At 40.5% G+C, this 98488-nt stretch carries 92 protein-coding genes, 2 tRNA genes and 1 other annotated feature; of the genes, 26 read left to right on the forward strand and 68 right to left on the reverse strand.

The annotated features are described in order from the left end of the window. The first annotated feature begins 71 nt into the window (after nucleotides 1-71). Nucleotides 72-494, forward strand: a complete 423-nt coding sequence (locus JZO85_RS12305; RefSeq protein ID WP_207108833.1) for a GNAT family N-acetyltransferase — start codon at nucleotides 72-74, stop codon at nucleotides 492-494. A gap of 18 nt (nucleotides 495-512) precedes the next feature. On the opposite strand, the gene JZO85_RS12310 is transcribed toward JZO85_RS12305, so the two are convergent. The 7 genes from JZO85_RS12310 to JZO85_RS12340 all read right to left on the reverse strand — a co-directional run bounded on the left by JZO85_RS12310 (nucleotide 513) and on the right by JZO85_RS12340 (nucleotide 6543). Next, entirely contained in the window at nucleotides 513-1142 is a 630-nt protein-coding gene (locus tag JZO85_RS12310; protein WP_207108834.1) for a DUF3267 domain-containing protein, read from the reverse strand. Between the two features lie 555 nt (nucleotides 1143-1697). After that, a complete protein-coding gene (locus tag JZO85_RS12315) occupies nucleotides 1698-2075 on the reverse strand; it encodes a DUF3021 domain-containing protein (RefSeq protein ID WP_207108835.1) in 378 nt (125 codons plus the stop codon). A gap of 13 nt (nucleotides 2076-2088) precedes the next feature. Beyond that, entirely contained in the window at nucleotides 2089-2538 is a 450-nt protein-coding gene (locus tag JZO85_RS12320) for a LytTR family DNA-binding domain-containing protein (protein WP_207108836.1), read from the reverse strand. Between the two features lie 132 nt (nucleotides 2539-2670). Further along, nucleotides 2671-3390, reverse strand: a complete 720-nt coding sequence (locus tag JZO85_RS12325; protein WP_207108837.1) for a hypothetical protein — start codon at nucleotides 3388-3390, stop codon at nucleotides 2671-2673. 370 nt (nucleotides 3391-3760) lie between these two features. Then, the gene (locus tag JZO85_RS12330; protein WP_207108838.1) at nucleotides 3761-4921 is read right to left on the reverse strand and encodes an oxidoreductase; all 1161 of its coding nucleotides are present in this window, start codon (nucleotides 4919-4921) and stop codon (nucleotides 3761-3763) included. A gap of 20 nt (nucleotides 4922-4941) precedes the next feature. After that, on the reverse strand, nucleotides 4942-5739 hold the full coding sequence (locus JZO85_RS12335) for an SDR family NAD(P)-dependent oxidoreductase (protein WP_207108839.1): 798 nt from the start codon (nucleotides 5737-5739) through the stop codon (nucleotides 4942-4944). A gap of 54 nt (nucleotides 5740-5793) precedes the next feature. After that, complete coding sequence (locus JZO85_RS12340; RefSeq protein WP_207108840.1) at nucleotides 5794-6543, reverse strand: SDR family NAD(P)-dependent oxidoreductase; 750 nt, start codon at nucleotides 6541-6543, stop codon at nucleotides 5794-5796. A 350-nt stretch (nucleotides 6544-6893) separates the two neighbouring features. On the opposite strand from JZO85_RS12340, the gene JZO85_RS12345 reads away from it, so the two are divergent. After that, the gene (locus JZO85_RS12345) at nucleotides 6894-7958 is read left to right on the forward strand and encodes a hypothetical protein (RefSeq protein WP_207108841.1); all 1065 of its coding nucleotides are present in this window, start codon (nucleotides 6894-6896) and stop codon (nucleotides 7956-7958) included. Between the two features lie 379 nt (nucleotides 7959-8337). Then, nucleotides 8338-9582: an HlyC/CorC family transporter gene (locus JZO85_RS12350; RefSeq protein ID WP_207108842.1), complete on the forward strand. Its 1245-nt coding sequence runs from the start codon at nucleotides 8338-8340 to the stop codon at nucleotides 9580-9582. Between the two features lie 188 nt (nucleotides 9583-9770). On the opposite strand, the gene sufB is transcribed toward JZO85_RS12350, so the two are convergent. The 18 genes from sufB to JZO85_RS12440 all read right to left on the reverse strand — a co-directional run bounded on the left by sufB (nucleotide 9771) and on the right by JZO85_RS12440 (nucleotide 25506). Beyond that, nucleotides 9771-11165 carry a Fe-S cluster assembly protein SufB gene (sufB, locus tag JZO85_RS12355; protein ID WP_207108843.1) on the reverse strand — a complete coding sequence of 465 codons (1395 nt, stop codon included), beginning with the start codon at nucleotides 11163-11165 and terminating at the stop codon, nucleotides 9771-9773. Between the two features lie 38 nt (nucleotides 11166-11203). Next, nucleotides 11204-11677, reverse strand: coding sequence for a Fe-S cluster assembly sulfur transfer protein SufU (sufU, locus tag JZO85_RS12360; protein WP_207108844.1), 474 nt, complete (start codon nucleotides 11675-11677; stop codon nucleotides 11204-11206). Further along, nucleotides 11664-12899 (reverse strand): cysteine desulfurase, encoded by a 1236-nt coding sequence (locus tag JZO85_RS12365; protein WP_207108845.1) that lies wholly within the window; start codon nucleotides 12897-12899, stop codon nucleotides 11664-11666. The genes sufU and JZO85_RS12365 overlap by 14 nt, the downstream gene beginning before the upstream one ends. Continuing rightward, the gene (sufD, locus tag JZO85_RS12370) at nucleotides 12899-14176 is read right to left on the reverse strand and encodes a Fe-S cluster assembly protein SufD (RefSeq protein WP_207108846.1); all 1278 of its coding nucleotides are present in this window, start codon (nucleotides 14174-14176) and stop codon (nucleotides 12899-12901) included. Before sufD ends, JZO85_RS12365 begins: the two co-directional genes overlap by 1 nt. A gap of 14 nt (nucleotides 14177-14190) precedes the next feature. Continuing rightward, nucleotides 14191-14961 (reverse strand): Fe-S cluster assembly ATPase SufC, encoded by a 771-nt coding sequence (sufC, locus tag JZO85_RS12375; protein ID WP_207108847.1) that lies wholly within the window; start codon nucleotides 14959-14961, stop codon nucleotides 14191-14193. Between the two features lie 140 nt (nucleotides 14962-15101). Beyond that, the gene (locus tag JZO85_RS12380) at nucleotides 15102-15524 is read right to left on the reverse strand and encodes a GFA family protein (RefSeq protein WP_207108848.1); all 423 of its coding nucleotides are present in this window, start codon (nucleotides 15522-15524) and stop codon (nucleotides 15102-15104) included. 153 nt (nucleotides 15525-15677) lie between these two features. Continuing rightward, nucleotides 15678-16448: a DeoR/GlpR family DNA-binding transcription regulator gene (locus tag JZO85_RS12385; RefSeq protein WP_207108849.1), complete on the reverse strand. Its 771-nt coding sequence runs from the start codon at nucleotides 16446-16448 to the stop codon at nucleotides 15678-15680. A gap of 97 nt (nucleotides 16449-16545) precedes the next feature. After that, nucleotides 16546-17406: a ketose-bisphosphate aldolase gene (locus JZO85_RS12390; RefSeq protein ID WP_207108850.1), complete on the reverse strand. Its 861-nt coding sequence runs from the start codon at nucleotides 17404-17406 to the stop codon at nucleotides 16546-16548. Next, a complete protein-coding gene (locus JZO85_RS12395) occupies nucleotides 17406-18803 on the reverse strand; it encodes a PTS fructose transporter subunit IIC (RefSeq protein WP_207108851.1) in 1398 nt (465 codons plus the stop codon). The genes JZO85_RS12390 and JZO85_RS12395 overlap by 1 nt, the downstream gene beginning before the upstream one ends. After that, the gene (locus tag JZO85_RS12400; RefSeq protein WP_207108920.1) at nucleotides 18800-19258 is read right to left on the reverse strand and encodes a fructose PTS transporter subunit IIA; all 459 of its coding nucleotides are present in this window, start codon (nucleotides 19256-19258) and stop codon (nucleotides 18800-18802) included. The genes JZO85_RS12395 and JZO85_RS12400 overlap by 4 nt, the downstream gene beginning before the upstream one ends. A gap of 234 nt (nucleotides 19259-19492) precedes the next feature. Beyond that, nucleotides 19493-20335, reverse strand: a complete 843-nt coding sequence (locus JZO85_RS12405; RefSeq protein ID WP_207108852.1) for a MetQ/NlpA family ABC transporter substrate-binding protein — start codon at nucleotides 20333-20335, stop codon at nucleotides 19493-19495. A gap of 62 nt (nucleotides 20336-20397) precedes the next feature. Beyond that, nucleotides 20398-21084 (reverse strand): ABC transporter permease subunit, encoded by a 687-nt coding sequence (locus tag JZO85_RS12410; protein WP_207108853.1) that lies wholly within the window; start codon nucleotides 21082-21084, stop codon nucleotides 20398-20400. Further along, nucleotides 21077-22111 carry a methionine ABC transporter ATP-binding protein gene (locus JZO85_RS12415; RefSeq protein ID WP_207108854.1) on the reverse strand — a complete coding sequence of 345 codons (1035 nt, stop codon included), beginning with the start codon at nucleotides 22109-22111 and terminating at the stop codon, nucleotides 21077-21079. Before JZO85_RS12415 ends, JZO85_RS12410 begins: the two co-directional genes overlap by 8 nt. A 246-nt stretch (nucleotides 22112-22357) precedes the next feature. Further along, nucleotides 22358-22610: a binding site (T-box leader), on the reverse strand. Between the two features lie 62 nt (nucleotides 22611-22672). Next, nucleotides 22673-23005, reverse strand: a complete 333-nt coding sequence (locus JZO85_RS12420; protein ID WP_207108855.1) for a glycine cleavage system H family protein — start codon at nucleotides 23003-23005, stop codon at nucleotides 22673-22675. Between the two features lie 4 nt (nucleotides 23006-23009). After that, nucleotides 23010-23363, reverse strand: a complete 354-nt coding sequence (locus JZO85_RS12425) for a Spx/MgsR family RNA polymerase-binding regulatory protein (protein WP_207108856.1) — start codon at nucleotides 23361-23363, stop codon at nucleotides 23010-23012. Further along, nucleotides 23356-24555: an FtsW/RodA/SpoVE family cell cycle protein gene (locus JZO85_RS12430; RefSeq protein WP_207108857.1), complete on the reverse strand. Its 1200-nt coding sequence runs from the start codon at nucleotides 24553-24555 to the stop codon at nucleotides 23356-23358. The genes JZO85_RS12425 and JZO85_RS12430 overlap by 8 nt, the downstream gene beginning before the upstream one ends. Nucleotides 24556-24644: 89 nt before the next feature. After that, nucleotides 24645-25265 carry a DUF1361 domain-containing protein gene (locus tag JZO85_RS12435; protein WP_207108858.1) on the reverse strand — a complete coding sequence of 207 codons (621 nt, stop codon included), beginning with the start codon at nucleotides 25263-25265 and terminating at the stop codon, nucleotides 24645-24647. A 168-nt stretch (nucleotides 25266-25433) separates the two neighbouring features. Next, nucleotides 25434-25506, reverse strand: a tRNA-Thr gene (locus tag JZO85_RS12440). Nucleotides 25507-25640: 134 nt separating this feature from the next. Between JZO85_RS12440 and JZO85_RS12445 the strand changes: the two genes are divergently transcribed. Continuing rightward, nucleotides 25641-25877, forward strand: a complete 237-nt coding sequence (locus JZO85_RS12445) for a hypothetical protein (protein ID WP_207108859.1) — start codon at nucleotides 25641-25643, stop codon at nucleotides 25875-25877. Nucleotides 25878-25922: 45 nt separating this feature from the next. Here the strand turns inward: JZO85_RS12445 and upp are convergent, their stop codons facing one another. From upp to JZO85_RS12475, 6 genes are all read right to left on the reverse strand, one after another. Then, nucleotides 25923-26552: a uracil phosphoribosyltransferase gene (gene upp / locus JZO85_RS12450; RefSeq protein WP_207108860.1), complete on the reverse strand. Its 630-nt coding sequence runs from the start codon at nucleotides 26550-26552 to the stop codon at nucleotides 25923-25925. A gap of 64 nt (nucleotides 26553-26616) precedes the next feature. Then, nucleotides 26617-27858: a serine hydroxymethyltransferase gene (glyA, locus tag JZO85_RS12455; protein ID WP_207108861.1), complete on the reverse strand. Its 1242-nt coding sequence runs from the start codon at nucleotides 27856-27858 to the stop codon at nucleotides 26617-26619. Nucleotides 27859-27926: 68 nt separating this feature from the next. Next, nucleotides 27927-28940 carry an L-threonylcarbamoyladenylate synthase gene (locus tag JZO85_RS12460; protein ID WP_207108862.1) on the reverse strand — a complete coding sequence of 338 codons (1014 nt, stop codon included), beginning with the start codon at nucleotides 28938-28940 and terminating at the stop codon, nucleotides 27927-27929. Nucleotides 28941-29118: 178 nt separating this feature from the next. Continuing rightward, complete coding sequence (gene prmC / locus JZO85_RS12465; protein ID WP_207108863.1) at nucleotides 29119-29949, reverse strand: peptide chain release factor N(5)-glutamine methyltransferase; 831 nt, start codon at nucleotides 29947-29949, stop codon at nucleotides 29119-29121. After that, entirely contained in the window at nucleotides 29942-31015 is a 1074-nt protein-coding gene (gene prfA, locus JZO85_RS12470; RefSeq protein WP_207108864.1) for a peptide chain release factor 1, read from the reverse strand. Before prfA ends, prmC begins: the two co-directional genes overlap by 8 nt. Before the next feature lie 91 nt (nucleotides 31016-31106). After that, complete coding sequence (locus JZO85_RS12475; RefSeq protein ID WP_207108865.1) at nucleotides 31107-31697, reverse strand: thymidine kinase; 591 nt, start codon at nucleotides 31695-31697, stop codon at nucleotides 31107-31109. A 200-nt stretch (nucleotides 31698-31897) separates the two neighbouring features. Here JZO85_RS12475 and JZO85_RS12480 point away from each other — a divergent pair, with 200 nt between their 5' ends. Further along, nucleotides 31898-33433 (forward strand): YfcC family protein, encoded by a 1536-nt coding sequence (locus JZO85_RS12480; protein ID WP_207108866.1) that lies wholly within the window; start codon nucleotides 31898-31900, stop codon nucleotides 33431-33433. Between the two features lie 275 nt (nucleotides 33434-33708). On the opposite strand, the gene JZO85_RS12485 is transcribed toward JZO85_RS12480, so the two are convergent. Then, complete coding sequence (locus JZO85_RS12485) at nucleotides 33709-34167, reverse strand: MerR family transcriptional regulator (protein WP_207108867.1); 459 nt, start codon at nucleotides 34165-34167, stop codon at nucleotides 33709-33711. A gap of 82 nt (nucleotides 34168-34249) precedes the next feature. Here JZO85_RS12485 and JZO85_RS12490 point away from each other — a divergent pair, with 82 nt between their 5' ends. The 4 genes from JZO85_RS12490 to JZO85_RS12505 all read left to right on the forward strand — a co-directional run bounded on the left by JZO85_RS12490 (nucleotide 34250) and on the right by JZO85_RS12505 (nucleotide 38714). Beyond that, the gene (locus JZO85_RS12490; RefSeq protein ID WP_207108868.1) at nucleotides 34250-34981 is read left to right on the forward strand and encodes an SDR family oxidoreductase; all 732 of its coding nucleotides are present in this window, start codon (nucleotides 34250-34252) and stop codon (nucleotides 34979-34981) included. 118 nt (nucleotides 34982-35099) lie between these two features. After that, on the forward strand, nucleotides 35100-36497 hold the full coding sequence (locus tag JZO85_RS12495; protein WP_207108869.1) for a TrkH family potassium uptake protein: 1398 nt from the start codon (nucleotides 35100-35102) through the stop codon (nucleotides 36495-36497). 185 nt (nucleotides 36498-36682) lie between these two features. Next, complete coding sequence (locus JZO85_RS12500; RefSeq protein ID WP_207108870.1) at nucleotides 36683-38035, forward strand: Mur ligase family protein; 1353 nt, start codon at nucleotides 36683-36685, stop codon at nucleotides 38033-38035. Continuing rightward, nucleotides 38028-38714, forward strand: a complete 687-nt coding sequence (locus JZO85_RS12505; RefSeq protein WP_207108871.1) for an adenosylcobyric acid synthase — start codon at nucleotides 38028-38030, stop codon at nucleotides 38712-38714. Before JZO85_RS12500 ends, JZO85_RS12505 begins: the two co-directional genes overlap by 8 nt. Before the next feature lie 77 nt (nucleotides 38715-38791). On the opposite strand, the gene JZO85_RS12510 is transcribed toward JZO85_RS12505, so the two are convergent. From JZO85_RS12510 to JZO85_RS12525, 4 genes are all read right to left on the reverse strand, one after another. Further along, complete coding sequence (locus JZO85_RS12510; RefSeq protein WP_207108872.1) at nucleotides 38792-39220, reverse strand: hypothetical protein; 429 nt, start codon at nucleotides 39218-39220, stop codon at nucleotides 38792-38794. 193 nt (nucleotides 39221-39413) lie between these two features. Then, nucleotides 39414-40364 carry a mannose-6-phosphate isomerase, class I gene (gene manA / locus JZO85_RS12515; protein WP_207108873.1) on the reverse strand — a complete coding sequence of 317 codons (951 nt, stop codon included), beginning with the start codon at nucleotides 40362-40364 and terminating at the stop codon, nucleotides 39414-39416. A gap of 134 nt (nucleotides 40365-40498) precedes the next feature. Next, on the reverse strand, nucleotides 40499-41530 hold the full coding sequence (locus JZO85_RS12520; RefSeq protein WP_207108874.1) for a serine hydrolase domain-containing protein: 1032 nt from the start codon (nucleotides 41528-41530) through the stop codon (nucleotides 40499-40501). Between the two features lie 351 nt (nucleotides 41531-41881). Beyond that, on the reverse strand, nucleotides 41882-42703 hold the full coding sequence (locus JZO85_RS12525) for a VOC family protein (protein ID WP_207108875.1): 822 nt from the start codon (nucleotides 42701-42703) through the stop codon (nucleotides 41882-41884). Nucleotides 42704-43008: 305 nt separating this feature from the next. Here JZO85_RS12525 and JZO85_RS12530 point away from each other — a divergent pair, with 305 nt between their 5' ends. After that, on the forward strand, nucleotides 43009-43317 hold the full coding sequence (locus JZO85_RS12530; RefSeq protein ID WP_207108876.1) for a rhodanese-like domain-containing protein: 309 nt from the start codon (nucleotides 43009-43011) through the stop codon (nucleotides 43315-43317). Between the two features lie 98 nt (nucleotides 43318-43415). Next, nucleotides 43416-44036, forward strand: a complete 621-nt coding sequence (locus JZO85_RS12535) for an FMN-dependent NADH-azoreductase (RefSeq protein WP_207108877.1) — start codon at nucleotides 43416-43418, stop codon at nucleotides 44034-44036. Nucleotides 44037-44066: 30 nt separating this feature from the next. On the opposite strand, the gene JZO85_RS12540 is transcribed toward JZO85_RS12535, so the two are convergent. Together JZO85_RS12540 and JZO85_RS12545 are read right to left on the reverse strand one after the other, a co-directional pair. Beyond that, nucleotides 44067-45227 carry an AI-2E family transporter gene (locus JZO85_RS12540; RefSeq protein ID WP_207108878.1) on the reverse strand — a complete coding sequence of 387 codons (1161 nt, stop codon included), beginning with the start codon at nucleotides 45225-45227 and terminating at the stop codon, nucleotides 44067-44069. Between the two features lie 12 nt (nucleotides 45228-45239). Then, on the reverse strand, nucleotides 45240-45584 hold the full coding sequence (locus JZO85_RS12545; protein WP_207108879.1) for a PTS glucitol/sorbitol transporter subunit IIA: 345 nt from the start codon (nucleotides 45582-45584) through the stop codon (nucleotides 45240-45242). A 106-nt stretch (nucleotides 45585-45690) separates the two neighbouring features. On the opposite strand from JZO85_RS12545, the gene JZO85_RS12550 reads away from it, so the two are divergent. Further along, complete coding sequence (locus JZO85_RS12550) at nucleotides 45691-46710, forward strand: lactonase family protein (protein WP_207108880.1); 1020 nt, start codon at nucleotides 45691-45693, stop codon at nucleotides 46708-46710. Nucleotides 46711-46725: 15 nt separating this feature from the next. Then, nucleotides 46726-46887, forward strand: a complete 162-nt coding sequence (locus tag JZO85_RS12555; RefSeq protein WP_207108881.1) for a hypothetical protein — start codon at nucleotides 46726-46728, stop codon at nucleotides 46885-46887. Between the two features lie 269 nt (nucleotides 46888-47156). On the opposite strand, the gene JZO85_RS12560 is transcribed toward JZO85_RS12555, so the two are convergent. Beyond that, nucleotides 47157-47582: a hypothetical protein gene (locus tag JZO85_RS12560; protein ID WP_207108882.1), complete on the reverse strand. Its 426-nt coding sequence runs from the start codon at nucleotides 47580-47582 to the stop codon at nucleotides 47157-47159. A 152-nt stretch (nucleotides 47583-47734) separates the two neighbouring features. Between JZO85_RS12560 and JZO85_RS12565 the strand changes: the two genes are divergently transcribed. Beyond that, nucleotides 47735-48241, forward strand: coding sequence for a GNAT family N-acetyltransferase (locus tag JZO85_RS12565; RefSeq protein WP_207108883.1), 507 nt, complete (start codon nucleotides 47735-47737; stop codon nucleotides 48239-48241). A gap of 48 nt (nucleotides 48242-48289) precedes the next feature. On the opposite strand, the gene JZO85_RS12570 is transcribed toward JZO85_RS12565, so the two are convergent. The 9 genes from JZO85_RS12570 to groES all read right to left on the reverse strand — a co-directional run bounded on the left by JZO85_RS12570 (nucleotide 48290) and on the right by groES (nucleotide 62372). After that, nucleotides 48290-50968 (reverse strand): cation-translocating P-type ATPase, encoded by a 2679-nt coding sequence (locus JZO85_RS12570; protein ID WP_207108884.1) that lies wholly within the window; start codon nucleotides 50966-50968, stop codon nucleotides 48290-48292. A 241-nt stretch (nucleotides 50969-51209) separates the two neighbouring features. Further along, entirely contained in the window at nucleotides 51210-51956 is a 747-nt protein-coding gene (locus JZO85_RS12575; RefSeq protein ID WP_207108885.1) for a tRNA 2-thiocytidine biosynthesis TtcA family protein, read from the reverse strand. Between the two features lie 23 nt (nucleotides 51957-51979). Further along, nucleotides 51980-53785 carry an LTA synthase family protein gene (locus tag JZO85_RS12580; protein WP_207108886.1) on the reverse strand — a complete coding sequence of 602 codons (1806 nt, stop codon included), beginning with the start codon at nucleotides 53783-53785 and terminating at the stop codon, nucleotides 51980-51982. Between the two features lie 246 nt (nucleotides 53786-54031). Beyond that, the gene (gene nadE, locus JZO85_RS12585) at nucleotides 54032-54856 is read right to left on the reverse strand and encodes an NAD(+) synthase (RefSeq protein ID WP_207108887.1); all 825 of its coding nucleotides are present in this window, start codon (nucleotides 54854-54856) and stop codon (nucleotides 54032-54034) included. 15 nt (nucleotides 54857-54871) lie between these two features. Beyond that, the gene (locus JZO85_RS12590; RefSeq protein WP_207108888.1) at nucleotides 54872-56344 is read right to left on the reverse strand and encodes a nicotinate phosphoribosyltransferase; all 1473 of its coding nucleotides are present in this window, start codon (nucleotides 56342-56344) and stop codon (nucleotides 54872-54874) included. Between the two features lie 297 nt (nucleotides 56345-56641). Continuing rightward, nucleotides 56642-57001 carry a DUF1827 family protein gene (locus tag JZO85_RS12595; RefSeq protein ID WP_207108889.1) on the reverse strand — a complete coding sequence of 120 codons (360 nt, stop codon included), beginning with the start codon at nucleotides 56999-57001 and terminating at the stop codon, nucleotides 56642-56644. A gap of 155 nt (nucleotides 57002-57156) precedes the next feature. Continuing rightward, nucleotides 57157-60072: an NADH-dependent flavin oxidoreductase gene (locus JZO85_RS12600; RefSeq protein WP_207108890.1), complete on the reverse strand. Its 2916-nt coding sequence runs from the start codon at nucleotides 60070-60072 to the stop codon at nucleotides 57157-57159. Nucleotides 60073-60436: 364 nt separating this feature from the next. After that, nucleotides 60437-62065 carry a chaperonin GroEL gene (groL, locus tag JZO85_RS12605; RefSeq protein ID WP_207108891.1) on the reverse strand — a complete coding sequence of 543 codons (1629 nt, stop codon included), beginning with the start codon at nucleotides 62063-62065 and terminating at the stop codon, nucleotides 60437-60439. 22 nt (nucleotides 62066-62087) lie between these two features. Continuing rightward, nucleotides 62088-62372 (reverse strand): co-chaperone GroES, encoded by a 285-nt coding sequence (groES, locus tag JZO85_RS12610; protein WP_067623253.1) that lies wholly within the window; start codon nucleotides 62370-62372, stop codon nucleotides 62088-62090. A 197-nt stretch (nucleotides 62373-62569) separates the two neighbouring features. Here groES and JZO85_RS12615 point away from each other — a divergent pair, with 197 nt between their 5' ends. Next, nucleotides 62570-63211: a CPBP family intramembrane glutamic endopeptidase gene (locus JZO85_RS12615; RefSeq protein ID WP_207108892.1), complete on the forward strand. Its 642-nt coding sequence runs from the start codon at nucleotides 62570-62572 to the stop codon at nucleotides 63209-63211. A gap of 74 nt (nucleotides 63212-63285) precedes the next feature. Then, nucleotides 63286-63906 carry an NAD(P)-dependent oxidoreductase gene (locus tag JZO85_RS12620; protein WP_207108893.1) on the forward strand — a complete coding sequence of 207 codons (621 nt, stop codon included), beginning with the start codon at nucleotides 63286-63288 and terminating at the stop codon, nucleotides 63904-63906. A gap of 73 nt (nucleotides 63907-63979) precedes the next feature. On the opposite strand, the gene JZO85_RS12625 is transcribed toward JZO85_RS12620, so the two are convergent. From JZO85_RS12625 to JZO85_RS12655, 7 genes are all read right to left on the reverse strand, one after another. Continuing rightward, complete coding sequence (locus tag JZO85_RS12625; protein ID WP_207108894.1) at nucleotides 63980-64789, reverse strand: MBL fold metallo-hydrolase; 810 nt, start codon at nucleotides 64787-64789, stop codon at nucleotides 63980-63982. Nucleotides 64790-64837: 48 nt separating this feature from the next. Then, nucleotides 64838-65683, reverse strand: coding sequence for a two-component system regulatory protein YycI (locus tag JZO85_RS12630; RefSeq protein ID WP_207108895.1), 846 nt, complete (start codon nucleotides 65681-65683; stop codon nucleotides 64838-64840). After that, complete coding sequence (locus tag JZO85_RS12635; protein WP_207108896.1) at nucleotides 65684-66997, reverse strand: YycH family regulatory protein; 1314 nt, start codon at nucleotides 66995-66997, stop codon at nucleotides 65684-65686. Beyond that, nucleotides 66994-68823 (reverse strand): cell wall metabolism sensor histidine kinase WalK, encoded by a 1830-nt coding sequence (gene walK, locus JZO85_RS12640; RefSeq protein WP_207108897.1) that lies wholly within the window; start codon nucleotides 68821-68823, stop codon nucleotides 66994-66996. Before walK ends, JZO85_RS12635 begins: the two co-directional genes overlap by 4 nt. Nucleotides 68824-68825: 2 nt before the next feature. Continuing rightward, a complete protein-coding gene (yycF, locus tag JZO85_RS12645; RefSeq protein WP_010745757.1) occupies nucleotides 68826-69530 on the reverse strand; it encodes a response regulator YycF in 705 nt (234 codons plus the stop codon). A gap of 196 nt (nucleotides 69531-69726) precedes the next feature. Further along, nucleotides 69727-70584: a DegV family protein gene (locus JZO85_RS12650; protein WP_207108898.1), complete on the reverse strand. Its 858-nt coding sequence runs from the start codon at nucleotides 70582-70584 to the stop codon at nucleotides 69727-69729. After that, entirely contained in the window at nucleotides 70574-71125 is a 552-nt protein-coding gene (locus JZO85_RS12655; protein ID WP_207108899.1) for a DUF1836 domain-containing protein, read from the reverse strand. Before JZO85_RS12655 ends, JZO85_RS12650 begins: the two co-directional genes overlap by 11 nt. Before the next feature lie 157 nt (nucleotides 71126-71282). Between JZO85_RS12655 and JZO85_RS12660 the strand changes: the two genes are divergently transcribed. Then, a tRNA-Lys gene (locus tag JZO85_RS12660) sits at nucleotides 71283-71355 on the forward strand. Between the two features lie 265 nt (nucleotides 71356-71620). Then, complete coding sequence (locus JZO85_RS12665) at nucleotides 71621-72712, forward strand: LPXTG cell wall anchor domain-containing protein (protein WP_242550354.1); 1092 nt, start codon at nucleotides 71621-71623, stop codon at nucleotides 72710-72712. Between the two features lie 66 nt (nucleotides 72713-72778). On the opposite strand, the gene JZO85_RS12670 is transcribed toward JZO85_RS12665, so the two are convergent. From JZO85_RS12670 to opp3b, 4 genes are read right to left on the reverse strand one after another with little or no spacing between them, the layout of a single operon-like run. Then, nucleotides 72779-73732: an ABC transporter ATP-binding protein gene (locus JZO85_RS12670; RefSeq protein ID WP_207108921.1), complete on the reverse strand. Its 954-nt coding sequence runs from the start codon at nucleotides 73730-73732 to the stop codon at nucleotides 72779-72781. Between the two features lie 26 nt (nucleotides 73733-73758). Beyond that, nucleotides 73759-74805 carry an ABC transporter ATP-binding protein gene (locus JZO85_RS12675; protein WP_207108901.1) on the reverse strand — a complete coding sequence of 349 codons (1047 nt, stop codon included), beginning with the start codon at nucleotides 74803-74805 and terminating at the stop codon, nucleotides 73759-73761. Between the two features lie 6 nt (nucleotides 74806-74811). Next, complete coding sequence (gene opp3C, locus JZO85_RS12680; RefSeq protein ID WP_207108902.1) at nucleotides 74812-75846, reverse strand: oligopeptide ABC transporter permease; 1035 nt, start codon at nucleotides 75844-75846, stop codon at nucleotides 74812-74814. After that, nucleotides 75846-76787: an oligopeptide ABC transporter permease gene (gene opp3b, locus JZO85_RS12685; RefSeq protein ID WP_207108903.1), complete on the reverse strand. Its 942-nt coding sequence runs from the start codon at nucleotides 76785-76787 to the stop codon at nucleotides 75846-75848. Before opp3b ends, opp3C begins: the two co-directional genes overlap by 1 nt. Before the next feature lie 165 nt (nucleotides 76788-76952). Between opp3b and JZO85_RS12690 the strand changes: the two genes are divergently transcribed. Beyond that, nucleotides 76953-77297 (forward strand): DUF3899 domain-containing protein, encoded by a 345-nt coding sequence (locus tag JZO85_RS12690; RefSeq protein WP_207108904.1) that lies wholly within the window; start codon nucleotides 76953-76955, stop codon nucleotides 77295-77297. A 47-nt stretch (nucleotides 77298-77344) separates the two neighbouring features. Here the strand turns inward: JZO85_RS12690 and JZO85_RS12695 are convergent, their stop codons facing one another. Continuing rightward, nucleotides 77345-79006: a peptide ABC transporter substrate-binding protein gene (locus tag JZO85_RS12695; protein ID WP_207108905.1), complete on the reverse strand. Its 1662-nt coding sequence runs from the start codon at nucleotides 79004-79006 to the stop codon at nucleotides 77345-77347. A 606-nt stretch (nucleotides 79007-79612) separates the two neighbouring features. On the opposite strand from JZO85_RS12695, the gene JZO85_RS12700 reads away from it, so the two are divergent. From JZO85_RS12700 to leuD, 4 genes are all read left to right on the forward strand, one after another. Then, nucleotides 79613-81127 (forward strand): 2-isopropylmalate synthase, encoded by a 1515-nt coding sequence (locus JZO85_RS12700; RefSeq protein WP_207108906.1) that lies wholly within the window; start codon nucleotides 79613-79615, stop codon nucleotides 81125-81127. A 66-nt stretch (nucleotides 81128-81193) separates the two neighbouring features. Next, a complete protein-coding gene (gene leuB / locus JZO85_RS12705) occupies nucleotides 81194-82252 on the forward strand; it encodes a 3-isopropylmalate dehydrogenase (protein WP_207108907.1) in 1059 nt (352 codons plus the stop codon). 59 nt (nucleotides 82253-82311) lie between these two features. After that, nucleotides 82312-83685, forward strand: coding sequence for a 3-isopropylmalate dehydratase large subunit (leuC, locus tag JZO85_RS12710; RefSeq protein WP_207108908.1), 1374 nt, complete (start codon nucleotides 82312-82314; stop codon nucleotides 83683-83685). Further along, nucleotides 83685-84269: a 3-isopropylmalate dehydratase small subunit gene (leuD, locus tag JZO85_RS12715; protein WP_207108909.1), complete on the forward strand. Its 585-nt coding sequence runs from the start codon at nucleotides 83685-83687 to the stop codon at nucleotides 84267-84269. Before leuC ends, leuD begins: the two co-directional genes overlap by 1 nt. 57 nt (nucleotides 84270-84326) lie before the next feature. Here the strand turns inward: leuD and JZO85_RS12720 are convergent, their stop codons facing one another. The 4 genes from JZO85_RS12720 to JZO85_RS12735 form a co-directional block, all read right to left on the reverse strand. Further along, entirely contained in the window at nucleotides 84327-86093 is a 1767-nt protein-coding gene (locus JZO85_RS12720; protein WP_207108910.1) for an ABC transporter ATP-binding protein, read from the reverse strand. Between the two features lie 368 nt (nucleotides 86094-86461). Continuing rightward, on the reverse strand, nucleotides 86462-86596 hold the full coding sequence (locus JZO85_RS12725; RefSeq protein ID WP_207108911.1) for a FeoB-associated Cys-rich membrane protein: 135 nt from the start codon (nucleotides 86594-86596) through the stop codon (nucleotides 86462-86464). Continuing rightward, nucleotides 86584-88749 carry a ferrous iron transport protein B gene (gene feoB, locus JZO85_RS12730; RefSeq protein ID WP_207108912.1) on the reverse strand — a complete coding sequence of 722 codons (2166 nt, stop codon included), beginning with the start codon at nucleotides 88747-88749 and terminating at the stop codon, nucleotides 86584-86586. Before feoB ends, JZO85_RS12725 begins: the two co-directional genes overlap by 13 nt. After that, nucleotides 88750-89220: a FeoA family protein gene (locus tag JZO85_RS12735; protein WP_207108913.1), complete on the reverse strand. Its 471-nt coding sequence runs from the start codon at nucleotides 89218-89220 to the stop codon at nucleotides 88750-88752. It lies immediately after the preceding gene. A 378-nt stretch (nucleotides 89221-89598) separates the two neighbouring features. Here JZO85_RS12735 and nrdH point away from each other — a divergent pair, with 378 nt between their 5' ends. The 3 genes from nrdH to nrdF all read left to right on the forward strand — a co-directional run bounded on the left by nrdH (nucleotide 89599) and on the right by nrdF (nucleotide 93222). Continuing rightward, on the forward strand, nucleotides 89599-89817 hold the full coding sequence (gene nrdH, locus JZO85_RS12740) for a glutaredoxin-like protein NrdH (RefSeq protein WP_010780000.1): 219 nt from the start codon (nucleotides 89599-89601) through the stop codon (nucleotides 89815-89817). Nucleotides 89818-89980: 163 nt separating this feature from the next. Continuing rightward, nucleotides 89981-92140, forward strand: a complete 2160-nt coding sequence (gene nrdE, locus JZO85_RS12745; RefSeq protein ID WP_207108914.1) for a class 1b ribonucleoside-diphosphate reductase subunit alpha — start codon at nucleotides 89981-89983, stop codon at nucleotides 92138-92140. A gap of 116 nt (nucleotides 92141-92256) precedes the next feature. Further along, a complete protein-coding gene (nrdF, locus tag JZO85_RS12750) occupies nucleotides 92257-93222 on the forward strand; it encodes a class 1b ribonucleoside-diphosphate reductase subunit beta (protein ID WP_207108915.1) in 966 nt (321 codons plus the stop codon). Between the two features lie 43 nt (nucleotides 93223-93265). Here nrdF and JZO85_RS12755 read toward each other — a convergent pair whose 3' ends face one another. The 4 genes from JZO85_RS12755 to JZO85_RS12770 all read right to left on the reverse strand — a co-directional run bounded on the left by JZO85_RS12755 (nucleotide 93266) and on the right by JZO85_RS12770 (nucleotide 98287). Further along, a complete protein-coding gene (locus JZO85_RS12755) occupies nucleotides 93266-95749 on the reverse strand; it encodes an ABC transporter permease (protein ID WP_207108916.1) in 2484 nt (827 codons plus the stop codon). Then, nucleotides 95750-96409: an ABC transporter ATP-binding protein gene (locus JZO85_RS12760; RefSeq protein ID WP_207108917.1), complete on the reverse strand. Its 660-nt coding sequence runs from the start codon at nucleotides 96407-96409 to the stop codon at nucleotides 95750-95752. 103 nt (nucleotides 96410-96512) lie between these two features. Continuing rightward, nucleotides 96513-97640, reverse strand: a complete 1128-nt coding sequence (locus tag JZO85_RS12765) for a sensor histidine kinase (RefSeq protein WP_207108918.1) — start codon at nucleotides 97638-97640, stop codon at nucleotides 96513-96515. Next, nucleotides 97613-98287 carry a response regulator transcription factor gene (locus JZO85_RS12770; RefSeq protein WP_207108919.1) on the reverse strand — a complete coding sequence of 225 codons (675 nt, stop codon included), beginning with the start codon at nucleotides 98285-98287 and terminating at the stop codon, nucleotides 97613-97615. The genes JZO85_RS12765 and JZO85_RS12770 overlap by 28 nt, the downstream gene beginning before the upstream one ends. Nucleotides 98288-98488: the final 201 nt, after the last annotated feature.

The raw sequence follows: 98488 nt of genomic DNA on the forward strand, positions 1-98488 counted from the left end.
CTTGATTTGACAATTCAAGCTATTAAAAATAGCGTAGAATAACTCTATACTGTCATTCAAGGAGGCTTGGCATGGAAAATTCAGAAAATTATATCATCAGAATCGATATCCCTGAAGTGGATGAATACCTTGCACTACGCAAGATTTGCGGATTATCTGAGCGAGGAAAGGAAGCTAGCAAGATTGGGTTAAGCAACAGCATCTATTCTGTGGTCATTAGAAAAAGCACTAATCAAGAACTTGTCGGAATGGGAAGATTGATTGGTGATGGTGGTACTGCGTATCAAATTGTTGATATCGCTGTTCATCCTGCTGAACAAGGTAAAGGTTTGGCAAAAAATATCATGCAGCTGCTGATGACACATATTGACAATGAAATTGATCCGCAGGCTTACGTAAATTTAATTGCAGATTGCCCAGCAGATGCACTTTATAAGCAGTTTGGCTTTGTCGAAACCGCGCCAGAAAGTCTAGGCATGTATTTGAAAAGATAAAAAAACAGGATTCCTATTTCAGGACTCCTGTTTGTTCGTTTCCTTGGTAAATACTACAAAGCCCGGCAATTCTGGATGATCAATGACTAGCCCCTCATGAATGGAACGCGCACCCCAAAAAATTAGAAAATCACCAACAGCCATGAAGATATTGAAAGCTGAAAGTAAAATCAACTCGGTATTCGGATACAACAAGGATAGAAGAAAATACCCGCCTCCCAACACAGTAACTGGCGCTAATACACCGATTTTATAGGCTTTTGCCTCTAATGCTTCTTTACAGTGACAATACGGCATCAGTTCTTTGACATTAAAGCCAAAGGTAATGCTTTTCATCTTATTCTTCGTATAATACGACCATGCCAGCCCATGGATCAATTCATGAATTGGAATAGATAAGAAAAATAGGGAAATAAACAGGAACAAATTGATTTCCCAAAGCGGTGTGGCATCTGCTCCCCAGCGCCAAAAATAACCAACTACCACTAAAACGATAAATGGCACCGGCAGCAACATTCCCTGCGTGCTCGCTTCCTTTGCTGAAAAGGTGATATCCTTTTTATGATACTTTTTTTCCTGTATTTCCTGACAAAGAGCATCGAATACCTCGTACTTCTTTTCTTTCTTAGACCTTTTCTTTGTTTCCATCACTTTCCCCCGTTCCCTATGTCCCCACATAGATCTACACTTTTTATTAACACCCTTTCAATCATAATATACATTTGATTCGACCACGTCAAAATCTAAATTCAAATGATAATTATCGTGAATAAACCGAAAATTCAAAAAAGCAGCTAGAAAGAATCTTTCGATCAAGAATTCTAGCTGCTGCTCTACTATAGTTTTCCTTAAAGGGCTTCTATAAAAAACATTGCTTCAAATAAATTATACAGAGGAGGCTCGCTAGAAAGAACACACTAAACAGTGTTGAATAACAGACGACTGCCTGCAGTAGTTGGCTATGTTGCTTCTAGTAGAATTCTTGTCAATTTTTCCCTCAGTTGAACCTTCAAAATCCAGCAAGTGTCCAGCGTGACTGCAAGAAAATGGTCTTAGTGACAGCTACAATTCTATATATAAACCAATCTCCCCTTATATTTATTATAGATGATTGTTCAATATTTCACGTTTCTTATTTTTGATAATTTGCCAAATTGTTGGGTTTTGTGCTGACTCTGATCCCCGTTATCTAAACAGTTCAAACTATCGCAATTTCTGATTGATTCGTTCGATTTCTCGCTTGTATTTCAAATAGTAAATAATCCAGATGGCAAAGAAAATAGCAAAAAAGGACAGCGATGCCGATAGAATGACCTGCCAGTTAAAGGGGAACCACTCATTCACCCGTGCTGCAATCATAAAGGCAGCAAAGCTTCCTCCTACATGGAGCAATGTTTGTGCCAAGATCGACAGCTTTTTCACACTATAAATCAAGCTCAGCAAGCCGATCACCACTGATAACAAGACAAAGCTCAAAACAATTTTTCTTACCTCACTATCGGCAAAAATAAATGCGAACAGCATGCAGATGGCACTGCCGATCCCAATTGATTGGGCTAAAATTTTAACGATTTTTTTCATTTTGATTCCTCCTCTAAACACCTAGATGACGTTTCAACCGGTCGACGAAACGGCGAGAAATGGTGACTTTCTGTCCATTCTTTAAATAAGCATACAAACTGCCAGAAAAAGCGACCTCCAGCTTTTGGATTTCCCGCGTATTGACTAAAGCCGATTTTGAGATCTGCAGGAATAGTTCACTGGGCAGCTCTTCCTTTAATGCAGTCAATGACTTCCGAAAAGAATACTCCTGATTCGCTGTATATAAAGTCACGATCTTATTGAACACCTCCAGATAAATGATTTCCGCTTTATTCAATAGGATATATTCATCCTTTACTTTGATTACCAGCTGCTCCTCTTGATAAGCCTCTAATCGGCTGGCAATTTGATTGCCTATGGCTTCTTCTGCTGCCCGAATTCGAACCTCTGGCTCTGTCCATCTTTCCTCGATCTCCATTTGGATCCTCACCCCTTTAAACATGTGCCCCCCTCCTTTGTATCCTTATAATAAAATATCTGTTACAAAGAAAATAGTCTATTTTCCCTTCCGGTAAACTAGGCGGCCGATCCGGTAAAAAAAAAAGAAACCTCACAAAAGGTTTCTTGTCCATTTTTATTCCTGAACCATTTCAACACCAGCAGGTTCAACGGCGTATTCACAGTCACTATCTGTCTCCATTGGCCGTTCCCTTAAGTAGAGTGCTTGCTGACGCTGCTGTAGTACGCCGATTTTTTGCGTGATCAGCACTAAAAGCTGCCTCAAACTTTCTTCTGAATTGACTTTATTCTCAACGATAGCCTGACAAAGGTACTCAACCTGATGACTTTTCTCGAATAATTCAAGATAGCTCTCACTGGCACGATCAACGTCGCGAATCATCTGCCAATCGGTATCATGATAATAGGTGTCATACATGACAAAATCCAACCGATAAACCGACAATACGAATAAATCACGTACTTTTTGATTTTCACGCAGCAGTTTCGCTAAATCCGCTGATCCATTCGTAATCTCTCCGCCTAGCTCCACCAGAACCGAATAATTTGTTTCATACTCCTTTTTCAACTTCTTAAATAAACGAGTTGTCTTCTTGATCTCCTTTTGTGTTTCACGATATTTCAAATATTGAAACATCAGCAATGCGGCTAAAAATGAAAAGAAGCAGCCAAAGAAAGCCGTTGACGCATTGACAAATGTCTGAATAATATCGATGTGTTCTCCGAAAAATTCTTTATTGAAATAAATCAGACCAATACTAATCACCGCAATGACTTCACCGACCAATAATACGGCTAAAGCAGCAATCGCTAGTTTTTGTTTTTCTGAAATCATTTTTCACCACACATTCAAATTGAATGCTTCTCCTTATATTTTTTCTCCCAAACCCCTAAAAATAAGTCAAAACGCCCCCTTCTTCTATGTACTAAATACCTCAGAAATTAGTTTCTACATATTCAGTTAACAAAATGAATTATTTATAACTTTACACATATTTTATCGTTTAATAACGTTTTTTATTATATCATTTATTGATTCTATAATAAAGACTTCCGAAACATTTTGAATAAATTTTTTTATTTATAATTTTTGTACAAAATGAATTATTTAACAAAAACACCATTGCTGCGCTTTGCAAGTAATGGTGTTTCAATTTCGTCTATTTTTCTATAATAGTCTAATCAGTCTTTCAACATGATAACCGTTATTTCTCAATCAATCCTTCCACCTGCGGTAATCCGATGCCCGCAGTATAAACTTCGATCAACCCAGCCGGCAACTCCAGATCATCTGTATGTCCTTTGACATTCATATGGATTGTCTCTTCCTTGTCCGCCAAAATCTTTTCTTTGAAGTCTGGATCAGATAATGCCGCTACCCCCATCGAAGCCACATCACCATAGTTTAGTGCATCCAGTGCATCAGCAGCAGAACGAATTGTTCCTGAGATAACTACAGGAACCCTGCCGCCAACGAAATTCTTGATGACTAAGCTGACAGGTTCTGTATGGTCACCCTTTTGCGGCATTGCTTTATAGGTATAGGCATCCTTGCCAAAATTGCCACCGGCTGCTGAAGACAGATCAAGAAAATCAAGATCTTGCTCCAATAGTTTATCAATTAGTTTCAACGAATCATCTAACGTATAGCCGACCATTTCCCCGTGAATTTCCTCTGGCGAGATACGGTAGCCGACAATCGCATCTGGATTTTCTGCTCGTGCGACCTTCAACACTTCCTTCGTCACTTCGATCGCAAAATTCATCCGCTTTTCAAAGCTGCCGCCCCAATAATCCTCCCGCTGATTAGAATAGCTGGAGAAAAACTGCTGGATCAAATAATGATTGGCGCCATGAATCTCCACGCCATCAAAGCCTGCCTTCAACAAACGTCTTGCTGCCAACCCGAAATCCTTCACGACTTGCCAAACCTCATCCTCCGTCAGCTCAGTCACTTTATATTGTAAGAACGGAAAGGCAATTGCACTTGGTGCATAAGCTTTACCAGTCACATAGCAGCCATAGGCTCCTTCACGTCCTGGATGCTGGATTTGTCCGATGGCTTTGCTGCCATTACTCTTCATTGCTTCTGCCAATTTACTATAGACTTCGATCGCATCATCAGTATATAAAGCTAATTGTTTCGGATGCCCTTGGATATTTTCCTGAATCGTGATCGCACCAGTCAAAAGCAAATCCGCAAACTTGCTGCGCCGTTCAAAATACTTGATATCTTCTTCTGTTGGGCGACCCGTCGCTGGATCAGCCGCAAAAACCACCATTGGACACATCGCGAAACGATTCTTCAACTGGCCGCCGTGCTTCAATTCGATTGCTTCAAATAATGCTGCATATTTTTCCTTCATTTCGATTCCTCCTCTTTCTGCTATACTCTCGCGTGTGTACAGTACCAGCCGCCATCGATTGTAATTGTCGCACCAGTAATGAAGCTGGCTTTTGCAGAAGCTAGAAACGCAAATAATTTCGCTGGCTCCCAGTCCTCCCCAATTCGCCGACTAGGGATCGCCTTCAAAGCCGCTTCCGTCCCAAGCATTTCCCATGCCTGATCCGGCATCAAGTTCGTACGAATCAATCCCGGACAAACAGCGTTCACACGGATAAAGGTATTGTCGCCTTCATCGATCTCCGTCACCGCTTTTGGTCGGCCAAACATATCAGCTGGATTATTATTTAACAGTGCCGCTGCACTTTGTCTTGTATAATTCAGCAAGGCAGCTTTCAAAACATTATAGGGAACCGAATCCCCGATCATGAATGATGCAACTGACGCCGTATGAGTGATACTTGGATTCTCTGACTTGCGCAAAAGAGGTACACAATGCTTCGTAAACATCGCCGCATGCAACACATAAAGCTGAAACGCCCGTTCAAATTCACCAGAATCAACATCCTCCACCGTTCCTACAATTGCCGAACCCGCATTACAAATCAAACTATCCAATCTACCAAATTTTTCCTTCACAAAAGCCGCCGCCGCTTTGATCTGCTCCTCATCTGTCACATCACATTTAAAGGGTAGAAACTTCTCTCCTAAATCCTTCGTCCGACTAAAATTCCGACCAATCCCGATCACTGTCGCTCCTTGATCCAAGAACTCCTTCGTCGTCGCTAGACCAATGCCAGAGGTCGCGCCAGTAATCAATACGATATACTCTTTTAACATGTTGAATCCTCCTTCTACCTCAATTTAAAGAAACTGCGAAAAGTGGAACTGGCATCAATTACTGACCGTCATTAAGCCGCCATCAATCAACACATCAGCGCCATTAATGTACTGTGCATCCGTCGAGGCTAAGAAACCAATCAAATCCGCTACTTCCTCCGGTTTACCTGTTCGTCCGCAAGTAACCTTCGCCATCTGATCGTACATCGCCAAGACATCGTTTTCTTCCATATTGACACCCTCACGCTGGAAGATCGGGGTCTGAATAAATCCTGGCGACACGCTATTGCAGCGCACACCAATAAACCCCATAGTTTGCTGTTTGGTGTACAGCACCACGGCGTTTTTCGCTAAATTATACAGTGGGTTTTCAGAGCTGACAGTCCGGCTGGCGGCAGAAGCAGTGTTGATGATACTGGCATTATTTTGCGGAGCATTTAATAAAAGAGGATACAATTCCTTGGCAAAAAGCATCGGCGCCCGTAACAAAAGACTAAAGCAGCGATCAAATTGGTCGACCGTCACATCACGAATCGTAGTATTCTCGCCAAAACCCGCATTGTTTACAAACACATCTAACTCATTGTCAAAGGTTTCTTGGATGAATTCACACGTCTTCACGATCTCATCGGCATCCCGCACATCGCACGCACAAGGAATAAACCGATCACCTAAATCCTTCGTTTTGCTAAAATTCCTTCCGATCCCAATGACCGTGGCTCCCTCCTTGATAAACAGCCGAGCCGTAGCCAGACCAATACCAGAGGTTGCACCAGTGATAACAACTTTGTAATCTTGGAACATCGTTCTACCTCCTAAAATTATTTTCAAAAATAGGACAGTTGAATTTGTTCAATTGAGTTGCAGTTTTTTGGATTTTTACTTACAGACAGGTGTCTTGGTGATTCGAATAGGTAAGAGGAAATTATCTACGTTGCTAGTTTAATGATAGCATTAATCAGCGCGATTGGAGAACGCCTTCAAAATTAACCTTAAATAATCACTTAGAGGTTTTGCTTCCAAGCCCGACTCATTATGCTAAACTTAGAATAACTATGAAATAGAAGAAATCCACACGATTATTACAATCCTGAAGACTAAGTTGTTAAAACAGTTTCACCTCAAAAAGTATTACTAAAAAAGGAGTGAAATGAATGACCCATTTTGAAAAAGCTCAATCTCTAACAGAAATCAAAGAAGTATTAAGAAAAGCAATGGCCGTAAGTAACGATCCTTATACAGTTGCTTTATTAGGTCTCAACATGCGCTATACATTCACATTAAATACAAAATCTAACAAGGGTTTCGCTAAATTCTTGGCGGAGCGGATTTGGAATCGTTATGACCTGGATGACTTTCTTTTGGATAGCCAAGAATCTGAAGCACTTGATTCTTATCTCCAAGTGTTAGCGATGTACTATTTAATCTCAGAAGATACGCAACAATTTCAAAAAATCGTCAACTGGCTACCTAGCCTAACCTCCGCTCAAAAACAAGTAATTCTCAGTTGGCCTAAAAAAATGGTTTTCAGTGTATTCAAAACTTTTGTTGAGAAAGATTCAGTTACCTTTCAAGACATAAAAGACAAAAAAATTTACTCGATCTCCTTTACCGATCCAAATATGCCTAGTGAAATAGCGAAGTATGATACACCACTCTTAACATTCATTGTTCCGACAGATACCGATTATTTGAGTACCATGGCACTTTCTTGTCAACCAACCGAAGATTTAAAAAGCGTTTTAAACGCAACCAATAGCAAAAAAGAAAGTGAACTAATCCTTATAGACTGGTTTTTTAGCACCGCTCCAGAAATATCTGAAAATTATGATGAATTCCTCGAACAAAGTTTTTATTCCTTAGCACGAAGGAGAAATGAATCAACAACAGATTTTGCTCGAAGGTTACTGAGACAGGATGAAAAAATCATCCGTTTTAAACATTATGATCAATTCGAGGCGTTTACGATCAAAATTATTGATACCTTTCCACAAATGTTCTTTCCGGCAGCGAATGCATTTCCTCTACTTCTAGCATTAGAACAATTATTCACCATAGAAAGTGAAACAAATGATTTCTTAGATCAAAACTATCTACCTGATTTTTGGGAACTATTGATTCGGGAGCATCTACCTAAAGAAGTGAAGGCGATCAAATCTTATCGCGTTTCAGAGGATTACTGGGATGAAGAAGATTTTGAGTTAGACCTGGGATTTTAATGAAATGACTAATTGAGAAGTCTCGCCATTTGCTTTTCAACGAGACTTCTAGTCTTACCTATTTTTTTGATTTGTCTTACTAGAAAATGATTTCAAGAAGTCTTTCCTTTGCATCAACTAACCAACCCTTTCAATAAATGAACAATCGTCTCTAACTTATCAATTTGGGTTTGAATCCTATCTTGACATTCAATTTAGACTACGATACGGTTAATTAAAGAGTTTTTAACTATGATAGGAGAAATGATATTTTGGACGACGAGGACTCGTTGTGTATAGAAAAAGATAATCGTGTGTTTTATGATGGTGATTTCAACGTACGCTGTTTGTATACAGGGTGCTTTTTTGCATTGGTTGAAAAATATAAGGAGGAAAATTTTTGGATAATTTGAGTACCATGATTGTGGTATTGGCAATATTACTGGCTTTATCAGCATTCTTTTCTTCAAGTGAAACAGCTTATTCTTCACTGAATCGAATCAGAATTACTAAATTGGCAGAGGAAGGAAATGATAAAGCAAGGAACGTTTTGGAATTGTTTCATAATTTTGATCGTCTCTTGTCAGCGATCCTGATTGGAAACAACATTGTTAATATCGCAAGTTCTTCTATTGCAACTGTACTTTTTGTACGCTATTTCGGTAACATCGGCGTGACGCTGTCAACGGTTGTGATGACGATTCTAGTGTTAACTTTTGGGGAGATATTTCCTAAAACATTGGCAAAAGAATCTCCTGAGACTTTTGCGCTTGCGGTTGCCCGCCCACTAAAAGTTTTAGTGACCATTTTTTATCCACTGACACTCTTTTTCGCTGTCTTAAAAATCGGACTGATGAAACTGTTGCCAAATAAAGAAGCGACTCCTTCCATCACCGAAGATGAACTGTTGATTCTTGTGGAGGAAGCTGCTCAAGAGGGTTCAATCGATGAGGATGATGAGCTTCTAATCAAAAGTGTAGTCGCATTTAACGATCTAGAAGTCCAAAAGATTTTTGTTCCCCGTACGGATATCATTTCTATTAACAGTAAAAAGAGTATAGATGAAATAGCAGATATATTTGAATCCTCCGGTTTATCTCGCCTACCCTATTGTCAGGACAGCATAGATGATGTGACCGGCGTGGTGAATCAAAAAGATTTTTACTACCATGTACTAAAAGAGGGAAAAAGCTTAAAAGATATCGTCAAACCCATCAGCTTTATACCAAAAAGTATGAAGATTTCGGAGCTGATGAAGAAATTTCAAGCCGATCAAATCCATATAGCAATTATTATTGATGAATATGGTGGGACTGCGGGACTCGTTACGTTAGAAGATATCATTGAAGAATTGGTTGGGGAGATCTGGGATGAATATGATAATAAGGAACTAGATTATTACAAACTGGCAGATGGTAGCTTCTTGGTAAATGGACGATCGGATTTCGATTGTCTGGAGGAGCTGTTCGATATTTCTAATAGCACGAACTCTATCTCAGTCGCAGGCTATATTTTAGCGTCAATCGAACGAATCCCCATGGAGGGTGAATCCATTCAGTTAGATGGGTTAAAAATGACCATTTCGAAGATGAGGAATCGTAGGATTGAGGAAGTGGTAGTTCAACCAATTGTTGTAGATGGATAGATGTTGCTAATTATGAAAACGATAGATAATCCTGATTTAGTTTTTATCTAATATATTGAACAAGCCTCGCCACCGCATTTCATGACGAGACTTGTTTTATGTGTCCGAGTATTATTCCATCATAAAAGAATTCTATTAAAAAAAGCTAGAAACCCCACATATCAAGGTTTCTAGCAAATAAACAAGTATTACCCCACAGACCCTTCCATCTCATACTGAATCAGACGGTTGAGTTCCACAGCGTATTCCATTGGTAATTCCTTCGTAAATGGTTCCACAAATCCCATAACGATCATTTCAGTCGCTTCTTGTTCAGAAAGACCGCGACTCATTAGATAATAAAGCTGTTCTTCGGAAATTTTTGAAACTTTCGCTTCATGCTCCAAAGAGACATTCCCATTCAAAATTTGATTATAAGGGATCGTATCCGAACTTGATTGATCATCCATGATGATCGTGTCACACTCAATATGGCTGAATGAACCAGCGCTGTCCCGTCCAAAACGGACAGTTCCGCGGTAATCTACTGCGCCGCCATCTTTGGCAATAGATTTTGAAACGATCGTACTAGATGTGTTTGGTGCGTTATGAATCATACGGGCACCGTTATCTAGTACAATATTTTTGCCAGCTACAGCGATTGACAGCATGGTGCCGCGTGCGCCTTTGCCTTCCATGTAGACACTTGGGTATTTCATCGTTACTTTTGAGCCTAAGTTGCCGTCGACCCATTCCATTGTCGCGTTTTCTTGTGCTTGTCCACGTTTGGTTTCCAAACTGTACACGTTGTTTGACCAGTTTTGGATTGTAGTATAACGGCAGTAGCCATCTTTTTTAACGAAAACTTCCACAACTGCGGCATGCAAACTATCTGAAGAATAGGTTGGTGCAGTACAGCCTTCCACATAGTTGACACTCGCACCTTCGTCTACGATAATCAGCGTACGTTCGAATTGTCCGGTATTTGCCGAATTGATCCGGAAGTATGACTGGATCGGAATATCCGTTTTTACACCTTTTGGTACATAGATAAAGGTTCCGCCAGACCAGGCTGCTGAGTTCAAGGCAGCTAATTTGTTGTCTGATGGTGGGACTAAGGTTCCAAAGTATTCTTTGAATAATTCGGGGTATTCTTTCAAAGCTGAGTCTGTATCAGTGAAGACGATCCCTAGTTTGGTGAACTCGTCTTTCATGTTGTGATACACTACTTCTGATTCGTATTGGGCAGAAGCTCCGGCTAAGTAAGCGCGCTCTGCTTCAGGAATTCCCAGACGTTCAAAAGTCGTTTTGATCTCTTCTGGTACATCTTCCCAATCGCGGGCTGGTTTATCGCTGGAACGAATGAAGTAGTTAATTTTATCGTAATCCAATTCGGATAGATCTGGTCCGTAATCGGGCATATCTAATTTTCTGAATGTTTGCAGAGATTTCAAACGGAAATCCAACATCCATTCTGGTTCTCCTTTTGCGCGGGAGATTTCGCGAATGACTTCTTCAGATAATCCTTCGCCAGTCGTAAAGACAGGTTCGATATCATCGTGGAAGCCAAATTGATATTCCTCTTGCATTTCAGGTACACTCATGTAATCCCGCTCCTCATCTTAATGTATTTCTGTTCTTACTACTCTTTGTGATATTGTCCTTCACGAGCTTTTCCTTGTTCGCTGGTCAACGCTTTGCCTAATGCTTTCCAGGCTAGTGTTGAGCATTTGATACGAGCTGGGAATTTCGCTACACCGCTAAGCATCGCCGCATCTCCCAATGCTTCCTCGTCGTCTTCAGGAATCTCATTGCCTTGCACCATTTGGGCAAAAATTACCGCTAAATGCTCTGCTTCTGAAACAGGTTTTCCGATCACCGCATCCGTCATCATGGATGCACTCGCTGTAGAAATCGAACAGCCGCTGCCGGAAAACGCGATATCGGTAATGACATCGTCTTTTACAATCAGCTCAAGCTCGATTACATCGCCGCAGGTCGGATTATTCATCTCGATCGTCTGCGTGGATTCGTTCAGCTTTCCGCGATGATGGGGATGAGAGGAATGATCTAAGATCACCTGCCGATATAAATTGTCTAATTTAGATAGCGCCATCTTTGAAAAACTCCTTCGTCGCCTGAATTGCTTCGATCAAACGGTCCGCATCTTCTTTCGTGTTGTAGAAGTAGAAGCTGGCCCGCGCCGTCGCTGGCAGATTCAAATAATTCATTAATGGTTGTGCACAATGATGTCCTGCTCGCACAGCGACACCTTCCATATCTAAAGCGGTCGCTACATCATGAGGATGGATATTCTCTAGATTAAAGGCGATCACACCAGTATGCTGCTCTGGATCTTGCGGGCCATAAATAGTGACTCCGCCAATTTCACGTAATTTCGGTAAAACATAAGCGACTAATTCTTGTTCGTAGTGATGGATATTCTCCATACCAATTTCGTTCAAATAATCAATCGCGGCTCCAAGAGCAATCGCACCTGCAATGTTCGGTGTGCCGGCTTCGAATTTCCATGGTAATTCTTTCCAAGTACTATCATAAAGATTTACAAAGTCGATCATTTCGCCGCCAAATTCAACAGGCTCCATTTGCTCCAGCCATTGACGTTTTCCATATAATACACCGATTCCGGTTGGTCCGCACATCTTATGTCCGCTAAAGGCAAAGAAGTCTGCATCCAATTCTTGGACATCAACTGTCATATGGGGTGCTGCTTGCGCGCCGTCCACGATCATTACCGCATCATTTGCATGGGCCATCTCAGCCAATTCTTTGATTGGATTAATAACACCAAGCACGTTGGAAACATAGGCTAATGAGACGATCGCTGTTTTTTCATTGATGATTTCTTTCGCGGCAGCCATATCGATAAAGCCTTCATCTGTCAACGGTAAATAGCGTAGTTTTGCACCTTTACGTTCAACTAGCTGCTGCCACGGAATGATATTAGAGTGATGTTCCATGTAAGAAATAACGATTTCATCGCCCTCTTTAATAAAGGCATCGCCGTAACTGCGAGCCAGCCAGTTCAACCCAGTAGTGGTTCCGCGAGTGAACAAGACTTCAGCAGTTTCCTTCGCATGAATAAATGCTCGGACTTTTTCACGACTATTTTCATAATCTTCTGTCGCCCGTTCCGCTAAAGTATGTACCCCACGGTGAACATTGGCATTATCATTTTCATAGTAATGGCGCAGCACATCTAAGACTTGCGTCGGCTTTTGGGTCGTCGCCGCATTGTCTAAATAAACAAGTGGTTCATCATTTACTTCTTGGAAAAGAATTGGAAAATCTTTTCTAATAGTAGAAAAATCCCTCATTATTTACTCAACTTCCCTTCGATCGTAGCGATCAATTGCTCTTGAGTGGCTTTAACTGGAATAGCAGTAATGACAGGTCCTAAGAATCCACGGATAACCAAACGTTCAGCCGCTGCTTTTTCTAACCCGCGACTCATTAAGTAGAAGAGTTCGTCAGGATCGACCCGACCAACACTGGCCGCGTGTCCAGCAGTCACTTCATTTTCATCGATTAAAAGGATCGGATTGGCATCGCCTCGAGATTTTTCAGACAGCATCAGCACACGACTTTCCTGTTGCGCGTCCGCTCCCTTAGCACCTTTTAAGATATGCCCGATGCCGTTAAAGGTCAAGGTCGATTTATCTAAAATGACCCCATGCTGTAAAATATGGCCAATCGTATGAGGGGCTTTATTTGTTACTCGAGTGTCAATTCCTTGGATTTGTTTGCCATCACTAATTGCGACAATCTTCACTTCTGAATGAGAGCCTTCACCGACTAAGTCAGAATCAAAATCTGCGATGACATTTCCATCGTTCATAATCCCGATCGCCCAGTCGATCATTGAGTCTCGCATTAGATAACCGCGACGGTTCATGTAGGTAGCAATGTTTCCGCCTAATGAATCAACGGCGGAGAATTTCACTCGTGCACCAGGTTTTGTAATTACCTCAACTACAACGTTTCCTGATAATTTCTTCGCAGTATCTCCTTGTGATTCAAACCGTTCCAAGTAAGAAAATTCGCTGTTGTCTTCTGCTACGATCAGCACATGTTTAAAGAAATGGGCATCGTCATCACCATTATGCAAAAATAAACTTTCAATCGGTTCTTCAATCACCACGTTTTTCGGAACATATAGGAAAACACCGTTATTCATAAAGGCCGCGTGTAAAGCAGTCATTGAATTTTCTTCAACAGGAACTGCTTTAGTCATGTAATATTCTTTAACGAGTTCAGGATGCTCCTGTACCGCTGTCACCAAATCAGTGAAGATTACTCCTTGATCAGCAAGCTTCGATGAAAGCTGCTCGAAAACAGTCGTTTCACCTGATTGCACGATAATCGGATTGTCCTTCATTTGATCGAAGCTGGGAATCGTTCCCGCTGCTTCTTGATGCTCAGGTTTTACATTATACAGATTCCAACGAGCGAACTTTACTTTTTCAATCACAGGTAAAGGCAGCTCATCAATTTTGTTCAACGCGTTGACGCGCAAATCGGTCATCCATTGAGGTTCGGCCCATTCTGCAGAGAAAGCTTTGACGGCCTCAAGATATTCTGTCCATTTTTTCATCTATCTTGTCCCTCCTAAACTTCTTCTTTGTAATCGATACCTAATTCAGCAGAGATGCCTGCGTAGCCTTCAGCTTCCAAACGTTTCGCTAATTCTGCATCGCCAGTCAAGACTACTCGACCATCCATCATGATATGCACCACATCAGGAACGATGTAATTCAGTAGACGTTGATAATGAGTGATGATCAACGCTCCGAAATCTTCGCCGCGCATTTCATTGATTCCTTTAGCAACGACCTTCAACGCATCAATGTCTAGTCCTGAGTCGATTTCATCCAGGATCGCAAAAGTTGGTTCGATCATTAATAATTGAAGAATCTCATTTCGTTTCTTTTCTCCACCAGAGAAGCCTTCATTTAAATAGCGTTCCGCCATTTCTTCCGGCATATTCAGCAAGTCCATTTTCTTATCTAATTTTTTTAAGAATTGCATCACAGAGATTTTATCTTCTTCTTCACGACGAGCGTTGATCGCTGCGCGCATGAACTCTGCATTGCTGATCCCTGGAATCTCACTTGGATATTGCATCGCTAGGAACAGACCTAAACGTGCGCGTTCATCAACTTCTAAATCTAAAATATTTTTTCCATCGAAAAGAATCTCGCCTTTTGTCACTTCATAGTTTGGGTTCCCCATGATTGCTGCTGATAAAGTAGATTTACCAGTTCCATTGGGCCCCATGATGGCATGGATCTCACCCGTCTTCATCACAAGGTCTACACCCTTTAAAATTTCTTTATCGTCGATGGCAACGTGCAAGTCTTTGATTTCTAAAACTGACATGAAAGTACCTCCAAAATTTTTTTCTCGTTCTCACATATTTTAGACTAAATGAGAATGGAATACAAACTGATTCACCAATTTTCTTATAAAAAACAGCACTTTATTTAGAATAATTATAAATTCATCCTCTGTAACCCCAGTTATTCTGAATCCGCGAAAAGCTTCTGTAAAAAAGCCGCCTCCGTTAATTTTTCAGTTGGCTCTTTATAATGGAAGAAAGCCGGCTTCTGATCATAAAATATCTCCTCCGTCAGTTTAGCATGATCGATCTCAGCAAATAATCCCACGGGAAAATAATACTCATTATCAGCTAAACCATGATAAAATAAACTGCTGCCGCAAGCCTTGCACGATCCTCTCTCCGCCCATTCCGAAGACATAAAGCGCTGAATCTGTTCTTCTCCGTTTAAAGTAAAATTCTCCGGCAGAACGCCTTCCAGTGCCATAAAAGGGCCGCCGAAAAATTTCTGACACATATGGCAGTGACAGACAGTGATTTCTTCTGAAATTTTAGGAATCGTGATGCTCACCTTTCCGCAAAGACATTGACCTGCTAATTCCATGCTTTTACCTCCTCATTTTTTGCTACAAGCTGTTGCTTCCAGTGTATCAATAATAAGGAACTTTATAAAAGTTCTTTTTTGAAACAAATGAGCTTACTCAGCCCTGCAAAAAAAGCTGAAAGAAAAATTTCCTCCAGCAGTTTTGCCAATTGATTAGTATAAACATTTGATATGATGGTGATTTAATTTGTCCATTTTCTCTGCTGACAATGGTTTTTCAGTAATCAGGTAGTCGATTTCATGACAAGCAATCGCCTGATACATGTACTTATGATCCAATTTATCTTCTGTAGCTAATACGACTACATCATTTGCCTGTCTGCGAAAAGCCTTTTTGATGAGTGCTTCTCCTTCGTGGGTTTCCGTCACTCCATGATCAACGTCTAATCCACGACAACCGATGAAGGCAATATCGGCATTATAGGTCAATATGTCATTGTAGGCCTTTGACCCGTTGATCGTTGCTCGCTTAGGGACAATTGAGCCGCCCAATACGGACACATGTGCAGTGGTAAATTCACTCAGCATCGCCGCTGTAAGAACGCCGTTCGTTATGACCTGCAAGCCGTCAAACTTGCTTAAATTTTTGATCAAATGCAAACTAGTCGTGCTGGAATCCATAAAAATGACCATATCATCCTTCACTAACGTCTCTGCCACATCCGCGATATATTGTTTATTGTCCTCTTCATTTAACCGAGTTACTTTCATTAAATAAGGAACATCGATCTTCTTATTATCAATAATCATCGCTCCGCCGCGGGTCCGTCTGATCAGCCCGCTTTCTTCCAGCAGGACTAAATCTCTTTTCACAGTAGCCTCGCTATAATTGACCAAATCAATCAAATCTGCGACAGTCGCAAACTGATTCACCTTTAAATAATTAACTATTTGCTGCTGCCGATCTTCAATCGCACTTAACATCTTTCTCCCCCTCTGCTTGTTGTTTCCTTTAATTATAACTTCTCAAAAGGAAAAGAAGACAGCCCTCTCAATAAAATTGAAAGTTCTGCCTTTTTTCTTAGTATAAATCAGCTTTTCCGATCGCATTTAAAACGCTCAGCTTATGCTTAACGACTTCCTTAACCTTGTTATTCGCTTCTGGATAAACGTCGCCTGGTTCATACATTTCTGGATGGTTGCTTAAGATCTCTCTTAGTGTTGCAAAGAAGACACTCTTTAGATCGGAACTCAGATTGACTTTTGCTACACCGTATTTTACTGCCTCGCTTACTTCAGAGTCCGGGTTTCCTGACCCTCCATGTAAAACAAAGGGAATATCGATCCGTTCATTTAATTCTTTTAATAAGTCGATATTCAATTTTGGCGTCATATCTTTAGGATAAAGGCCATGAGCCGTTCCAATTGCTACAGCAAGCGTGTCGATCCCTGTCTCCTTCACAAATTCCTCCGCTTGGTCAGGATCCGTATAAATGATGTTTGCTGTTCCGCCCTCTGCTGAACCGTTGTTTCCGATCGTTCCCAACTCCGCTTCAACAGATACGTTCACGCCATGTGCCAGCTTCACAACTTCTTTTGTCAATTTCATATTCTCTTCATAGGGCTGAGTCGATGCATCGATCATTACCGACGTATAACCATTACGAATTGCTCGCATAACATCTCTCACTGAACCGCCATGGTCCATATGAATCACAACAGGAACCTTGCTATTGTGTGCATAGTCTTTAGCTGCCGCCACAAACTCATCATTTAAATAAGCGATCTCATCAGGATGTATCTCTAGAATCACAGGAGCATTTTGCGCCTCGACTTCCTCCATGATGGCTTTCATCATATCGTAACTGCAAATATTAAAGGCAGGTACGGCAAAATGATTCTCTTTAGCGACACTCAATAAATCCTTCATTGTATACAACATTACATTTCCACCTCATTTATAATTTTGCTATCCTCAACTGTTACTGGCTTTTTCAACATACCAACCGCTAGCGCAGTCACTACTGTTCCCGCCACGATCGCCAGCAGATACATCGGCAGATTATTCATTACATTTGGGATCAGCATCACCCAAATCCCTCCATGAGGAGCCATTGAAGTAACGCCCGCAGCCATGGATATTCCGGCAGCAGTTGCTGAACCAAGCATCAAGCTAGGTATCACTCGAATCGGATCGGCCACCGCAAACGGAATAGCCCCCTCAGTAATATAAGACGCGCCCAAGATCCAGCAGGATTGTCCTGAAGTTCGTTCTTCCTTAGTGAACTTATTCTTGAACAGGATCGTTGCTAAGGCTAATCCTAAAGGCGGCGTCATTCCCGCAGCCATACATGCAGCAATTGGAGCGTTGACACCCGCCGACATCAAACCGATGGAAAATGTTGAAATTGACTTATTGATTGGACCACCCATATCAGCAGCCATCATCACACCAATCAATAATCCGAACATAAGACCGGAAGTATTACCTAACCCATTTAGCCAACCAGTCAACGCATCCAATACCCAAGCGATCGGCTTATCTATCAAGAAGACCATCGCCAGACCGATGACTAAAATGGAAACTAGCGGAACAACAATCAGTTGATAAATAGCTGCCAATTGTTTTTTTATACTTATTTTATTTGCTAAAAGATCTGTTAAATATCCTGCTAACAGACCGCCGATCATTCCGCCTAAGAACCCTGACCCGCCATTTGCCGCCAGTAAACCTGCAACGATACCTGGTGCAAAGCCGGCTTTGCCAGCAATCGAACTAGCAATCCCCGCTCCTAGTGCCGGTACCATCATTGCAAATGCTGTTCCCCCGCCAATCGTTGACAAAGCTCCTGCAAGAGCATTATAGTCATCAGATTTCGGATCAGAAGCAGTGATTCCGAAAGCAAAGCTCAACGCGATAATGATCCCGCCAGCAATGACAAAAGGCAGCATATAATTAACACCGTTCATAAAATGATTATAAATCCCGCTTTTCTGCTCTTGTATTCCTTCGTTCTTTTCGGCGGAGATTTCGATGGTTCCAATATTTTCTAAAGCTTCCTCGATTACTTTTTCAGGCTCCTTAATCGCCCAACTAGTTGATACTCGTTTGATTTTCCGACCAGCAAATCGTCTTGTATCGACATCCTTATCTACCGCCAAAATGATCGCATCAGCTGCTTGGATTTCTTCCGGTGTCAATACATTCTCTATTTTTGCCCCTTGTGTTTCAAACTTTGCCTCATGCCCTAAGCTTGTTGCTGTCACTTCCAGCTTTTCAGCAGACATATACGTATGAGCGATCCCCGTAGGACAAGCTGTGATTCCTATAATTTTCATGATGATTCCTCCTTACTGATAATCTCAATTACTTCAATGGCATTAGCCGCATGCTTCAACTGATTTCTAAATGTCTCATTCATTAACCTTCGCGACAAATTGCTCAATATTTCCAAATGTATATTGGAGGTCTTCTTAGGGACTAAAATCGCAAATACCCATTCAATTTCTCTTCCATCAAGACCAGTATAATCTGACATTTTCCCGGTACGGACAAAGCAAATAGTAGGTTGTAAAACAGCTTTGCTCTGCGCGTGAGGAATTCCAAATCCATCCTCTATTCCTGTAGATGTCTCCGCCTCTCTTCGATATAAATCCTTGATTACCTTTTTCGCTTTTGTCACTCGTTGATTTTCCTCAAGCAAATGACCTAGCTTGCTAAACAACTCATCTTTTGAACGAATTGATTCATCAAAAATAACCAAATCGTTCATCATCAAATCAACCAACTTCACCATTAAAGCCTACTTTCACAACTAGGATAGCGCTTTCCTATTTATGCTGATAACTATAGCATCGCTATCCAAAGCGTTCAATATTTTGACTGTTTTTCGGTTCAAAAGTCTTTTAACGATAAAAAAGTTCAGTAATCATGATCGAAATCGGTCACAATTACTGAACATCTCAGCTGTTCTATTTATGTTAAAGAAAAAACTCAATACAAATGTATTGAGTTTAGGAAATTATTCTTACTTATCAACGGGTTTTACAGAGCCATCCCATTTTTCTAAAATCCAGTCCTGAACGTCTTTTTCATGGAGAACCTTAACTAATTTCTTGATACGAGCATCGTCTTTGTCTGCGGTACGAACAGCCAGAATATTGGCATAAGGCGATGTATCTTTTTCAAGCAATACAGCATCCTTAACCGGATTCAAGCCAGCGCCGTAAGCAAAGTTGGCATTGATCGCCACTAGGTCGCCTTCGTCATTACTATAAGTTGTTGCTAATAACGCTGGGTCGATCGAATGATCAAATTTCAATTTCTTAGGATTTTCAGCGATATCGTCAAAAGTCGCTGTTTCTAAATCGACGCCTTCTTTCACTTTAACTAAATCAGCATCTTGTAAAATTGTAATGATTCGTCCCCAGTCTGATTCAGAGCTTGAAGTAATGATCGTCGCTCCATCCTTCAGATCTTTGATATCCTTGATTTTCTTAGAGTACAAGCCCATTGGTTCGATATGGATTGCGCCCGCATCAGTAAATTTATAATCATTTTCCTTCACTGCTTTTTCAAAGAAAGGCTTGTGTTGGAAATAATTCGCATCGATATCTTTGTCTGCCAACGCTTTGTTTGGCAACACGTAGTCATCGAATTTTTTGATTTCTAAATTCACGCCTTCTTTTTCAAGCAATGGTTTTATGTGTTCCAAAATTTCTGCGTGAGGTGTTGGTGAAGCCCCGACAACTAATGTATCGCTTTTTTCTTTACTGCTGTCATCAGAAGAATCTGCTTTGCTATTTCCGCAAGCCGCTAATCCTACAGTTAATAATGCTACTGCTGCAAAACCTAAAAATTTCTTTTTCATTGATAGTTCCCCCTAATAGTTTTTACTGAGTTTATTTTTAAAGAATAATAGATATTCTGTTGCTAACGCTTGTCTGTTCGCTTCGTCAGAAAATCACCGACGCCTTGAACAATGAACACGATGATAAGAATAATCACGGTTGCTACTAATGTAACGGTGTAATTGCCTCGCTGATAGCCTTCCTGCCAAGCCAAAGCACCAAGTCCGCCCGCACCGATCGCCCCTGCCATCGCGGTAAAACCAATCATAGAAACTGATGTAACCGTCAACCCTGAGATCAACGCCGGTAAACTTTCCGGTATCAAAACTTTGTAGATTGTTTGAAAATAGCTGGCCCCCATGGCGTCCGCCGCCTCCAACACACCAGAGTCGACTTCACGAAAGGCGATCTCAACTAAGCGTGCATAAAAGGGGGCTGCTGATAAAACCAATGCCGGAATCGCTGCTTTAGCTCCCAGCATCGTTCCAACTAGTGCCTTGGTAAAAGGTATAATCAAAACCATCAGAATCATAAATGGCGTTGATCGGAAAATATTACTAAGAATAGAAACTACACCATATAAAATGCTGCGAGCAGCAGAATGCTTACGCCCCAATGAATAGAGCAGCAAGCCTAACAATAATCCTAAAACAAACACGATCAGCATTGATACGATCGTCATGAACAATGTATCATTGATCGCCTCCTTCAAAGTATCCCAAGATACCTGCTGGAAGTTTAAATAGGTCTCTGAAAAACTCTTATCCACGGTGCAGCACCTCCACTTCAACTTGTTGACTCTCGATAAAGTCGATCGCCTCTTCAACCTTGTCGACCTCTCCCGTGAATTGAACGGTTAGAGTTCCGAAAGAATTTCCCGTTGCCCGCTCAATGTTTCCATAAACGATACTAATGTTGATTGGAAACTTGCGAATCGCTTGGGACACCACCGGTTCATTGGCATTGTCCTCTAAAAAGTGCAGTGTAGCCAAAGTACCATTGGGATTTTCTTTGATAAAGTCCTTCAGCAAATCAGATGGGTCTGCTTTTGGTTCAAGATCCTGTTGAACAAAAATCTTAGTCACTTCCTGTTTTGGATGGCGAAAGACTTCACGGACAGAACCCTCTTCCACGATTTTTCCTAACTCCATCACAGCGACCTTATTGCAGATTTTTCGGATTACATTCATCTCATGAGTAATCAACACGATAGTCAATCCCAGCTTTTTATTGATGTTGGCCAATAATTCTAACACTTCCTCGGTTGTCTGAGGGTCTAATGCGCTGGTCGCCTCGTCGCAAAGCAAGATATCTGGGTCATTAGCTAGCGCTCTTGCAATCCCAACTCTTTGCTTTTGTCCGCCGGATAATTGAGAAGGATACGCATCACCTCTGCCATCAAGTCCGACCAGACTCAATAATTCTTCTGCTTTTTTCTTTCGCTGATCCTTTGCTACTCCTGCCAGCTCTAACGGTAATTGAATGTTTTCAATTACTGTTCGTGACCACAATAGATTAAAATGTTGGAAAATCATTCCAACTTTTTTACGAAATGTTCTTAACGGTGCTCCTTGTAATTTTGCGACATCCTCACCATTCACTAACACTTGACCTGCTGTTGGTGATTCTAGTCCATTCAATAAACGAACCAATGTACTCTTTCCTGCTCCTGAATAACCAACGATGCCATAGACATCCTTTTCTTCAATCGCTAAATTGATTCCATTGACTGCGTGGATTGGTCCAGCTTTGCCGGCAAAGCTTTTTCCCACTTGATTTAGCTCAATCAATGCCATGCTTCTTACTCCCTTTCTATTAACCAGATAACTTTTAAATCGCTTATTGTTGTTCCTCTAACAGACAAAAGATAGGATTCCTGTTCATGACAGCTGCCTCACTAGAAGGAACTCAATTTTCCCAAAATCGGAAAAATGCGTTTTATACCTGTCACGCATATTCTTCTGCTAAACTGCTTCATCGAACAAACTGCGAAAAGCAGAACAAACAAAAAAGCTTCCGTCCTAAAAAATGTACGTTTGTACACTTAGGACGAAAGCTTTAACTTCCGTGTTACCACCTAAAATTCGTTCTGACCTTACGATCACAACCTCTGCCAGTACTTGCATCATGCGCATACTGAGGTGCTATAACGGGCACTCCCGTGACAGACTTGGCATATGCTTCGTCCATCCTGCTCAAAGACCATTTTCCATCTCATTGCCGCAACTCCTTTTCAGCGTACCGGAGCTCTCTTTGTACTTTAATCAGATGTACTTTTCTTTTCATCGCTTTCTCATGTGTATGAAAGGATTATATCAAGGAGATTTTATCCTGTCAAACATCAAATTAAAATTTCTTTATAAGTTTTCAAACTCTTCTACGTCAACTTCACGCAGTGATAGTATCCAAGCATCCAATTCTTCTTTAGTGTTCAGCGCTGCGGGATCAGCAATAACCTTTTCGCTGACAGAAGAAACGACCCCTGTTAAGGGACTTTTGAATTCCTGTACAGCTTTTTCAGCCTCGATCTCTAACAACGGTTCACCAGCTTTAACCGCTTGACCAATTTTTGGCAAAGAGATAAATGTAACCTCACCAAGTGTCTCTGCCATTTCAGCGGTTAGTCCCATACAATAGTCTTTATCGTTATGCAAGATCCATAGACCTTCATTTTTCTTCAAGTAACTCATTTCTTTATAACGCTCCTTCATAAGTTGTTTCTTTAAATCCATTTAATAAAAATTGATCATTTTTGATCAGCAATGGACGCTTCACCAGCATCCCGTCACTCGCCAATAATTCACTCGCTTCCGCTACTGATAAATCAGCCATTTTTTCCTTTAAGCCCAGCTCGCGATACTTCATGCCGCTCGTATTGAAAAATCTTCGTACAGGTAATTCACTCGCTGACAGCCATTTTTCGAAAGCCTCAGCCGAAGGAGTTTCTTGAACCAGATCAATCGTTTCATATTCAACACCTGCTTGGTCTAACCATGCTTTGGCTTTGCGACAAGTCGAACATTTTGGATACCAATAAAATTTAAGCACTACGTGTCCTCCTGATAGGTTTCTTATTCGCGCTCTGATAGCGCATCGATAAAATCAAGCCGATTCCAATCATATTTCCTAAAATGGATGAACCCCCTTGACTGATAAACGGCAGCGGAATCCCAGTTAATGGCAATAGACCGATATTCGCGCCAATATTTTCAAAAACATGGAACAGCATCATCATGACGATTCCTGATGCGATATAAGCGTAAAATTCATTATTCATGTCAAAGCATAATCGAATCATGCGATAAATCAAAATAAAATAGAGCAAAATTACAAACGCCCCGCCAACGAAACCAAAGTTCTCGCCGATAACTGTAAAGATCATGTCTGATTCTCGTACCGGAACATAAACATTGCTGACATTATAGCCTGTTCCAAGCATCCCGCCAGAACCAATTGCCATCAATGAGCGAGCCAATTGATAGCTTTTCCCTTGAGGATCATGGAAGGGATCTAACCATGAATCAATCCGAGCAAACTGATAATTTTTAAATCCGATATGAGTCAGCAAATCTCTTCCCGAATCCGTCGTTACTAAAAAAATCATTGTCCCGCCGATAACAACTGCTAATGCAATTGCGGGAACTAAAATCAGCCAAGATATCCCTGACATCAGAAACATACCTGAAAAAATAGCTAAGAAAACTAGCATTGTCCCGAAATCTTTTTGAGCTAAAATCAAGCCAAGAACTGGAAGAGTTACGAGCATCATTTTTATAATCAAAAATGCATCTGTCCTCAACGTGTGGAGCTTATTCGCTACATTGTGCTTAGTAATAATCAACGCCATCATCAAAATATAAGCGATTTTCATCAATTCTGATGGCTGAAAAGTAAAAGTGCCGATCTTGAACCAGTTTTTTGAACCCGTTGACTCAGCTAGTGCAGGATCATAATACTTTAACAGCGCCAGCATGACCGCCAAACCAATTACATATAGAAACGGTGTTAACCGCCATAAAAGCTTCGCATCAAAATGAATAATAATTACAACAGCTAAAGCCCCAACTACATACCAAATCGCCTGCATAGCAAGGCCGCGAAAAACGTTGGGATCTCTTATGGTATCATGCGTTAATGCAACATAAAGTGAAAGCATGCCAATCAAACATAATATAAAAACAGGTAAAATGACGCCGTAATCAATCCGGCTATCATCATTGTTATTTTTCAGTCTATCCATTGTTCATCTCTTTTCCACCAGTATACTCGCTCTATTATAGACGCTTCTTTGACTAAAGAAAAGCAAGCATCGCTGACTTTGCAAAATCTTTATTCTTCGTTTGCCTCTTGCCGCAAATAATAAATCAAACCCCAAATTCCCAGTTGCAATAGACTAAACATTAAAACAAATTGTAGCTTCTCTGTACTCCAGTTTCCTGCTAATAATTCTAAGACATTCAAAGGATGGAACACCAATTCGATAGAGTGAATGCGATCAAATCGTCCAATGTAAACAGCTAGGCTAGATAGAATAGACACTCCAACAAAGCAGCCTACTCTTTGGGCTATTCGCAGACGAACCGTTGAAAACAATTTGAATACTTGAGCCATGCCAATGAAAACCATTAGGATGATCGGCAGCAACAGGAAAAGATAGGACCACCAGCCATTGGTATCCATCAAAAAGTGCCCACCCGGCTGATAAATCTTTAAACTAGCTAAATGAAACAAATCAGTCATCAGATAAGGAATGTTTGGAAAAAATAAAAGCCATAATGGCGCAAAAAACCATCGCCGCAAGCCTTTAAAATGTATGAATAGCTGAGCAAAAACAATCGGCAGCCATGCTAAAAAAACATTTAACCCCATAAAAGAAAAGGTTGTTTGACCAAAATGCATAAATAAAATATAAAGCCAGACAGCTGCATGAAACGAAAAAATTTTTTTCATAGTTCTCCTCAATTTTGTATAGATAATTCGTGCTGAAAAGATGGTACAAATTTACGTTACCATAGAATTCCTCAAAAGAATGGGAATTTTTTTCGAATTTATTTTCCATAATAGCAAAAAGCCGTCAACATCAAAGAAAGAACTTTGATATGACGACTTCTAAAGTAGTGCCAGCTGCAGGACTTGAACCTGTGACCTACGCGTTACGAGTGCGTTGCTCTACCAACTGAGCTAAGCTGGCGTTTCGTACAAGAGAAATTATAGAAAACTTCTACGAAAAAGTAAAGTAAGATTCTTCTTAAAAAGCGATTACATGAAAAAAACTTGAAAATATGCTAAAATTAAGTATGTGAAAAAAGGAGGCGTTCCAAACAGATGGCTACATTTGGCAAAATAGAGGCACACGTTGATCCTTCCGAAGTCGGGAAAAAATTCCCCGTAAAGACACACGTCATGTTCACTATTCGCGGTCAATCCCAAACTGGGGTGGTCGCTAAACAATTGAAAAACGCAGCAGTCATTGAAATTGATGAGAAGCAAGATAATGAAGACTTGATTACTCATTCCAATGGCGTCGTCGTTGTCAATTATAAGCAAATGAAAAAGATTTAGTTTTTCAATCAAAAAGAGCGAACCGATCAACGGTTCGCATCTTTTTTATTTTGTACCGAATAAACGGTCACCAGCGTCGCCTAGACCAGGAACGATATATCCTTGCTCGTTCAACTGTTCGTCTAATGCCGCAGTATATATGTCAACATCTGGATGTGCTTCTTGTAAAGCTTTTACGCCTTCAGGTGCAGCGACTAAACAAACAAATTTCATGTTTGACGCGCCACGTTTTTTCAATGAATCAATCGCCATGATCGCTGAACCGCCTGTAGCTAACATTGGGTCAACGATGAATAATTGACGGCTATCGATATCCTCTGGCATTTTGAAGAAATATTCATGTGGTTCTAACGTTTCTTCATCTCGGAAAAGTCCAATATGCCCAACTTTCGCAGCAGGGATCAATTCTAAGATACCATCTACCATGCCTATCCCGGCACGCAAGATCGGAACGATCGCCACTTTCTTTCCTGATAAAGTTTTTTGAGTTGATAACGTGATCGGTGTTTCGATCTCGATATCCTCCAATGGCATATCACGAGAAACTTCGTATGCCATCAACATCGCGATTTCATTAACTACTTCACGGAAAACCTTCGTTCCACAATTTTTATCACGAATAATCGTTAATTTGTGTTGGATCAATGGATGATCGATTACTTGAAACTTGCCCATAATAAATTGCTCCTTTATTCTGCATCTCTCCTAATTATAAGACAACTGGTATAAGAAAACTAGTCTAATGTGCATGAATTGGATGAGAATCTGTTAATTCTAAAACAGCTTTGCGGATCGCTGCTAATTTTTCTTCATCGCCTTTAGATTGCAGCGTTTCAACGATCAATTCAGCAACTTGCTTCGCATCTTCCTCTTCAAAACCTCTGCTTGTAATCGCAGGTGTTCCGATGCGAATCCCACTAGTTTCTTTGAAGCTTTTTGATTCAAATGGGATCGAGTTTTTGTTGACAGTAATATGCACGCTATCCAATAATTCTTCTGCTTCACGTCCTGTAATGTCAAAACCTGTTACTTCGATCAGCAGCAAGTGATTGTCGCTAGATCCAGAGATCACACGTGTTTCAGGTGTCTGATTAAATACCTTGACCATTGCTTGCGCATTTTTTAAAACTTGTTCACTGTACACCTTGAACTCTGGCGCTAAAGCTTCCTTGAAGGCTACAGCTTTACCTGCAATTACATGCTCCAACGGTCCGCCCTGCAATCCTGGGAAAACAGCACTGTTGATTTTTTTAGCCAAATCAGCATCGTTAGTCAAGATTAGGCCGCCACGAGGTCCGCGTAAAGTCTTATGTGTTGTTGATGTTACGACATCGGCATAAGGTACTGGGTTGGGATGTAAGCCTGTTGCTACTAGTCCAGCGATATGGGCCATATCTACCATTAATTTTGCATCGACTTCATCAGCGATTTCACGGAAACGCGCAAAGTCAATTGTCCGACTGTAGGCACTGGCACCTGCCACAATCAATTTCGGCTGATGTTTCCGCGCCAAAATACGAACAACCTCATAGTCGATCGTCTCTGTATGCGGATCGACACCATAGCTGACAAAATTGTACAGCTTACCGCTGACATTTACTGGCGAACCGTGTGTCAAGTGGCCCCCAGCTGATAAATCCATTCCTAAAACCGTATCGCCAGGTTGGATTAATGAAAAATATGCTGCCTGATTAGCTTGCGAGCCAGAATGCGCTTGTACATTGGCAAATTCTGCATCAAACAGTTCTTTTGCACGATCAATGGCCAAGTTCTCAACAACATCGACAAACTCACAGCCGCCATAATAACGTCGGCCAGGATAGCCTTCCGCATATTTATTGGTTAAGACGCTCCCCTGTGCCATCTGCACTGCTTCTGACACGATGTTTTCTGAGGCGATCAACTCAATATTTTGTTCTTGACGCTCTGCCTCGTTTTCAATTGCTCCCCATAGTTCGGGATCTAGTGTTTTGTAATCCATCCCAACGCCACCTTTCAATTTTCTGATTTAAGTATACGAAAGTTTTTGAAGATAATCGAATCTTTTGTTTACTTTTCACTAAAATAATTTTGGCCTGCCGCTTTCTTTAAGCGATTCATATAAGCCAAGCCCAAATGATCCTCTGGAAAGACCTCCGCGAAGATAATATCTGTCTTTCCTGCTTCATCCAATGCCCGCAATCCGCTGAACAAGCCGCGTGTTGCGGCTTCAACTGATTGATCAGCAAACACAAAACGATCCGCTGAAGAATACTGATCAGCAATTCGCGGTGTCGCAAGCAAGCCAACTTTTTGATCGTTTGCCCTTGCCCATGCTAAAGCTTTATCCCAATCATCAGGAGCAATCATCAAAACCGGGGTATCTGGTGAATAATGCTTGTACTTCATACCTGGAGCTTTGGGTGTCTCGCTTTCCTTGACCAGATGCTTATCTAAAGGAATTTCTACACTCAAGACTTCTTCCAATGCTTCTTTAGTGACAGCACCTGGCCGCAAAATTGTCGGTACTTCATTACTTAAATCTAAGACTGTCGACTCTACACCAATTTGTGTTGCACCATCATCTAAAATCCCAGCGATTTTTCCCTTTAGGTCATGAAATACATGCATCGCTGTGGTTGGACTTGGTTTTCCTGAAGTATTGGCGCTTGGTCCAACTAGCGGTGCCCCTGTTTTTTCAATTAAAGATAATGTTTTTTTATTATCTGGCATTCTGAAGGCAGCTGTGGATAACCCGCCTGTCACAACAGGGCTCAAACTACCTTCTTTGATACTAAAGATCAAAGTCAGCGGTCCTGGCCAAAAGTGATTAACGATTTTTTTGGTGAAAGGATGATAACTTTCAACAAAGGCTTTTGTCATTGAAAAATCAGCGACATGGACGATCAATGGGTTGTCGCTAGGACGCCCTTTGACCGCAAAAACCTGTTGCACTGACTCCGGCAAAAGCGCATTGGCACCTAGTCCATAGACGGTCTCCGTCGGAAAAGCCACCAGTTCCCCACGAGACAATAACTCCGCCGCTTGATCTATTTCTTCTGTTTGAAAAATTTTCGTTTCCACAGCTTCTCCACAGCTCCTTTTTCTAACTTTCCTGCTATAAATACTTTCTATATAGACTTATCCCCTTATTGTGGATAAGCGAAATGTCAAGTGTGCATAACCATGTTGATAACTTTTTGTGCGTTTAAACCCCATTGCTATCGTGTTCTTTTATTATTTTTCGCGCAAAAAATAATTTTTAGAAAACAACCACCATTCGATCATTTCCGGTCATGTCCTGATGGATCCTCACCTCTTTTTCCGGATAGACCAATTGAAAGATCTCCTGCACATCGCTCCCCTGACGAAAGCCGATCTCCAAGAAAATCATCCCATCTGGATGGAGAAGGTTACGACTCTCCGCTGCAATTTTTTGATAGATCGCCAGACCTTCATTTTCAGCGAAGAGGGCCGTTTTAGGCTCATAGGTTCGGACACTTTCATCCATTAACTCCCACTCATTTTGGCTGATATAGGGAGGGTTGCTGATAATAATATCTTGCTTTTCAGTAATTGCCGATAACACATCACTTTGCCTGAAATCGATAGCCGCTTGCAATGTTTCTGCATTTTCTTCAGCAACGTTTAACGCCGCTTCTGAAATATCGACAGCAGTCACCTGCCAGCTTGGTCGAGCCAGTTTCAAGCTAACAGCAATCGCCCCTGTACCAGTACCGATATCAACAACTTGCTTGGGTGCATTGTCGTTCATGGATAAACAAAGAGCCACTAGCTCCTCCGTCTCTGGCCGCGGGATTAACGTGTCCTTTGTTACTTTGAAGCGATGATCAAAAAAATATTCATAGCCCAGCAAGTATTGGGGCGGAACGTTAGCCATCAAACTTGCTAGATCCTTTTCGATCAACGCTTCATCTGCAGAAGAAATCTCCTCTCGCAAATGCAACAGCCAATGGGTCTTATCCCAATTTTTGCGAGCAAGAAAAAGGTATTCGATTGCGTAGCCTTCTTTTCCTGCGGCTTCTAAAAAAGAAGAAGCCCTCGATAGGACTTCTACATAAGTTTTAGCCATTCTGCATCTCTTCCAATTTCTTGGTTTGATCGTACATAATCAAGGCATCAATAATCTCATCCAGCTTACCTGCTAGAATCTGATCCAATTTCTGAATTGTTAAACCAATACGGTGATCGGTCACACGATTTTGCGGGAAATTGTACGTACGGATACGCTCTGAACGATCACCAGTACCCACAGCAGATTTACGACTTGCATCATACTCGCTTTGTGCTTCCTGTTGAATCTTGTCATAAACCCGTGCACGTAAGATTTTCATCGCCTTTTCACGGTTTTTGATCTGAGAGCGTTCATCCTGCATGGCAACAACGATCCCGGTTGGAATATGCGTCAAACGAACAGCCGATGCAGTCTTGTTGACGTGCTGTCCGCCGGCACCGGATGCGTGATAAATATCCGTCCGAATATCCTTATCAGCCAGATCTATCTCTACTTCTTCCGCTTCCGGCATAACTACTACAGTCGCAGTCGAGGTATGAATACGTCCCTGAGATTCAGTCGAAGGCACACGTTGAACACGGTGCGCGCCGCTTTCATACTTCAATTTTGAGTAGACATTGTCACCAGTGATCATCATAATAACTTCTTTGTATCCACCAATACCTGTAACGTTGGCCTCCATGACTTCAGTCTTCCAGCCTTGATTTTCAGCGTATTTTTGATACATATTGAACAGATCGCCAGCGAATAATGCCGCTTCGTCGCCTCCAGCGGCTCCGCGAATTTCCATGATGATATTTTTATCATCATTAGGGTCTTTAGGTAATAGAAGAATCTTGATCTCATCCTCTAAAACTTCTTTTTCTTTCTTTAAATCAGACAGCTCTTCTTTTGCCATCTCAGCCATTTCAGCATCTAAGTTTTCACCTAGCAATTCTTCTGCGTCACTGATTCCTTCCACCACTTTTTTATAGCGGCGATAGGTTTCTACCGTATCTCGAGTATTGGCCTCTTCTTTTGAAAGCTGCATGAAGCGTTGGGTATCACTGATAACCTCCGGGTCACTCAGTAATTCACCAAGCTCTTCATAACGATCTTCGATAGCCTGCAGTTGATCGTACATGGATTGTATTCCTCCTAATTAATTATTCTTTTAAACTAATCATTTTTCATTGAGAAAAACGAAGATAGGTTTCATCACATCAATAAGTCCGCTAATTCTCACCAGCAGAACTGGTTATTTCTGGGTGTAAATAATGTTTGCGGCAAACAGGATAATACGCTTCATTTCCCCCTATTTGAACTTGATCCCCTTCGTAGACTGGTCGACCGTCGATATAATGCAGGTTCATTGTTGCCTTCTTATGGCAAAACCAGCAGATTGTTTTCAATTCTTCTAATTTATCTGCATAGAGCAGCAAATATTTCGAGCCTTCAAACATTTCATTTCGAAAATCATTTTTCAAACCAAATGCCATCACTGGGATATCTAAGTCATCTACAACTTGCGCCAATTGCACAACATGCTCTTTCGATAAGAACTGTGATTCATCGATCAAAACACAATAAGGCTTATAATCAAGATTTTTAATAAAGTCATAGATATTGGTCTCAGAAAAAATCGGTACCGCAGGACGACTTAAACCGATCCGACTGGAGATCGTCCCCACACCTTCACGTGTATCTAAACCGCTAGTCATCAGTACCACTGGTTTATTCTGTTCCTCGTAATTATGAGCAACCTTCAGTATCTCAATCGTCTTGCCGCTATTCATCGCGCCGTATTTAAAAAAAAGCTGGGCCATTTCTTGTCACCTTTCCCTTTTGTTCCTATCGTATTATAGCGGAAAAGCTGGATTATTTACAGTAATAATTTTCATAGGAAGAACGTCTTAGAAGATTCAACAATTATTTTCAACAAAGTCACAGGCTATCTTTTTAAGAATATAAGCCTTCAATGCTATAATTTCGTGGTAATTATTTTATATAAATAGGAGGTTTTTTCATGGAACAATCGGTCAAGAAGAAGCGTCACAGTTTTCCTTCTGCGTATACGGTCATCATCATTGTACTGATTTTGGTTCAAGCATTAACATTCTTTATTCCTTCAGGCAAGTACAGTACCTTGACTTATGATAGTGAAAGAGATAAATTCGCGATCACAAACGCGCAAGACAAAACAATCATGGAACCAGCAACACAGAAAACATTGGACAAATACGACATTCATATCAAAGTCGACAAATTTCGCGATGGAACAATTTATCGTCCAGCTGCCATTCCAAATTCCTATAAACAAATCACAAAGCCCAAACGTGGGATCACAGGCACTATCACACAATTTTTAAAATCCCAAGTGCAGGGAATTACCGAAAGTGTTGATATAATGATTTTCATTCTGATTTTAGGTGGGGTAATTGGGATCGTTAATGCGACGGGTGCGATGGATGCCGGTATGATGCGCCTTTCAGAAAAATTAAAAGGAAAACAAAAATGGTTGATTGTGATCGTTACGACATTGATTGCGATCGGCGGAACGACTTTTGGTTTGGCTGAAGAGACCATTGCCTTTTATCCCATTCTGATTCCAATTTTCCTACTAGCAGGCTATGATACACTCACGGCAGTCGCTACGATCTATCTCGGAACGGCGATCGGAACAATGGGCTCCACGATCAATCCCTTCTCCACAGTTATTGCATCTAACGCAGCAGGGATTAGCTTTACTGACGGTATGCCGTTACGGATCTTGATGTGGATCTCTGCTGTTGGAATCTCAATTCTTTATACAATTCGATACGCAGAAAAAGTTCGGCTAAATCCAGCGGCCTCACTGGTTGCTGATCAAGCAGAGAGCGATCGCGAACGTTTCTTAGGCGGGCAGCAGCGAGAGAAAAATGGAGATTTCACTTCCCGTCAGAAATTCTCATTAATCGTCTTTGTATTAGGCTTTGTTGTAATGATCTATGGCGTACAGCAGTTGGGCTGGTATTTCACAGAAATCGCGGTAGTCTTCTTAGCAGTCACGTATATTCTCGCTTTCGTCTCTGGTTTAGGCGAAAAGAAATTCATCGACAGTTTCGTTACAGGCGCAGCTGATCTGTTAGGTGTTGCCTTAATCGTCGGTCTGGCACGCTCTGTCGGTATCGTTATGGAAAATAGCTTCATCAGCGACACGATCATGAACTTCTTTAGCAATGCCATCAGCGGGATGAATAATGTCATTTTCATCTGGTTTATGTTTTTAGTATATGTTATTTTAGGATTCTTCATTCAATCGTCTTCTGGTCTAGCAGTACTATCCATGCCGATCATGGCTCCTTTAGCCGATGTTGTAGGGATAGACCGTGCGTTAATTGTTGATGCCTACAATTGGGGACAAGGATTGATTGGCTTAGTCGCTCCAACCGGATTGATCTTAGTGTCTCTTTCGGTAGTGAATATCGGTTTTGATAAATGGATAAAATTTGTGACCAAGCTGCTAGTTACCATTATCATTCTGATTCTTGTCTTTTTAGCAGCTGGTGTGTTGATTTCTTAAGCGTTGAGGAAAAGGTTTAAGAAAATTTTGGGGCTAGTTGGTTACAGACAAAACAGGATTCTCCCTCGAAAACCGAGGGGGAATCCTGTTTTGAAAATTGTTCACGCCAAAAAACTCATGATAAGGTCGTTTTTTTCATCGTTTGTCTCAGCAAAAAAATCAGTTGCTCAACTACTATTTATTTCCCCTTTCCCTTTTTTCCTTTCTTTCCTTTTTTGTTCTTGTTACTTTTACAATTTTTCTCGCTGTTTTTAAGCATGAAAAAAGACATGAATCTAATTAGACTCATGTCCTTTTTCGGCTAAATATTTTTGATGCCAACTATCATCAACTTGTCGCGTTCCCTCTTTGAAAAAGACGCTTTCCGTGCCAGCTTCATTGGCGGTTTGATAGTACCATTTTTTCCAGCGCAGAAAATCAAGCTGGGTCTGCAGCTCACGGATTTTCCTTTCCAGAACAGCTTCTTGTTCTATCATAAAAGCATAGCGCTGTGGCAAGGTCTGATCCCCTTCCACGCACCAGTCCATAAATTTCGCGATTTCTTTGACAGGAATCCCGGAACGCTTTAGGCAATCAATCACTTCGATATAGCCCAGATCGTCTTCCGTAAATACTCGGCGGCCGGCAGTATTTTTCTTAACAAATGGCAACAAGCCGGCCTTATCATAGTATCTTAAAGTATCTTGCGAGATCCCATACATGGCAGAAATATCGCCAATCAAAAATGTTTTCATTTTTTTGAACTTCCTTCTTGACTTGGAGTTAACTCCAGGTAGTAGAGTAAGTGTATCATAAATTTGAAAGAAGGCAATTTATATGAAAAAATCGTTAGTTGTTATTACCGGTGCAAGTTCAGGATTTGGTGCGGAAATCGCCAAGCTTTTTAATCAAGCTGGTTTTCCCTTACTTTTGTTAGGTCGTCGGGTAGAAAAAATTGAAGCACTCCCTTTAAACTTTGATAACGTCTTAATCGAACAAGTTGATGTGACGGATTATCAAGCTTTTGAAACCAGCATCAGAAAAGCGGAAGACGTATACGGTCCAGTAGATTTATTGATTAATAATGCAGGCGTGATGCTCCTTGGTAACGTCTTGAATCAAGATCCAGCAGAATGGCAAACAATGCTGAATACAAATGTAATGGGTGTGTTGAACGGGATGCAAATTGTTCTCCCTGCCATGAAAAAACGTAAACATGGGACTATCATCAACATGTCTTCTCTGGCTGGTAAGAAAACTTTTACTAATCATGCAGCCTATGTTGCATCAAAATTTGGGGTTCATGGTCTAAGTGAAACAATTCGTGAAGAAGTTTCTGGTTCAAATGTCCGTGTTTCTCTAGTCGCTCCCGGCGCTGCAGAAACAGAATTATTAACTCATGTAACAGATCAAGGAGCTTTGACTGATTACCAAGCTTGGAAGGAAAGCATGGGCGGGATTACTCTAGACCCTGTCCACGTTGCAGAAAGTGTCAAATTCATTTACGACATGCCGCAAGAAGTAACGATACGTGAAATCGATATTGCTGCAACAGCTCAAGACGCCTAATCGTAGGCTATATTCCTCTACCTTTCTCCTGCCAAAACGGCGGGAGTTTTTTTTACGGAAGCGTGATATACTGTCTCTATTGTTAAAAATTTTCGATAGATGATTTAAGGAGCTTTTTATGAAGTTTGATCGACGAGTAAATTTTCTCAAAAAAAACTGGCGAAAAATAAATAATCGTTTTTCTTCGATTCAGATTATCGTCTTCTACTATTTGGCTATGACGGTGCTCTCGTTGTTTTTATTCAGCTTGCCGATTTTTCGCGAACCAGGTTCACATGTTTCATTCCTTGACATGGTGTTTATGGCAATCTCAACGATTTCAGTAACAGGTTTAACAACCTTTGATATTAATTCAGTGTTCAACGATACAGGTGTCTTGATGTTGGAGGTGCTCTTCCATATCGGCGGCTTGGGGATCATGATGATTACCACCTTCTTTTTTATTGTGTCCAAGCGCCGAATCACATTAAAGCAGCGGCAATTGATTATGACGGACATGAACCAGCCTCGGCTTAGCGGAATCGTTAATTTGATTCGGATCACCTTCACGATGTTATTAGCGATCGAAGTTCTTTTTGGCACGATCTTTTCGATTTATTTCTATTTCGCAGGGTACTACCATAAAATTTCTCAAGCAGTCTTTTTTGGTTTTTACCAAGCGATCTCAGCAGTTACGAACTCTGGTTTTGACGTAACAGGTGAATCGATTATTCCCTTTTCTCATGACGTCTTTTTCATCATTACAATAATGGTATTGATCTTTATCGGCGGGATTGGTTTTCCAGTCTTGATGGATTTTCATGGATGGATTTACCACAAAAAATCAAAATCACGAATTCCTTTTCGCTTTAGTCTCTTTTCAAAAATTGCTTTGTTAGCATTTTTCGTGCTCTTTATCGGCGGAACAGTAGCGATTTGGCTGTTGGAGAAAGATCATAACTTCTCAAACATGGGTTTGTTCGATCAATGGCTCAATTCGTCCTTCTACTCCATGACAACACGAAATGCCGGTTTGCAAATCCATGATCTGAATTTGTTCCAAAATACAACATTGATCATTTTCTCTCTCTTAATGTTTATCGGGTGTTCCCCTAGTTCTGTTGGCGGCGGTATCCGAACTACGACAATCGCAATCATCGGTTTGTATTTGTACTCTTTCTTGAAAAACGAGAACGATATCAACATTTTTGGTCGTAAAATTGCTCAAGAAGATGTGCGGAAATCGGTGGTCGTCTTCATGCTTTCTGCGGGAATGTGCCTTTTCAGTATTCTCTTTTTGACAGCGACAGAAGATCATTCTCTGATTTCGATTATCGTGGAAGTTACCTCGGCATTTGGAACTACAGGTCTTTCTTTAGGTATTACTGATGACCTTTCCAATACCGGTAAAATCATGATCGCTGTTTTAATGTTCATCGGCCGTGTCGGGATGCTCTATACATTGATGCTCTTTGTACCAAAAGAAACTCAGGACTTAGGCTATGAATTTCCAGAAGAAAAGATTATTATTGGCTAGGAGCAAATAGTTGCTCCAGCCTTTTTTTGTGAGCTGCATGTTGCTTTTTTACACGCTTAGCGAGATCACTTTCAAAATGATCAGCAGAATCACTTCTAAAAATTAAGAATAAGGAAAGCTATTTAAACTTTTTTTTCAAATATGATAAGATGAATTAAATTTGTTACAGACATGGAGGATGTGTAATGGGGTTACGAAGTCAACTGGCGATCTCAGCCGGCAAGACCGCCCAATGGGTATTAAAAACGTTCTTTAAAGGTGGATCAAGCTATCCTGGTCAGCTTGCTTTAAAGATGGATCCGAAGATTTTAGATACACTAGTAAAGGACTATAAAGTTGTTGTCGTGACAGGAACCAATGGAAAGACCTTGACGACTGCTTTGACCGTAAATATTTTAAAGCAAGAGTTTGATTACGTATTGACGAATCCGACTGGTGCAAACATGGTGCAGGGGATTGTTTCAACCTTCCTGAATGCCAAAGGAAAAAAGGGCGGCAAAAAAATAGCTGTTTTAGAAATCGATGAAGCCAGCTTGAGCAAAGTAACAGAATACATCAAGCCGGAGCTCTTCTTATTCACCAACATTTTCCGTGATCAAATGGATCGCTATGGTGAAATCTACACGACGTACAAATTGATCGTCGACGGTGCGGCGAAATCACCGAACGCGCCCATTTTATGTAATGGGGATTCGCCAATCTTCAATTCGCTGGAAACAATCAATCCAAGAAAATATTACGGATTTGATCATTTACCTGATGAGGATCAGGATGCACACTACAATACCGATGGTTTGCTTTGTCCAAAATGTCAGCACATCTTAAAATATAAAATGATTACCTATGCAAACCTCGGAAAATACTATTGTCCAAACTGCGGCTTCCATCGTCCTGAGTTAGATTATAAATTAACTGAGATGAAGGCGATGGACAACAAGTCCTCTGAATTTGTGATTGATGGGCAAGACTATAAAATCGAAGTTGGCGGCATGTACAATGTCTACAACGCTCTTGCGGCCACCGCTGTAGCAGAATATTACGGCGTTTCCAAAGAAAAAATCAAGCGCGGCCTAGGCTATGATGAGAAGGTGTTTGGACGCCAAGAGGAATTTGAGATCGATGGAAAAAAATGTACATTGGTCTTAGTAAAAAATCCGGTTGGTTTGAATCAGGTGATCGATATGATCGGCTTAGCCCCTTATCCATTCTCATTAGTATCGCTATTAAACGCCAACTACGCTGATGGAATTGATATCAGTTGGATTTGGGACGGCAATCATGAAGCTTTTGCAGAGATGGATATTCCTGCTGTAATCGCTGGCGGTGACCGCCACACCGATATGGCCCTTCGCTTGAAGGTCGCAGGAATTCCAGAGGATAAGCTGACCGAGACAGAAAGCTTGACGGATGTTATTGAAAAGATCAAACTGTTGCCGACAGAACACGTGTATATCCTTGCGACCTACACAGCAGTTCTTCAGCTACGCAAAGAATTGGCCCAAAAAGGCTACATTGATGGAGGTATGGATCGTGGCTAAATACGAATTAAACTTAGCACATTTATACGGAAATTTATTGAACACTTATGGTGATAACGGCAATCTCTTAACCTTGAATTATTACGCCAAGCAGATGGATATCGAGATCCATTCAGAGATCGTTAGTATTTATCAAGCGTTTGATCCTGATAAATTTGATTTTGTTTTTATCGGCGGTGGTCAAGATTACGAGCAAGTCATCGTTTCAAAAGATATCCAAGACAAAAAGGAAGCGTTGATCAAATATATCGAAAATGATGGCGTACTGCTTTCAATCTGCGGGGGCTATCAGCTATTAGGGCACTATTATATCGGTGCTCATGGTGAAAAAATCGATGGCATTGGTGCTCTGGATCACTATACCTTGAGTCAGGACAATCATCGCTTTATTGGTGATATTGAGATTCATAATGAAGAATTCGGCGAGACCTATTACGGCTTTGAAAATCACAATGGTCGCACATTCCTAGGTGAAGGCGAACGCCCTCTTGGAACCATCGTCAAAGGGAACGGAAATAACGGTGAAGATCAAGGTGAAGGTGTCATCTACAAGAATGTCTACGGATCTTACTTCCACGGACCGATTCTAGCTCGGAACAAATCATTGGCAATCCGGTTGTTACACACTGCATTAAAGAACAAATATGGCAAAGATATCGATCTGCCAGAGTTATCATAAAACAAAAAGATCGTCAGCTTTGAGCTGGCGGTCTTTTCTATTGGAGTAGTTTTAAAGTTGAATCTAAAGCGCCGCTTCTAAACAGAGAAAAAACTCACAATAATCGGCATCGAAATTGCTCCAACTACAGCAAGAAACAGCACGACGAAAAAAATACCTTTTAGAATGGTTTTTCCGGCCTTCACTTCGATAGTATTTGTAAATCGAATACCCAAGAATGAAAGAACAGCTATACAAATCAAGAGACAGATTTCTAATGGTAGAAACAGATTACCAGAAAGATTGCTATAAATAAGGATGAATGGGACTAGAAATAACCCTGCAATAAACGCGATGATTGAGATGCCTACAAAAAGTAATCTTTTAGCATCCTTATTCTTCACAAGTAATGCGACAGACGCTCCGCCTACCGCACTTGCCACCAGTATAACGATAGCAGATATCATAGTGGCCAACATAAAGAAAGCAAAAATAAAAAGTGGTAAAACTAAAAAGACATGGAACATAATGAGTACCTCCCAGTATCGTTTTTCACTGAGTCATTTACAGGTTCTTTAGAGATTTTTTCCTAGAAATCTCGCGAGGTTCAATATAATTATGTTCATCGTACCATATTCTCACGAGAGAAAAAAAGAGTCTTGTGAAATATCGATAACAGAAAAAATGATCAGCACTGAAAATCAGGCTGATCATTTTGGTTTATTTTTTTCCTGGTGTCGAAGCGATGATCTTCATTTCACCTTCAACTTTCCATTCAGTAACTTGTGCTGGTAAAATGCAGCTTGTACCAGGCTTCATTTCATAGCTTTGACCATCAACGACCAAATTACCATATCCTTCGACGACTGTCATTAAAGTGTAGTCGCCTTTCTTTTTAAGAGAAAGTTCACCCATGACATCCCATTCGTAGACATTAAAAAAATCCGTCTTCAAATAGGTGATCACAGAAGAAGTCCCTTTCTTGCTTTCACTTACTTCCAATTCTGGACTGATAGCTGGAACTGTTGTCACATCGATCGACTGTTGGATGTGCAGCTCACGTGTATTTCCTTGATCATCCTTACGATCATAGTCGTATACACGATAAGTCGTATCTGAGCTTTGTTGCGTTTCTAAAATCATGATGCCTTTACCGATCGCATGGATCGTTCCGCTTGGAACATAGAAAAAATCACCTTTTTTGACCGGTACGCGACGCAAAAGATCATCCCAGCGTTCTTCTTCGATCATTTCTGCTAACTCTTCTCGGGTATTCGCATTATGTCCGTAAACGATCTCTGAGCCTGGTTTAGCGTTGATAATGTACCAGCACTCTGTTTTTCCTAATTCGCCTTCATGCTTCAACCCGTAGCTGTCATCTGGGTGTACTTGGACGGACAAGTCATCTTCTGCGTCTAAAATTTTAGTCAATAATGGGAACACATCTCCATCGGCATTTCCAAATAACTCACGATGCTCTTTCCAAAGGTCACTGACCTTCCAGCCTTTATATGGGCCGTTTTCTACAATACTGACACCATGAGGGTGTCCGCTGATCGCCCAATCTTCTCCGATTTTATCGTTTGGAATATCAAAGCCAAAAACGGTGTGTAGTTGATCTCCGCCCCAAATTTTCTCTTGAAAAACTGGTTGTAAAAATAATGGTTCCATGATAACTGCTCCTTTTTCCTATTGTTATAGTTTATTTTTAAGCCGTTTATACTCTAAATCGCTCTTCATAACCTGGGATTTAGGGTGTATATTCTTTCCCACTAACTAGCAGCGAAAAATTAGGCTGACATTCTTTACTTTTGATAGTTTTTTTTCCGCTCATTCAAATAGCAAACTAAAATTTCATCACGATGAGCCACATAACTGGCACGATGATCCTCTAAATGAACACGATTTGACAGAAAAATAAAAGCTGATTTTTTTACGATATCCAGCAATATGAATGTTCCTGTATAGCCTGTATGAAAAAGCAGCGGCGATTGATCAAATGGACTGAACTTTAAATCCCACCCAATCGATCGTTTAGCCTTTCCTGTTGGGGTTTGATCGCAAAGTAATTCTTGAACTGTCTTGTCATGCAAATAAATAATATCGCTAACACGCCCAAGATTCAAATACATTTTTGCAAATTTACTTAAATCTTTCATATTTGTAAAAAGCCCAGCATTTCCTGCATGTGCCGCTAAGACACGTGCCTTTGGATCGTGAGTCGATCCTTTCAAGATCGTTCCATCGGCAAGCTTTTGCGTCGGTACGATCGTATCATACGGCGGTTGAGGCAAAAATTCACTATCAGTCATTCCAAGCGGTCGTAAAACTTCTTCTCTAAAAACCTCGACAGCATCTTTTTGATAGATTTCCTCAATCAAAAAGCCTAGCAAAATCGTTCCCGCATCAGTATATTGAACAACTTCTCCAAGCTTCTCACCCGGTTGCAAGGTCAGATAGGCCCTACGCAGCTCCTCAGCATTTAATTGGTCCCGATTCGGAATATAAGTCTGAATATCTGACGTATGAGTTAGTAAATGTCGAACAGTGATCGTCTCATTTTGAAATGCCGGAAACAGCTCATGAAGGGTTTGGTCCCAAGACAATTTGCCTGCTTCCTTCAGCTTCAGCATAACAGTCGTCGTACAAACAACTTTTGTCAAAGAAGCGACATCAAATCGAAAGGCTTCCTGCATTTCAATCATCGTTGGCTCGATTTGTGCATAGCCTAAAGTTTTTGTCTCCTCTTCATCCTCTTCAATAAAACGAAGAACAGTGCCAGGAAACACACCTTCTCGCATTTTTTTCTCTATTAAGCGAAGGGTTTCAGGATACATAGCGGCCTCCTTAAACATATTTTTTAAAAGTATAGCATAATACAGAAAAACAAAACTTCTTAGCGTTTTAAAAATTTTAGTTGGTTAGTGTTTAGAATTAAAGAGGACGAAATTATAGCATTTAAGGAGGCCTGTTTTATGAGTAGGAGACTCAAACAAAAACTGCTTTTCTACATATTGTCCTCAGCCTTGATTCTTTTTGCGGATTTTCTGTTGGACGATGGGTCATTTAAAATGTTTGGGTTCTTTTAACAGGAGTCATTTCAGCCATTTGGATAACTATTTCTGTTACACCCTTCATTTGAACAGCTCATGATACAATAAAAAAACCGCGATTTCTCGCGGATTTTTTTACTTCAATACGAACCACCATTCAATGCCTGCTGCATCATAAAGAGTAATCAAGGATTTCTTTTTATCACAAAAAAAGTTTAGCTGCTTGTCACTCAAGTGCTTCGATAATTCCAATAGTTTAGTTTTTGAGACCTTAAATTGCAGAAAATCCAAGCCCAAAACCTTATCCGTTGGTAAATCAATTGTGCCGCCAGTCGCTGTGCTCAATCCTACATTAAACTCGCCGCGGTTCAAAAGTATTTCCTCATCGCTTTCATCATGTACCTTCAAGCCTAAGATGTCCGCTAAGAATGCCTGCTGCTTTTCAATATCACTGACATTCAGATGGATCTTATCGAAATACGCTCCATGAATTTTTTCCCGTTTTGTTGCTTTTTTTTCTAACTCGGTAAAATCGATTTTGATTGGTTCCGAAGTAGAACGTTCTTTACTAGGAGCATAGAAAATTTCGATCTCATTTCCTTCAGGGTCTTCAAATAGCAAACCCTTTTCATCATCAGCCTGTAAGGCGGATTTGACTGGATAGTCTTCTTTTTCTGCCCGATAATAAACGTTCGCTAGCTCTTCTAGATTCGGTACAACGAGTGAAAACCGTTGCATTTTTTTAATCTCACCACGATGTTCATCTGCTCGCGGACTCTCTTCCAACCAAAGCAATTCACTGGCTGGATCTTTGTATCCTAGAATCGCCAATTCGTTTTCTTCCCGCAATAAATGCAGGCCGATGATGTCACGGTAGAAATGAATCATTCCGTCACGATCTCGTACACGAACAGCGATCGTTTTTAAATTAAGTTTCCCCAAATGAAAATTTCCCATTATTCTCTTCCCTCCATCACTCCTATTTTAACGATGCCATCGAATTCACGCAAGCAATATCCTTCTATAAAAAAATGACTTCTATCCTTCTGGTAGTGAAAAGTGCCTATTTAAAAGAAAAAACCACTGTTTTCGACAAATACAATAAAAATGCTTATCAATATTTTCCTAATCTGAAATATTTTTGAATGATTTCTTTACTTTTCGTCAAATTCCAGTAAAATGACTATGATAACACTTGTAATCAGACTATAAATCGATTAAAGTTAGAATCAATATTAAGAAAGAAAAGGCTGTAGAAAAAGATGAATTATTCAGTAACAACTAAAGAATTTATGCTGCTCGCTGCAAAAGGCCCTGTAGAAGTTTTAGATTTAAGAGACCCTGATTTTGTTGACTCTTTTGATTTATTAGAAGGATCACACGTTACTCGCATTCCATTGACCCAGTTGCCCAATCGTCTAAGCCAACTTGACAAAGGTAAAACGTATTACCTCTTCACTCAATTCGGTGGTCGTTCGAAAACGATGGCGCAATTTTTACGCAATGAAGGCTTCCAAGTAGCGAATGTCATTGGTGGTACTTCCGCCTATGAGGAATATCTTGCAAGTTAACAAAAAAAGTTTTAATTGAATATTTCAAGCAGATAAATTGTTTGTTTTAGATATTTTATGTACTATTCTTTAGTAACTAAATTTAAGGAGTGTTAGTTTTGGCAAATGTTCTAGTAGTGAATGCACACCCGTTGTCCGCAGAAGACTCACAAACGGTGACTGTTTTAGATACCTTTATAGAAGCGCACCAAGCAAGCCATCCAGAAGATGTTTTCACCATGTTGGATTTATATTATACAGATATCCCTGAGATTGACGGTGATCTTTTATCGGCTTGGAAATCTTTGCAACAAGGTACCGAATTTACTGAACTAAGTAATCTTCAACAAGAGAAGGTTCGCATTTTCAATGAGTTCACTGATCAGTTTTTAGGCAGTGAGAAAATCGTCATTGCCAATGCTTTATGGAATTTAAATATTCCAACAAAATTGAAGGCTTGGTTTGATACAATCAATGTTGCTGGTAAAACCTTCAGATATACAGCAGAAGGACCTGTTGGATTGGTAACTGACAAGAAAGCGATCCATATTCAATCAAGCGGCGGTACATATAATGGTCAAGATTTCTCAGCACAGTATGTTAAAGGCATCTTGAATTTTATTGGTATTACTGATTTTGATTCCATCTACATCGAAGGTGCTGATTATGATCCAGCCAGAGCGCCTGAGATTATGGAAGCGGCAAAAGAAAAGGCCAAATCATTGGCTGCGCAATTCTAGTCTTACTTAGAGAATAAAAAATCCTGTCGATTATTCGACAGGATTTTTTTCTTCGTCCTCATAAAGATTTGAGACCCCTTTATACCATTCAAACACATGGATCGCGATAACTTTTGCCACCGCATAAAAAGGAATTCCTAAAATCACACCAGTAATACCAAAAATCTTCCCCGCTGTCAGCAGTACAAACATAATCGTCACTGGATGAATCTCTAATTGATTCCCCAAAACCAACGGTGAAACAATCCGTCCTTCGATCGTTTGTTCAATCGTAAAGACTATAATCACTTTGACCAACATGATTGGCCCTGTAACGATCGCGATAAAAATTACCGGTACCATCGCTAAAAACGAGCCTAAATAAGGAATCAGATTTAAGAATCCGGCTAATATCCCTAAAGTGATCGCATAATTCATGCCTACTAACGAAAATCCGACGATAAACATTACCGCTACTGCAAATGCTACCGTTAATTGGCCGCGAATATATGAAGCTAATTGCGAATTCATTTCAGTCATAACTCGTAACGTAGGTTTGCGAGCCTTAGTAGGTAAAAACTTCAGAATGTAAGGCGCTAACTGACCACCGTCCTTCAACAGGAAAAACAGAATAATCGGTGCTGTAATAAGCGCGATTACCACTGTTGCTAATGTTGAAACGACACTGCCTAATCCCTGTAAAGTCACCCGTGAAAGCTTTTGCGCGGTTTCCGTCAAAGACTCCAATATTTTTTGCAAGCTATTGTCAATGTGCTGTTGAAACGGCTTGAAGGATGGGTCTTTAAATATCTCGCTTATCTTATCACTGATGGTATCAAAGTACCCCGGCAGGCTCCGCATCATGGAGCCGACTTGCTCTCTGATTTGAGGAATGATAACGACGATTCCCCAGATTAGCAAAGCCACAACTGCGATAAAAAGTAAGATGATCGCAAAGGTTCGCTTCAACCCTTTTCTTTCCAGGTAATTGACTACCGGATTCATTAAATAGTAAAGAATCCCAGCTATTATGATTGGCAGTCCAACGATAGCAAAAAATTGCCCCACCGGCTCAAAAAGATACGATACCTTCGTAAACACCAATGCAATCAATAGCAGCAATAATACAATGATCAACGCTACAACCACTTGGCTATTTAAAAACCATTTCCAAAACCACGAGGTCTTTTGCGTTAATTTCTTTTTATCCACTCACTCACACTCCTACTGATAACTGATTTTCATCCCAACTTCCAAATCTGGAAGCTTTTCCGGGGTGACATAAATCCCATTTGGAATCACACCGACTTCTTCTTGAAAGAACACAGTCGCATGTCCAATCTCATTTAAATTTTCATTGGCTAATGGTCCCACACCATTTACTTGATAGCTTTGATCACCAAATATCAGTTGTCCGCCCTTCTTCAACTCAATGGTTGTTTCACCAAGCTTCTTCTGAACGATCGAAACATCCAACAAATCTGGTGTAATCGTCTCACCAAAAAGAACTAAGATGTTTTCATCATTAATCGCATGTTTCCCAATTTGAGTAATTTCTGTCACTGTCATATGTCACGCTCTTTTCTCGTTTATTTTTCAATTATATCATAAAGTTAACGCTATCCAAGTGAGAATAAACTTGCTAGAATAGACATACAATGAAGGAGGTTTTTTGATGATCCACAAAATAATTTTAGGTACCTATACACGACGCATCAGTCAGGGAATTTATCAAATTCAATTAGATACTGCGACTGAGACGTTAACGAATTTGGAATTAGTAACAGAAGAAACAAGCCCTACCTACCTTACCAAAAGTAAAGAGGACATTCTTTACTCCGTAACAAGTCGTGAAGGACAAGGGGGAATATCTAGTTACGATCCTCAAAATACATTTATGAATGCGGCAACAGAAGAAGGCGCTTCACCTTGCTATGTCGCTGTTGATGAAGCTCGTCAATTGGTTTACGGCGCGAATTACCACAAGGGTGAGTTGAATACTTACAAAATTCAGCCAGATGGTTCTCTTGAAGCTGTCGCTTCTCTTTTCCATAAGGAACCAACTGGACCACATAAAAATCAGGACAAGGCACATACCCACTACACGGATCTTGCACCGGATCAACGCTTAGTTGCTTGCGATCTGGGAACAGACCGGGTCTATACTTATGATGTTACCGACGCTGGCGAAGTCGAAGAGAGTGCTGTTTACGTGGCAGAGCCTGGTACGGGACCACGTCATTTAGTCTTTCATCCAGTTCACAAAATCGCTTATCTTTTTGGCGAATTAGACAGTACTGTAACGGTTCTAGCCTATGATGAATCTGACGGCAGCTTTACACAAAAACAGAAGGTTTCCACTTTGCCAAAAGATTTTGATGGCGAAAATGGCGGTGCAGCGATCCGCGTATCAAACGATGGCCGTTTCTTGTATGCATCAAATCGTGGACACAACTCAATCGCAGTCTTCGCAATCGCTGATGACGGTTTGAGTGTGGAGATGATTCAGTCAGTCTCTACTGAAGGTGATTTCCCAAGAGATTTCGCCTTAAGTCCAGATAATAAATACGTTGTTGCAGCTAACCAAAACAGCGATAATTTGACTCTCTATCGCCGCGATAATGAGTCTGGCTTATTAACGATGATTCAAAAAGATGTTTTCGCCCCTGAAGCTGTTTGTGTATATTTCGAGTAGAAAGGAATCAGCTATATGGATAAAGAAGCAGTTATCGAACGATTGAAAGAAGATTTGGGATTGCCGAATTTTAAAGGTCGATTAGAAGAAAAAGAATACACTGAAGAAGAATATCAAAAAATCAAAAACGATTTAAATGATTACTTCGAAAATTATGTTAGAAATATCGAGAACTAGAAAAGTTGGGCTCAAGCAAATTTGCTTAAGCCCAACTTTTTTTCTTTATAGAACAAAACCCTCCATCTGATTCTCGCTGAACAAAATACAAAAAAAGAAGCACCGATCGGCAAATCGGTGCTAAAAGGAGTATTACCTAAATGCAATGAAAAAGAAAAGGTTGTTATTGGTTATGAGTTAATAATACTCGATTCTTTTCCATTTGTATTTAAAATAACGTTATAATAAAATTAGAAAACCTTTGTTCTCTTTGGATTTAAACTTGTTACTTATTTCAATAACAAATTTGTAATCTTCTGAATCGTTTTATAGATCGTATCTGTTGCAGCGTCTTGTTTTTTTTCAGCCGCATTAAAAGCTTCTTCATTCACTTCTGGCAACAAGCTGTCCGTCATTTCTTGACAACCAGCTACGTATTGAACATAAGCTTTCTCAAAGCTTTTATGGTTCCCCATTACTTTCGCTGGAGCCTTTAACATACCGATCTTTTCTAGATTTAGCTGATAAAATTGAGTTCCCTCTTTGAATAGCTCGTGAATCTCTGATAAACGCTCTTGATCGAAATCAGCCATGTTCTTTTCATCTAAGGCCGTGCGGATTTCTTCATAACTTGGATGTAAACGTTCACCCATTTTTTCTGTATTTTGGACGATCTCATTAATTTCTCTAGCATAAAACCCTGTATTAGGTCGCATTCATTTCTTCCTACTTTCTATCTTTTGATACCTTCATTTTACCGATTTTCAGCCAATATGCAAAGCTGCTCAGGAAATATTTAGAAATGGCTTCATTTCTGCTTTGATTGATGGTACCTTTTAAGAATAAACTATTTTTAGGAGGTAGGTTTATGAATACCATTCTACGAAAATGGCGATTAGAGGATGCTAAGCTTTTAGCCGAAATGTTAAACAACAAAAAAATTCAAGACAATTTACGAGATGGCTTGCCTTTTCCCTATACCGAAAAAGACGCCTCTGGATTTATCCATGACATGCTTGCAGCTGATCCGACACAAACATTTGCATTTGCGATCACCAATACTGATGATCAAGCGATCGGCAGCATCGGAGCTTTCCGCTGCGAGAATATCCATCGTCAAACAGCCGAAATGGGCTATTATTTAGCTGAAGAATACTGGGGTCGGGGTTTCGGCACACGAGCGGTGAAAGAGCTGACAGATTACTTATTTGCCGAAACGGATATTATCCGAATTTTCGCTGAGCCTTTTACAACGAACCACGGCTCCTGTCGTGTGTTGGAAAAATGCGGCTTTCAACTCGAAGGGACTTTGCGGAAAAACGCCATTAAAAATGGTGAGATAAAGGACATGCAGATGTACGCCTTGGTCAAATAAAAAAACTTCGCATGACGATCAAGTGATGATCTCATGCGAAGTTTTATTTTATTTATCTTTCTGTGCGCCTCGTTGGAAAACTTTTACGATTTCAACGATTGGGATAATCGCAAAGGACGCTCCGATGACGATTCCCCATTGATACAAATCAAGATGAGCTACACGGAAAATGTCATTCAAACCAGGAACAACGATAATCACCATCATCAATACAAAGGACAGCAAGATCGCCCAGTTGAAGCTCTTATTACGGAAAGGTCCAACTTTAAACAATGATTGATGAACAGACTTCACATTGAAGGCATGGAATAGCTGCATCAAGCCTAAAGTAGCGAAGGCCATTGTCAACGCATCGGAATGAATTTCGCCATAGCTTGTGTGGACTGGCCATTGAATGGCAGACCAGTAAACAAACAATACTGTAGCAGCCTCTAGGATCCCTTGATAAATGATACTTGAGAAGACTCCGCCAGAAAATAGGTTTGAGCTGCGGCCGCGAGGCTTGTGCTGCATCAAATCTTTTTCAGCTGGCTCCATCCCCAAAGCAATCGCTGGGAAGGTATCCGTTACTAAGTTGATCCATAGTAGGTGGATTGGCAATAATGTATCCCAGCCAAGCAATGTTGCGATGAACAAGGTCAGCACTTCACCCAGATTAGCCGCTAATAGATATTGAACTGCTTTTTGGATATTGGAGAAGACTTTACGCCCTTCCTCAACAGCAACAACGATTGTCGCAAAGTTGTCGTCGGCAAGGACCATGTCAGATGCTCCTTTAGAAACCTCTGTTCCTGTTATCCCCATACCGATACCGATATCCGCTTGTTTCAATGCAGGCGCATCATTAACGCCATCACCGGTCATCGCAACCACTTTGCCTTCTTTTTGCCATGCTTTTACGATCCGAACCTTATGTTCAGGAGAAACACGCGCATAAACAGAATAATGTTCCACTTTTTGAGTAAATTCTTCGTCAGACATTTCATTTAATTGTGCCCCAGTTAAAACAGAGTCGTCATCACCCTTTTCGATGATGCCTAGACGGACAGCAATTGCTTCTGCAGTGTCCTTGTGGTCTCCTGTGATCATGATAGGTCGAACGCCAGCTTCCTTAGCGACACGTACCGCTTCAGCTGCCTCAGCACGTTCTGGGTCGATCATGCCGACCAAACCAGCAAAGATCAAATCATTTTCAATGATTTCAGATTCCAGCTCCGCTGGAACTTGATCCACATACTTGTAAGCCATTCCCAGCACACGTAATGCTTGTTGGGCCATGTCCTTATTATTCGCTAAGATATCTTGCTTTTCTTTGTCTGTCATCGGCACGACTTGACCGTTTAACAAAATTTGAGACGCACGATCAAGTAAAACATCGGGAGCACCTTTAACAGCAACCAAGATTTTTCCATCTTTTTCTTCATGGAGCGTACTCATTAGTTTACGATCCGAGTCAAACGGCAGTTCGCCGACACGAGGTTCTGCAGCTACTTTTTCACGTACATCAAAGTCATTGTTCAAACCAAATTGAACCAAGGCGGTTTCCGTCGGGTCACCGATCAAGCTGCCGTCTTGAGCGATTTTCGTATCATTCGCATAGTTCATCACTTTCATCGCCATACTGTCGCTAGGCACTTCACCATTTGCAGCATATTGATGATTATCTACGTATAATTTTTCAACAGTCATTTGATTCAAAGTCAAGGTACCTGTTTTGTCTGAGGCAATGATATCCGTTGAACCCAACGTTTCAACCGCAGGCAATTTACGAATTACAGAATTTCGTTTCGCCATTACCTGTGTACCTAAAGCCAGAATGATCGTAACGATCGCAGGCAGGCCTTCTGGGATCGCAGCAACAGCCAATGAAATAGATGTCAACAGCATATCTACCCATGAAGTATCATTGAAGACTGTCCCTACAAAGAACATCACTACAGCGATAATAATAATAGCAAAGGTCAAGAATTTACCAAGCTGATTTAAGTTGTTCTTAAGCGGTGTTTCCGTCTCATCTGCTTGGGCCAACATGCCGGCGATTTTTCCGACCTCAGTGTTCATTCCCGTATTGACAACAACACCTTTACCGCGGCCGTAAGTCACATTACTATTTGAATAAGCCATATTGACACGATCGCCAATACCAACTTCGCCTTCATCAATTACGATTAGTTCTTTTTCAACTGGAACTGACTCACCAGTCAGCGCTGCTTCTTCGATTTTTAATGAAGCAACCTCAATCAAACGTAAATCCGCAGGAACCACATCGCCTGCCTCCAGCATCACGATATCCCCTGGAACAAGATCCGTTGATTTCACTGAGCTCGTATGTCCATCGCGCAACACATTCGCATTTGGCGTTGACATTTCACGCAAGGCCTCGATAGCTTGTTCCGCTTTAGATTCTTGCACCACGCCCATTACTGCGTTGATGATAACCACCGCTAAGATAATAATCGAATCAACTACTTCGTGGGACACCGCTGCAGAAATAACTGCCGCAAATAACAAGACAATGATCATTAAATCCTTGAACTGTTCCAAGAAACGAGCGAGCATACTTTTCTTTTCGCCCTCTTCTAGTTCATTTAATCCATATTCGTTTAAGCGTTTTTCTGCTTCAGCAGCTGTCAGTCCATCTTCTGTCGTTTGAACTTCCGCTAAAACTTGTTCCTTTTCTTCCGAATAGAACGGCTTTATCAGTTGCTGTTTTTTCTCCTCGGTCATTATATTCCTCCTTAAAATAGTGTTCCTTTCGGGAGTAAAAAAAATAGACTTGTGTATGCGAAAAGCACATACATAAGTCTCACTATTTAAGACAACACCAGAAAAATATCTTTTCTTGTTGGTGGCGTTGCCACAGCTTGCGCTGCTAGTTACTCCCTCATGAATACAAAACGAATTATAGCATGAGAAAAGGCGGGAAGACAATCACTACTTTTAAAATAATCGATTGTAAGAGCTTCCACTAGAGACTTTTTGTCCAAAAATCTTCAGCTGTTCCTTGTTCCATGCCCATTATAAACTTTTCCCGAATATCTGGGTAGTTTTTAGCAAGCTCCGTCACCAAACTCTTAATTTCTTCTCGTTTTGTTTTCTTATCCACAGGGCAGGGATTAAAAATGACGGGTAATTCTTCGCGTTTCACAAGTCGAATGATCTGTTTTTCTTCCACATAGATCAGCGGACGGATCAATGTCACGTTTGTCTTCGATAAATAGCTTTTCGGTTCAAAGCTGTTCATGCGTCCGTGAAACAAAAAGTTCATAAAATAAGTCTCTAGTGCATCATCCACGTGATGACCCAAGGCAACCTTTTGACAGCCTAGCTCACTCGCACGATTGTAGAGAATTCCCCTGCGTAATTTTGCACACAAAGAACAGGGAGACTTTTCTTCCCGAATATCAAAAACAACCTTTGCAATATTCGTTGGAACAACCTCTAATTGATACCCTAAGCTTTCCACAAAGTCCTTCATAGGTGTGATATCGCAGCCCTCAAATCCCATATCAAGGGAAATCGGCACGATCTCAAAATCAAACCCTAACCGTTTTTGCCGCCGAATGCGATCCAATAGGTAAAGCAATGTCGTACTGTCTTTCCCGCCGCTCATGCCGATCGCCACTTTATCACCAGCTTCGATCATTCGGTGATTCAAAATGGCCCGACGCAGCGGATTGTAATAATTTTGATTGTCTTTCTTTTTAAATCCCATAGCAGCTCCTTTAGTTCATCTGTCTATTCAAAAAAATTTTCTTGCAGGCTATACTGCTTGCCCGCCGTAATATCATATTGGATGATCTGATAATCCTGATAGATTTTCTCTTGCTTCTTATTTAACCGAGCTTCTTTAAACCATTGCCCGCTTTGATAATACATGCTTTTTTCAAATGCCGGTAATTCTTTTTGCAATGTGGTTAATAACTTTTGAAAGCCAGTCATTTGAAGTCTCCCCTGTTGAAAGAGATCAGCGGCAAAATAAAATGGGCTCGTCGTCACCTGCTGATTATTCAATCGGTGGCGATTATCATACATCAAAAATTCCGTCTCATGCAATGGATAGCCTTGATTTTCTTCTTGGATCGCATCCGAATAAATCCCTGGCAAATGATCTCCCCAAAAGACAACCAACGTTCGCTCTGGCAACTCATCCAGCTTTTCTAAAAACCCCTTCAAAGCTTCGCTGCTGTAGGCAATATCCTGCAAATAACTTCTTAACGCTAAGCTATTATCCCCTTGAACGACGTAGGGCAAATCATCATATTTATTTTCATACGGCATATGGGTCTGCATTGTTACAAGGTGCAAAAACTGCGGCTTCTTATTTTTTTCTAGTTGATCAAAAATTTCCTGATACGCAGCTTTATCAGAAATATAGGGATTGCTTTCGATCTTATCCGTATGCTTCATCGTACTTTCATCTAAAAATTGATCAAAGCCGAATGTTTGATAGACATCTTTTCTTTTATACATCGATGTATTATAGGGATGGATCGCTGTCGTTTCATATCCCCGCGCCTTCAAAGTTCCTACTAATGAAGGAAATGATTCAAATTCTGGCACCAGCATCGTATAAGGCGTCGTCATTTGCGCGTTAAAAAGTTCCATTGAAAAGCCCGTCAGCGCTTCGAACTCGATATTCGCCGTTCCTCCGCCATAGTTTTGCGATAGCATTTGACCGCTATACGTCTTATCTGCCACAGCGCGATATTCCTGCAGCGGATCACCGCCATAAATTTCTAAGCCCTTTAATCGACTCGGATCAGAAAAGCTTTCACTCATCACATAAACGATGTTTGGTTTTTCAGCAGCTTCTCTTCGGGTTTCCGTTTGATACTCTTTCGTTACTTTTTTAACAGCCGCCGCCGAATAATTTTCTGGTTTTTCCATCGCCTCCACCGGCAGATTATATAAAAAGCCGCCCATAAAGCCGGTATTGTAATAATTCATTTTTTGACTATAGGGAATCCATAGCGCTGTTTTATCGTATGCCTTCCGTAATAAATTTCCTTGCTGATTAAAGCTGCCGATATATATCAGGATGCCGCTTGTCAAAACGAAGAGGATCAGGCGTGTCCTTTGCCGTTTTTTTTCCAGCTTCAGACTTTTTTTTACGCTAAAAATAAGCAAAAAAATGCCGCTTGCTAAAAGCAATAAAAATAAAATGAATAAACGAGTACCAACCATGTCCCGAATCATTCCGAATTCCGTAATCATTTTCAAATCATCAGGATAAATTGGCTCCATTCGATAGTTCATCTTTAAATAATTAGCGATCCCAACACCAATCACTGCTAAAGCATAAAATATACTGCCGGTTTTTAATGATCCTAAGAGGCTGCTGACCCACCCATAAAAGATAAACAGCACGAAACAACCTAGAAAGAATTTTTCTGTATGCCAAGAAAAAGCAAATTTGAAGGCCAAATCAAAAGAAAACTCATTTTGCGTTAATTGAAAAAAAAGATTTGAAACAATAATTAAACCTAGCACGCCGATAATTTTTAGAAATTGGCGCCAAGGAAGCTTGCGAACTTTTTGCATATCTTTCTCCCATTCATAAACTCCCAGCTCATATCGATAAACACGATTGTCAAATGCGCACTCGGAGTTTGGTGCTCGTATCCAACTAGAGTTTTTACAGCAATAATGGCTATGAAAACTTTGGCCGGATACCTTAAATAGTTTAGCGAGAAAACCATGGAATGTAAAGAACATCGAGGCCTATACCCTTCGCTTCATATTAAAAAAGCCTAACGAAGACGAATCTTCATTAGGCCTGTTTATTGATTATTTCCAAAAGTCATCAAAAATCGTAATCGGCAAATGACGTTTATGCTGTGTCTTGTTCCACCAATTTTCGATCGTCGTCTGTGCCTTTGCTTCAATCTTCTTACCCTCTAAGTAATCGTCGATATCATCATAAGTCACTCCTAATGCTGCTTCATCCGCAATCAATGGTTTGCCATCTTCTAAATCAGCAGTCGGAACTTTCAAATAAAGTGCCTCATCCGCTCCTAGTTCTTTCAGCAACATTTTTCCTTGTCGCTTGTTTAAACGGAACAAAGGCAGAATGTCAGCACCGCCATCACCAAATTTCGTAAAGAAGCCGGTGATATTTTCTGCTGCATGATCTGTTCCAATAACGGCACCTTGGTTATCCCCAGCAATACCGTATTGAGTAATCATTCGTTGACGTGCCTTGATATTCCCTTTGTTGAAGTCGCTAATGGCTACACCAGCTTCTTCTAAAGCCGCAACTTCTGCATCAACAGCGCCTTTGATATTGACACTTAGACTCCTGTCGGGTTGGATAAAACCTAACGCTTTTTTGGCATCCGCCTCATCGGCCTGCGCGCCATAAGGTAAACGTACAGCAATAAATTGATAGCTTTCATCCTCTGTTTCTTGACGCATTTCTTCCATTGTAAGTTGAGCTAGTCGACCAGCTAATGAGGAATCTTGTCCACCGCTGATTCCTAAGACAAATGTTTTTAAGAAAGGATGCTTTTTAAGATACGCCTTTAAGAACTCGATACTCTTTCGAATTTCCTCTTGCGGGTCAATCGCTGGTTTCGTTCCTAGCTCTTTGATTATTTCCTCTTGCATCGTCATGACAAATCCACTCCTTTAATCTTCTTGTTCCGTTTTTACCACAGATTGACGTACTTGGTCCATAATTTTGTTTTTATGGTTCCAACAATCTGTAGACAGATCAACTGGGTATTTTTGTGGATTTAAGTCACGTTTGTATTCTTCCCATAACGAATCAAGGCTGTCTTTTGCAGTCTGTTTGACTGTTTCTAAATCTGGCAGCTCATAAATACGGTTGCCATCAACAAAAATATCCTTAAGTACAGGTCGAGCCTCAAAGTTTTTCACCGTTTTGTTTATATAGGGATAAACGGGATGGAACATATAAATCTCTTTTTCTTTCCGTGGATCTTCATCCCACAGTGTCACATAGTCGCCTTCTGATTTGCCGTCAGACTTGCGAGTAATCCGCCAAACCTGTTTTTTTCCAGGAGTTGTGACTTTTTCGGCATTACTGGAAAGCTTGATGGTATCTACCATCTCACCTTGTTCGTTTTCGATCGAAACTAGCTTAAAGACTGCCCCCAGTGCGGGTTGATCATAAGCTGTGATTAATTTCGTACCAACACCCCAAACATCGATCTTGGCATGCTGCATCTTCAAGTTTAAGATCGTACTTTCATCTAGATCATTTGAAGCGTAGATTTTGGCATCTGGAAAGCCTGCTTCATCTAATTGCTGACGCACTCTTTTTGAGATATAAGCCATATCACCGCTATCGATCCGTACGCCTAAGAAATTGATCTTGTCACCCATTTCCCGAGCGACTCTAATTGCACTTGGCACACCTGATTTGATCGTATCGTAAGTATCGACTAAAAAGACACAATCACGATGTGTTTCAGCATAAGCCTTAAAGCCATCGTAATCATTCCCGTAAGATTGAATCAATGAATGAGCATGGGTTCCACTATCCGGAATACCGAAAATTTTGCCTGCTCGTACATTACTTGTAGCGTCAGCTCCACCAATATATGCTGCCCTTGTTCCCCAGAGAGCTGCATCCAATTCTTGTGCTCGCCGTGTTCCGAACTCTAGCAACGGATCGTCACCAATCACTGATTTGATTCGAGCGGCTTTTGTCGCAATCAGCGTTTGAAAATTCACAATGTTCAAAAGCGCCGTTTCAACTAGCTGACATTGCAGCAATGGTCCTTCCACTTGAATAATTGGTTCATTGCTGAAGACCAGCTCGCCTTCTTCCGCTGAACGAACCGTGCAGGCAAACTTGAAATCACGTAAGTAGGCAATAAAATCTGCCGGATAGTCTTCTACCTCAGATAGATAGGCTAGATCGCTTTCACTAAATGTTAATTTTTCTAAATACTTAACTAAACGTTCTAAACCAGCAAAGATGACATAGCCATTATCGAATGGCATACTACGGAAATAACACTCAAATACGGCATGAAGATCCGCCCGACCTGTCTCCCAATAAGTTTTCATCATATTGATTTGATAAAGGTCCGTATGAAGTGTCAAACTGTCATCTTCGTACAACTTTTTCATAGTCATGCTCCTCATTTGTTTTTTAGTAATTTTAACTATTTCACTCATTATATCACAAGAGCTCTAAGGGAGTAGCTTTTGCTCCCTGCAGAATCTTGAAATTTTTCCTCTGGAGATCTGCTCACATGCGCCTCCAATTCATTTTCTTGGACGACTGAATAAGAAAGACTTAACGGACTTGCTCAAAAAGCTAGTTCATTAAGTCAGACATCGATAATGCTGCTATCTTCAGTGTAAAAACTATCTGCTCTTTTTAAACATTAAAAAAGGAAAGACCTGACGTCTTTCCTAACAGCACTATTCCTTTGGCACTTTGTATTCTATCGCGATAATATCCTTGTAGTCTTCTTTGGGGCGCAACCCTGCGTCCATGATTTGTTTTTTGTAGCCGACATTCACAATCACATCTTCACGATCCACCTTCAATAAACGATGGATAATCGTATCCACCTCTTGATGGCTGATTTTACGTTTACGATTTAGCAATAATAAATCGATCGTATCAAAACGATCCGCATAGATAATCTTTGTACGGTCATAGGCATATAATTTAAGTAGTTTCACAGCCTGACGCTTATCAAAAAAGTATTTCGTTAGATTAGGATATAATGTTTCTAAGTTAACATTGCTATTTAATGGGGTTTCAATTAATTTCATTCAACGAGCTCCTATTCTATGTATTTTAGTCGAAATGACTTATTTATTTTCTTTTCATTGATTATTTTAACACATGGAATAAATGTTTTTTTAAGGAATAAAAAAAATTTATAAAAAAGAAAAAAATCCTGAGACAGCTGCCTCAGGATCACTTTTTACTGCATAACATATTCAACTTGAACTGTTTTTTGAACACTTTCCGCTGCTAATTTTCCAGAGGTCAACGCCCATGCGTTGTTCGCACCTGATGGTGAATCGCTTCCCATCACTCCTCCGACTAATTCACCGGCTGCGTACAATCCTTCGATCACTTGATCGTTGCGATTTAAGACCTGCAGCTCGCCATTTGCAACTAGACCACCCATCGTAGTCGCAAAACGTGGTTTTTGTTCAATCATATAATATGGGCCTTCGCCAACTTTTTCTTGTAAAAACTCCAACTGACGTCCAAAATCTTCGTCATTCTGTTTTTCTACCCAGCCATTGTAACGAGCAACCGTATCCACTAAACTCTCATGGCTCATGCCAGCTTTTTCGGCTAACTCCGTCAGCGTATTTGCTCGGAAAATTTGCGGTGTTTCATCTTCATTTTCGATCCAGCGTGCCAAATCTTCACGTGTAATGCCGCCTTCTTCTACTGCTTCGGTAAAGATTTCAAAGCGTTGAGCATCCATTAAAAGAAATAGCATTTGCGGATCTTGTTGTAAAAGTACTTCTAAAATTTCTTTGTTGCTTGCTCGTTCATTGATTACTCGTTTGCCAGAAGTGTTCACCAGTAATCCATTACGTTTCAATACTTCGATGTTTCCACCAATAGTAGATTTCGCATAGCCCTGTGAAACCTCAACACCATTTGGATAAATTTTTCCATATTCCATCAGGCGTGTCGCCGCATTTAACTCCGGTGTCGTCGTCATCAAAATTCCATCACCCGTTGAAGATTTCGTGCCATAAAACAAGATATTGTTTAATTCATGACTTAACAGATTTGGATTATTGCCGTAGCCTCCAGTTGTTAAGATGACAGCCTGTGCATGGATATTGTGTCGTTTTCCAGTATCCTCCACAGCGGTCAAACCAGTCACTTTTCCATTGCCATCACTCAATAAGCTTTCTGCTTTCGTTTGCAGATAAATCGTTATGCCACTTCTTTCCAAAGCCTTTCTGGCACTAGCGGCAAAACCATGTCCGCCATCTTCATAGGCCAGCTCACGATTTTTGCGATACTCTGCCAAAGTATGCAGGCCATTTTCCATATCATACTCAACACCCATATACTCGTGAACCCAATCAGTTGTCTCGCCAACATTTTCAGCTAGTGTAGCTAAAAGCTCAGGTACATTTAGGCCGCTGCCGTTAGCTAGAAAATCTTCAATCATGCATTCAGCGCTGTCATCATAGACTCCTGCTGCTGCTTGAAGTTTTGAGCCCATAACGACCTGATTTCCACCGCTGATAGAGATTGCGCCGCCTACAAAACTTAATTTCTCTAACAGAATCGTTTTTAATCCCATTTGATCCGCTCGCAATGCTGCGGAAATCCCTGCTGCACCTGAACCGACGATTACAACATCCGCCTCTTCATCGACAACTTCTTTCGACCATTGAACAGTCGGCTTAGGTCGAGCTTTCAAGACTTCTGAACTAGCACCAGCCATCTCAACTGCTTCTGCCACGCCATCAATCAATCCCTGACTGGAGGCAGATGCTCCTGAGATCACATCCACATTCAATGTTTGTCCATCAATGATTTGTTGAGGCAAACGAATAAATACTTGATCTGATAATCCTTCCGATTCATTGCTTTGATCTGCTTCGATCTTTTCAATCCGTTCTTCTGAGAAGGTCACATTCATAGCCAGTTCGCTATTGTGCCCTTTAGCTTCAACCGTATAAGTACCTGGCTTGAAGGTTAATTTTACCTTTTGCAGCTCTTTTAGGCGTTCATGCTTCCTTTTCTCTTCCTCCGGATCAATTACCATATACGCCATAAAGTCCCAAAGCGGTGTTGGAATCAGTAATTTCCGCTGCGCATTGATATGTGCATATTCAATAACTTCTTTGCCGTCTTTGATCATATTTACCCAGTTTGGTTCGATTAAGAATCCTTTTCCAACTGCTAATAGATCATATCCTAATTTCAACGCGTCATCCGCATCTGCTCGTTGCAGGATTGAGCCTACGCCCATAATCGGAATTTGTGCCAATGCCGATGAGCGTTGTGCTAAATATTTAGTAATCAATGGCTCCGGATCATCTGAATCGACGATCGAAGGCCGTGTATAAGCACCCATTGAAAAATGGAAGTAGTCCGGCTGCAGCTCTGCAAGCGTATTCAATAAATACATCGTATCTTCGAAATGAATACCAGGTTCTTCCAACTCCTCAGGTGAGAAGCGATACCCGATAATAAAGTTTTCAGCCTCTTGTTCTTCGACTACCCGTTGAACCTCTTTCATGACTTCTACTGGGAACTTCGCTCGTTTTTCACGACTTCCGCCCCATTGATCTTCTCTGCGATTCGAATGAGGAGAAAAGAATTGTTGTAGAATGAAGGTATTCGCCCCGTGAATCTCTACACCGTCAAATCCTGCTTCGATCGCACGACGAGTCGCATCACCAAACATCGTAATCATTTCTAAAATTTGTTCTTCAGTCATTTCACGAGGTACAGGTGCATTTGGACGCAATGCGGCGACTGGACTCGCAGAAATCGGGGTTGCACCACCATTAATTTCCGGCCAAGCCATTCGACCAGCATGATAGATCTGCATGATTGCTTTTGAACCCTTTGCTTTGATTGCAGCAGCTAACTCGGTCAAACCTGCTACTTTTTTATCTGTATCTACTCCTAAAGCGCCAGGAAAGCCGCGCCCTTTGTCCTCAACAAAGCAGCTTTCTACAATAACTGCGGCTGCACCACCAGAACGAAACGCATAATAATCAATGATTTGCTGAGTAATCTCCCCATCATAAAAAGCCGATTGAGTCGTCATTGGCGACATAAATAAGCGATTCTTAAAACTGGCACCGGATGCTAATGGAATCTCATCGAATAAATTTCTTAACATGTGGTTCTCCTTTCAAAATGAACACCTTATTCATCAAAATCTTTTGATATGTAACAACTTTCACATAAGTGGCGAAACAAACGACTAACTTTAAACTTTTCTATGTTCCAGATTCACGTTCGTTGCTCTAAGAGTGTCTAATCATTTCTTTGCTAATTTGTGAACAAGGAATTCTACTTCCTTCTTACGCTCATTGTAAGAAATTTAATCGATAAATTCCAATAGTTTATTTATATGGAATCGATAAATTTTATTTATGCATCTGCCCATTGCTAATGTCCAATGGACGAAAAAAAAGACCGTGACATGAAAATCACGATCTTTCTTATTGAATTTCAAAGCGCCGATAAAGCTAGGCTTTCTATTACATCATGCCGCCCATCATTGATGGATCCATTGCTGGTGCAGCGGCAGCTCCACCTTCAACAGGTTTGTCAGCAACAACTGCTTCAGTTGTTAATAACAACGCAGAAACAGATGCGGCATTTTGTAAAGCTGAACGAGTAACTTTAGTTGGGTCAACGATACCAGTGTCGATCATATTTACATACTCACCAGTTGCGGCATTGAACCCTGTACCATGATCAGCATTTTTCAATTTGTCAATTACTACAGATCCTTCAAAACCTGCATTTTCAGCAATTTGACGCACAGGTTCTTCTAAAGCACGTACAACAATTTTAATACCAGTAGCTGCATCGCCTTCAGCGTTTAATTCAGAAACTTTCTTAATGACGTTCACTAATGCTGTACCACCACCAGAAACGATTCCTTCTTCAACAGCGGCGCGTGTTGAATTCAAGGCATCTTCAATACGTAGTTTTAATTCTTTCAATTCTGTTTCAGTAGCCGCACCTACTTTAACTACAGCCACACCGCCAGCAAGTTTAGCTAGGCGTTCTTGTAATTTTTCACGGTCGAAGTCAGAAGTTGTTTCACCGATTTGGCGTTTGATCATTTCAACCCGATCAGTCAAAGCTGCTTTGTCTCCAGCGCCTTCAACAATCGTAGTATTGTCTTTGTCTACAACAACCTTGCCAGCAGTACCTAAGTTTTCGATCGTTGCTTCTTTAAGATCTAAACCAAGGTCCTCTGTAATAACAGTAGCGCCAGTCAAAATTGCAATATCTTCAAGCATGGCTTTACGACGATCACCAAAACCAGGTGCTTTAACTGCCACCACATTGAATGTTCCGCGAATCTTGTTCAAGACTAAGGTTGGTAATGCTTCACCATCTACATCATCAGCGATGATTAATAATGAACGAGATTGTTGCAGAACTTGTTCCAACAACGGTAAGATGTCTTGAATGTTTGAAATTTTCTTGTCAGTAATCAAGATATATGGATTTTCTAAAGCAGCTTCCATTTTATCATTATCAGTTACCATGTATTGAGATAGGTAACCACGATCAAATTGCATTCCTTCAACTACATCTAATTCAGTATCGATCCCTTTTGATTCTTCAATAGTAATAACACCATCGTTACCAACTTTTTCCATGGCTTCGGCGATCAATTTGCCGACTTCTTCACTACCTGAAGAAACAGCCGCAACTTGTGCAATAGCGTCCTTTGAATCTACTTCTTTAGAAATATTGTGTAATTCTTCAACTGCAGCTTTTGTTGCTAATTCGATTCCGCGGCGAATTCCCATTGGATTTGCTCCAGCAGTCACGTTTTTCAAGCCTTCGCGAACGATTGCTTGAGTAAGAACTGTCGCTGTTGTTGTACCGTCACCAGCAATATCATTGGTTTTAGAAGCAACTTCAGAAACAAGTTTTGCTCCCATGTTTTCAAAATGATCCTCTAATTCGATATCTTTTGCGATAGTCACTCCATCATTAGTAATCAATGGTGAGCCATAGGATTTTTCTAAAACAACGTTACGTCCTTTAGGTCCTAATGTTACTTTTACTGTATCAGCTAATTTGTCTACACCGCGTAGCATTGCCGCACGCGCATCTTCAGAAAATTTAATATCTTTTGCCATGATTCTTTCACCTCATTATTTTTTATTCAACGATTGCCATAATATCTTTTGCAGCGATAATCAAGTATTCACTGCCTTCATATTTCACTTCTGTACCAGAATATTTTTCAAACATTACCATATCACCAACAGCTACTGGCATTGGACTTTTTTGACCGTTTTCCAGCACATTGCCTTCACCGACAGCCACAACTTTCGCTGTTTGTGGTTTTTCTTTTGCTGCAGAAGCTAAGACTAGGCCTCCAACTGTTTTTTCTTCTTCTTGAGTAACTTCAAGAATGACACGATCACCTAATGGTTTTAACACGATAAATCCCTCCAACTAGTAATGATTTTTCAAGTTGTTAGCACTCTATAACTAAGAGTGCTAACTCACAACTCTTATCATACCATTTTTGTTTCTTTTTGCAAGTCCTTCGTCTGCTTTTTTGATTTTTCTTCTACTAAGCTTTTGAATAAAATATGGTATACTTGAGAACAATAAATGTTTAGAAAGGAAAAATAATGAGCGAAAAAAAATATAGCTTTATAACAATCTTTACCTATGGATTAGTTTTATTTTCACCTATAGCTTTTGTTCGTGTATTTCAAGCGAATCCCTCCCAAATCATCCAGCTTACAACACTAGCCTATTTTCTTGGTGCTGCTTTAATGATTGCTTACCGTTTGAAATCACAAACCTTTGAATTGGAAAAACGACAAAAAAAATTACTGATTACTGTTTTGATTGGAATTGTCGGAATTCCAGCTTCCTTGGTGTTACAAATGATTATTCTGCAAATCGAGCAACGTTTCCTAGGAGAGCCGATTGCTTCGCAAAACACACAGAATATCGTTCAGTTAATTAGGAACAATATGATTTTTATTTTGGCGACAACAATTGCTGGGCCACTCATGGAAGAATTTGTTTTTCGCCGTGCAATTTTCGGTTCATTGGAAAAAAGATTCGGCTTCCTTCTGCCGGCACTTGTCAGTTCACTCCTTTTCGCCTTTGCTCATAATGACGGCCACTATCTATTGTATGCTGGCTTAGGGTTCTTATTTTGCGGAATGTATCGTTATACCGGACGCATCTGGACGTCGATGATTACACACGTAGGAATGAATTTATTAGTAATTCTTACCCAATTAGCATTGCAATCCTAAATAGGAGCAATCTTTTGCTATTTTATTAAAACCTCCTTAGACTAAAGGTACTACTAGTCTAAGGAGGTTTTTTTATGAAAGTAGCAGTTATAGGTGCCACTGGAAATGCTGGATCATTAATTTTAAAAGAAGCTTTGGATCGTCAGCTAGCTGTCACCGCGATCGTACGCCATCCAGAGAAACTTAAGGTAAAAGTACCCATTTTAGTCAAAGACTTGTTTGAATTAACAAAAAAGGATTTAGCGTTCTTTGATGTGGTGGTTGATGCGTTTCGTCCACCAGTTGGCCAAGAAGAAATGCATCAAAGCTCATTGAAGCATCTCAGCAATATCTTACAGGGAACAGATACACGTTTGATAGTGGTTGGCGGTGCTTCCTCTTTATTTATCGATGATGAACACCGTATGATTGATGTCTCTGATCCAAAAGCCATTTATTATCCTACAGCTTATAATATGTACCAAGCATTTATAGACTTGAAATCTGTTCCAGAGTTGAAATGGACCTATTTAAGCCCTGCCGCAAACTTTATACCTGATGGTTTGCGCACCGAACATTACAAAATCAGCGATGATCACATGCAAAAAAATTCAGAAGGAAAAAGTGAAATAAGTATGGCAGACTATGCTATTGCTATGGTCGATGAAATCGTTGAACCTAGACACTTAAATCAGCATTTTAGCGTTTATAGTTAATGACCGCTTGTTTTCCACTTAAATTCCAACAGATAAAAAAATGACAAACCTGCCTAAACAGATTTGTCATTTTTTAGATCGCGAATAATTCAGTTGCGCTATCTGGATCGGTATCAAAAATTTGGAACTGATGGTTAACCCCTAGATCATAACGAGTCAGCGTTTCTTCCATCGTCATATGAGCTAACTCTTTCATATTATTTTCTTTACTCAGGTGTCCCAAATAAATGCGTTTAGTTCGATCGCCAAGAATATCAGTCATAACCAGTGCCCCATCATCATTTGACAAATGGCCGCGGTCACCCAAGATCCGCTGCTTCAAGCTCCAAGGGTAAGCCCCCATCCGCAGCATCTCTAAATCATGGTTACTTTCAACTAAGTAAGCATCTGCATCTCGAATCGTTCCTCGAACATGCTCGCTCGCATAGCCAGTATCTGTCAACATCACAAAAGAATGCCCATCTTTATAGAAGCGATAAAATTGCGGGGCCGCCGCATCATGTGAAACGCCAAAACTTTCAATGTCTAAGTCACCAAAAGTTAAAACTTTTCCCATCTCAAAAATATGCTTCTGCTCCACATCGACTTTTCCAATCAAAGGAGCCATAGCTTCCCAAGTTTTTTCGTTGGCATAAACAGGCAATTTATATTTTCGTGCAAGAACTCCAACACCATGGATATGGTCGCGGTGTTCATGGGTAACTAAAATTGCATCTAAATCCTCAGGTTTTCGATCGACCTCTGCTAATAGCGAAGTGATTTTTTTTCCGCTCAACCCAGCATCGACCAAAATTCTTTTTTGCGGGCTTTCCAAGTACAAGGAATTCCCTGTACTTCCGCTAGCTAAAATGCTGATATTGAAGGCATTATTCATTTCTAACATGAGCAATTGGTCCTCTCTTTTAAAACTGTCCTCAGTATACAACCCTTTTTATGGATTTTCCACCTTTGGAACTAAATTATTCGTGATCACTTGATTGTTCAACGCATTGACTTTTTCAATCTGCGTCGTTTTTTCCGAAGTCTTTATCTTAACGAACCAAACAGGGACATATACATTTTTTTCACGCACTTCAAGTGTACGAAAATATCCTAGATAAACATTCGTAATCGTTGACTTGCTAGGAATATTATTGTTGATATACAACGTATTCAGTATTTCCTTTTCAGAATAAAGCGTCATTTTTTCTCGTAGAGGTTCAATCTCTTTCAAATGCGTTTGAGTATATTTCGACACCCGTTCTTGATCATCATTTTTAACAATGTCTAAAGTGACACGTGAGGTTTCATCAATAAAAGGAATTCCTTCATACGTTTGCACACCGACAATTTTTCCCAAATCATCATCTTTCTTAGATATATCTGGCAGATAGGTGTATTCTTCACCATCCAGAATGAATTCTTTATCCTTCATAAGATGTTTAAAACTGCTGGTCGCCTTTTTTAAATCAAAATCTGTATCCCCAGTAGGACTGCTGCTCAGAACCTTATCGGAAATATCCCAAGCTCCAACGATCGTTGAATTTGAATCACCATTCAATAGTGAATCAAAAGTATCCTGCTCAGCACTCAAATAATAGCCCTCTTTATGCTCATCCGTCACTTCATCCGTCACTCGAATGTCATCATTTTCCAAACGCTGCAGGATATCTTCTCGTTGGTTTGAATTAGTGACAAGGCTTTGTTCATGCTGATTATTCCAGTAAATACTAAAGAGAAAGATATTCAGGCCAATAAAGACGAGAAAAAAGATCCATTCGATTTTTCTAAAATCCAATCAGCTCGCCTCCATTTCTAGGTTCCCTTGCATCAGCTGACTAGCAGGATACCAAGTATTGTCATATTTGACAAACCATTCGGGAGTCAAGGCCACTAACTTATTTACACCATCGATATCCTGCCAAGTATAGCCGATAATAAAGCTCTGAACTTTTTCAAGATCGAGTCCCACAGTTGCTAAATTGTTTTCGATCTCCAAGGTGCTTGGCAACTCAACTTCCTCATCGGAAGGGATTGGTACTTGAACCGTATCCATACTGGTTTCAATTCTTATTTGTGGCGTGGCAGCGTTTGGCGCATGTTCAATTTTGACGCTCATTTTCCCCTTTGATGTTTGGCTAAAAATTGGATAGCCCTCAACAAAGATTCGATAATTTATTTGCCCATCATGGTGATCAAAATAGCGCAGGTTGCCTACTGCCGTACCTAGTCGACTAACATAGTTAAAGCTCTGACTGTAGACACTTTCCTTTGTCAAATCTTCCGGCAATTCACCAGTAAATGTAACAAAACGTTTTTGTTCATCCATTATGAGCTCTTCATGGCCGCTAGCAAACGAACGGGCTCCATCTTCCTCTTCTTCCCCTTTTGCTTGATCAGGATTTTGAAAGAAGGCATTCCGGAAAAGCGAGTAGGATTGAGTGGTCAAAATGTAACTGTACTTCTTAAGCCGCACTCGTTCCTTGGTTCGCAGCAAACGTGGCACTAAAGGATTTTCATCAGACATCGGTAAATACTTGCTTTGATTCTTTTGATAAATCGTCTCTAGTCCGGAAAAATCTCCAGCCATCGTCGCTTCATAAACAGTATCCTTGCTATAACTTAAGAAACGGATTTTTTTATTAGCAAAATCAATTTGAATTTTTGAGAAAGTAATGTCCTCTGCCTCTTTCAAAGAGTTCAAATTAATCGGCATATCAAAAACCTTGATGTATTCGGTCAAAGAAAAGCCGCCTTCATAATTTAACTCGATACCGCTATCCAAACTATAATAGCTTTTGATCTCTTCTTCCCCTTGCGCAACTTCTTGAAGCTGACCAAAGGTGCTTTCTGTCAAACGCGCCTGCGTCGTCGCCAATAGATTTTCACTACTGGTTTGAAACTTTCCTTCTGTCAAATCCCAAATACCGCGAATTGGTAAAAAGGCATCTGTCGCTTTCGCATAGTTTTGATCAGTTTTCACTGCTTGCTTACTAGTATTAACTTCGGCTGTTTTTGAGGTCGGACTGAGCCAAATAGCATACGTTAGAATGAGGCTGAGTAAAATCAGAACAAGAAGTGCGACGCGAATGATTTTTTCTGATATTTTCATTCCCAAATGTCCTCCTCATAAGGTTCATAAGGTAAAGAAATATAGAAAGTAGATCCTTTACCTTCAACACTCTCGACCCAAATTTGACCTTTATGGGCCTTCATGACTTCTTTAGAAATTGCCAATCCAAGACCCGTTCCGCCTTGTTGACGTGCACGTGCTTTATCCACGCGGTAAAAGCGTTCAAATACTTTTTCCAGATCTTTTTTCGGAATACCCAAACCTTCATCAGCAATGCTTAAGACCACATTATTGTGGGTCTCGATTAAATGGACTTCGATTTTCCCGCCATCTGGAGAATATTTAATCGCATTGTTCATAACATTATCAATCACCTGCATGATTTTATCGGTATCAATCTCGACCCATAAATCTCTTTCAGTGAACTCACGAACGATCCGGTAATTTTTCTCTTGGCTATTCACCATCATATCGAAGCGATCCAAAATATAATCAACAAGCTCATTGAAGTTGACTAATTCAAGATCCATTTGCTGCGCACCCGAATCCATACGAGAAAGATTCAATAAATCATTAATCATACGAATCATTCGATCTGTCTCACCTAACGTCACGTGGATAAACTCTGGCGCCACTGCTTTATCTTGCCATGCTCCTTCTTCTAGTGCCTCTAGGTAGCTGCGAACACTAGTTAAAGGCGTACGTAATTCATGAGAGACGTTCGAAACGAACTGACGTCGTTCTTCCGCGGTCTTCTCTTGTTCAGTAACGTCATGTAATACCACAACCAATCCACTGATAAAGCCAGACTCACGACGAATCATAGCAAAATCTGAACGCAAGGTCATCAGCCCCTTATCAGAATCAGGGTTCAAACGGTTGATCAGTATTTCTTCTGGTGTTTCTAATAATTTTCTTAAGGTATATTCTTCCTCTAAATCAAGCAAAGTTAAAATTGATTGACCAATCGCATCTTCATTAGTAGTCTCCAAAAGAGATAAAGCCATCTCATTAATAGTAATAACTTTTCCCCGTCGATCAGTTGCAATGACGCCATCCGTCATGTGGGTCAAAACACTGTCTAAGCGATTTCGCTCGGCTTCCATTGTATCTTGAGCATCTTCGATTCGGTCAGATAGCTTATTAAAGGTTTCGGCCAACTGACTTAATTCATCGTGACCTTGTACATCAACTTTTTCAGAATAATCGCCTTGAGCGATTCGAACCGCTTGCTTCTGCATTTCTTTAATTGGCTTTGTGATTGATCGTGCCACAAGTAAGGCTACAACGATCGAAATCAAACCTGCTATTAATGAAGCAGTGAAGAATATTAACGCAGTGTTGCTGATTTCGGTATATTTTTGCTCAATGTCACTTTTAACATAAAGAGCCCCGATCACAGCCGAATCGCCGGTCGGGGACTGAATTGGTTGAACATTGATATATACCCGTTTGTTGTTGTCATCAAGTGTTACATATTGCTTCATCGAAAAATCATCAATATCGCTGTACTCATTCTTTTTCCCAACGATAGTGTCCTTTTGCCCCACATCATTGGTAGCGACGACGATTCCTTTATCATCCACTACCCACATTTCACCGATATCTGCAGCTGTATTGTTTTCAAGAATACGCTGTAATTGATCCGCTTCGTTGTCGCTATCTTCTGCCATTGTAGCACCGAGAGTCGTACTTAAAAGGGAAACTCGCTGATTCATGTCTTTAGTAAAGTTATCAATGGTTGATTTTTCAAGACCTCTAATAAAGTAAGCACCGATGATCTCGATCGAAATCAGCAAAATCAAAATAAATGAAAAGGCAATTTTAAAATTGACCGATCGATAAAAACGGACTCTTTTTTCCATACTTACTCCTGTTCAGGGTTGCGTAGATAATACCCTACGCCACGTCTTGTTACTAAATAGGTTGGATGACTTGGATTGTCTTCGATTTTTTCACGTAAGCGTCGAACGGTCACATCTACTGTTCGAACGTCACCGAAATAATCGTATCCCCAAACAGTCTGCAATAGATGCTCACGAGTCATCACTTGTCCAATATGTTTTGCTAAATAATGAAGTAATTCAAATTCACGATGTGTCAATTCAATCGTATCCCCATGCTTAGTTACCATATAAGCATCTGGATGAATCGTTAAATCGCCAATGGTCAAATCACTCTGTGCTGTTTGTTCTTCTTCCTTAGGTGCTTGTCCGCCACGACGCAGATTTGCTTTTACGCGAGCAACTAGCTCACGATTGGAGAACGGTTTGGTCACATAGTCGTCAGCACCTAACTCCAAGCCTAGAACTTTGTCGATCTCAGAATCCTTAGCTGTAACCATAATGATCGGCATTTCATGGGTCTTGCGTACTTCACGAGCCACTTCTAAACCGTCTTTTTTAGGCAACATCAAATCTAATAAAATTAAATCTGGGTTAACCTCTTCGACTTTTTCTAAGGCTTCTTCACCGTCATAAGCAGTAAAGACTTCGTAGCCTTCCTTGGTTAAATTAAACTTCACGATGTCCGAAATCGGCTTTTCATCGTCAACTACTAGAATTTTTTTCACTAAGAGTCACCTCATACCTTTATAGGATTGTATGTACGCCTTACCATTATACAATAATTTCAATACTGTTTCACCTTTTCAAACAGACGACGATTTTTTTACAACTATTACTTAAGAAAAAATGAAAAAAAGAGACGAGCTTTGCTCATCTCAAATCTGAACTATAGTTCTTTTTCAAACTCAAAAAAATCTCAGTCTAGTCTAAAACCTGGCAAACTACCCCTAACGATCCCGGTCCAGTGTGTACCGATAATGCAGGCGAGACTTTCCCAAAATAAATATTTTCGGCCGTTGGAAATAATTCCTGCAGCCGCTGGCGAATTTTTTCAGCTGTTTCCAAAGCATCCGCTTGAGTCACCGCTAAATTAAAGCGCTTGTGATTGCCTACATGCTCTTTTACCAGTTGAATCGTTTTATCAATGCTTTTATTCAAACCGCGCACCTTTGCAACAGTATAATAAATCCCCTCAGGATTGCACGAAATAATCGGTTTCAATTTCAAGGCGCTTCCCAATAAAGATGAAACCAGGCCGATGCGTCCACCCTTTTGCAAATATTCTAAGGTATCAACATTGAAAAAGATTTTTGTTTTTGGAATCTTGCTCTCAACTTCTGTGATCACTTCTGTAAATGATTTTCCTTCCTTAACTAAATCCCCAGCATAAATCGCCAAAATCCCAGCACCGATCCCAACATTTTTTGTATCGATCGATTGAAAAATCAAGCCTTCATAGTGTTCACCTAGCACACGCAATGCATTATAAGTACCGCTTAATCCACTTGAGATCGTCACGATGATTACATGTGTATAGCCTTGGGCCTTGATATCATCAAAAACTTTATGGATCAGTTCGCCATCAGGTAAAGATGTCGTCGGCAACTCCTTTTTAATTAGTGGAAAAATAGTATCCGAACTAATGTCGATTCCATCTCTATATTCTCGGTCACTAAAAATGATCCGTAACGGTACCATAAAAAAGGGTCCGCTATCAATGACTTCCTCAGGAACATCTGTCCCAGAGTCAACTAAGATTGCAATTTTTTCATTCATCATTATTTTCGCCTTCTCTCTCTTTATCCAATTGAATGATTTTTTCAACTAACATTTTTTGTGTAAATGAAGCCACAGCGCTCTCCATCGCTAAATAATAAAAATCCTTGCTGTTACGAGTCAAACTAACCTCTTCTCCTAATACAATTTTTGCTATTTGCAGTAGTGCTTCCTCCTGAACTTTACAAAAACTATTGTAGGCTTCTTTAGGTTTGTTGATCGCCAACTGCATACGAATCAACTCATTAATATCTGGAATCGCAAATACCTGTTTTAACAAAGTGATCGCAATTAAATAGGCTAAATGATTACGATTGTATCTTTTTTTGACAGGCGGCGGGATTAATTTATGTTTAACATAGTTGTTGACCATCGCACTTGATAAAAGCTGGTGCTTCTCATCCTCCATTAATGGAGACAAATAGCGGTCAACAAGGGTAATGACTTGATCCATATATAGCTCTAATTCGGGTAACTCTTCCCAACGTGGCAGACGTAGTTCCTTTAATCCTTCTGCCCAAGCTCTGAGTTTTGGTTCTTCCATTTATTTGCGCCCCTTTCATCGATAGTTTATCAAAATTATGAAAATTATACAATATAGTTTCGAAAACTAGATAATTGAAACGCTTTTTAACTAAATTTTTTAAGTTTATTCTTGCTTTTTTATTTTCTCAGTGCTAACATATGAAAGTACTTTGTTTGGGCCGTTAGCTCAGTTGGTAGAGCAGCTGACTCTTAATCAGCGGGTCGCGGGTTCGAGCCCCTCACGGCCCATTGGGTGCCAAACCCACGTCACCAGTGCATTCTTGGCTACTTCGGTAGTTTAGAAAAGAATGTACGTGGTGACTTTTTTTGTGTTTAAGTCTAGATTTTAAAGGCAATAAAACTCAATTAAAAGCATTTTCAGTCAAGACGATATAAGTCATTGGTTTAGCTCAAAAAAATTTTTAAATTATTTTTGATTTTGCTAGTTTACAAAAATATTTCTTATGTTACAATTGTGTTACAGAAAGATTAAGGAGTGATTCTTGTGAAAAAAATGGTTTTGTTGAGTTTGTTGGTATTGAATTTTCCCCTAGTTGCATTTGCGGATACTTCGGATAGTACTCCCGCTAGTACCGTTGCTTCAAGTCAAGAACAAGTTATTGAGGCGCCATCTAACCCAAATGGAGTAATTGTTGAACAGCAAGAAGCTGCCTCTGTTGAAAAGCAAGATTCAAAAGAGAGTATTGTTGAAAATAAGGAATCAACAACAGAAGAAACTGCGTCAACAGCTAAAGATGAAGCCGCTATCGAAGACACTACTAAAACAAGTCAGTCTGAGAAAAACATGGCTGAAACTGAAACAACCGCAACACCCAAAGCAGCGTCAAAGACAGTCACTGTACCTCCTGTAACTAAAGTATCCGAAAAATCAAAAGCAGTTGTTGAGAAAGAACTCATTAAAGAATGGACCGCAGAGAAAATTCGTGAAAACTTAACGTCGACAAACTATGGAATTGATCAAGCTGAGTTGAAGAGCTATTCTGATCAAGAATTGTCCAACGCTTTTAAATTGTTTGTTCGTTATAACCTTGATGTTACCGGCACCGACTTAGGGTTTTATGTTCATACGTTACGGATGGTCTACAAAGATAAGACAGTTTCTTGGCTAGATATTGAAAAAGCATTAGCTTTTAATCCGCACGAATATCAAACAACTGATGAATTAGCAGAAAATATCGATCAGTTGCAAATGTATCTCCGAATACTTTATCCAGACACTAAGCATTTCACAAATGAAGAATTGATATACATTTTGAATGATTTGAAAACCAAAGAAAATCTGCACTATCCAAATGGTCTATTTTCTGGAATTCTTTTTTCATTGGATAACTATCCAGACAGTAACATTGCTAAACCAACCGGATTAAATCATAACTCAACCATAGCTGCTAAACCACTCATTCAAACTGTTGCGAACGTCCCTGTTTCCACAGCTTCTGCAAAAACTGAAGCCGCGGTTCAAACAACCGATCAAAAACAATATCCTAAAACCGGTGAACGCAATACCTTGCCTATTACCCTTGCCGGGATCGCACTATTCCTAATTTCTGGAATCCTGATTCTGAAACGCCGCATTCGTTCTTAACGTTTTTTCTCTATTTCTCTCTAAAAAGGAGTCAAAACAGATTTCTCTTTCTGTTTTGACTCCTTTTTATACTGCTAACGCTTTTTCATTTTTCAAATGCTGCAATTTCTTTTTATAATAAGCCATTTCATCTTCAGCAGAATAGATAAAATGTCCCGGAGCGATCTCTCTTAACGAACGAGCTTTTCCATCATGTGGTTCTGTTTGATACCTTATCCGACGTCGCTGCCGTTCATGATCAGGGTCTGGCATGGGAATTGCCGACAATAAACTTTCAGTATAGGGATGCACACCATAATGATAAATTTCATCACTCGTTCCAACTTCAAGTAAATGACCATTGTTCATAACACCAATACGATCACTAATATGTTTCACCATTGACAGGTCATGCGCAATAAATAGATAGGTCAGATTATGCTCTTTTTGCAAGTCTTGTAACAGATTCACTACCTGGGCTTGGATTGATACATCCAAGGCGGAGATTGGTTCATCGCAGATAATAAAACGCGGGCGTACAGCTAGAGCACGAGCAATTCCAATCCTTTGCCGCTGCCCTCCTGAAAATTCATGAGGATAGCGCGTTCCATGACTCGGGTTTAATCCGACTGTCTCCAACAAATCATTCACGATTTTGTCTCGTTCTTTCGGTGTTTTAGCTAGACTGTTTACATCAACACCTTCTGCAATAATATCTTTGACTTTCATCCGTGGATTTAATGAAGCATAAGGATCCTGAAAGATCATTTGGACATCGCGGCGAAACTTGGTTAATTCTGCTTTCCCGTGAATTTTCGATACATCTTTTCCATCAAACAAAATTTCACCAGCCGTTTGCTGATTCAAACGGATAATTGTTCGACCAGTAGTTGATTTTCCACTACCAGATTCTCCTACTAAGCCAAAAGTCTCCCCTTCATTAATATGGAAGCTTACATCGTTAACGGCCCGGACCTCATTTTTACTGCCAGTATTAAAATACTGTTTTAAATTAGTTACTTCTAATAATCGTTTTTCCATCATGCTCCTCCATCTCCTGGTAAAAATTAAGCGGAATATTGATTTTGCTTCTTGCGAAAAATATCCCAACGCCGCTGAATCTCAGCTGGAGGGTTGACCGCGGGACCTTGAGGCGCAAGCAGCCAAGTCGCTGCCTTGTGTGTCTCAGAAAGTTCAAAGAAAGGCGGCTCCATCTCTGCGTCAATCTTCAAAGCAAACTCATTCCGAGGATAAAAAGCATCTCCTTTTGGCGGATCTAATAAATCTGGAGGAGAACCTGGAATCGCGTATAGACGATCATTTCGACTGTCCAAGGTAGGCATCGACCCGAGCAGCCCCCATGTATATGGATGCTGCGGATTATAGAAGATTTCTTCGGCTGTACCAACCTCTACAATTTTGCCAGCATACATGACAGCTACTCGGTCTGCAACATTCGCCACAACACCAAGGTCATGAGTAATAAAGATAATTGACGTTTCGATTTTTTCTTGGATTTCTTTTAATAATTCTAAAATTTGTGCTTGAATCGTCACATCAAGAGCTGTTGTCGGTTCATCAGCAATCAAGATCTCCGGATTACAAATTAAGGCGATAGCAATTACGATTCGTTGCCGTTGCCCACCAGAAAATTGATGAGGATAATTCTTCAAACGCTTCTCAGCCTCTGGAATCCCCACTAGATTCAATAAATCTAACGCTGCCTTCAAACTTTCTTTTTTAGAAACATTTTTATGTTTTCGCAAAGATTCTGCCACCTGTTTGCCAATCGTCATGGTGGGATCGAGAGAGGTCATTGGATCCTGAAAGATCATTGCGATTTCTCGACCGCGAATCTTTTGCATTTCTTTTTCAGATTTATCAACAAGATTTTGTCCTTTGAATAGAATCTGTCCTTCATCAATTGTGGCATTGCTAGAAAGCAAGCGCATGATCGTGCGGGTAGTAACGGATTTTCCGCTGCCAGATTCTCCCACGATCGCTAAGGTTTCTCCTTTATTCAAGTCAAAATCTACACCACGAATTGCTCGGACTTTTCCGGCATAGGTGTCGAATGAAATAGTCAAGTTGTTTACTTCTAAGATTTTTTCCATAAATCGTCACTCTTTCATTTTGGGATCGAATGCGTCACGTAAACCATCAGCTAATAAATTGAAACAAATCATGATCAGCGAAATAGTTACTGCAGGAATCCATAATAGGTACGGCAGGTATAAGAACGTTTTATAGCCATCGTTCAATAAAGTCCCTAATGAAGCATCAGGCGGAGTTAACCCCAGACCGATGAAGCTCAAGAAAGCCTCAAAGAAAATCGCAGTCGGAATACTGAACATCATTTGAATAATAATTACGCTAGATATATTGGGGATGATGTGTTTGAAGGCAATTTTCCATTTTGATTCTCCTAAAGTCATCCCTGCCAAAACATACTCCTGATCTTTCAGCTTGAGTGTCTGAGCCCGAACAATCCGCGCCATCGGTATCCAGTTAGTAATAGCCATAGCTGCTACGATCGAAAATATTCCCGGTTCAAACACAACTAACATTAGAATCATGACCACTAAGTTGGGAATCCCAGAAAGAATTTCCAAAAAACGCTGCATCGCGTTATCTACTTTTCCTCCTAGCATGCCTGAGATCAAGCCATAGGCAACACCAATCGTAATATCAAATAGCGCAGCAATGAATGCTATCAACAATGAAATTCGTGTCCCCATAAACAAACGGCTCAGCACGTCACGACCTAAACCATCAGTTCCTAATAAATAATTCACATTACTTGGAACATCAGCCTGCGCATATTTATCAACTAACTCACCAGCGACTATTGTTTTTCCATTTAGCCCATTAATATTCAGACCTGGAACCCGCGGAGGCAAATTAATATAATCAACATTTTGTTTACTTGGATCCTGGGGTGAAACAAAAATTGTCACGATTGAAACTAGTATGATCACAGCTAATAATATCATCGAGATTACTGCTGCTTTATTTTTCTTTAACCGGCGCCAGGAGTCTTGCAAAAAATTCAGTGAGGGGGCTGCAATCTCTTCACGCTCTTCCTCTGTATTTTTTTGCAAGGGTTGAAATTCATCAGCAGGAATATCAACAATTGAAGGATATTTTATTTCCATCAGCTTTTGCTCCCTTCTGATAATCGGATACGAGGGTCAACTAATCCATAAAGCAAGTCGACAACTAGAATAACAAAAACCAACATGAATGAATAAAGGATCGTTACCGCCATAATCGTTGGATAATCGTTCGTCATGATCGACTTCACGAATTGTTCCCCGATGCCAGGAATCGCGAAAATATTTTCTACTACAAGCGAGCCAGTCATTAGGGCTACCGCCAATGGTCCCAGCAAAGTCATTAACGGGATTAAGCTATTTCGCAATCCATGCCTAAAAGCAATCTCCCAACGGCTCAATCCTTTTGCCCGGGCTAGTTCGACATAATCACTATGCAAAACCTCTACCATCTCGGTACGAATAAAACGAGCCGAGTCTGCCAGCGGAGACATTGCAAGGGCTAATGTTGGTAAAATCGTATAAGCAAAGCCCTCCCATTTTGCGATCGGCAAGATCCGTAATTTCATGGCAAAAATATATTGTAATAGCACAGCAAAAACAAAGTTAGGGATAGAACGTCCTAAAATGGCAACGAGTGTTGAAGACGTATCTGCCCATGAATTTTGTTTCATAGCAGAGATTGTTCCTAAAATGGTCCCAACAAAAGTTCCAAAGAGAATTGCTTGCAGCCCTAATTGTAAGGAAGGACCGATTCGTCCTGCTAATAAGGCGGCAACCGCCTGATTTTTGAATTGGAAAGAAATTCCGAAGTTTCCTTGAACGAGGTTCGATAAGTAAATCCCGTATTGAACGATTACTGGTTTATCTAAACCAACTTGTTTGTTCAGCATGGCAATCGTTTCTGGACTTAAACGTTCTTGGTTGGTGTATGGTGTCCCTGGCAATAACTGCATTAAGAAGAATGTAATAGTCGCAATCAGCCACAAGGTGATTAACATGAAAAAGACACGCTTAAAAAAATATTTCAGATAACTACTCATGAGGTGCCTCCTAATCCATATTTAAAATAGTTACTTTTCTAGAAAAACGAATCATGTTTCCCGCTCTTAAATTTTGACTTCTACTTTTGTTATGGTTTAGAGTAGAAGACATCGCGGAACGATTTTATCTAAATAGCGTTAGCTGTTAATTATTGGAGTGTATGTATGAAAAATAAATTATTTCCCATTGGAATCGGCGGTAGCTTGCTGATCATTGTCGTGATCTATTCAATCATTCAAGATTCGCCTTCACTACTAACTTTATCAAACCGATTTTTTTTAGTTGGATTACCGTTTTTGATTATCGGCATCCTGCTTTGGATTTTTTCTTCAGGTTTCTTTGATCACTTTCAACATTCAATGCATCAAGCATTTAACCGGAAACAAAAGAAAAAATCAGACATCCAGTCCCTCTCACAAGTTGGACAAGGACGTTACTCATTTTGGTTGATTATCGCAGCTGTTCTACTCGCGGCATCAATCCTTTGTGCGTTGTTGACAATGATTTAAAAGGAAGTTGGAACGATTCTCGTTCCAACTTCTTTTTAATTGTTTAACTACTCTTCAACATAAGTCCACTTGTAGTCCCAAGAAGCACCTGCAGGATGATGAACAACTCCCTTGATTTTCTTATTCACTAAGTGCGCTTCAGATAATTGGTAAAGTGGAGCAACACCGGATTCTTTAGAAATAATTTCATTGGCCTTTTGCAAATCATCCCAACGAGCTTCTTCATCGCTGGCATCTTTATTTGCTGAATCCTCAACTAATTGGTCATATTCTTTATTACTCCAACGACCACGGTTGTATGAGTTTCCTGTTACAAACAAATCAGTGAAGCTAGATGGATCGGCATAATCGGCGCCCCACCCACCAAGTAAAACATCAAAATCTCCCGCATTTGAACGATCCAAACGAACAGAGAATGGTACTGGTGTTGGTTTTACCTTGATACCTGGTAACGTTTCTTCTAAAGCACTTTGCATATACTCAATCACTTTTTTTGATGAATCTGTATCAGAAGCCATCAATTCAAATGAAAGTGAATCGATCTTCAATTCTTTTTTTGCTTTATCCCAATATTCCTTGGCTTTTTTCTTGTCGTAAGGAGCAAGGTTCCCTGCTTCTTTTGCGAAGTCTTCATCGGTCTTAGGATTTTTTGACATGTCTGATGGCACTAATCCATTCGAAACGACGGAACCATCGCCTAACACTTGGTTCACTAAAGACTTCCGGTTGATTGCATATGAGATTGCTTTACGCAAGTTTTCATTTTTGAATGGAGAGTCTTCTTTTCGCTGATTGTATTCAAGATAGCTGGTGCGTGCTTCTTTGAATGATTTGTACGCTGGATCATTTGCATTTTGCTGTGCTAATTCACCAGATAAAATCACGTCATCCGCTTCGCCGTCTTTAAATAAATTCAAAGAAGTCGACGATTCTTTTACAACGTTGACTTTTACATTAGACAACTTGACTTCGTCTTTATCCCAGTAGGTATCGTTTTTCTTGTATTCCCACTCAGTATCTGTACCCGGACCATCAAAGCCTTCTAACGTGAAAGGACCATTGTAGACAGATTTATCACTTTTCGTTGCATATTCCTTCCCATTTTCTTCTACCACTTTTTGATTTTGTGGGAAAAATGATGGAAATGCCAACAAGTAATCAAAATAGGGTGTCGGCTTGGATAACTTGATCTCTAACTCATGATCATTGACTGCTTTGATTCCTAGTTCATCTGGCGATTTCTTTCCAGCTGAGATATCCGCAGCATTTTCAACAGGTTCAAAAAGGTAGGCGTATTCTGAAGCAGTCTCTGGTTTCACCGTACGCTGCCATCCAAAGACATAATCTTTGGCAGTAACTGGATCACCATTCGACCATTTTGCATCTTTTCTTAATTTCACAGTATAGGTTTTACCGTCATCACTGACTTTGACCTTTTCACTAGCACCTGCCGGCTGTGGTTTATTGTCTTTGTCTAAACGATAAATTCCTTCATAAACATTATTTAGTGCAGTAAAACTAATTGTATCTGTGGCTACAGATAGGTCTGCGGTTGGCATTTCTTGTTGTACCACTAAATTGTATGTGCCATTATCTTTTGCCTTCGCACTTGAACTGCTCTCATCAGTTGAAGCACTCTCGCCGCCATAACACCCCGCCAAAGCGAGCCCGCAAAACGCGATGATACCATAAGCTAATTTGTTCCTCATATCTTTTTCCCCTTTTGATTCAATTTTCAGAATAATTATGAAGTTCTGAATATGGAGAGTAGTTTAATCATTTGTTTTTAATAAATCAACACATATGCTTTAATAATCTTTTTATTTTTTTGAAAAAAGCTAAGAAAACTTGTAGATTGAACAATAATTCTAAGAAAACTTTTTATTCTTACAAAAAATCCAAAATAATTTTGTTTTTCAGTTTTTTTCTAACATATTGATGACAGCTATTTGCCCTTTTTTAGAATAGTAGGAAACTTTTTTAAAAAGCTCTCTTTTTCTCTTTCATCCAATCGCTTTTTATAACCGCAGCTATTTATTAAAAATATTTCTCATCTTTTTTTCATAATCTTATTGACAATCCTTTTCTTTTTTTATACGATGATTACAACAATTTTTAAAAAATTCTGACAATAAAACGGGTGGTTGCCATGATGAAATCAAATATGTCTTTCAACGCAACTTTATTATTATAGCTGGGACTTTCTGAAATTTATTTCATAGAGTCCCTATTCGCATTGCATTGGAGAAGAAAATGGTTCTTTTCCAATGGGGTGCTTTTTTTATACCCGTTTTTCAAATGAAGGAGGAGTAAAAATGAGAAAGATACAATTTTTTGACACTACATTAAGAGATGGTGAACAAACCCCTGGAGTAAATTTTAATACAAAGGAAAAAATTCAAATTGCGCTTCAATTAGAAAAATGGGGCGTTGATGTCATCGAGGCGGGATTTCCAATTGCCTCCCCTGGTGATTTCGAGGCGGTACAAAATATCGCGCGCCAGGTGAAGACAATGACCGTGACTGGATTGGCTCGTTGTCAGAAAAAAGATATTGACCGCGCCTATGAGGCATTGAAAGACGCGGTGGATCCTCAGATCCATGTTTTCTTAGCTACAAGCGATGTTCATATGCAATACAAACTAAAAATGACTAGAGATGAGGTCCTTGCTTCTATTAAAGAGCATGTAAGTTACGCGCGTAGTTTATTTGAGAAAGTTCAGTTCTCACCAGAGGATGCTTCAAGGACGGAAAAGGGCTTTCTATTAGAAGCTGTACAAACAGCAATCGATGCCGGAGCTACAATCATCAATGTTCCTGATACCGTCGGTTATTCAAATCCAACGGAATATGGCGGCATTTTTAAATCATTAATTGCAAATATTCGAAGTGAACGTGAGATTACCTTTTCTTCTCATTGTCATGACGACTTGGGGATGGCTACCGCAAACGCGTTAGCAGCGATCGAAAATGGGGCGAATCGTGTTGAAGGGGCGATCAATGGCATAGGAGAGCGAGCTGGAAATACGGCTTTGGAGGAAGTTGCTTTAGCCTTGGCGATCCGGAAAGATTTCTACCAGTGTGAATCAGCTATCGTGTTGAATGAAACAAAACGAACAAGTGAACTAGTCTCTCGCCTTTCTGGCATTCCAGTTCCAAAAAATAAAGCAATCGTAGGCGACAATGCCTATGCTCACGAATCTGGTATTCACCAAGATGGTGTATTAAAAAATCCGGAAACATACGAGATCATTACGCCGACACTTGTGGGCGTCAATCAAAATTCTCTTCCGCTAGGAAAATTATCGGGGCGGCATGCTTTCAACGCTAAATTGGAAGAGCTCGGTTATCAATTAAACGATGCAGACAGCAAAGAAGCTTTCAAACGGTTTAAAGCTCTGGCTGACAAGAAAAAACAAATTACCGATAAAGATTTAGTTGCCCTGCTAGCCGATCAATACAGAGAAGAGACCGAAAAATACAAATTGGCGGATGTTCAAGTCCAATATAGTTCTAATGGCTATCAAGGGGCGATCGTCTCAATCATTGATGAAGAGGATGAAACCAAAGTAGCCTCTCGAATCGGTTCAGGCAGTATTCAAGCAATCTACAACACAATCGATGAATTGTTCCAGCAAGATCCTGAATTAACGGAATACGAGATTCAAGCTCTGACTGGCGGTGAAGATGCTCAAGCAGAAGTTCGCGTCACTCTTCTGGATAAAGAAACCAATGAAGAATACCGAGGTATTGGCGTAGACTTTGATGTTCTGCAGGCGTCGGCCAAAGCTTATGTACAAGCTAGTAATCATCTAAAACAAAAAAACTAACTAAAACTTTCTACTATTAATATATAGAAGAAAAAAATTTAGCTTATGCAAGATAGGAGCATGCACATGAATAATAAAATTGTCGTTTTAGCCGGTGATGGTATCGGACCAGAAATTATGGACAGCGGTCTTAAAATTTTGGCCGCCGTAGAAAAAAAATGCCGTAGCACTTTTGAACTTGAAAAATTTCCCTTTGGCGGTGCAGGTATCGATGAAGCGGGTACTTCACTACCCGAAAAAACACTGGCTGCTTGTCGAGAAGCGGATGCGATCCTATTGGGAGCAATTGGCGGCCCAAAGTGGGAAAAAATGGCTGACACGCCTGAAAAAGGATTACTGGCTCTGCGCAAATCTTTAAACTTATTCGCAAATATTCGTCCAGTCTCGGTTTCTTCTGCGTTGCTGCATCTTTCGCCATTGAAGCCTGAAATTATTGAAGGAACTGATTTGATCATCGTCAGAGAATTAAGCAGCGGTATTTATTTCGGGGAGCCTCGTGAGTTAAAAGAAAACATGGCTTACGATACTGCTCGTTATCAAAAAAGTGAAATTGAACGGATTGTTCATTCTGCTTTCAAAATCGCTCAGGGTCGAAGGAAAAAAGTCACATCTGTTGATAAGGCTAATGTCCTAGCATCAAGTAAATTATGGCGGGCAACAGCAGAGGAAGTCGCAAAAGACTATCCAGATTGTCAGTTGGAACATCAATATGTGGACTCAGCAGCCATGAAACTGATCCAAAATCCAAAAGCTTTTGATGTGATCGTTACTGAAAATCTTTTTGGCGATATCTTAAGCGATGAAGCCTCAGTACTGCCTGGTTCCTTAGGCGTATTGCCAAGCGCAAGTCACAGTGATGGCGGTCCCTCGCTTTACGAACCGATTCACGGCTCTGCTCCAGATATTGCAGGAAAAGGCATCGCCAATCCAATATCAATGATTTTGTCTGTGGCAATGATGCTGCGTCAATCATTTCAAGAAGAGCAAGCTGCCAAAGCAATTGAAAAAGCCTGCGATGCTGTTTTATCCAACGGGCTATTCACTCATGACCTAGGCGGGCAAGCAACAACAGCAGAATTTACTGACGCGGTAATTCATGAATTAACCGCTCCCGCTTTAAACTAACCGAATACTGCATACAAAATACAAATGTTGAACTATCTAATTAATAAGGAGCGGAAAATATGGGAAAAACATTATTTGATAAACTATGGGATCGCCACGTCGTTCACGGCGAAGAAGGTGCCCCGCAATTGCTTTACATTGATCTGCACTTGATTCACGAAGTTACCTCACCACAAGCCTTTGCAGGAATTCGCGAAGCTGGTCGGACGCTGCGTCACCCTGAACGGACTTTTGCCACAATGGATCACAACACACCGACTGTTGATATTTTTAATTTCACCGATCTAATTGCAAAGAAACAAATCGATACACTCAGAGAAAACTGTCAAGAATTTGGTGTACAGCTTTGTGATAACGGCAGTGAACATCAAGGGATTGTCCACATGGTAGGACCGGAAACTGGCTTGACTCAGCCTGGCAAAACGATTGTTTGCGGGGATTCCCACACAGCGACACACGGTGCTTTTGGTGCTCTTGCTTTCGGAATAGGTACCAGTGAGGTGGAACACGTTTTTGCTACTCAAACGCTGTGGCAAAACAAACCGAAAAATATGGGCATCAAAATTACTGGCAAATTACCGAAAGGTGTCTATGCGAAGGATATTATTTTAGCCTTGATCGCTAAATATGGAACTGATTTCGGTGTCGGCTATGGGGCCGAATTTTACGGTGAAGCAATCGAGGAACTATCGATGGAAGAACGCATGACGATTTGTAACATGGCCATCGAAGGCGGCGCAAAAATCGGGTTGATTGCACCAGATCAAAAGACATTCGATTATGTTGCAGGCCGGCAATATGCTCCAAAGAATATGGAGGCGGCAATTACAGACTGGAAAGAATTGTATACTGACGAAGAAGCAGAATATGATAAAGAGCTGACTTTAGATGTCAGTGCTCTTGTTCCTTTCGTGACTTGGGGAACCAATCCTGAAATGGGCGTTCCTTTTGATGGCACATTCCCAGCAATCACCTCTCCTGATTTACAGAAGGCTTACGATTATATGGATTTGAAACCAGGCCAGACACCGGGGGACATCCCAGTTGGCTATGTCTTCATTGGCTCTTGTACGAACGGGCGTCTATCTGACCTTAAGGAAGCCGCTAAAATCATCGAAGGTAAAAAAGTTCATGAAAATGTCACAGCGATCGTAGTCCCTGGTTCACGTCCAGTTCGCCAAGCTGCTGAAAAAATCGGCTTGGATAAAATTTTTAAAGCTGCTGGTTTTGAATGGCGCGAGCCTGGCTGTTCGATGTGTCTTGGCATGAATCCCGACCGCGTTCCGGCTGGTGTTCACTGTGCCTCAACCTCCAACCGGAATTTCCAAGGCCGGCAAGGGAAAGATGCGCGTACACATCTTTGCAGTCCGGTAATGGCTGCACTAGCTGCAATTCATGGAAATTTCGTCGATAGCCGTAAGGAGGTCATCTAATGGAAAAATTTACAATCTATACAGGACAGTCTGTTCCTTTGATGAATGACAATATTGATACTGATCAGATCATTCCTAAAGGCTTTTTAAAGCAAGTAGATAAAGCTGGATTCGGCAAGCATCTTTTTGATGAATGGCGCTTTTTGGAAGACGGTTCACCGAATCCCGATTTCATTTTGAACGCGCCAGAACGAAAAAACGCCACCATTCTGATTTCAGGTGAAAACTTTGGTTCAGGCTCATCACGTGAACACGCTGCCTGGGCGATTCAAGATTATGGCTTTAAAGCAGTGATTGCCGGCAGTTACAGTGATATCTTCTACATGAATGCACTGAAAAATGGTCTATTGCCCATTCAGATGGATCAAGAGGTTCGTGAGATCCTTAGTCAGATTCCTGCGGATCAATCGATTACGATTGATCTGCCAAAGCAAGAAGTTCGAACAGAGGAAGCCTGCTACGCTTTTCAGATTGATCCAACCTGGAAGGAAAAACTAATCAACGGCTTAGATGATATCAGCATCACCTTACAGTATGAGGATGAAATCGACGCTTATGAGAAAAAAATGCCGACTTACGAATAAACAAGAAAATCGCGTAAAAACTTTTAATTTGTAAAGTTTTTACGCGATTTTCTTTAATTAATTCACCACTTGCTCCTGGACATATTGCGCATAAAGCGGATGTTCAGCGATTAATTCACTATGGGTTCCATGACCCGTCACTTCTCCTTTTTCAATAAAGTAAATATGGTCCGCATCAACAATTGTTGACAATCGATGAGCGATTACTAAGGTCGTACGTCCTTCCATTAGTTGATCCAACGCACGCTGTACTTTTTCTTCTGATTGTGAATCCAAGCTGGCCGTCGCCTCATCTAACATTAAGATTTTTGGATCCCGCAGAAATGCTCGAGCGATGGCGATTCGCTGCTTTTGACCGCCGGATAATTTCACCCCTCGCTCCCCTAATTCAGTCTCCAATTGCTCTGGGAAATCACGAACAAATTGATCAGCATAAGCTAACTCCAACCCCTGCCATAATTCCTCTTCTGTTAATACCCGATCTAATCCGTATTGTAGGTTCTCACGAATACTTCCGGCAAATACCGCACTGTCTTGGGAAACATATCCTATTTGCGACCGCCAATTTGTGATACTGAGATCGTCAATCGCCTCACCATCGATGGTAATCGTGCCTTCAGTCGGTTGATAGAAGCGTTCCAATATAGCAAAGATCGTAGACTTACCGCCGCCGCTCGGTCCAGCAAATGCAACCACCGTATTTGGCTTTGCTTCAAAGGAGACATTCTTTAAGATTGGGCGCTCTGCTACATAATGGAAGGAAAGATTTTTTGCTTTGATCATTTTCCCTGTAACATCCATCGCTTTTCCTGTATCTATTGGTTCTAGGTCCGTTTTTAAAATTTGTTCGATTCGTTCAGTTGCTCCCATTGCTTTTTGTACTTGCGAGAAGAACATCGCAAAGCTGGCTGCCGGCATCATAATATTAAATAGATACAATAGAAAAGCGACTAATTGTCCACTAGTTAAGGTTCCTGCTTGAACACGAACAGCCCCATACCCTAATATCCCCACAAACAAGCCTAACATGACTGTCGTAATGATTGGTTGCAGCATCGCTTCAACTTTTGCATCTTTGATTCCTAAATTGAAAATTTTATTAATAAAGGAAGCTCCGCTGGTTTTCTCAAACTTTTCCCCGTTGCTGGCTTTGATCAGACGAATTTCAGATAATTTTTCACTCGCTTCCGCGTTGAAATCAGCAGTCGCTGCTTGTAACTGGCGACCTAACCGAGACATAACTCGACCAATCGGCATCATGATCAATGCCATGATCGGTACAGCTAAAAACATCATGGCCGCCATTTTCCAATCCATTACAAGCAGAATCACCATCGACCCGACCAACTGGATCGCACCTGTAATAAAGTTGGGAAATTGTGTTGCGACTAAATCTTTAATGACTGTCGTATCATTTACAAGGCGGGAACTGCTTTCTCCTGATTTATGATCATCATAATAACTGACAGGCATTTGTAGTAGATGGCTCCATAATTTTTCCCGCAACGTTTTGACGGCACTTTCACCGACATAGCGTAATAAGAAACTGCCAATGGCGCCAAATGCTAATTGCGCCACAAAGGCCAACACTAAAACAATCAGCATGGTCTGATCAATTTGCGCCAGTTTGCTTGTATCGATCAGTCCTTTGGTCAATTGCGGCACGATCAGACTTGCCCCGCTCGTCAACAAACTTAAAAATAATCCAATACCAAACAATGCTTTCTTCGGATTGACGCTCAGAATCAATCGTAGAAAATCTTTTAATTTGTAATTGCTTTTCTTATTCTTGCTTTCAGATGCTATACTCATATCCCGATCCATCTCTGGTTCCTTCTTCCTTTAGTAATCTTCTCATTCTGTATCCTTTTAGCCTTTGTTTCTATCAGATGCATCACTATTTAGTAAACTCACTCATTAAAGTTCGGTACCTAACTTTAATTCGTTTGCTATTATAGTTCGGTACCGAAAGATTGTCAACATTTAATATCTATTTTCCCTTTAGCCAATTTATACCTCATAGACTAAATTATTATAGAAAGAATTTGCCGAGACAGTCCGTTTTTGACCATCAATTAGGTACTGTATGTCTTTGCTGTAAGCGAAAAAAAGTTCGTAAAGCTGACTACCGATAATGCCGCTCTCTTAAATGTAAAAAAAGGATTCGGCGAAATTCGCCAAATCCTTTTGAATTAATGCTTATGTTGTTCTTCTTTAACTGGGCAGCCGCTATCACAATCTTCACAGGAGCTGCCGTTTTTGATTCGTCGATACACGATCACTCCGGCACCACCGAAAATTAATACGCTTAATATTACAGTTGCCATTCTTTCACCTCTTTGATTTCTTCAATCGTGATGGTTGGGGCTTTTTTAACTGGTTTTCTTACAATGAAGTAGATCATTGCTGCTAATATGATCGCTGCCAAAATCAACCCAATGCCGATCGCCCCATTTTCAAAAAGCACATGACCAAATTGATAAACAATAAAACTTACAGCATAAGCAAGCCCGCATTGATAGATAATCGCCCGCCAAGTCCATATGACATCGGCCATTTCACGATGGATCGCGCCGATCGCTGCAAAACATGGCGCACATAATAAATTAAATACTAAGAATGAGTAACCGGCTACTGGTGTATAGGCCGCCTGTAAAGATTTCCAAATCTCCACGCCGTTTTCAGCTACTTCTGTATGACGATACAGGATTCCAAATGTTCCGATGACATTTTCTTTTGCCACGAGCCCCGTAATCGCAGCGACAGCCCCACGCCAATCTCCCCAGCCTAATGGAGCAAACAGCGGAGCGATCAACCCACCTAAAGCAGCCAAAATACTATCATTTTCATCTACCGATTGGAATGAAAAATTATAGCTGGAAATAAACCAGATAACAATGCTTGAAACGAAAATAATCGTTCCCGCACGTTTAACAAACGCTTTACTATGATCATAAGTATAACGCAGCGTATTACCGATTCTCGGCATATGATACAAAGGAAGCTCCATGATAAACGGTGAAGGGTCTCCAGCAAAAAGTCTGGTTTTCTTTAGTGCGATTCCTGACAAAACGATTGCTCCCATTCCGACAAAATAAGCGGATGGCGCTACCCAACTGCTATTTGGGAAAAAAGCACCTGCAATCAATGCGATGATCGGTAATTTTGCCGAACAGGGCATAAAGGTCGTCAGCATCGCAGTCATCCGTCGGTCCTTTTCATTTTCGATCGTCCGACTTGCCATAACTCCGGGCACGCCGCAACCTGTAGCAATCAGCATCGGAATAAACGACTTTCCTGATAAACCAAATTTACGAAAAATCCGATCCATGACAAAAGCAATTCGAGACATATAGCCACAATCTTCTAAAAGTGCCAAACACAGGAAAAGCACCATCAATTGAGGAAGAAAGCCTAAAACAGCACCGACACCGGCAATAATCCCATCGAGAATCAGGCTTTGCATCCACTCAGCAACATTCCAAGACTGCAGTGTTGAACTAACGAAGTTTGGAACAATGTCGCCAAACAGATTGTCATTCATCCAATCAGTTCCCATGGTACCGATCGTTTGGATAGCAATGTAGTAAATCAGCCACATAATTAAAGCGAAGATTGGCAAGGCCAAAAAGCGGTTCGTTACAACACGGTCGATTTTATCTGAAATAGACAGCTTGAACTGATCTTCATCAACGACACACAAGGTTTTCAAATGAGTAATAAAGTTATAGCGCTCATTGATAACCAGACTTTCCGCATCTTCCCCGAAAATCTTTTCAGTAATTTTGATAATTTCACCGATCTCTTTTTGTTGGATCGAGCTCAGATCTAAATCCTTCTGTGCACGTTCATCCCGTTCAAATAATTTCAAACTATACCAACGGCTATACCTTGCCTGCGCTGTGCTGCCTAAGACTTCTTCAATCTCGCTTAATGCTGCTTCTAAACGATTGTCATAATGAGGAAAGCTGACTTCTTCCTCTGCACCCTTTTTGATCAGATGTAGCGCCTCACTGATTGTTTTATCCAATCCCCAATTTTTCAGTGCACTGATACCAACCACCGGGACACCTAAAGCGTAAGACAATTTTTCCAAATTGATTTGTTTCCCGCTTTTTTTGATGATATCCATCATATTCACGGCAACGACTACTGGAATCCCTGTCTCAATCAGCTGCGTCGTCAAATAAAGATTTCGTTCCAAGTTGGTTCCATCAATAATATTGACGATGGCATCTGGTGTACCCGAAAGTAAATAATCCCGCGCCACGACTTCTTCAGGTGAATAAGGTGAAAGTGAATAGATTCCGGGAAGATCGTCAATGATCACTTCGGAATCCTTCTTATAGATCCCTTCTTTTCGTTCGACCGTTACGCCAGGCCAGTTCCCAACAAACTGATTCGTTCCGGTTAAAACATTGAAGGTACTTGTTTTCCCGCTATTTGGATTTCCTGCTAAAGCAATATGAGTCTTCGCCATCTACTCCGCCTCCTTTGATACGACCACCATCTCTGATTCGTTCTTGCGTAAGCTTAATTCGTATCCCCGAACCCGCAGTTCGATAGGATCTCCTAAAGGTGCCAACTTCACGACCTTTACTTGGGTTCCCTTAGTCAATCCCATATCCATCAAACGGCGTTTTACAGCACCTGCACCATGGACATTGACCACTACACCTTGTTCTCCGACACTCAACTGATCCAGTGAAACCCATGTCTCTTGATCTTCCGTTAGGTCCTTCACAAGTATTTGTTTTAATAGGTTCTGGGATAGAGCTAACCGTGTATTGTGTAATAGAATAATTCCGTTATCACCCGATTGGTTCACGACGGCAACTTTAGAACCGACGATCATCCCCAAATCCTGCAGCCGATGCTTTAAATCATTTTCTAACATCATTTCATCAATTTGGACGACTTGATTCAATGAAACGTCTGCTAAAGTTGTCATACACTTCTCCACCTAACTCTAATTAATAATGAGAATCTTTCTCACTAAGAATAGCTTCATTTGATAACAAAGTCAATAAATGGTCGAAGATTTTCTGAGAATTGTGAGCAATTTGTTTGACATTCCCTGACACGTTTGTTTCAATCGCATATTTTTCGTTATTAAAAAAACTTTTACCCTGTAAAAAAACATCTCATCACGTTTTTTTGATTTGTGTAAAGGGATTTTCCTTTGAAACGGTCTGTTTTCAGCATTTTTGCAAAAAACACAAAGAGTAGTATACCAATATCTTAACACCACAATATATGGTATTAAACGATTGACTTTTTCCCTACATCTTTTATACTAGTAATTGTAGAAATCAAGGGAGGTAGTCTTATGGTAAAAGTCTATTCAAAAAATAATTGCATGCAATGTAAAATGGCGAAACGTTATTTAACTGAGAATCATATTTCATTCGAAGAGGTCAATATCGACAATGAACCCGAAGCTCTAGGTTTTCTAAAAGATCAAGGTTTCCAAAGTGTCCCAGTTATTTTCGGCGGACAACAGGCAATCATCGGTTTCCGTCCAGATCAATTGAAAGCATTAGCGTAATTCGAAACTTTGCGATCCACGATTGCAAAGTTTTCTTCTTTATATAGCACAGCTTTATTACCCGGCCCCTACTGCAATAAGTTTAGGCCAAAGGTTATTGTGCAAAAAAAATAGTTTGCTAGGCTAAAACGGAATAGATAGAAAAAAGGAAAGATGTGACGAAATGAGTTTAAAGGACTTAGGTGAAGTATCTTACTTCAAGTTGAACAACGAAATCAACCGTCCAGTGAATGGACAGATACCGCTAAACAAAGATAAAGAAGCTTTAACTGCTTTTTTCAAAGAAAATGTTGTACCGAACACTCGCACCTTTTCTTCGGTGCAAGAGAAAATTAACTATTTAATAGAAGAAGATTTTTTGGAAGCAGCGTTTATTGCAAAGTATACTCCTGCTTTTATCGAAAAACTTTTCAATTACTTAGCAGACCAAAATTTCACATTTAAATCATTTATGGCTGCATATAAATTCTACTCGCAATACGCTTTGAAGGATAATGCAGGCACAGAATATTTAGAAAGTTATGAAGATCGGGTAGCCTTCAATGCCCTGTATTTTGCTGATGGCGATGAAAAATTGGCGTTGTCACTAGCAGATGAAATGATCCACCAGCGTTATCAACCCGCTACTCCTTCTTTCCTGAATGCGGGACGGAAGCGTCGTGGTGAATTGGTCTCTTGTTTCTTAATTCAAGTAACTGATGATATGAACAGCATCGGCCGTTCAATCAATTCAGCATTGCAGCTATCACGAATCGGCGGCGGTGTAGGGATCAATTTGTCGAATCTGCGTGAAGCTGGTTCACCAATCAAGGGCTACGATGGTGCTGCAAGCGGAGTCGTTCCAGTTATGAAGCTATTCGAAGACAGCTTCTCTTATTCAAACCAATTAGGCCAACGTCAAGGTGCAGGTGTCGTTTACTTAGATGTTTTCCATCCAGATATTGAAATGTTCTTATCTGCAAAAAAAGAAAACGCCGATGAAAAAATCCGTGTGAAGACTCTTTCACTTGGTGTAACTGTGCCGGATAAGTTTTATGAACTGGCTCGCAAAAATGAGGATATGTATTTGTTCAGCCCTTACGGTGTCGAACGTGAATACGGTGTCCCTTATTCCTATGTAGATATTACTAAGGAATACGATAACTTAGTCGCAAATCCAAATATTCGCAAGAAAAAGATTCGTGCCCGTGATCTAGAAAACGAAATTTCTAAATTGCAGCAAGAATCTGGTTACCCATATATCATCAACATTGATACGGCAAATCGTGCCAATCCAATTGATGGGAAGATCGTCATGAGTAATCTTTGTTCTGAAATCCTGCAGGTACAAACACCTTCTACGATCAACGGACGTCAAGAATACGATGTACTAGGAACGGATATTTCTTGTAACTTAGGATCAACAAATATCGTTAATTTAATGGAAAGTCCTGATTTTGGTCAATCGGTTCGGACAATGGTTCGTGCTCTGACCTTTGTTACGGATGAATCAGATATCGAAGTGGTTCCTTCTATTCAAAATGGCAATAAACTGAATCACACAATCGGTTTAGGTGCGATGGGCTTGCACAGCTTCTTTGCAAAGCATTTGATGGAATACGGTTCAGAGGAATCAATCGACTTTACTAATATTTACTTCACTTTGCTGAACTATTGGACATTAATGGAAAGCAATGAACTGGCGAAGGAACGCAAGACCGTTTTCCATAACTTTGAAAAATCAACTTATGCGGATGGTTCATATTTTGATAAATACACAACTGGCGAATTCACGCCTAAAACAGATAAGGTCAAAGAAATTTTCAAAGATATCTTCGTTCCAACTGCTGAAGACTGGGAAAACTTAAAAGCAGCCGTTCAAAAAGATGGGTTGTATCATCAAAATCGCTTAGCGGTTGCACCAAATGGTTCGATCTCTTATATCAACGATACAAGTGCCAGCTTGCACCCGATCACTCGTTTGATTGAAGAACGTCAAGAAAAGAAAATCGGTAAGATCTATTATCCAGCACCTTACTTGAATAATGATACCTTGCCTTATTATACTTCTGCCTACGATATGGATATGCGTAAAGTGATCGACGTCTATGCGACAGCTCAACAGCATATCGATCAAGGAATGAGTTTGACCTTGTTCATGCGCTCTGAAATTCCTGAAGGCTTGTATGAATGGAAAACAGAAAGCAAACAAACCACACGTGATCTGAATATTCTACGTAACTATGCTTTCTATAAAGGATGCAAATCTATTTATTATGTTCGGACCTTTACGGATGATGCTGAAGAAATCGGCTCAAACCAATGTGAAAGCTGTGTAATCTAAAATAACTATTACCTCTCGCACTTCGGTTCGAGAGGTAAAGCTATGAATGACGAACATCAGCTGCATTTTTCGCTTTACGAGAATGATTCCCTTGAAGGAAATAAGGAGGACTATCCATGGCAGAAACTTATTATGAAGCCATTAACTGGAATGAGATCGAAGACGTCATCGATAAATCGACGTGGGAAAAACTAACAGAACAATTTTGGTTGGATACGCGGATTCCGCTATCAAACGATTTGGATGATTGGCGCAAGCTGTCACCTTTAGAAAAAACAGTTGTCGGACATGTTTTCGGCGGCTTAACACTGCTTGATACTGTCCAATCAGAGAGCGGAATGGATCAGCTGAGAGAAGATGTTCGTACGCCTCATGAGGAAGCTGTACTCAATAACATCCAATTCATGGAATCAGTCCATGCCAAAAGCTATTCTTCTATTTTCAGTACCTTGAACACCAAAGCAGAGATTGAAGAGATTTTTGAATGGACCAATACCAACCAGTATCTGCAAAAAAAAGCGGAACGAATCAATGAAATCTATAAAAATGGGACGCCGCTAGAAAAGAAAATCGCTAGTGTTTTTCTAGAAACCTTCCTATTTTATTCTGGTTTCTACACACCGCTTTATTATTTAGGCAATAACAAATTAGCTAATGTAGCAGAAATCATTAAACTGATCATCCGTGATGAATCTGTCCATGGAACGTATATTGGTTATAAATTCCAACGCGGCTTTAATGAGCAAACGGAAGAGGAACAAGAACGTTTGAAGGAATGGATGTACGATTTATTATATGAACTGTATGAAAACGAAGAACGCTATACTGAAGAGTTGTACGATGAGATCGGCTGGAGTGAAGAAGTGAAGACCTTCTTGCGTTATAATGCCAACAAAGCATTAATGAATCTTGGTATGGACCCGCTCTTCCCAGATACAGCGGACGACGTGAATCCAATCGTTATGAATGGGATTTCTACTGGAACCAGCAACCATGACTTCTTCTCACAAGTCGGCAATGGCTACTTGCTTGGTCAAGTAGAAGCCATGAACGATGATGATTATTTGATCGGTTTAGACTAAGAATGACAAAAAAACTGCCAGCAGAAAATTGCTGGCAGTTTTTCTATTCTGAAGCTTGAATTCGTTTGATGACGGTCTCTTTATTGACGATCGTGGTCGTTGCATATGTGAGAATCAATTGAACGACGATGACCAACACTATCATCAGCAGAACTTGAAGCAACGGGTATTGATAGATCTTTATTTGCATCAGTGCATGGCTTTCAGCATATAGATAGACTAAATATCCTAAGACACTGCCAATTCCCACTCCTAGTAACAGGATGCCGCCTGCGTAAACCAATCCTTCTGTTTGAAGCATCCGTTTCATTTGCCGATTAGACATTCCGATTGCTTGCATGACACCCAGCTCTTTTTTACGACTCAGAATACTGTCGATCGTCGTATTGGTTAGATTCATGATTCCGACAATCGCAAGAATTAACATGATGGCATAGCCTGCGCCAGTCATCATTTGCAGCGCGCCTTCCCATTGTTCCAAAAATTCCTCATAACTCTTCAGGTTGAAAAGCTCATTTGATTCTTCAATACGCTCAATCGCTGGTTGGATTGCCTCTGCTTGTCCCTTAGCTGCTTTAATATTGACATAATAGGTCAAATTATTTTTCGACAATTTCTTTATTGCGTCATTACTCATCAAGAAATTATCATACCCGCTAATTGATTCTGCAAAATCTCCGCCGGCAATAACCGTCATTTCTTTTTCAAAGGAACGATCCCCATCGAAAAACCTGAATGTCAGTGTATCGCCAATTTTTATTCCCGGGTAATTTGTTGTCACATAGCTTGTTGCAACCACCTTATCGCCAGAATCTAATTCATCATAGGTTGCACTACCTTCGTTGATATCTCTTTTGATTAAATCCATTTGACTCTTAGAAATTCCCCCGACCGATAATCCCATCGGTTTGTCTGTACCGACTTCTTTAATCGCTGGGATTTCTCCTGTGATTGATTGGAAAGCCTCTACCTTTTCGACCCCTTTGACTGCTTTGAGTTGATTCATCATCTCTGCGTTCAGAGGATTGTTTTGTTGAATCTTTGTCCATTCAAGGTCTGGACGCATTTTATCGCCGCTTTTTGAAGCAATATTCAGTCGATAATCCTCTGCAATCGAATCCCGGGCAATCTGCTGTGGATTCATGCAACTAAAAACAGTCGAGATGACTACGAATAAGATACCGGTCATTCCTAAGGAGAAAATCGTGATCAACGTCCGTTTTTTGTTTCGAGATAGATTCGCATTGGCTAAATGCCGCAGATCAAGATTAATAAAACCTTTGCGAAGTTTTTTCTTCTTGCCTTTCGTTTGTCCCGTATAACGCATTGCCTCTACAGGCATGATTTTACTCGCCTGCCGCATTGGTTTTAGAGAGGCTAAAACAACTGTCAGCAATGTGACGCCTACAGTCATCCCTATTATCCAAGGAATGATCAAGGACACCTCGCCATTTTCCAAAACTTCTCGCATGACCTTAGTCGTCGCTATGTCATTTTGGATCGAGGACATTAGTCGAAAGAAAACGAGTTTCACAGTAACGATTCCGATCAACAAGCCAACGGGAATCGAGATCCCTGCTACGATCAAATTTTCTCTTAAAATGATTTGTCGCAGCTGTCGCTTCGTTGCTCCCAGCGCCGCGAGCTTTCCAAATTCCTGAACCTTATTAATCAAGGATACATAATAAATGCTGTAGATTGTCAACGCTCCTGCGATCAAAATAATGCCTACAATGATCGTCATCCCAGAATAAAAAGCAGGGTCCACATAATTCGCAAAAATATAGTCACTATTTTCAACGACATTACTTTCAATAACATCAAAATTCTTGCCAATCTCCTTGACTTGATCCTTAATCGCATCTGTTGAGGTCGCAGCTTCTTCTTTCAAACGGACCATCATACGATAGTTTCTTTGGTTTTTGGGGATAATTTCATTCATGAAATCTTTCGAAATGAGCATCGAGAAGATTTTTCTTTCACTTTGATTCTTTCCATCAGGAGAGAACCCTGTTAAGCGAAAGGTCATTTCCTGCTGCAGACCCATGCCGTCCTCTTCATAAATCTGGATCGGAATTTTGATCGTATCACCAAGTTTAGCAGCTGGATAACCAAGTTCCTTTAACGCATTACGAGAAAGAACCGCGTCATTGCTCTTTTTAGGCTCATGTCCTTCAGTAAATGTTTGCTTCACTAATTTTTGAGCGCCCTTATCTAAGTAGCTGATCAGGATGTAATCTTTTTCATTTAGAACAGACTCCCCAATATCTTGCCGCAATCCGTATTCATTGATTGCTTCATGCTGGGCAATTTTCCCTTTATTTTCCTCCGAAACATCACGATACATCGCATGCCATGTTGGGTACACTTTATTTACAGCTGCATTCTGAACATTTACGACACCTAATCCAATTGAAGTAATTAAGAAAACTAATACACTAGTCAAAATAATGGCGATTCCAGATAAAAGATTTTTTCCTTTATGATACTTTGTGTTGGCCAAAGCCACTTTACTGGTCATCTTCATTTAGATCACCCGCCCGTCTTCAATGTGAACGATATGATCCGCTGTTTGTGCAATCCCTTCATCATGGGTAATCATGATCAATGTTTGGCCGAATGCTTCTACCGATCGTTTTAATAGTGACATCACTTCTAACTCTGTTTTTGTATCTAAGTTTCCTGTCGGTTCATCCGCTAAAATAATTGCTGGTTCTGCAGCGATTGCACGGGCAATTGCCACACGCTGCTGCTGTCCGCCGGAAAGCATGCTTGGCAAAGCTTTTTTTCGATCATTTAAACCAATCGTCGTTAACAACTCTTCAATAAACGCAGTATTTACTTTTCGATTATCTAAGCCGATAGGTAAAACAACATTCTCCCACACATTTAATGATGGAATTAAATTGTAATTCTGGAAAATGAACCCAATCTTTTGTCGGCGAAAAACAGCTAATTGCTCATCCTTCATACGAAAAACATTTTTCCCATCAATGATTACTTGTCCTGAATCAGGCCGATCCAAGCCGCCGATTAAGTTCAATAAGGTGCTTTTACCTGAACCTGATTTACCCACAATAGCAACAAAATCCCCTTTTTCTACCTCTAAATCGATATGGTCAACCGCCTTTACGATTGAACTCCCGTCGTTATAATGTTTTACTAAATCCCTAATTGTTAAAATCATTTTTTTCTCCTTCTTTCCTGCTCTCATTTCTATACCCTTAGTATAAAAAAGAACCCTTGCAGGATTCTTTCAACGAACATAACAATTTTGTAAGAATAGGAGGTTACGCTAACGGCAACGTTAATTGAAAATTAGAGCCCCTCGGTTGGCGGCGTTTCACTAATACTGTCCCGCCTTGCTCCTCAATGATCTTTCGAGTAAGATACAGTCCCACTCCCGAGCCTTCTACAGACGCACTATTTTTTCCGCGATAAAAGCGTTGGTAGATTTTATTTTGTTCTTCTTTAGGAATGCCAGGCCCCTGATCCTTAACCTCTACTAAAACATATGTGATTAACAACGACGTTTGGACTACAACCGTTGTTTTCTTTGGTGAATACTTAATGGCATTCTCTAAAACATTTCCCAAAGCTTCAAGCGTCCATTTTTTATCAACCAGAACAAATGATTCCTCTGACAGTTCAACCTCCAGCTCAATTTCCTTTTCAACAGCCTTCATAATCACACTGTTAACTGCTTGAGTTAAGAGCTGCTGCAAGGAAACTTTCTGGGGATGCAATTGAATTAATTCTGTTTCCAATTGCGAAATTTTGCCTAGCCCATCCAGCATTAGTCCCAGTTTATTAATCTGTACTTCTGCTTGCTCCGCAAATTTTTTTCGTTCTTGTTCTTCGTATTGTTCTGAAAGAGCGATGTCTAAGCTTAGTTTTAATGAAGCAACGGGGGTTTTTAATTGATGAGTGATGTCGGTAATACTAGATTTTAAATCTCCCTCTTCGCGTTGACTTCGCCGCAGCATCAACTCATTATAAGCAAGCGTTTCTTCATACTCATTTGTTTTCTCCTCTAATTGATGATGAAGCGTTCGTTTTTTTCGTAGTAACCAATAGAAAAGTAGTGAAAAAAGCAGCCAGCCCAGACTGAAAACTGCAAAATTGCGTAAAATAAAGGTATTTAAAAGATGAGCTAGGCTCATCTTTCCTAACAATCCGTATTTTGTTTCCAGCTTCTTCCCTTCTGCTATCAAATCGGCTGTTTTAGGTTCATCAAAACCCTCAATTAGCTTTGCTTCAGAAAATGATTCTTCTTTATTTAACAAGGCTAACGTTGCTTGCTGATCTTGCAGAAGTTCTGAACGCATCCGTAAATTTTGAACCATAACTAGTGTAACGAAAAGCAAAGAAAACAAAACATAGAGCAGAATTATTTTTTTTGAACGTCGTTGATCCATAGATAACCCACTCCTCGAACTGTTTTGATCCGCTCTTTGCCGACCTTTTGCCGCAGGCGGCTGATATTGACTGAGACGGTATTTGTATCAATATAATCCCCTTTTGTATCCCAAATCTGATTCAACAATTGTTCTGAGGATAAAATTTGCTTCGGATTCTCCATAAATAGAATCAGCAATTGAATCTCTGTCTTACTTAGCGACAGGAGTTCGCCACACAACTTGACCTTCATTTCAGTCAAAGAAACTGATAACTCCCCTGATACCAACTCTTGCCCCTGCGTTCTTTCTACCCGTTTCATCATTGCTTGTACCTTAGATACTAAGACCATTAAACTAAAAGGCTTAGTCATATAATCATCCGCTCCGTGAACATAGCCAGTCACAATATCATGCTCCTGACTATAAGAAGTCAGCATCAAAATTAAAACATTCGACTGTTCACGAACTTTCTGACAAAAATCCAATCCGCTGCCGTCAGGTAAAGAAAGATCACTGATAATCAAATCGATCTCATTTTGCTGAAAGCTCGCCTCTGCTGATGCAATATCTAGGCATGCCGCTACTTCATAGCCTTCTCTGCTCAAGCACAATTGAATCCCGTTATTCAAATTAGTATCATCTTCTAACAAAAGAATTTTCCCCATTTTTTCCTCCAACTGCCGTTCTTACTATTAACTGTATCAATGAACACAGAGCCTGACAACATCCTTTAAAGTAACCCATCCACCCGTGAAAACGGGTGGCTTTTTAACACCTCTAGAAGAGGTCCCCACTCACATACTCCATAAATGGAGCTTTCTAAAAGACCGCCAACCGCTCGGCGCCCGCTACTTTATTTCTTTTTC

It is taken from the genome of Candidatus Enterococcus murrayae (assembly GCF_017315985.1).
Lineage (GTDB): Bacteria > Bacillota > Bacilli > Lactobacillales > Enterococcaceae > Enterococcus_A > Enterococcus_A murrayae.

Bases quoted from the DNA above. Each gene is read 5' to 3' on its own strand.
- opp3C (WP_207108902.1), bottom strand. From the start codon at position 75,846: ATGGAAATAAAATATCCTTCAATTGTTGATATTCCTGCTGATGAATTT.
- JZO85_RS12335 (WP_207108839.1), bottom strand. From the start codon at position 5,739: ATGTTAAAAGAGTATATCGTATTGATTACTGGCGCGACCTCTGGCATT.
- JZO85_RS12345 (WP_207108841.1), top strand. From the start codon at position 6,894: ATGACCCATTTTGAAAAAGCTCAATCTCTAACAGAAATCAAAGAAGTA.
- JZO85_RS12765 (WP_207108918.1), bottom strand. From the start codon at position 97,640: ATGGATCAACGACGTTCAAAAAAAATAATTCTGCTCTATGTTTTGTTT.
- JZO85_RS12390 (WP_207108850.1), bottom strand. From the start codon at position 17,406: ATGTTGTATACAATGAAGGATTTATTGAGTGTCGCTAAAGAGAATCAT.
- feoB (WP_207108912.1), bottom strand. From the start codon at position 88,749: ATGGCGAAGACTCATATTGCTTTAGCAGGAAATCCAAATAGCGGGAAA.
- leuB (WP_207108907.1), top strand. From the start codon at position 81,194: ATGAATAATAAAATTGTCGTTTTAGCCGGTGATGGTATCGGACCAGAA.
- sufC (WP_207108847.1), bottom strand. From the start codon at position 14,961: ATGTCAGTTTTAGAAATCAAAGACTTGCACGTTGCCATCGACGATAAA.
- JZO85_RS12575 (WP_207108885.1), bottom strand. From the start codon at position 51,956: ATGGGATTTAAAAAGAAAGACAATCAAAATTATTACAATCCGCTGCGT.
- JZO85_RS12420 (WP_207108855.1), bottom strand. From the start codon at position 23,005: ATGAGTTACTTGAAGAAAAATGAAGGTCTATGGATCTTGCATAACGAT.
- JZO85_RS12405 (WP_207108852.1), bottom strand. From the start codon at position 20,335: ATGAAAAAGAAATTTTTAGGTTTTGCAGCAGTAGCATTATTAACTGTA.
- sufB (WP_207108843.1), bottom strand. From the start codon at position 11,165: ATGAGTGTACCTGAAATGCAAGAGGAATATCAATTTGGCTTCCACGAT.
- JZO85_RS12480 (WP_207108866.1), top strand. From the start codon at position 31,898: ATGGAACAATCGGTCAAGAAGAAGCGTCACAGTTTTCCTTCTGCGTAT.
- JZO85_RS12395 (WP_207108851.1), bottom strand. From the start codon at position 18,803: ATGAAAATTATAGGAATCACAGCTTGTCCTACGGGGATCGCTCATACG.
- JZO85_RS12600 (WP_207108890.1), bottom strand. From the start codon at position 60,072: ATGTTAAGAAATTTATTCGATGAGATTCCATTAGCATCCGGTGCCAGT.
- JZO85_RS12325 (WP_207108837.1), bottom strand. From the start codon at position 3,390: ATGATTTCAGAAAAACAAAAACTAGCGATTGCTGCTTTAGCCGTATTA.
- JZO85_RS12655 (WP_207108899.1), bottom strand. From the start codon at position 71,125: ATGGAAGAACCAAAACTCAGAGCTTGGGCAGAAGGATTAAAGGAACTA.
- JZO85_RS12525 (WP_207108875.1), bottom strand. From the start codon at position 42,703: ATGGGAAATTTTCATTTGGGGAAACTTAATTTAAAAACGATCGCTGTT.
- JZO85_RS12530 (WP_207108876.1), top strand. From the start codon at position 43,009: ATGAATTATTCAGTAACAACTAAAGAATTTATGCTGCTCGCTGCAAAA.
- JZO85_RS12615 (WP_207108892.1), top strand. From the start codon at position 62,570: ATGAGCGAAAAAAAATATAGCTTTATAACAATCTTTACCTATGGATTA.
- JZO85_RS12690 (WP_207108904.1), top strand. From the start codon at position 76,953: ATGAAAAATAAATTATTTCCCATTGGAATCGGCGGTAGCTTGCTGATC.
- JZO85_RS12385 (WP_207108849.1), bottom strand. From the start codon at position 16,448: ATGTTAAGTGCGATTGAAGATCGGCAGCAGCAAATAGTTAATTATTTA.
- nadE (WP_207108887.1), bottom strand. From the start codon at position 54,856: ATGACGATGCAAGAGGAAATAATCAAAGAGCTAGGAACGAAACCAGCG.
- upp (WP_207108860.1), bottom strand. From the start codon at position 26,552: ATGGGCAAGTTTCAAGTAATCGATCATCCATTGATCCAACACAAATTA.
- JZO85_RS12570 (WP_207108884.1), bottom strand. From the start codon at position 50,968: ATGACCGAGGAGAAAAAACAGCAACTGATAAAGCCGTTCTATTCGGAA.
- JZO85_RS12770 (WP_207108919.1), bottom strand. From the start codon at position 98,287: ATGGGGAAAATTCTTTTGTTAGAAGATGATACTAATTTGAATAACGGG.
- JZO85_RS12365 (WP_207108845.1), bottom strand. From the start codon at position 12,899: ATGAGGGATTTTTCTACTATTAGAAAAGATTTTCCAATTCTTTTCCAA.
- sufU (WP_207108844.1), bottom strand. From the start codon at position 11,677: ATGGCGCTATCTAAATTAGACAATTTATATCGGCAGGTGATCTTAGAT.
- JZO85_RS12625 (WP_207108894.1), bottom strand. From the start codon at position 64,789: ATGTTAGAAATGAATAATGCCTTCAATATCAGCATTTTAGCTAGCGGA.
- JZO85_RS12545 (WP_207108879.1), bottom strand. From the start codon at position 45,584: ATGACAGTGACAGAAATTACTCAAATTGGGAAACATGCGATTAATGAT.
- nrdE (WP_207108914.1), top strand. From the start codon at position 89,981: ATGAGTTTAAAGGACTTAGGTGAAGTATCTTACTTCAAGTTGAACAAC.
- JZO85_RS12650 (WP_207108898.1), bottom strand. From the start codon at position 70,584: ATGATGAATGAAAAAATTGCAATCTTAGTTGACTCTGGGACAGATGTT.
- manA (WP_207108873.1), bottom strand. From the start codon at position 40,364: ATGGAACCATTATTTTTACAACCAGTTTTTCAAGAGAAAATTTGGGGC.
- JZO85_RS12725 (WP_207108911.1), bottom strand. From the start codon at position 86,596: ATGGCAACTGTAATATTAAGCGTATTAATTTTCGGTGGTGCCGGAGTG.
- JZO85_RS12340 (WP_207108840.1), bottom strand. From the start codon at position 6,543: ATGTTCCAAGATTACAAAGTTGTTATCACTGGTGCAACCTCTGGTATT.
- JZO85_RS12510 (WP_207108872.1), bottom strand. From the start codon at position 39,220: ATGTTCCATGTCTTTTTAGTTTTACCACTTTTTATTTTTGCTTTCTTT.
- JZO85_RS12565 (WP_207108883.1), top strand. From the start codon at position 47,735: ATGAATACCATTCTACGAAAATGGCGATTAGAGGATGCTAAGCTTTTA.
- JZO85_RS12315 (WP_207108835.1), bottom strand. From the start codon at position 2,075: ATGAAAAAAATCGTTAAAATTTTAGCCCAATCAATTGGGATCGGCAGT.
- leuC (WP_207108908.1), top strand. From the start codon at position 82,312: ATGGGAAAAACATTATTTGATAAACTATGGGATCGCCACGTCGTTCAC.
- JZO85_RS12320 (WP_207108836.1), bottom strand. From the start codon at position 2,538: ATGTTTAAAGGGGTGAGGATCCAAATGGAGATCGAGGAAAGATGGACA.
- glyA (WP_207108861.1), bottom strand. From the start codon at position 27,858: ATGGATTACAAAACACTAGATCCCGAACTATGGGGAGCAATTGAAAAC.
- walK (WP_207108897.1), bottom strand. From the start codon at position 68,823: ATGGAAAAAAGAGTCCGTTTTTATCGATCGGTCAATTTTAAAATTGCC.
- JZO85_RS12430 (WP_207108857.1), bottom strand. From the start codon at position 24,555: ATGGATAGACTGAAAAATAACAATGATGATAGCCGGATTGATTACGGC.
- JZO85_RS12475 (WP_207108865.1), bottom strand. From the start codon at position 31,697: ATGGCCCAGCTTTTTTTTAAATACGGCGCGATGAATAGCGGCAAGACG.
- JZO85_RS12755 (WP_207108916.1), bottom strand. From the start codon at position 95,749: ATGAAGATGACCAGTAAAGTGGCTTTGGCCAACACAAAGTATCATAAA.
- JZO85_RS12330 (WP_207108838.1), bottom strand. From the start codon at position 4,921: ATGAAGGAAAAATATGCAGCATTATTTGAAGCAATCGAATTGAAGCAC.
- JZO85_RS12560 (WP_207108882.1), bottom strand. From the start codon at position 47,582: ATGCGACCTAATACAGGGTTTTATGCTAGAGAAATTAATGAGATCGTC.
- JZO85_RS12380 (WP_207108848.1), bottom strand. From the start codon at position 15,524: ATGGAATTAGCAGGTCAATGTCTTTGCGGAAAGGTGAGCATCACGATT.
- JZO85_RS12665 (WP_242550354.1), top strand. From the start codon at position 71,621: ATGGTTTTGTTGAGTTTGTTGGTATTGAATTTTCCCCTAGTTGCATTT.
- JZO85_RS12760 (WP_207108917.1), bottom strand. From the start codon at position 96,409: ATGATTTTAACAATTAGGGATTTAGTAAAACATTATAACGACGGGAGT.
- JZO85_RS12500 (WP_207108870.1), top strand. From the start codon at position 36,683: ATGGGGTTACGAAGTCAACTGGCGATCTCAGCCGGCAAGACCGCCCAA.
- prmC (WP_207108863.1), bottom strand. From the start codon at position 29,949: ATGGCTAAAACTTATGTAGAAGTCCTATCGAGGGCTTCTTCTTTTTTA.
- leuD (WP_207108909.1), top strand. From the start codon at position 83,685: ATGGAAAAATTTACAATCTATACAGGACAGTCTGTTCCTTTGATGAAT.
- JZO85_RS12415 (WP_207108854.1), bottom strand. From the start codon at position 22,111: ATGGCATTGATTGAGCTAAATCAAGTGGGAAAAAGCTTTGCCGGCAAA.
- JZO85_RS12700 (WP_207108906.1), top strand. From the start codon at position 79,613: ATGAGAAAGATACAATTTTTTGACACTACATTAAGAGATGGTGAACAA.
- opp3b (WP_207108903.1), bottom strand. From the start codon at position 76,787: ATGAGTAGTTATCTGAAATATTTTTTTAAGCGTGTCTTTTTCATGTTA.
- JZO85_RS12550 (WP_207108880.1), top strand. From the start codon at position 45,691: ATGATCCACAAAATAATTTTAGGTACCTATACACGACGCATCAGTCAG.
- JZO85_RS12495 (WP_207108869.1), top strand. From the start codon at position 35,100: ATGAAGTTTGATCGACGAGTAAATTTTCTCAAAAAAAACTGGCGAAAA.
- nrdH (WP_010780000.1), top strand. From the start codon at position 89,599: ATGGTAAAAGTCTATTCAAAAAATAATTGCATGCAATGTAAAATGGCG.
- JZO85_RS12635 (WP_207108896.1), bottom strand. From the start codon at position 66,997: ATGAAAATATCAGAAAAAATCATTCGCGTCGCACTTCTTGTTCTGATT.
- JZO85_RS12595 (WP_207108889.1), bottom strand. From the start codon at position 57,001: ATGAAATTAATTGAAACCCCATTAAATAGCAATGTTAACTTAGAAACA.
- nrdF (WP_207108915.1), top strand. From the start codon at position 92,257: ATGGCAGAAACTTATTATGAAGCCATTAACTGGAATGAGATCGAAGAC.
- JZO85_RS12590 (WP_207108888.1), bottom strand. From the start codon at position 56,344: ATGAAAAAGTTGTACGAAGATGACAGTTTGACACTTCATACGGACCTT.
- JZO85_RS12720 (WP_207108910.1), bottom strand. From the start codon at position 86,093: ATGGATCGGGATATGAGTATAGCATCTGAAAGCAAGAATAAGAAAAGC.
- JZO85_RS12580 (WP_207108886.1), bottom strand. From the start codon at position 53,785: ATGCAAAAAGTTCGCAAGCTTCCTTGGCGCCAATTTCTAAAAATTATC.
- JZO85_RS12305 (WP_207108833.1), top strand. From the start codon at position 72: ATGGAAAATTCAGAAAATTATATCATCAGAATCGATATCCCTGAAGTG.
- prfA (WP_207108864.1), bottom strand. From the start codon at position 31,015: ATGTACGATCAACTGCAGGCTATCGAAGATCGTTATGAAGAGCTTGGT.
- JZO85_RS12485 (WP_207108867.1), bottom strand. From the start codon at position 34,167: ATGAAAACATTTTTGATTGGCGATATTTCTGCCATGTATGGGATCTCG.
- JZO85_RS12310 (WP_207108834.1), bottom strand. From the start codon at position 1,142: ATGGAAACAAAGAAAAGGTCTAAGAAAGAAAAGAAGTACGAGGTATTC.
- groL (WP_207108891.1), bottom strand. From the start codon at position 62,065: ATGGCAAAAGATATTAAATTTTCTGAAGATGCGCGTGCGGCAATGCTA.
- JZO85_RS12695 (WP_207108905.1), bottom strand. From the start codon at position 79,006: ATGAGGAACAAATTAGCTTATGGTATCATCGCGTTTTGCGGGCTCGCT.
- JZO85_RS12735 (WP_207108913.1), bottom strand. From the start codon at position 89,220: ATGACAACTTTAGCAGACGTTTCATTGAATCAAGTCGTCCAAATTGAT.
- JZO85_RS12490 (WP_207108868.1), top strand. From the start codon at position 34,250: ATGAAAAAATCGTTAGTTGTTATTACCGGTGCAAGTTCAGGATTTGGT.
- JZO85_RS12435 (WP_207108858.1), bottom strand. From the start codon at position 25,265: ATGAAAAAAATTTTTTCGTTTCATGCAGCTGTCTGGCTTTATATTTTA.
- JZO85_RS12670 (WP_207108921.1), bottom strand. From the start codon at position 73,732: ATGGAAAAACGATTATTAGAAGTAACTAATTTAAAACAGTATTTTAAT.
- JZO85_RS12520 (WP_207108874.1), bottom strand. From the start codon at position 41,530: ATGTATCCTGAAACCCTTCGCTTAATAGAGAAAAAAATGCGAGAAGGT.
- sufD (WP_207108846.1), bottom strand. From the start codon at position 14,176: ATGAAAAAATGGACAGAATATCTTGAGGCCGTCAAAGCTTTCTCTGCA.
- JZO85_RS12620 (WP_207108893.1), top strand. From the start codon at position 63,286: ATGAAAGTAGCAGTTATAGGTGCCACTGGAAATGCTGGATCATTAATT.
- JZO85_RS12675 (WP_207108901.1), bottom strand. From the start codon at position 74,805: ATGGAAAAAATCTTAGAAGTAAACAACTTGACTATTTCATTCGACACC.
- JZO85_RS12445 (WP_207108859.1), top strand. From the start codon at position 25,641: ATGGCTACATTTGGCAAAATAGAGGCACACGTTGATCCTTCCGAAGTC.
- JZO85_RS12555 (WP_207108881.1), top strand. From the start codon at position 46,726: ATGGATAAAGAAGCAGTTATCGAACGATTGAAAGAAGATTTGGGATTG.